Below are 92,473 nucleotides of genomic sequence, written 5' to 3'. Positions count from 1 at the left end.
AATATTTCACTTAAAGAAACTCTCTGTAAAATATCATCATACCTTTTAAATCGTAAAAAAGATTTTTCATCTTCATGAACAAATAAATTTTTCAATAAATACTTCTTAATATCTACATATAACGAATGTTTCTTTTCCATTAGGAATAATTTTTTATCCATTATTGATAAGAAATTCCCTATTTTCTTTTGTTCCTTAAGTGATGGTATTTTTAATTCTATTTTTTTTAATTCATTTGTACTTATGAAAGGTTGATCTGATCCTTTTGAATTTTTTAAAATGAATTTAAAAATTTTTTCTTGTAATAAATAATATATAAATAAATAATATAAATTATCATTTTTTAAAATTATTTTTCCAACTCTTTGATAAAGTATTGAAGGTACATCTTCATTTTTTAATAAAGCTATTTTAAGTTTATTATTAGTTATAGGCCTATTAAGAGCTAAAAGAATATCATTTTTATTTAAAACTAAATTAGGGTATTTTTCTAAATAATCTTCCGGTAAATAATCCATATCATCTATTAGTATATTTCCATAACCTATATTATTTATTTTAATTAAAGGAACTCCATTTGAAGAATATTCATTCATTTTAAATCCATATCCTGAGATTATATCTAAAATATCTTTAAAAATATATACATTCCAGTTATTTTCAAATTTATTAAACCTCAACTTTGGAATATTGTTTTTAGATATTGGATAAAATTGATTTTTATTGTTATAATTAGAAATACTTTGAATTTCCGGTGTTTTAAGTGCTTGTTTCTTTTTGGTTTTTTTAGAAGAGGTGGGGAGGGAGGTGGTTGTATTCTTCATCGTGTTTCTCCTCCCTTTTTTTTAGAATATTGGTGGTTGTATTCCTAGTTCTTCGCAGTATTTTTTGATTTCTTTATCTACTTCTTCTTCTTGTTGTTTTATTTTTTTGAGTTCTTCACATACTTCATCTAGGTCTATTGGTTCTTCTTCTTCGAATGTGTCTACGTATCTTGGTATGTTTAGGTTGTAGTCGTTTTCGCGTATTTCATCGAGTGTTGCTTTGTGTGAGTATTTTTCGATTTCTTCACGTTTTTGGTAGGTTGTGACTATTTTTTCTATGTCTTCTGGTCTTAGTTTGTTTTGTTTTTTGACTTTTTCATAGTCATTTGATGCGTCGATGAATAGTATGTCATCTGTTGTGTTTCTGCATTTTTTGATTACTATTATTATTGTTGGTATTCCTGTTCCATAGAAGATGTTTGATGGTAGGCCTATTATTGCATCTATGTAGTTTTTGTTTTCAATTAGGTGTTTTCGTATTGTTTGTTCTGCTGATCCACGGAATAGTACTCCGTGTGGTAGTACTATTGCCATTGTTCCATCGTCTTTTAGGTGGTAGATCATGTGTTGTAAGAATGCGTAGTCTGCTTTGCTTTTTGGTGCAAGTTTTCCGTATTCGCTGAATCTTGGGTCGTCCATGTATTTTTTATCTGATGACCATTTTGCACTAAATGGTGGATTTGCTACTATTGCATCAAATTGGTGTTCTATGAATTGTGGGTTTTCTAGTGAGTCTCCCCATCGGATGTCAAATTTGTCAAATGGTATGTCATGTAGCATCATGTTCATTCGTGCAAGGTTGTATGTGGTTTGGTTTAGTTCTTGTCCGTAGAATTCTGATACGTCTGCTTCTTTGCTTATTCTTAAAAGTAGTGATCCGCTTCCACAGGTTGGGTCGAATGCTGATCTGATTTTGGTTTTGTTTGTTGTTACAATTTTTGCGAGTATTGTGCTTACTTCTTGTGGTGTGTAGAATTCTCCTGCTTTTTTTCCTGCACTTGATGCGAATTGTCCAATTAGGTATTCGTATGCATCTCCTAGTATGTCTATTTGTGTATCTTCAAGGCAGAAGTCTATTTGTGATAGTTGAAGGAGTACTTGTGATATTTTCTTGTTTTTGTCTTCCACGGTTTTTCCTAGTTTTGATGATTGTAGGTCTACATCTTCAAAGAGATTTTCGAAGTCATCTTCACTTTCACTTCCCTGTGTTGATTCTACTATTTTATTTAGTGATTCTTTTAGATCTTCAAGTATAAAATCGTTGTTTTCTGCTTTTTGTATTATTGTGTTAAATAGGTATTGTGGTTCTAGGAAGTATCCTATGCTTGTTACGGCTTCTTCTACTATTGCTTCTTGTAGTTCTATTTCACCTGTTTGCCATGCTTCATGGAATGTTATGTTATCATTTTTTAGTGCTTGGTTTAGGTGTGTTTCAAGTTTTTCTGATAAGTATTTATAGAAGATGAATCCGAGGATGTAGTTTTTGTATTCATTAGCATCCATACTTCCACGTAGTATATCTGCTATGTTCCATAGATTTTGTTCGAGTTGTTGTTTTTTTTCCTGGTCTGTTTTTTCAGGTTGTGTTGTGAGTGTGGTTTGCATTTTAATCTTTTTTCCCCTTTTTTTTAGTTTTTTTTAGTAAAGTATTGTTGTTTATACTTTGTTTTTTTCTAATATTTAATGGCTACGGGTAATGATTATTTAAGGGTGTTTTTATAAACCTTTATTTAATAAAAATAGAAAAAAATAAATTTATTATAATTTATATAATAAAAAAAAAGTTTATGGGGATTTTGATTTAATATGGCACATCAGTCTGAGGCAGTTTTAGAAGAGGAATTAATGGATGAACTTGGATCTTTAGATTATGAACTTGTTGATATAAAAAGTATGGATGAATTATATGATAACATGCGTCTGCAACTTGAAGATCTTAATAATATGAAATTTTCTGATCATGAATTTACACAAGTACTTAACCACCTTGAAGGTGGTAGTATTTATAATAAAGCACAAAAACTCAGAGGTAGAATGGAGTTAACCCGAGATAATGGTGAAATGGAGTATGTTAAGTTTTTAGATTCCAGGTGGTGTAAAAATAGCTTTCAGGCTGCACATCAGATAAGTGTTGATGGTAAATTTAAAAGCCGGTATGATGTTACAATCCTAGTAAATGGACTACCTGTTGTACAAGTTGAACTTAAACGTCGTGGTAAATCATTAAAAGAAGCATTCAACCAGATTACACGTTATAAAAATACATCATACAGAGGTCTTTTCCAGTATATTCAAATTTTCATAATATCAAATGGTATTGATACAAAATATTTTGCAAATACACGTGATATGAATTATAAGTTCACATTTTTCTGGAAAGATAAGGATAATAACAAGATTACCAACCTTAAAGAATTTACAAATAGCTTCCTTGAAAAATATCACATGCACAAGATGATTAAAGAATACATAGTACTTGTTGATTCTGAAAAAGATGTTAAAATTCTAAGATCATACCAAGTTCACGCGGTTGAAGCAATACTAAATAATGCACTACACTCAAAACAAAATGGTTATGTATGGCATACAACAGGATCAGGTAAAACATTAACCTCATTTAAGGCAAGTCAGATTTTATCTCAAAAAGAAGAGATAGATAAAGTAATATTTGTAGTAGACAGACAAGATCTTGATAGTCAAACACTCGCAGAATTTAACAAATTTGGTGATGGAAGCATAACAGATGTTAAAGATACATCAACTCTTATAAAACAATTAAATTCAAAAGACAAATTAATTGTAACAACCATACAAAAACTTTCCATAGCAGCAAAAAAAAGACAACATCAACTAGAAGATGTTAAAGATAAAAAGATAATTCTAATGTTTGATGAATGTCATCGTAGTCAATTTGGACAAATGCATCGTGATATTGCTAATTTCTTCACAAATATCCAGACATTTGGTTTTACAGGAACACCAATATTTAAAGATAATGCAAATAAAAATCGTACAACATATGATATATTTGGTGAAGAACTACATCATTATCTTATTAAAGATGCAATTGCTGATAATAATGTACTAGGATTTTCTGTAGAATACATAGGAAAATACAAAAATCAGACAAAATATGACATAGAAGTTGAACAAATCGATGAAAAAGAAGTAATGGATTCTGAAAAAAGACTTACAAAAATAGTAGACTACATAATAGAACGTCATGATAGTAAAACATATAACCGAGAATTCACATCACTTTTCGCAGTAAGTAGTATAGAAGTACTAAATAAGTACTATAAGATATTCCAAGAAAAAAACAAGCAACTCCCTGATGATAAAAAACTTAAAATAGCAGCAATCTATTCACATAATGACAACATGCAACTTGATGATGAAAATAAAACATCACTTGAAAATATAGACCAACAAATGGCAGACTACAACCAGCTTTACGGAACAAACTTCACAACAGAGTCATTCCAAAACTACTACCAAGATGTATCTAAAAAATCAAAAGAAAACAAAATAGACATAATACTAGTTGTAAACATGTTCTTAACAGGATTTGACAATAAATACCTAAACACACTATATCTTGATAAAAACCTAGAATACCACAACCTAATACAAGCATTCTCAAGGACAAACAGAATATTTAATGAAAAAAAATCATATGGAAACATAGTATCATTTAGAAACATAAAAAAACAGACAGATGATGCAATAAAACTATTTTCAGATGAAAATGCAGAAAACACAATACTAATGAAACCATACAAAGAATACGTAGATGACTTTAACATACAAGTAGATAAATTTAAAAAAGTAATAACTAATATCTCAGATCTTGATAATCCAACATTAGATGAAACAATGTATTTTGTAGAAAACTTCCGAGAACTACTCAGAATACTAAATAAACTAAAAACATTCACAGACTTTACCTACTCTGATCTTAAAATGGAAGAACAAGAAATAGAAGACTACAAAAGCAAATACCTAGACATACACGAAGAAACAAAAGCAGCACCTGAAAAAGAAAGCATACTAGAAGATATAGACTTCGAACTAGGACTAATACAAAAAGATGACATAAACCTAGCATACATAATAAGTCTTCTAAATGATCTAGACCCAACATGTGAAGAAGAATTTGAAGAAAATAAGAATTTCATCATTAAAACCATGCAAGGAGACCCACAACTTAAAAGAAAAAGCCAACTAATAGACAAATTCATCGAAGAAAACCTACGAGGAACAAATGGAATAGATGATACAGAAGCAATGCTAGAAAACTACATGGATCGTGAAAAGAAAAAAGAAATAGATAATCTAATAACATCAGAAAACCTAGATGCAGATAAAGTAAATGAAATCATAATAGAATATGAATTTAGTGAAAGACTTAAAATATCAGATGACATCTTTAAAAACAAGATGGGAATAGTTGAAAGACTACAACAGAAAAAACAATTACAAATAACAATCGAGGAATTAGTATACAAATACTCCTAGAACTTTTGAGGGGGTGATTATTATTTCAAAAAACATAAAACCAGAAACACAAAAAATAAAATCCCGGTGGCATCCTAGCATACGTCAAGTACAAATTATTGAAAATAAGCCAAACTTCCCCATCAGCTGGCTTAACACACAAGGATACTGTGAATATTCATTATACCTAGAAAACTTCCAACACATCCAAGTAGAAGATACCCAACAAATGACAACAGGAACAGATGAACATCAAATACTAGAAGATGAATTTAAAAAAACAGCAACTGTTATGAGTTATGATGAGATGCAGGAGATTTCACAAAAACAGAAAGTAGTCTCACGAGAATTCTTCGTAATAAGTCCCTCTGATGGAATTCGTGGCTTTATCGATGAAATATGGATCATGCCAGATTCAGTTGTTATTATAGATGATAAACCAGGAGACAAAGCATATGATTCCATGAAAAACCAGGTATATGCATATGCACTAGCATACCAACAAATGAATCCGGATGATAAACGAGATATCTACGTAGCATTAAGAACTCGTTTAACTGATAATATATTCTGGCAAACAAAATTTACAAGTAATGAAAAATATCAGATAAAACGATTAATAAATCACATGCAACAACTAATCACAGGTAAAACATTCTTTAAACCAACCAGTAATTCAAATAAATGTAAAGCTTGTAGATTTAACCAAGTATGTGATAATTCAATTAGTATAAAATAATATTTAATAAAAAATTTAGTAAAAAAAAATTAGAATAAATTATAGATAATATGAAATATTAATTTCATAATTAGATTATAATAATAAATAATGTGGATGGAAGTTTCTAATAAATTAGTTTATTTTTATCATTCTTATAGATAGAGGGAATAAATGATAAAAAGCTAATAGTAAATACTAAAAGATTTTCATACCTATCACCTCCCTTTTTTTTTAAAATCATTTTTTTTTTAAAAATTTAATTTTCTTATAAAATATTCCAAAAAAAAATTTACTTTATTTTTTTGAGAAAACTATGAAAAATTATTCATAGCTTACTTAGTTTTTACTAAAATTAATTTTATTTTTTTTAGGGAAATACTATGATTTGATGTTTAATTGGAATATATGATTTATATTAATAAATAGAAAAAAATGGTTAAAAAGAGTTGGGTGGTGATAAAAGTAGTATTATAATGTGTTAGGTCCTCTTTTTATTGCTGTTACTCCTGTTTTTACTACTTCTTTTATTCCGTATGGTTGTAGTATGTCTGTTAGTGCTAGTATTTTGCTTGGATCTCCTATTATTTCTATTGTTAGTATTTCTGATGTTACATCTACAATATGAGCACGGAAAACGTTTGTGTATTGTATTATTTCTGATCTTATTTTTTCATTTGGAGCTGCTACTTTTATTAGTGCTAGTTCTCGTCTTATTGTTGTTTCAGGATTTAGTTCACGTACTTTTATTACTTCAATTAGCTTGTTTAGTTGTTTTGTTATTTGTTCAGCTATTTGTTCATCTCCCATTGTTGTGATTGTTATCCTGGATAGTTTAGGGTTGTCTGTTTTTCCTACTGTTATGTTGTCTATGTTGAAGTTTCGTCTGGTGAATAGTCCGCAGACTCGTTGTAGTACTCCTGGCTTATTTTCGACTAGTATGCTTATTGTGTGTTTTTGTGTTTTCATAGCTTATTCATCCTCGGTTTTGTATTCTCCAACGATTTTTGTTATTTTTTCACCTGGTGGTACCATTGGGAGTAGTTCATCTGAGTCTATTTTTACATCTATTACTGTTGCTTCTCGAGATTTTAGTGCGTTTTGTATGGTTTCTTGTAGTTCACCTGTTTTTTCAACATGTACTCCGTTTATTCCGTATGCATCTGCAAGTTTTGCAAAGTCTGGTTTTGGTGTCATTTTGGTTTGTGATATTTTGTTGTTGTAGTAGAGTACTTGCCATTGGTATACCATTCCTAGGTATCTGTTGTTAAGTATTACTGTTACTATTGGTAGGTCGTATTCTTCGATTGTTGCAAGTTCTTGTGATACCATTTGGAATCCTCCATCTCCAACAATTGCTAGTACGTTTTCATCAGGTTTTGCTACTTGTGCTCCTATTGCAGCAGGTAGTCCGAATCCCATGGTTCCAAGTCCTCCACTTGATATGAATGTTCGTGGATTTTGGGTTTTATAGTAGTGTGCCATCCACATCTGGTTTTGTCCTACATCTGTTGTAACTATTGTTTCTGGTGTTATTGCTTGCATTATTTCTTTTATGCATTCTTGTGGTTTTAGTATTGGTGTGTTGAATGTCATTTTTGGTTTGTAATTTTGGTTAGCCTCTACTACTTTTGTTGTCCATCCGTTTTGGTTTGGTATTTGTATTTCTTCATTTAGTTCACGAAGTATTGTTTTTGCATCTCCTACTATTGGTAGGTCGATTGGTACGTTTTTACCTATTTCTGCTGGGTCTATGTCTATGTGTATTTTAGTTGCATTTGGTGCGAATTCTGATACTTTTCCGGTTGTTCTATCAGAAAATCTGCATCCGATTGCAATGAGACAGTCTGAGTTTGTTACTGCTATGTTTGTTGATTCAAGTCCGTGCATTCCGAGTAGTCCGAGTGAGAGTGGGTCATGTTCGTTTATTGCTCCTTTTCCCATGAGTGTTGTTGCTACTGGTATGTTTGCATTTCTTGCAAATTCAATGAGTTCTCTTGATGCATCTGCGAGGATTACTCCTCCTCCTGCTAGTATTATTGGTTTTTTGCTTTCTTGTATTGTTTTGATTGCTCTTTTGATTTGTCTTTTGTTTCCTTTTGTGGTTGGATTGTATCCTGGTAGTTTGTATTTTCTTTTCATGTCTTTTGTTGTTACAGGGTTTTCTAGTACATCTTTTGGTATGTCTATTACTACTACTCCTTTTCGTCCTGTATGTGCTATGTGGTATGCTTCATCTATTGTTTCAGGTAGTTTGTCTGATGTTCTTGGTTGGAAGCTTGCTTTGGTTATTGGCATTGTTATTCCTATTGTGTCAACTTCCTGGAATGCATCGGTTCCAATGATTGGTGTTCCAACTTGTCCTGTTAGTGCTATTACGCTTGATGAGTCGATGTTTGCTGTTGCTATTCCTGTTACAAGGTTTGTAGCTCCAGGTCCTGATGTTGCTATACATACTCCTACTTTTCCTGATACTCTTGCATATGCATCTGCAGCGTGTGCTGCTGATTGTTCGTGTCGTACTAGGATGTGGTTTATGTCACAGTCATATATTGATTCATATAGTGGTAGTAGTACTCCTCCTGGATATCCGAATACTGTATCAGTTCCGTTTTCTTTTAGTTTTTTTAGTAGTGCGTCACTTCCGTTCATTATATTTATTCTCCCTTTTTTTTATCTCTCATTATTTTATTTTTTCTATTTATATTGTTTTTGCTCCGCGATTTATTGCAGCTATTCCTGTTTTTACTACTTCTTTTATTCCATAAGGTCTAATTAGATCTGTGAATGCATGTATTTTTTCACTATCTCCGGTTATTTGGATGGTTAGTGTTTTTGGATTTACATCTATTATGTGTCCTCGGAATATTTCAGCATATTGTATTACTTCAGATTTCACATCATCTGTTGGTGTGTGTACTTTTATTAGTGCTAGTTGTCTTTTTATTGTTTTTTCATCACATAACTCGCGTACTTTAATTACTTCAATTAGCTTGTTTAGTTGTTTTGTTATTTGTTCAAGTACAGCTTCATCTCCTGTGGTTCTGATTGTTATTCTTGAGAGTTTATGGTTGTCTGTTTTTCCTACTGTTATATTGTCTATGTTGAAGTTTCGTCTTGTAAATAATCCACTAACACGTTGTAGTACTCCTGGTTTGTTTTCTACCAGTATGCTTATTGTATGTTTTTCATCTTTTTTTGTCATATTTTTCTTCACTCTCCTTGTATTGTTTTATGTTGCATGTTATCAAGACGTGTTCCTGGTGGTACTATAGGTAAGAGTTCTTCATCATCTATTATAACATCTATTACTGTGTGTTCACGTTGTTTTTGTGCAATTGTTATTGCTTCTTTTAGTTCACCTGGCTTTTGGACACGTGTTCCTGTTATTCCATAAGCTTCAGCTAGTTTTACAAAGTCTGGTGTTTCATCAAGTTTTGTTGCATAAACATGATTGTTGAATTGTTTTTGTAGTTGTGCTACCATTCCTAGGTATCTGTTATTTAGTATTATTGAGATAATTGGTAGGTCATTTTCTTTAATTGTTGCAAGTTCTTGTGATACCATTTGGAATCCTCCATCTCCACATATGCTTATTACAGTATCATCAGGTTTTGCTACTTGTGCTCCTATTGCAGCTGGTAATCCAAATCCCATAGTTCCAAGTCCTCCACTTGATATGAATGTTCGAGAATTTCGGGTTTTATAGTAGTGTGCCATCCACATCTGGTTTTGTCCTACATCTGTTGTTATGATTGTATTTTTATCTACAGTGTCCATTAGTTCTTCTATTATTTTTTGAGGTTTTAGTGGTAGTGTTGTGTAGTTTGTTATATCCTCAGGGTATGTTAGATTTGTTATTTTTTGTGTCCAATTTATTTTTGTCTCTAGAGTTTGTTTTATTAGTTGTGTGAGTATTGTTTTTGCATCTCCTACTATTGGAATGGCTATTTCTATTGTTTTTCCAATTTCTGCTGGATCTATGTCTATTTGGATTCTTGTAGCATTTGGTGTGTACTCGGAAATAGAGCTTACACTTCTATCTGAGAATCTGCATCCAATAGCAATAAGACAGTCTGATTCAAGCAAGGCTTTATTTGCTTGTTGAAGTCCGTGCATTCCAATCATTCCCAGAGCATTTGGGTGTGTTTCATCTATTGCTCCTTTTCCCATGAGTGTTGTAACTACAGGTATGTTGGTTAATTCTACAAATTTTTCAAGTTCACATGTTGCATTAGATAAAATTACTCCTCCACCAGCGAGTATTACAGGTTTTTTTGATTGATTTATTGTGTTTATTGCTTTTTGTATTTGTTTTTTATGTCCGTGTGTATTTGGTTTATATCCTGGTGTAGTTGTGTCAGGATCAATATCTTCAGGATTTACTTCTTCTTTTAATACATTGTTTGGAAAATCTATTACAACAGGTCCTGGTCGTCCAGTTTGTGCAATATAGAATGCTTTATCTACTACTTCTAGTATTGTATCAGCTTTTCGTGGCTGGTAGTTATGTTTGCTTATAGGCATTGTTATTCCTAGTGTATCAACTTCTTGAAATACATCTTTTCCAATTAAGTCTATTGCTACTTGTCCTGTAAGTGCCACTATTGGTGATGAATCCATGTGTGCTGTTGCAATTCCTGTTGTTATGTTGGTTGCACCTGGTCCTGATGTTGCCAGACACACTCCGACTTTTCCTGATGCTCGTGCATATCCATCTGCAGCATGTACTGCAGCTTGTTCATGTCTTACTAGCATGTGTTGTATGTCTGATTCACATAGTGCATCATAAAATGGTAGTAGTACACCTCCAGGGTATCCGAAGATTGTTTTTACACCATTTTCTTTTAGTTTTTCTATTAATAGTTGGCTACCGTTCAATTTAATCTACACCTTTCAAAATTTAATTTCCCAATTATTATCTTTTTCATATTTTTTTTGGGAAGAAAGTGTTATTGTCATTTTTTTTATCATAAATAAATTATAGTGATTTATATTTATATTACTAATATGAATTATATTTTAAGGAATTTATAAGATAATGTAAGAAGATGTTTTCTTTAATTATTATAAAAAAGTTTTTATTAAAAAAAAAGATGGAGGTGAATATATATTTTTTTTATTCTTTAACTTGTTTCATATGTTCTATTTTTTCATTTAGAAGATCTTCTGTTGCAACATCGGATCTGTGATATACTTCTCCATCTATATATTCTATTGCTTTTTCACATTTTGCTTCAGCTTCAGCAATTGTATCACCTGTTGCTAGTACTCCAAGAGCTCTAGATGAGGTTAATCTGACATCATCATTTTCATCTGCATAAACTGCTGCATAAAATACTTTTGCATCTTCTATTTTTTCTGTGTCAATATTAACAATGGTATCTGCTGCTTTTGTATTTGGGTAGTTGTCTGGTACAACGTATTTACATACTGATGCTATTTTATTAAAGCCCACATCTTCTAGTGTTCCATCAACTATTTTTTGTGCTATGTCAGATAGGCTATCATCTAGTACTGTTAGTACGTTCATAGCTTCAGGATCTCCGAATCTTGCGTTGTATTCGATTACTTTTGGTCCTTGTTTTGTTAGCATGAATTGTCCGTATAATATTCCTTTGTATGGTTCAGCTTCTTTTGCGATTGCTTCGATTGTTTGTTGCATTATGTCTACTGATTGTTCATATTCTTTTTCATTTAAAAATGGTAATAGGAGGTCTGCATCTGAGTATGATCCCATTCCACCTGTGATAGGTCCTTTATTTCCTTCAAATGCGTGTGGGTGATCTTGTGCTGCTGGCATTGGTAGTAGGTGTTCACCGTCTACAAATGCTTGAATTGTGTATTCTTCACCGACGAGTAGTTCTTCAATTACAACTCCTGCATGTCCACCCATTTTTTGGTCAAATATTTCTTTCACATATTCTTTAGCTTCTTCATTATCAGCTAATTGATCTCCTACTATTTTTACCCCTTTTCCACCTGTTAATCCAATAGGTTTTATTACAACAGGTTCATCAAATTCATCAATAAACTCAAATGCTTCATCTATGTCATAGAATGTTCCATATTTTATTGAACCATCTATATTGTAGTCTTCAAATAGTTGTCTCATGAATGCCTTGTTAGTTTCAATCTGTGCAGCTTTTTGTGTAGGTCCTACTGACATAATACCTTCAGCTTTTAGTTGATCTACAATTCCTTTTTCTAGAGGTGCTTCAGGTCCTATAAATGCTATATCTACATCATTGTCTTTTGCAAATTGTATTATTGCATCAAAGTCTCCTTCATCATTTACCATGTATTTTGTTGATACATCACGTAGTCCTGGGTTTTTTCGTCCCATGTATGTGTATACTTCACTATCTTGGCTTAGTTTTTCTGCTATTATATGTTCTCGTGCACCGCTTCCTACAACTAGTATTTTCATGTTCTTATTCACTCTCCCAAAAAAATATAAAAAGATTATTATTTCTTTTTATTAATATATAATTGATTTTATGTTAATCATTTTATTTTTATTTTTCCTAAAAAAATTAGATAAATTCCATTTTTCAAAAAAAAATTTCTTATAATATAATTTTATTAAAATTAAAAAAAAAGTATAAAAAAAGGGGGATTATGGGTGTTTAATTATCTATTCTAATATGAGTGTACTTACATTTTTACATGTGTTGTATCTATTGTTTGCACCACATATAACTGTTAGTTCATATTCTTTGTTTTTGTATTGTGTTAAATCCAGGTTAATGTTCACAGTTCCATTGGTTGCTTTTGTATTTATTATGGTTTTTCCATTAAATTTTATACAAACTTTATTTTCACCAATGAGGTTATTGTTTTTATTATCTGTGAATTTAAGTGTGATTGTTGTGTTGTTTGTTCTTTTAACGTTTATTGGCACTTGTTGTGCTTTTGGTGTTGTTTTGTTAATTGTTAAAGTACTATTTGATTCTGTACGGTTGTATATACTACTTGAAGCTACAGCTGTAAGTGTGTAGTTTTTAGCTGAGTAACTTGATGGTATGAGATATTCAACTGTTGCAGTACCATTTATTACATTTGCAATTAATGTTTTACCATTTGCATCTTTTAGTGTACAACCATTAAGTTTGAATATTACACGACCAGAGTTAACTTTATTACCATTTATATCAGTTACATTTGCAGTAAGCAGTACTTTATTTCCACTAAGTGTTGTTATAGGATTAACAATAACGTTTACAGTATAAGGTACAACTGTAAGAGTTACACTGTTATTTGAGACTGCAGATATATCATTACCATTGAATGTTGCTGTAATGTTATATTCACCAAGTTTATAGTTGCTTGTATCAAAGGTTGCTTGTGCAATACCATTGTTAATCATAACAGTTTGTGTTTCATTTCCAAGTGTGAATGTTACATTTCCATCATATATGATATTACCAAGTTCATCAACTACAATAGTTGTAGCTGTTGTTTTAACACCATTATTTGTAGTATTAGCCATTAAAAGTTTGGAATCTAGTTTTTCAATTGCTACAGTAGTTTGTCTAGATGTTACTCTGTATACGAGTTCTGGATCTTCAAATATTGCATTTATGGTGAGTGATTCTCCATCTGATGGTTTAATAGTATAGTTTATCATAGCTGTTTTATTAACAACATCAACTACTCCTATTTCTTCATCATTAACTGTAAATACAATATGTCCTGCTTCTTTGTCTGTTTTTGCTGTTATTGTTATTGTATGATATGCTTTAACATCACCTGAAGTTGTAAATGAATTTATCCATGCATATGAACCAGATTTTGCAAAATTATATCTTACTTGATTATTTATTGTGTTATTTTCGTTTTCTTGTAATACTGCTAAATCTCCTTGTACTGATGCTGTTGTTATTGTATTGTATGTTATATTGTTTCCTATACTTTCTTTTATATTTATTGCATGACCAATATAGTCATTAAAGTTTAAAGTGTTTCCATATATCTTATTATAATGTGAATTTATTATTTGTATAGGTGTTGTATTTAAATTTGATCCACGATTATTCATATTTTCTATTTTGTTATAGTTTGAATTATTTTCAAGTTTTAATAATATACTTGCAGGATTATTTTTATTTGCTCTTATTGATCCAAGGATTTTATTATTTGATGAATTTGTAAGAATAATTCCTTGGAAATCTTCAGTTGAATATGCATCAAGTTGATTTAATCTTACTGTATTGTTATTTGAGTTATTAAGTATTACTCCTGTTGAATTTAATCCACTAAGCCATAATGCACTTGAATGATTTAATATTGTGTTATTTGTATTATCAAGTAAAAATCCTAGTACATAATTATAATTATAAGATCTGATAATACATTCCATTTGTATTTTGTTTTTGTTTCCTGTTATTTTCATTATTGTTAAATTTGATTTTTCATTTGTAGCTGTTGAAGTAATTTTATCTTTGATGTTTATTGTGTTGTTATTTCCATTTATTGTTATTATTGCATCAGAGTCATCTTTAGTAATGTCTATTTCATTAATTTCTAAATTACAATTATTTGCATTTATCATAATTTTTGTATAATCTTCAAATGTTATTCCTGTTACATTTGTATTATCTGCATTTATATTGAGTGTGGTGTTATGTAATATTGTTGCATATGATCTTAGGTTTATTGGCTTGTTAATGTTTAGTACTTTGTTATATAAGTTTCCTGTTATAAGTACTGTAATATTTTCTGGAACATCAGAAAGTAGATCACCATTTTTATCAAAATATTCATTGTATGTTGCTTCATTAAGATAGAAGTATGTTATAAGTTCTGGTTTATTATCTGCAATTTCATTATATTTTATGTTTAAATTTAATACACTATTATCTCCAAGATATTGGGAATATAAAGTATTATTTTTAACTCTTGTAATTTGTGATGTTTCATCTATAATTATAGAATATTTACTTGTTGTTGAAATATTACATCTTGTAATATTAGTTTGGCTACTGTTATTTACCATTATTGGTGCTATATTATTATTTTTTAGACTTGATTCTATGTTCATACCATTAAGGTTAGTATAATTTGAATTATTAACTATTACTGCTATACTATTATCATTATTAATTTTTATAGCTGAAGTTATAGTTGTATTTGTTACATTATTTATAATAATTCCAATTGAATTTTGGTTATTTACTTGGATATTGGTATTGGAAATAGTTGTCATTACATACTGAGTAATGAAATCATGAGTTTGTGTTGATGTTGTATTTGCAAATATTATTCCGATTGAATTTTCATCATTAATAATTATACTATTATCTTGAAGTAATCTACTACCACTACTATGAGTAGTTATGTTAGATAATTTAAGTCCTACTGAGTTTTTTCCTGTTACATTTAATATATTATACCTTATTATAGCTTTTTGATGTTCTATATTTATTGCTATTGTATTGTTTGAATTGGTTGATATTGTGTTCTCATCTATTATAATATTTGCTGTTTGGTTATTTGTTGCTTTAATTGTTACTGTTTGTGAGTTTTTATTTGTACTTTGTGTTGTAATATTATTATATGTTATTGTTGCTGTACCTTTTAATGATATTATGTTAATTGTTTTTATATCGTTTGATCCTATTGTTTTTATATTATTATAGTTTATTTCAACTGTATTTGCATCACGTACATCTACAAAGTTTGCATTTGTTGTAATGTTACAGTAGTTTATTTTATGATCTCCAACTCCAAGTTGTATAGCTGTTTTATCATTACTATTTTCAACAGTTATGAAGCTCATATTAAGTGTTGATCCATCTTCAGCTTTTATTGTAGTGTTAACTAATTTAGCATTACGGTAATTTGTTAGTGTTACATTTTTATTATTTGAAATTATAATATTTTTATTTTCTATTGTTCCATTTACTAGGAAGTGTATATCTTCAACGTCAAGTTTTATTGTTCCATCTGTGTTAAAGTATGAATTAAAATTATCAGCTGATAAGATGTAATTTTTATGTGTTGGTACATTTAATGTTATATTATTATTTGTTTTATCAGTTTTTACAGCTTCATTTCCAACTAAAAGATCATCAACAAGTGTATTATTTTCAATTGTATTATTTTCGCCATTTAACACAATTACATATTCATTATCTGTTACTAAATATGTATTTTTAACTTCTGCATTATTTTCTGCTGTTAGTATTGGTTCTTGGTTTGTGTTTGTAATATTAAATACTAATAATTCAATATCAGCTGTTGTTTTTATTGTTATGTTGTATGATGTGAATTTTCCTTTTTGAACAAGACTTATTGGTTTGTTAAAGTTCATATTTTTATTATTAAGTGATCCGATAACTTGTATTTGTTCAATTTCATTATATGAATCAAGTAAGTTTCCATCATCATCAAAGAATTTAAAGAATGTATCATCATTTATTTCTATTTCTTTAACTTCTGGTTTGTTATTTTCAACTTTGTTTGTTGGTGATGTGTAGTTTATAGCACTGTTTCCTTTTAGGATTTTAGATTCAAGATAGTTATCTGATATTGTGTTGTTTTTATAATCTTTTAATTCTATTGCAAAATCATCAATACTTGTTGTAATATTATTTCCTGAAATTATATTGTTATTTCCTGATATTGTAATTTCACGTGTAAATGTATTATTTGTTATTACAGAGTCATGTCCACTAAATTCCATAGCTCTTGATTTTGTTCCATTTACATTTAATACTCTGTTTGAATTTATATAGTATTTGTAATCACCTAATAATCTAAGTGTGATTAGATATGGATTTGTGTTTGTGAGACTAGAGTATATGTTTGATGGTACTGGTGAGTCTATTGTGTTATTTGTAATGTTAATTGTGAAACTTTGATTTCCATTTATTGTTATACCAGTTGATTTATTAAATACGTTATTTATGATGGTATTTTGACTTAAATCTGCATATATATCTATTTGATCATTGTTTGTGAAGTAACATCCATCAATTATAGTGTTAATACCACTAAGACTAAGGGATTCATAGAAGTTACTATTTTCTGTGTTTATTGCAATTGAACTTCCTGAGTCGTATGTACTTCCTCCATTGTATCCTATGTTATCGCGTATTGTTGAGTTTATTATTGTTAGGTTTTTATCGTTTGTTATTGTTCCCCAACGTGCATAGTTTTTCTGGAAGGTACTGTTTATTATTATTGCTGTTCCATTGTTATATATTCCTGCTCCATAGTTACCTGTACTACTACTTTTACGGTTTGCTTCAAAGAGACTATCTGTAACATTAAGGTTTGATCCATTATTATTACGTATACTTGCTCCTACTCCACCATGATTAAAGATGAATGATACGTTATTTACAGCAAGGTTTCCATAGTTATCAATTGTTGCTGTTTTATATGCAGCAATACTACTTCCACCTGCATTCCAACAGTTTTTAATTGTGAAGTTAGATATTGTTATAAGACCAGTTCCACGAGTTATACTCATAGCCCAGTTACCTCTACCATTTTCATATGGTCTCCATTCTACTGATGATCCCCAGTAGTATTCACCATCTGTAAGATTATATTTAAGTGTATAGTTTACTTCTCCATCTATACTTGAGTTTCCTATTCCTATAAAGTTAATGTGAAGATCTCCTGGTATGGTGAGGTTAGTATTTCCTACTCCTTTAAATTGTCCATCAAGGTATATGTTTGCATTTTGTTTGTTTGTATTTACTGTACTGATTGCTTTTTGTATTGTTTTAAATGGACTGGTTTGTGTTCCACTATTATTATCTGATCCTGTTAGATCTGATACATAGTAGTTGTTTATTGCTTCATCTTTTTTTGTTGTTTTTGTACTTGGTAGTATTAGTTTTGTTTTAATTTCAGTTCTGCTTTCTTTGTGATTGTTATTTTCTCCATATATTGCAAGAACTTTAATTTCACGATTATTCCAACTTTTTGGTATTGTGAAGTTAACAGTTGTTTTTCCGTTTATTTTTAGGTTTTGTAGTGTTTTTCCTTCAATTTTTACACATATTTTTCCATTTCTTACTGTGTTTTCATCTTCATCTCTTGGATCTACATTTATTTTTAGTGTATTTCCTTCAATACTGGTTGTTAGATTTGTTGTTGTTTTAATTTTAGTTAGGTGTAATGTTGCGTTAGTATGTGTTTCAATAAATTGGCTGCTTCCACCATATACTGTTGTTAGTATGTAATCTTTTGCTGAGTAATTTTCTGGTATTGTGTAATTTAGTTTTGCTGTTCCAAATCTTATATTACTATGTCCTATTGTTTTTCCATTTATTTTAAATGCTACTTTTCCATTTGGTATATATTTATTTTCTGATGTTTTAAATGTTGAACTTAGTGTTATTGTATCTCCTGGTTTTGCTGTGATATTTTTAAATTCTACATTTGTGTAGTCCCATACTATTTTTACAGCTTCTACGTTTTCAACATATAATGTTATGTTTTCATGGTTTGCTGGAAGTTTACTAATATCTACTGTAACTGTATATTCATTTTCAGGAGTAAATATTAAACCTGTTGTATTAATAAGGTTGCTTGATGATTTTAATTGTAATGATTGTCCTCGTCCCATGTTAGTAAGAGGTCCAAAGTAATCATTTGTATTACTTAAACAAAAGATTGTTAAATTTTTTGTTTTTTGATTAATTACTGGTAATTTTTTACCATTTACTAAAGTATCAATAATTGATGTGTCTGAATTGTCCATAAAAAGAACTGAACCAATATTAAGTTTTGTTGTAGAAGAAAAAGATTTCATGATATTAGGTTCTCTTGTAACTGCTGTATTATTTGCAAATACACAACCTATAAGATCAGGATTCTTTTTATTCCAACCTGCTGCATTATCAAAGTTTATTGCTCCTGCAAAATTTGCAGAATTATTAAAGAAATTACAATTATTAATATTTAAAGCACCATAAGCTGTGTCACTTATAGCTCCTCCAGCACCTTTACTAGATGATGGAAGAGTTGAATTTGCTTTATTATTTCTAAATTCACAAAATGTAATATTAAAGGTTGTTTTAGTTGAACTACCATATGAATATATTGCTCCTCCTTTTCCTGAGCTATAATAAGAAATTGGTTCTAAGTCCATTACGCTGTTATTTATGAAATCACAGTTATAAATTGTTGTATTTTGACCAGTATAAATAGCTCCACCACAAGCATATCCTGCTGTAGAAGTAGCAGTATTATTTATGAATTTTGAATTGTAAATTTGGGTATTATAATTTATTTTTATTGCTCCACCATTTGCACTAGCATTAGTGTTAAATACATTGTTGTTTATAAATTGTGTGTTGTTAAGTATGGTTGTTGAATTAGCTCTTATTGCTCCACCTTCAGTGCTGTGTCCGTTTTTAAATGTGATATTGTTAAATTTTATTACTTGTTTTGTGTTGTTTAGGTTAAAGAGTCTTGTAGTGTTTGATCCATCAAATATTGTTTGGCTTATGTTTTCACCATTTAATGTAATGTATCTTGTATCTGTTGTTGCTTCTGATTTTATTTCATCTTCAAATTTGTATTCTCCATTTTTGACGTTTATTGTGTATTGTGTTATGTTATCTCCACTTGTTTGAATGTAGTTCCATGCATCTTTTAGTTCGTTATAGTCTTTTACTGTTTGTATTAGTGTTTCTCCTTCTTTTTTGGTTTGTTTATCTGCTTGTTTTGTTTTTTTAGTTGGGTTTTTATTTGTAGTTTTAACATCTTGTGATGTTTTTACAATTTTACTACTTATCATATCTTGAGTATTATCAACTGTGTTATCTGATATACTTGTTGTTGTATCGTTTATATCAGTTGCTGAGATTGCTCCTATTGATATACAAAGAAGTAGTAGTGTTAGTCCTACGAATAAAAACTTACTATTCTTATTCATAAAAAATCATTTTCCTCCAAAAATAATTAAAAAATACATAATTAAGTTTTCTTTTTTCAATTTTATTATTTCTAAAAAAAACATGATAAAATTCAAGAAAATTTAATTAAAACTAAACATAGAATGAATAGTTACTCAAAATATTAATTAAAAAAGTTATATAAAGATATTTAACTTATAAATAATGTATCAAGTAATTGAAGTATATTAAAATAAAATTCCCCCCCCCCCTCCCGTTGGTGAGTTTAAATTAGATAATATTATGGGAAAATTATTAAAATTCTATTTTATGGTGTGTTAATTTTAATAAAAAAAGAATATAAAAATGGGTTGTTATGTTATGGATTATATCTTTTTTTTTATCATCTTAGAATTTTAAGATATGTATCTCCTTTTTTTGTATTAATATTGTATATTTTTTGTATTAATTTTTTTATTTAAATTGTAGATAGATTTTATAATTAAGTATGATAAATATATGTATTATCTATTTATTAAAAGAAAAAAGAATTATTTTTTTTGTAATTCATTTTTTTTCTATATAAAAGGAAAACAATTTTTTTTTATCTATAAAATAATTTAATAAAAAAAAAGGGGAAGTAATTTACAATGAAAGATTTATTATCAATGTCTGATGTAGAAGATCAAGTAGATACTATACTTAGTATTGCTGAAGATCTTAAATCAGGAAAAATAACAGGAAAACCATTAGAAGACAAATACCTTGGAATGATATTTGAAAAATCATCAACAAGAACACGTGTATCATTTGAAGTAGGAATGCATCAACTTGGTGGAACACCATTGTACCTTTCAAGTAAGGATTTACAATTAAATCGTGGAGAACCAATAGAAGATACAGCACGAGTACTTTCAAGATTTCTTGATTGTATCATGATACGTGCTAAAAATCATGATGATGTAGAAAAACTAGCAGAATATTCTACTATTCCTATTATTAGTGGTCTTACAGATCTTGAGCATCCATGCCAGGCATTTGCAGATCTTTTAACAATAAAAGAATATAAAGGAAAACTAAGTGGAATTAAACTTGTATTTGTTGGTGATGGAAATAATGTATGTAATTCACTTTTACTTGCATCAGCATATACTGGTATGAATATGACTGTTGCATGTCCTCCTGGATATGAGCCTGATAGTGCAATATATAAAATGGCACTAAAAGCAGCAAAGAAAAGTGGATCTAAAATTGAAATAGAACATGATGTATACAAAGCAGTAGAGAATGCTGATGTACTTTATACTGATGTATGGGTAAGTATGGGTGATGAAGAAGAACAAGCAGAACGTGAGTTAATATTTAAACCATACCAGATAAATGCAGAATTACTCTCACAAGCAAATGATGATGCAATAGTAATGCATTGTCTACCAGCAATACGAGGACAAGAAATAACAGAAGATGTAATGGTATCATCACAATCTGCAATATGGGATGAAGCAGAAAATAGACTACATGCACAAAAAGCAATATTATACTACCTGCTAAATGAAGACTAAATACATTATACCTAGAATGAACTCTTCCCTCAAGAATACATAATACACTTTTTATTAAATTCTTCACCCACTTTTTTTTTTAATATATTTAAAATAATATTTTTTTTTCATAGCTAAAATTAAAAAAGATATAAACAACATATTATAAGATAAAGAAAAGGATACTTTTTAAGTAAAAAATGAGGAACTATCCTATTTTTTTTCATTTTTTTTTACATAATAAAATAATAAATAATTTCATAAGGGAGCTAAAAATTTAAAATGTTATCAAAAAGAATAATACCATGTCTTGATTGTGATCTTCAAATACCAGAAGGACGAGTAGTAAAAGGTGTTGAATTTAAACAAATACGATATGCAGGAAATCCTGTTGAACTTGCAACTAAATACTATGAAGATGGTGCTGATGAAATAATACTTCTTGATATTACAGCCTCACATGAAAGACGATCAACAATGGCAGATGTAATAGAAAAAACAGTAGAAAATGTATTTGCACCAATATGTGTAGGTGGAGGAATACGAGAAGTAAAAGACTATGTAAACATGCTAAAAGCAGGAGCAGATAAATGCTCAACAAACACAGCAGCAATAAAAGATCCATCACTTATAAACAGAGCATCAAAACATGTTGGAAGTCAAGCATGTGTAATAGGAATTGATGCAAAAAGACGATATGTTGAAAATCCAAAAGAAAACGATGGACATTTTTATGTAGAAACTGATGATGGTTATTGCTGGTTTGACTGTAGTATCTATGGAGGACGTGAATTTACAGGAATAGATGCAGTAAACTGGGCAATAGAATGTGAAGAACGAGGAGCTGGTGAAATACTACTAACAAGTATGGATCGTGATGGAACAAAAGCAGGATATGATCTTGACTTAACACGCACAATAAGTGAAAATGTATCAATACCAGTAATAGTATCAGGTGGAGTAGGAAATCCAGAACACATCTATGAAGCATTTGCTAAAGGACAAGCAGATGCAGCACTAGCAGCTAGTATATTCCACTTTGATGAATACCCAGTACCAACAGTTAAAGAGTACCTAAAAGAAAAACAAATACCAGTACGAATATAACCCACACACTATACACCCCTTTTTTTTATCTAAAATTTTTTTTTAAATTTAAAATTATTTTTATTTTAAATAAATTAATATGGAAAAATACTTATTATGAAATATTAATACTATGATTACATAAAAACATGAAAAAAATCGCATTGGTGATGATATAAAAATGACACTTATCGTAAATATAGCAACCTATGAAGGAATAGTCATAGCATCAGATAGTAAACAAATACAAACCGAAAGAAACAATCTAGTACGAGCATCAGAAAATATAACAAAAATATTTCCAATAAATGATAAAGTAGTAGTATCTCTAGCAGGACTAGCATTTTTTAACAAACCTGATGGAAAACTTGAAAATGTAGCAGACTACATTACAGATTATGCAAAAACTGTTAAAGATAATACAAGTATTGAAACAATAGCAAATGAACTATACAACTACATCTTACAACGATATCCACTAGAATTACAACAAAATGCAACAGAAGAAAACATAAAAGCACAAGTTGCAATGATGGGAAATGAATTAATATCAATCCAACGACAAAATGATTTAATAAAGTTCAAAGCACGTGATCCACAGGGAAATATTAAAGAAGGAATATGTCAACTACAACCTGTAGATATACTAATAGCAGGATATAATGAGAATAATGAGACAGAAATCTTTGAACTTACAATACCAGGAACAATACAACAAAAAAGACAACCTAATGATTATGGAGGAACATGGGTAGGACAAGGAGATGTAGTAGCACGTCTAATACTTGGATATGATGGTCGAATATTTGTAAATCCATTCTTCCAACAAAAATTCCAAGGATCAACACAACAAGAAATACAACAACAACTAGGACTTCTTGAATATAAAATACCATGGAGTACACTACCACTACAAGATGCAATAGAACTAGCAGTATTTCTAATAAAAACAACAGCTACAATACAAAAATACACAGATAGCATAATAGGTGATGATCATCAAATAGCAGCAGTAGGTGGACCAATTGATGTGGTTGTAATAACACCAAATGATAAAGTAAAATGGATTAATAAAAAACAATTACATTACCCAGATAACCTATAAACACAACACACACCCCTTTTTTTCCTATTTTTTTTATTTATATAAGAAACTTTTAATTAGACTATAAAAAAAGGATAATACTATTTTTTCTTTTAATGGGAGGTAAACTTAAATGATAAATGGTGAAATAACTATAGAAAATGATGAATATGTTGGAGATTTTAATCTTGATTTAACAATAAATACAGGACAAACAAGTCAAATGCCATGGATAAATCATAATAAAACGTACTATGAAAATATCACAGTCGATGATGAACCTGTTGTTATAGCACTAAGACAAGATAAACTAAATGATCCATTGTATGTGAAATATTTTTCAAATAAGAGTATAAATGAAGATTTACTACATGATAAGTTGTTTTATATTTTTGATTTAAACTATCCGATGGATGAATTTAGAAAATTCCTAAAAGAAGATGACATGCTATCAGATACATTTAAATTCAACAGAGGACTTCGTTTATTTAAAGCACATAATGTTTTTGAATCAATAATTTCATCAATTTTATCAGCTAACAACTCAATTAAAAGATGGACAAAAACAATACATGAAATACGAAAAAATCATGGACCTACATACTTAGTTAATGATGTAAAATATCCTGCATTTCCAGATGAAAAAACATTTATCAAAATACCAGAAGAAAATCTTAAAACATATGGAAGTGGATATCGTAGTAGTCAAATGCTTGAAACTACCAGTATGATACTAAAAAAACCAGATTTTCATAATGAAATATTTAATATGAACTACACGGATGCATTTAATGAATTAAATAAATTATCAGGAGTAGGTCCTAAGGTTGCTGATTGTATACTTTTATATGGTTATGGTAAATATGAATCATTTCCGACAGATGTATGGATAAATCGTATAATGAGTTATTTGTATTTTAATTCACAGAAAATATCAAATAAGAAGATTACATCATATGCTCAGGATAAATATGGTATATATTCAGGGTATGTTCAATTATATCTTTTTAATTATGCTAGAAAATCAGGACTTTTAAGTCAACTTAAAAAATAGTGTATTGTTATTTAAAATGTATTTTTAGGGGAGGTTAAGTTAGAAAATAAAGAAATGAATATAATTATTTTTCTAAATTCTATTTTATTTTCTGTAATTTATAGTATATTAATTTTATTAATATAAAACTAATATTTTTGTAATACTTTTTTTTTATTTATTCATCTATTATGATTACTTCATTCATAACATCGCCTGGTCTGATTGCATTTACAACATCCATACCATCGATTACTTGTCCAAATACTGTGTGTACACCATCAAGGTGAGGTTGTGGTGAGTGTGTTATGAAGAATTGACTTCCACCTGTATCTTTTCCAGCATGAGCCATTGAAAGTGCTCCTGTACCATGTTTATGTGGATTTCCTTCTGTTTCACATTTAATTGTGTAACCTGGTCCTCCTGTTCCATTTCCATTTGGACATCCACCTTGGATAACAAAGTCTGGTATTACTCTGTGGAATGTAAGTCCATTATAAAATCCTTCATTTGCTAGTTTTTCAAAGTTTGCTACTGTTCCTGGTGCTTCATTAGGATATAATTCTAATGTAATATCACCTTTATCTGTTTTAATAACTGCTTTTTTCATTGATTTCACCTAAGTATTTAATATATTTTTTAATTTTTTTGCTTAGTTAATTGTATTATTTATTAAATCATATTTTTATAATTTATATACTTTTATTCAAATAAATAGTATTTTTTCAAAAAATGAGAAAATTAATAATAATCAGTAAAAAAAAGTGAGGGATGATAAATAAAGAAAATATATAAATACAATGAAATATTAGAATATTAACTATAAAATAACAGTAAAATTAAAAAGGTAGAGTGACTTAGGATTTCAAACTAGCTATTTAATCAATGCGATCCCTTTTATGATTAAAGCTAGTCCTATTAGTATATAATAGAATGCTTGTAGATTCATAAGGAATCACCTCCTTTTTTCTACTTAAAATCTTAAATTAACATCTCAATAGTTAGAGACTTTAAGATTTTAGAATAATTTAAAACTTCTTTTTTAATTTTTTTTTAACTTATTTAATTTCACAGTCCATTTTATTTCAAGTCACTCTACCATTTATAAAATAAAAATTTAATTAAGAATATGTTTTGAAAAAAATATTTTTTCTGTGAAATAGTAGAAAAAAGGAGTTTATTTTTTTTGACTAAAATAACTTCATTCCTAATTACTAAATAAGTTTATTTATATTTTTATTTATAATTAGCTATTTTTTTTGGATCTATCAAAAAATTATGTGAATTTTTAAAGAAATAAGATTGTAAAATTTAGTGCTGATGAATTATCATAAATTGAAAAATTATTTATAGATTTAGCCTTAGAAATTTGACATACTATTGAAAACGAAAAATAAGAAATCAGCAAATAAAATAGAAAATTTATTTGAAAAAAATAGTTCCAAAACATGTTAAAAAAAATAGAATAATGTCAGAAAAAAGAATTCTAGATAGAATAGATATAAGAAAATATAGGATAAAATAAATGAACTTTTGTTGAATAGAAACTACAAAGGTTTCTTTTAGAGTCATAAAATAAGGCTCTGTCAAAAACTTTGTGGTTTTAAAAATATATTTTTTGATATTTAAAAATAATTTTTTGTAAAAATAGCTTTAAATTAAAAAAATAAGATAGTAAAATTAATATAATTTGAGGAGATTAAATTTTAATATGAATAACGAAAATCCAAAACTCCTCAGTTATATATTAGATGTAATACCATATAAAATTTTTGATTTTATTCAAAATATTTCAAAAAATATCCAAATAAATTCTAAAGTTAAAAAAATAATTGTAATAATTCAAAAAATAAAGAAAATAATAATTCTAATTCAGAATATTTTTATTTAGAGAATATTAAACCAATTTGTCCACATTGTAAAAGTAAAAACATAACTAAACATGGATATACAACAAGATAATTATTTTTTTTAGATAAAGGTAATGTAAAAATTATAATTTTAAGATATAAATGTAAAACTGTAACAAGACATTTAATACAGATTTATCCGAAATTGTTTTACCAAATTGTAATATTAAAATTCCATTAATTGGTGAAATATTAATATTATACTCTATTTATGGATCTAGTGTTTATAAAATCCAAGATTATTTAAAAAAAAGCTTTAATGTAGAGATTTCACATCAAAGAATAGAAGACTTTATTTTAGCTTATGAATATGAAAATAAGGCTGAATCATGGACTTATTCAGGTTATTATTTATTTTATACTCTTTGGGTTAAAATTGATGGTAAATGACAGTATCTTTTTGCATTATACGACCAAAAAATGAATACAATTGTAGCTATTGACATATACCCTAACGAGTCAGAAAAGAACGTTAAAGAATTTTTATCAAAATCAACACAAAATCAGAAAAGAATATCAATAACAACAGATTTAAAAATTGAATATAGAATACCAATAAACCAATTACGCTTTAAACACCAATTTTGCAAATTTCACACAAAACAAAAACTAAATAAAGACATACACAATTATTTGACTCAAGAAAAAGTATCAAAAAAAGAAAAGAAAGAAATTATAAAAATAAAAGAAGATATTTTTAAAATATTAGATTGTAATAATAGTAATATAGCTAAACAAAAACTAGATAAGCTTTAAATTTATGTTAAAAGTGTTAAAAATAGTATTTCAAAGATTATATGGAAATTTATCTATCCTTATTTTAAAAACTTAACTTACGCTTTTGATGATAAAAATATAGAATCTACAAATAATAAAATAGAAAATACGTTCCAAAAAATCTTTCCAAAAGAAATTAAAAAAATAATGAAAACAATAAAAGGAGTTTTAACGAGATTTAGCCTAAAATTAGAATATTGGAACTCTCATAATAAAGTTTATTAAAACCCACAAAGTTTTTGACAAAGCCAGATAATTAAATAAAGAAATATATAAATACAATGAAATGTCACACATATTATTATAAATATATTAAATTTAAGAACATATTAGAAAAAAGGGTAGAACAACTGTGAATTCAAATTTAGGTTAGTTAATCAATATGAGTCCTTTTATGATTAAAGCTAAACCTATTAAAATATAATAGATTGCATTTAAATTCATCAGGAATCACCTCCCTTTTTTCTACTTTAAATTTTAATCATCACTTCAAATAGTTATGAAGCTTATAAAACTTAATAATAAATCAAAAAACTTTTTCTTAATTTTATAAAAAACTTTTTTTTAACTTTTATATAATTTTACAGTTCATTTTTTATTTCAAGTTGTTCTACCATATTAATCTTAATTAAGAATATTAATTTGAAAAATATTTTTTTTTCTGTAAAATAGTAGAAAAAAGAGAGTTATTATTTAATTAAATAACCAGATTCTTAATTATTTATAGGTTTATTTATATTTTTATTTATAATTAGCTATTTTTTGTATAATTAATTTTCTTTTAGAATAAAAAAACTAGTATCTGAACTTACTTTTTTTTATTAATAGAACATAAATTAAAATTAATAGTTTAAATTTTTATAAAAATAGGAAAGGATTTCTTTAAAGTCTAATTTTCTAATAAATTTTATAGGTAATTGAAGATATAACTTATAAGTATAAAGAATGAATTTAAATAAACATTTTTTTAATATAAATGAAAAAAAGAAATTATTTATTTTTATATATTTATAAATAATCTCAAAAACTAAAAGATGACAAATTAAAAAAAAATTATATTTAATAAAAAAAACGGAGGTATTTCTTTTGGATTCACAACAAATAGAAGACATGACAAATAAGTATGTGATGAATACATATGGACGTTATGATTTAGTAATAGATCATGCACATGGATGTATTGTGTATGATATGGATGGAAATGAATATATTGACTGTGTAGCAGGAATTGCTGTAAATAATATTGGACATACCAATGATAAAGTAGCAATTGTACTTGCTGAACAATCAAAAAAATTAATACATGTATCAAACTTATACTACACCCAAGAACAAGCAAGTTATGCTAAAAAACTTGTTGAAAGATCACCACATGATAGAGTATTTTTTGCAAATAGTGGGGCTGAAGCTAATGAAGCTGCAATAAAACTTGCACGAAAATACACAGGTAAAGGTGAAATTATATCAATGAATAATTCATTCCACGGAAGAACTCTTGTAACAATTACAGCAACAGGACAACCAAAATATCAGAAAGGATTTGAACCACTACCAGCAGGATTTAAACATGTGGATTATAATGATATAAAAGCAGTAGAAGATGCAATAACAGATGACACAGCAGCAGTACTAGTAGAACCAATTCAAGGTGAAAGTGGTGTACGTGTACCAGATGAAGACTACCTACCACAACTACGTAAATTATGTGATGAAAAAGGAATACTTCTCATATTTGATGAAGTACAAACAGGATTTGGACGTACTGGTAAATTCTTTGCATCAGAAATAACAAATGTAATACCTGATATAACAACCTGTGCAAAAGCAATAGCAGGTGGAATACCAATGGGAGCAATGCTAGCATCAGAAACTGTTGCAAGTGCATTTAAACCAGGAGATCATGCATCAACCTTTGGTGGAACAGCACTAGCATGTAGTGTAGCATCATGTGTACTTGACATATTTGATGATCTAGACCTTGTTGAAAAATCATATAACAATGGACAATACTTCCGTGACGCTTTAGAACTACTTAAAGATAAACATTCATGCATCAAAGATGTGCGAGGACATGGACTAATGATAGGAGTAGAACTAGACTATGCATGTGGAGATCTAGTTGCAAAAGCACAAGAAAAAGGAGTACTAATAAACGTTGCAAACGGAAATGTAATACGACTAGTACCACCACTTATAATAACAAAAGAAGAAATTGACCAAGTAGTAAAAGTAATCGATGAAATACTACCATAAATCCACACCTTACCCTCCCCTCCCCACTTTACCTTTTTTTTAAAGATGATTATATAAAAGAAAAATGATCTTATATTTTTTTTTTGGATTAATTTTATAATTACAATAATAAATCTAAAAAAAAGATTATCTGTTGGCTAATTTACAGTCTCTATTTTTTATTTTAAAGAAAATTATAACTTTTAAATAGTATCAGATAAATACATAATTATAACAAAGGGTTTGACTTAAACTCTCTTTTTAATCGGGAAAAATTTAATTTTTTTTTAAATCTTTATTCTGAAATATCATTCTAAATAAAGTATAGTCCTTTTGTTTAGACAATAAATAATGAGATATGGATGGAAGTTTCTAGAAAAAATAAATTTAATTTAAAAAAATGAATAAGCTATAAATAATTTTTATAGTTCCTAAAAAAAATTAACTTTAGGAGGTTTAAATAGAAAAATTAAATTTAAAAAAGATTATAGTATTTTTTTTTCATAGAAAAAATTATATTCTTTTAAAAATTAATTTAAAAGAAATAATATGAAAATTTACAAAAATACTGTAAAAAGGGAGGTGAAAGTATGGATTTTGAAAATCTTGTGGTTAGTGCCATAAGTATTTTATCATTCATACTCGCTATTTATAGAATGATAAAATAAACTAATTTATTAGAAACTTCCATCCACTTAATTATTTATTATATAATTAGGAATTGATAATTTATATTATTTATATTTTATTCTATTTTTTAAAGTGATTTGCAAATTATATTATTTTTCATTAATGTTTTTGTTATAAAAAATGCTATCAAATTAAAATATTAAATTTTATATTTTTTTTATAATTCATCAAGCCAGATTATTAGTTTTTTAAATTCTGGATATTTTTCTGTAAATTCTATTGTATAATCAAGTGGTAGTTTAAATTTATCTGAATTTCTGTATGCTTCATGAGTTTTCATGTGTGGTGCGGATGTGTTCATAAGTTTTTTCATTTGCTTGTTAAATGAATCATCACTATATGGTGAATGGAATCCCCAGAATGCATACGGTACCATTACATCAGGATGTTCTAGTTGAAATATGTATATTTTATCTTTAATTTCTTCGAAATATTTCCAGTTTATCATAAATCTTAGTGGATCTTTTCGTGCATTTTCTGAGTAAAGTTCTCTGTGTTTTCCCATAATTATCTATATCTCCCTTATTTTTGATCTATTATTACTTATTTTATATTTTAGATGTTGTTTTTTATTTTTCTATTTTATCTTTAATGAATTCTGGTATTAGTTGTATGTAGTTTTTATTATCTAGTATTGTTTTAATACCACTATCAAGTATGTATGTTGTTGTTATATCATCTGTGTTTTCATATGCTTTCATGTATATCTCGCATAGATTGTTTATTGCCTGGTATATGTACCATTCTTCTTCTTGATTTTTTCTTTGTTTGATTTGTTCATCTTTTAGTGGTGGATATGGTATTTTATATACTACCTGGAATGATACGTTATCATAGTTTATATCACTATAATTAAAGTCTGATGTTACAATTATGAGTGGATCTGATGATTCATTAAATGTTTTTATCATATTTTCATCATCTGTGTTAAATATTAATCGTGGATCCTGGATTTCATCTTGTATGTATTTTTGAAGTTCTATGTCTGATGTGTAAATTATTCCCTTATTTTCTGGGTATTGTCTGAGTATATCATGTATTACAGGTTTTGTTTTAGGCTTGGTTTTGTTTCGTTTTTTCTTAGACATTGCACCTATTAGGTTCATTATGATTGGTCGTGTGTGTTGTGTGTTTTTCTTATTTACTTTGATGAAGGCTACATCATTTTTATCTATATTTAGCCATTTTAATAGTAGTTCACGATTTTGAATGTTGTTTGATGTTAGTATTATCTTATCAGCATAATCTGTTAGGTATTTTTGGGTGTATTTTTGTATGTTTATTGGCTTAAATGTTAGATATTCATCATCTACTATGCAAACCCAGTTATCCTGATCTTTTTTTAGTGTTTTTGTTAGATTCATTAGTTTAAGTTTAATTTCATATTTACGATCTGCATGGTATGCTTTATTATAAAGAGTTAGTATTTCATCAACCTTATCTATTGCTTCAGGTATGCTTAGCTTGGTGTTATCCATATGATATGCTAGATCTTCTTTTAGGTCATTTTTTGATATTTTAAATACTATATGATTCATCAGATATTTTTCTGCCTTGTGAACATCATCAAGTATTATTAGTTTACGTTTAGGTAGAGTACTATTGTTTAATTCATTTAATGCATCAGTATAGTTTATGAGTGTAATGTTTGTATTTTGTATTTTTTGTTTATGGTTAATATATGGACAACATACAATGTCAGGATTTTCTTGTAGTTGTTTGTCTGTCACATCAAATTTACAGTGAAATTCCTCATCAGCTAGTAGATCTGGTTTTTCAAGACATCTACCTTCACTACATCGTTTTAATTGACCATTATTTTGAATATCAAGTATTCCTGCTTCCATACAATTGAAGTTTTCACGATTTTTATACTCAGTAAATCTTGCTATTTGTTTGTAGTTTTCATTTTTTTGTTTATCATGTGTTATGATGTATGTATCATTTATTAGCTCTGCTATGCTACTTGTTATTATCTGTGAGGCTAGTGTGTCTTCTGATTCTATTAGTATGTATTTTTTATCAGAATTTTTCAGATGATTATATGTTTTTTGTATGTCTTTTAGGTAGTTGTGTTGTGTTATGGTATATGGATAGTTTTCTATTATTTGCTCATCTATAAATGGGCAGTATTCATCTTTTAGTCTTTTAAGATTTGTTATATGAGTATTTAGGTATTCTTTATCTACTATTTTATATGGTGCATCAATATCTTTGTATGAAAGTATTTTTAGTGTTTTATTTAATTCTATGAAATCCTGTGATTCTAGTTGTTCTAGACATTCAAATACTTCATCATCTGTTAGTTTAAATGCATTAAGTATATGATCATAGTTGATGAATTTCTGATCATCTGATGCTTCACGTTTTATGTCTTCTAATACTTTTTTTCCATTTATTGTTACATATTTCATTATTATAAACTCATCCAAAATTTTTTTTTATAAAATAAAGTAAAAAAGGGAGTGGAAGGTAAACTTTAGTCTTTTTTTTTTATTCATTTATTATTGCTTCTTTAAAGAAGTCTGGTATAAGTCTTTTATACATACGATTATTAAGCAAGCTTTGTATGTTTTTATCTAAAATATATGTATCACAGTTATCATTTTCTGCACGCATTCCACGTCCATATGCTTGCATTAGTGTCATTATTGTCTTATAAGCATACCATTGTGGGTCTATTTTTCGTCTTTCATTTATCTGTTTATCACCAAGATATGGGTATGGTATTTTATAGATAATCTGAAATTGACATTTTTCATATGGTAAATCTACTCCTTCTGACATTGAAGGACTTACTAGTATATGTGGTTTTTCTGATTTTTCAAAGTCATTTAGTGTTTTATCACGATTTTTAGGAGTATGTGAAAGTATTCGTTCATCTAGAATGTGTTTTGTTATGTATTTTTGGCATTTATAACTGCTTGTATGTATTAATCCTTTATCATGCTCGTGTTTTTGCATTATTTCACGTAAGACTGGTATTGTTCTTGGTGCTGTATGCCATAATGCTCGTTTTGACATTGGTCCTACTAGTTTCATATGTATTGGTCTTTGTTCTTTTTTAAATGGACTTGGATAATTTATGTAGTATACATCATCACTATCAAGACCAAGCCATTTACAAAACAGGTCTTTATCTAGTATTGTTGCACTCATGAAAAGTACTTTATCAGCATATTGGAAGAGCATTTTCTCAGCATACTTATCAACCTTAAGTGGTTTAAATGAGACATGATCTTCATCTACTGATACTATCCAATCATCAGGACTATTTCGTATGTTTTCAATTATCTCAGCTAAACGTCTTTTGGTTGATTCAATACGATCTGCTTTTTGTTTTGTGTAAAGTACTGTTTTAAGCTGATTGTATGCATCTAGTATTGTTTCAAGGAATATTAACCATTCTGATGCTTCATTGAATTTCTTAAATGCATTTGGTATTGATTTTTTTATGTCCTTTTTTAGTTGTTGTTCATAGATGTTAAGTTCTAGTTTTTGCATGATCTTATTTTCTATATTATGTGCTTCATCTAGTATCATTACATTTCTTTTCTGGAAATGTTGTACATAGTTAAATTCAAGATAAGCATAATCATAATTTAGTAGTGTTATTGGATCTTCTATTGCTGCGGATTTCTGATTCCAGTATGGGCAGTGTTCTGATGATTTAAATGTGAAGGGAGTAGTGTAGTAGTCTTCATCATTTTTTGTCATATCTTTTTTATCAGCTTTTTCTATTGTTATTCCATGGGGACATGTAAAGTCATCTGTTTTTCGTATTGTTTGACATGTTCCTTGTTCACAACTATTAAGCATTCCACTATCAAGACAGTTGAAATTATTACGTCCTTTTACCTGTGCATATCCGAACTCATCAGCATATTGACGTTGTAATTGTTTGGTCATTGTTAGTATGTATGCTGGTTGTAGAATTTGTCCGATTGTTGCAGCAATTGCACTTTTACCTGTTCCTGTTCCAGCTTCTAGTATTATGTATTTTTTTCCTGAATCAAATGCATCAAGTATTTCCTGTATTAGTTCTAGTTGGTTTTCACGTGCTGTTTTAAATGGGAAGTTTTCTATTATTTCAGGGTCAATATCAGGATGTGCTTGTTGTAATTGTTTTTTTTCATCATCTGTTGGTCTTGTTATTTTAGAAAATTGTGTTTGTTGTTTATCTGAACATACACATTTATTTTTTAGCATTCCACAGTCTGGACAAAATATTGTATTCATGTATTATATATCTGTTTTTTATAGTATTTTTAATTTTTTTTTAAAGTTATGATTAATTAAATACTAGTTTTCTTTACTTTGTTGTGTTATTAATTAATATATTTTAAAGTATATATGTATAGAATAGATTTGAAAATACATAAGATGTTAATATTTACTTTAATTTATTTAAAAAATATTAACTTGAATACTTTTTTCACACTTATAAAAAAAAATAAGAACTAAAAATTTTTTTAATAAAAACACAAAAACTTTAAATGATTAGGAAAAAGATTACAATGCCAATAGGAAAATTATATGGGATCGGTGTAGGACCAGGAGATCCTGAACTTTTAACAGTAAAAGCAGCAAGACTAATTGATGAAACAGATATTATATTTGCACCACAATCAAAAAGTGGAAAGCCAAGTGTAGCACTAAATATAGTACAAGATTATGTTGATAAACGAGATATTCCATGTGAAATATATCAACCACTATTTCCAATGACAGAAGATAAAGAAGAACTTCAACGTTCATGGGATGAAGCAACAGATGTATTATATGAAAAATTAGAACAAGGAAAAAGTGCAGTATTTGTAACACTAGGTGATCCAACAGTATTTAGTACATTTTCATACATCTCATCACGATTACAAAATAAGGGAGTAGAAGTAGAACTTGTACCTGGAATTACATCATTTACTGCATGTGCAGCAAGAGCAGGAGTACAATTAACAGAACAAGATGATATTATGGTAGTTGTACCACAAGTATCTGAAAAATTAACAAAAATACTACCATATGTTGATACAGTAGTTGCAATGAAAACATCAAGACATTTAGATGTGCTTGAAGATTGTATAAATCAAGATCCACGTCAAAAAGATATTGTATCTGTACAAAACTGTACAATGGATGATGAAAATATTGTTCATGGATTTGTTGATAATAAAAAGTACTTCTCAACAAGTATTATTAAATTCAGAAAATAAAGGAAAATGGAAAATAAAAAATAGGAGAAAAACATAACTTCTCTTTTTTTCTTATTATTTTTTGATAAAAAGAAACATTAAACTATTTTTTTTTAATCCATTTTTTATAAAACTTCTTTTTTTTTACTTATACATTTTAAATTAATATAAAATCTGAAACTTTTTTTTTTATTTTAGTTTTTCTTCTAATTTTTTAGCTAAGTTTGGCCATCCGTAGTGTTTATAGATTGTGTTTGATATTTTTCGTGGATCTTGTTGTATATGATTCCAGTTTTTTATCACATGTTCTAGAGTGTTTTTTAGATTTTGTGTGTTGTGGTTGATTATCATTCCATACTTAGTTAGATGTATGATATCATAGGATGCTCCTACATCTGTTGATATAATATAGTTTCCATGATATGCAGCTTCTAGTAGTGCTATTCCAAAGCTTTCGATTTTTGAACAACAGCAGTATATCTTGGCTTTTGCATAGTATTGTGATAGTTCTTCTTTATCTGTTATGTATCCTTTTAGTATTACTTTATCTATCATGTTTGGATTTTCTTTGAAGTATTCTTTTATGAATATTTTCATGTCATCTTCTATTTCTCCTATTAGCATGATTTTCCAGTCTCGCATATCTGCATCTGAAGCTGCTTTTAGTAGCATGTCCACTGATTTGTTTTTACGTTCTATTTTACCTACATAAAGTATGATATTTTCACGGTTTTTAAAGTTGATATCTGTCTTTTTTATGCCATCTGGTAAATAGATTAGTTTTTCAGGATCAATAAGTCCACTACTTTCTAATACGTGATAGTTTCTTTTGGTTTCAATACTAATTAAATCTATTTCTTTAAACATTTTCTTTGTAAGATAACGTCTTAGTGCTGCTTTTATTCCACGTCTTTTAACAAGAAAATCAATTATATGATTATTAGCATCAAGTTTAAGATAAATCTTTCCATCTTTATTATATTTACGATAACATCGTATGTATGATGGAAGTAAATTATATCTTAGATGATAAAATTGTATAATATCAATATCTTTTGCATTACTTTTAATATAATCTAACACATCAGCTTGTTCATCTTCATTATTTTTTTTAAGAAAATTAAGTTTAACTTTTCCATCAAGTACACTTTTAAGATAAGTATATGAATCATTATCATAAGTTGTAATAGATGTATCATAAACATCTGATAGTGCATATGGTATCATTCCAACATCCTTTGCAAGAATATAATTATATAATCCTGGAAAAATACAGTTAAAAGTTTCCAATTTCAAAAGCTCCTAATAAATTTTTTTTTTATATTATCTAAATAAATTATTTCTAATTTAGTAATCTTAATAATTTACTATTTTCTAAATCTTTTTAACTAAAAAAAATATTCTTTTAAAATATCCAAATTATAACTAATTATATAAATGTTCTAAAAAATAATAATTATAAAAAAAACTTCTTATAGAAAAATAGAATATTATAAAAACTAAATCAAATAAGTACAAACTTAAAAAAAAGGGGTGAAATACAATGTTTAAACCTAAAAAAATACATGACACAATAAAAGCAGCAGAAATCTTCATAAGTGGAGTAACAGTAGGATATGCAATAAAAGAAATAGTAACATCAGAAACATTTCAAAATATAAAAACAGAAATTATAAACTCAATAAACTTCAATGAAGAAGATATGAAAACAGTAGATATAAACACAGATAATGATAATACCACAGATAATTCTACAAAAACTACTAAAACATCAATAAAAACACAATTAAAAGATGATAAACCACAAATATCAGATGAAAAATAAAACCACTTAATCTTTTTCTTATTTTTTTTTAATAAAATAAACTTTTTTTCAATCCATTAAATTAAACTTATAATTTAAACTAATCTCTTTTTATGTATTATTATAAAAAACTTCTAACAAATATTAAACCATATAATTTAATTAGAAAAATTTTTTTAACAAAAAAAATAAAGGGTATGAATTTAAAAATGCAACATGAAAAACAAATAGTTTCAATAATACTACTTAACTGGAATGGAGAGAAAGATACTGTTGAATGTCTTAAATCTCTTAGAAAACTAGACTATCAGGATTATGTTATTTATCTGGTTGATAATGATTCTAGAGAATCTTCACTTAAATATATTGAAAAATACTTAAATGAAAGTAGTTATAATTCTGATATTATAACATCTGATGATCTTAACATGTATCAAAAACCAGATGATGTAAATCTTATCTTCATATTAAATCATGAAAATGCTGGTTTTGCTGGTGGAAATAATGTTGCATTAAATTACCTGATAGATAATCCTGAAGTTACAGATTATGTACTTCTTTTAAATAATGATACAATCATAAAACCAAATCTCATAGATGCACTCTTAGATAAACTACATACAGATGAAAAAATAGGATTTATTGGAGTTCCACACTACTACTATGATAACCCAGATAAACTTCAAACTATTGGTGGAGGATTTATTGACATAAAACATGCAGAAGCAATAGCATGTATGGAAGATAAAGATGAATTTGATTTTATAACAGGATCATGTATATTTATGCCAATAGAAGTACTAAAACAAATAGGTAGTCTACCTGAGGATTACTTCATGTACTGGGAGGATGTAGATTGGTCTACAAATGCTAGAAATCATGGATATAAACTTGTTATAACAACAGATACAAGTATTTATCATAAAGAAGGTGCATCAATTAAATCATATAAACGAATATATTATCATACAAGAAATCGCATATGGTATATGAGAAAATATACAAATTCCATAAAATACTATAAATTCCTGGTATATATGATTCTTTTTGTACTTAAAACATCAACTACAGCAAAAAATGAAGATGATAAAGATTATGCAAAGACTTTAAAGTTAGGATTAAAAGATGCACTACTAAATAATAAAACCATAATATAAAAATGAAAAAATACTAAGAAAAACATAAAAATTATTATATTCAAGTAAAAAAAAAGAATTTTTTTAAAATTCAATAAAAACATCTACTATCTAATAAAAGGAGACAAAAAAGTTAAAAAATAAATAAAGGAGAGTGATTGGCTTTTGACTAAACAATTAAAAATAGCAGTTTTTCATAATCTTCCATCAGGAGGAGCTAAAAGATCATTATACACATATATTGATTATTTAACAAAAAAAGGACATATTGTTGATGTATTCATACCTTCAACAGCGAATGAAGATTATCTACCACTAAAAGATATTGCAACAAATATGATAGAATATGAGGTAAAACCAAGTTTTTTTCGTGAAAAAATATATTCAATATTTAGTTATGTACCAGCAATATTTAAGAAAGTATCAGTAAAAAATGTTTTTAAGGCAGAAAAAAAGATAGCAGAAGATATAAACCAGGGAGATTATGATATTGTATACTGTGAACAAGATCAATATACAATGACACCAATCATCTTAAAATATTTAACTAAACCAACTATTTACTACTGTCAGCAACCTGTAAGACGTGATGAAATACTAAACCGTGTAAATGATCAAAAACCTAAAACTGGAATATTTAACAATCCACTCATTAAGCCATTTGCTCAATATTATGTTGAATATGTTGAAACACATGCATATCAACAAGACTATGAGTTTGCACAATATGCAACAAACCTTCTTGCAAATTCATACTTTAGTCATGAAAATATACTAAGACAATATGCAAAAAATGCATATGTATCATACATTGGAGTAGATACAAATAAGTTTAAGCCAATGAATCTTAAACGTGAAAACTTTGTATTATCAGTTGGAACATGTATTCCACCAAAAGGATATGATTTTCTAATAAAATCAATAGCACACATACCAAAAGAAAAACGACCAGAACTTGTAATAGTTGGAAATAGTAGTGATGAAGGATGGGTATCATATCTTAAAAACTTAGCTGATAGAAAAGATGTAAAACTTGACATACTAACAATGGTATCAGATGAAGATTTAATCAGATTATATAATATGGCAAAAGTTGTAGTATATGCACCATATCTTGAACCATTTGGATATGTTCCACTTGAAGCTATGGCATGTGGAACACCAGTAGTAGGTGTAAAAGAAGGAGGAGTACGTGAAACCGTACGACATAATAAAACAGGTCTTTTAACTCAACGTGATGAGCAAAACTTTGCAGATGCAATAATAACACTTACAGAAGACACAGAATTATGGAATCGTTGTTCTGCTAATGGAATTGCATATATTAATTCTTTCTGGACACTTAATCAAGCAGGTGAAAGACTTGAAAATCACATTCAACGTATTTTAAAAAAACAAGAAGATAAAAATAAAAAAGAGGAAGTAAATGTCAAGTAAACCACTAGTATCAATAATACTACTTAACTGGAATGGATATGATGATACGCTTGAAGCTTTAGAATCATTATATCAGATAAACTATCCAAATTACAATGTAATAGTAGTAGATAATGCATCAGAAGATGAATCCATACAAAAAATAGAAGACTATGCTAATGGAAAAATTAAGGTAGAAACTAAGTATACTAAATATCATGCTGAAACTAAGCCTATGAAGCTTGAAAAACTTAAAGAGTCACAACTAGATCATCATGTTGAATATACAACCACAGGTGATAATAAATGTCTTCTTTTAATTGAAAATGATGAAAATTATGGTTTTGCACGTGGAAATAATATAGCAATTGATTATACGCTAAAGTATGATAATCCAGACTATGTGTTATTGTTAAATAATGATACAATTGTTGATCCTGATTTTCTTACTAATATGGTAGATGTAGCATTAGATGATGATAAAATAGCATTAGTAGGTCCAAAATTCTATTACTATGATTATGAAGATTCACATGATACAATATGGTGTATTGGAAGTGTTGTAGATCTTGATCATTATCCTGGACATCATAGTATAATGGATGAGCCACAATATGATATAAGTGGTAATATGGTAGAATGTGATTGGGTATCAGGAGCAGGAGTACTTATTAAGACAAGTGCAATACGAAAGGTAGGATTTCTTGATACAAACTTCTTTTTTGGATGTGAAGATGTTGATTTAGCTGTTAGACTAAAAAATAAGGGATATAAAATTGTAACTGTTATGAATTCTATAATATGGCATAAAGTTGGAATGTCACGTCATAAGCATACTACTTTTCATACTGAGATGAATCATATTAAGACAAATTTGGCTTTTATTAAAAAACATAAATCAAATTATTATATGAATTTTCCACGTTATGCATATCAGATACTAAAACAATATCTTAATGCTTTGAAAAATAAATTGTAAATATTTTATTTTTTTCTCTTTTTTTTTATTAGATTTTTTTTAATAATTATCTCTTTTTTATAATTATATCTTTTTAGTTTTAAGTTATAAGTTTTAACATTTAAGTTATAATTTAATAAGTTTTTATAATATAATATTTTATAAAATGGTTATTTCATGCTTTATTTACTGATTAGTGGTGTTTTTTATATTTATAAGTTAGTTTATTATAAGTTATAACTTTTAATTTATACTTTTTAAGTTATTAACTATAACAATTATTATTTATTTAATGATAAACTTATAAGTTAATAAGTTATTACATATTACTTACTTTTTTTTGGTATTATTTTAAAAAAAAGAAGTTTTTTCGTGTTTTTAACAACTTTTCCATTTTAAGTTGTGAATTTCCCCATATTTTCTTATTTTTTGGTGAATTTACCCATTAATTTAAATAAATTATAGTATCATATATATTACTATAAATAGAAAATTAATGGATGTAAATTGATATTATGGATGAAACAGATGAAAAAATACTCTCAGCTCTAGTTGAAAATTCGAGAATGCCCATATCTAAAATATCACAAAAAACAAACATTCCAGATTCAACTATATCAAATAGAATAAAAAAACTTGAAAAAAATGGTGTTATTGAAAAATACACAACAATTCTAGATCCTGAAAAGGTTGGAATTAATGTATCAGCAATTATCATTATTCAAACTGAAACAGAAAAACATGAAAATGTTGAAAAAGAACTACCAAAACTTAAGGAAGTTACAGATGTATACACCGTATCTGGAGAATATGATATTTTAATAAAACTATGGGCTCATACACTAGATGAGTTAAATGACATAATTAACTCAGAGATAAGAACAATAGATGGAATAGAAGAATTACGAGAATTAATAGTAATGGATGTTTTAAAAGAAGAACAACTCACAATATAAAAAAATAAATATGAAATGAATATTCTCTAAAAATTAAAACATAATAGGAATAAAATTATCTTTTTTTTATAAAATAAGACACCACCACTTTTTTTCCACAAAAAACTTATTATAGTGGATTAAAATTTTTTGGCTATTAATACTTTTTTTTATATAAAAATTAAGGGGTGATATCCCAATGTATCTTACAGAACTACTAAATAAAGCAGTTTATGATAAGCATAATGAGAATCTAGGAAAAGTAAAAGATGTACTAATATCATCAAGCGGAACTTATCCTAAAATTGAGGCAATAAAAATAAAATCAAATGGAGAATATTATTTCATACCCTCAAAATACATAGATCAGATAACAAGTGAAGAAATATTACTATCTGAAACGCTCGAAGACATAAGACAATACCCAAAACAAGATTCAATAATCAAACTTTCACGTGACATACTAGATCATCAAGTAGTTGACATGGAAGGAAGTAAAATAAGACGAGTAAATGATGTAGAAATCACATATAAAAACGGGAACTACTTCATAATAGGTGTAGATATAGGAATAAATGGACTATTTAGACGTATGGGACTTGAGAAAATATCAAAAAAACTACACCCAGAAAACAATATAATCTCATGGAAAGACATAGATTCACTTGACTTTGCAAATTTAAAACTAAGTGTACCAAAAGAAAAACTAACCAGATTACACCCAGCAGATATAGCAGAAATAGTAGATAACCTAGGATTATCAGATTCAATAAGTATACTTAATTCACTTGATGAAGAGGCTGCAGCAGATGCATTCGAAGAAATCTCACCTGAAAAACAAAGAACTATACTAACAGAAATGGAGAAAAAACAAGCAGCAGATCTTATTGATGAAATGTCACCTGATGATGCAGCAGACCTTCTTGCATTCTTGTCACCTGAGAAGAAAGAAGAAATACTTAAACTCATGGATCCTGAAGAATCATATGAACTAAGAGAACTACTCCAGTATCATGAAAACAGTGCTGGAGGAATAATGACAACAGAATATGCATCAATAACCAAGGATATGACAACAGCAGATGTAATAAAATATCTAAGAAAAGCAGCACATGACCTTGAAACCATATACTATATGTATGTAGTATCATCTGACTTAAAACTTGAAGGTGTTATAACAATACGAGAACTACTACTTGAAGATGATGATACTAAGGTTGAAGAATTCATGATAAAAGATATAATATCAGTAAATGTAGAAGATCAAGAAGATGATGTAGCACGACAAATTGCAAAATACAACCTTATTGCAATACCAGTAGTTGATGATAATAATGAAATGAAAGGAATTGTAACAGTAGATGATGCAATAGATATAATTCTACCAACAGCATGGAAAAAACGCATACCAAAAATGTTCAGGTAAATTAGTGGGGGGTTAGCATTACATTGACAATAAAAGATAGAATAAAAACAAGATTTGCAACTCATCCAAAAGTTGCATCAGTTCTAATGTTTCTAACAGTACTAGGACCTGGACTAATAACAGCACTAGTTGATAATGACTCAGCTGGAATATTTACATACAGCCTAGCAGGAGCTGAATATGGATATAATCTTATATGGACATTTATACCAATGATCTTTTCACTCATCATAGCTCAGGAGATGGGAGTACGAATGGGAATAATATCGGGAAAAGGACTAGCAAGCCTGATACGTGAAAAGGTTGGTGTAAAACTAACAATGTTCATCATGATATGTTTACTCATAGCAAACTTTGGAACTACTCTTGCTGAATTTTCAGGAATTGTAGTATCATCCCAGATATTTGGAATACCATCACTAATAACAGTACCACTAGTTGCAATAATCATATGGCTACTTGTAATAAAAGGAAACTATAAAAATGTAGAAAAAATATTCATAGTATTATCATTAATTTACATATCCTATATAATAGCAGGAATCATGGCAAATCCAGACTGGAGTCAAGTAGAAGCATCAATAATACCACACGTTGAATACAATACACCATACATTGTAATGGTAGTAGGACTTATTGGTACAACCATAGCACCATGGATGCAATTTTATCTCCAATCATCAGTAGTAGAAAAAGGAGTAAGTCGTGATGAACTTAAATACTCACAAGCTGAATCAATACTAGGACCTATTATAACAGGAATTGTAGCACTATTTATACTACTAGCATGTGCTGCAACAATATTTAACACTGGAGTACCAGTAACAAATGTACAAGACATAGCAAATGCACTAGTACCAGTAGCAGGAAAATATGCAGGAATACTATTTGCTATAGGATTTCTTAATGCATCACTTTTTAGTGCAATCATACTACCACTATCAACCGCATACTATGTATGTGAAAGTCTAGGATTTGAAACAGGAATATCAAAAAGTTTCAAAGAAGCACCAGTATTTCATGGACTATATGCAGGATTAATATTCATCTGTGCTATAGTAATACTAATACCAAACATACCACTATCAACAATATTACTATTTTCACAAGTAATAAATGGACTAATACTACCAATAATACTAGTATTAATGCTTATGATAATTAACGATAAAAGAATCATGGGAGATTATGTAAATAAAAAATGGTATAATGTTATAGCATGGACAATAACAATAGTAATTACAATACTCGTAATAATCCTAATTATAACATCAATATTCCCAAATCTATCAATATAGATAGGAAATTAAAAAAAAATAGAGTATTAGAAGTTTAACAATAAAAGGAAAATTAGAAAGTAATAATCTTCATCTTTCCTTTTTTTTATATACCTTTAATTATCCACCAAAAGAATAAAAAAAATAATCTAATTTTAAAAACATTTTTTTCTACTATTTTTTATAAGCATTTATTAATGTAATATCTTCAAAGAATTGATGTTCAATTGCACCTATTTCTGCTTCATATCCATTATTATTAAGATAATCTAATGTTTTTTCATTATTACTGAGTGATGATTGTACAAGTTGTATAACACCACCAACTTTAAGATATTCTCCTGCTTGTTTTAAGAATAGATCTATTGTCTTTCGTCCATCTATTCCTCCATCCCATGCTTTTGCATAATCATCATCAGGATCATGTTCATCTTCTTCAACAGGCAAATATGGTGTGTTAAATAGTATTACATCATATTTATCATCTATGTTTTCAAATAAGTTACTTTCAATTACTTTCATGTTTGTAATATTATTTAATTTCATATTTTCTTTTGCACATTCTATTGCATGTGAATTAATATCTACAGATACTACCTCTTTTGCCCCATTTTGTGCTGCTTTTATACTTACAATTCCAGTTCCTGTACCAATTTCAAGTACTTTATTATCAGGCTTTATTTTAAGATTATCAATTAGTAAGAATGTATCTTCAGCTGGTGGATATACCTCACTACATTCATTATATTCTATTGTGTCATATTTCATTGTATTATTTCTCCTATTAATTGTGTAATTTTAAGTATTTCCTCAGGTGTAAGTTTAAATACTTTCTCATCTAGTAGTGGATCATCTATCATATTTAGCTGTTTTTTTAGCTGTTTTTTATCTGTTTTTAGTTCATGTGCAGATTGTATTAGAGCTTTACGTGCTTTTTTGTTTCTATGTTGGAATAGTGCTCGTATTACATTATCAAATAATGGTGGTAGATCTATGTTTTCTTTTGGTGTTAGTTTAATTACTGCACTGTTAACTTTTGGTTGTGGTATGAATGATTGTGGTGGGAGTGTATCAATAATTTCTGCATTACATCTAAAGTATAATCCTACAGTTAACCTGGAATATTCATGTGTATCAGGTTTTGCTTGCATTCTTTTTGCAAATTCTAGTTGATACATAAGTACTGCTTTTTTAAATGGATATTCAAGTAATTTAAATGTGACTGGTGATGATATCTGGTATGGTAGATTTGATACTACTTTATCAAATGGTGGATAGTCTATTTTTAGTGCATCGCCTTTGATTAGTTCTACATTATCTATTTTTTCTCGTATCAGACGTTGTTTTAGTACATCTGCTATTAATGGATCTTTTTCTATTGCTATGACTTTTTTTGCTTTTTTTGCCATTGGTATTGTGAGTGTTCCAATTCCTGCTCCTATTTCAAGTATTGTTTCATCAGGTTGTATATCAGCATTTTTGAGAATATTTTCAAGTTTATTATTATCTACTAGGTAGTTTTGGCTTTTGTTTTTATCAAGGCGGATGTTATATTTTTCTAGTATTTCTTTTGTATTATTTGGCATAATATTATTCATTCTCTCTTTTTTAGTCTATAGTTTTTTTTATATTATAACGTTTTTTTTAAATATTTTAAATATAATTATATCATATTATTACAAGCTATGTGGATAAAAGTTTAAAAAAACTTCAAAGTTTCTAGTTAAAAAGAGAATTTTAATAGATATGATTTGTTAAATTATTAGTTAATTATGTTAATGTTATTTAAATTAAAAGTAATTGTATTTAAAATAAGTAAATAGTTAAAGTTAAATTGGTAAAAGTAGTTTTTTATAAAAAAAAAGAAGTAGTAAGAAAGATGTAAAAATTTTAATCTTATCTGTATTGATCTACAAGATCTAAGATTTTTTCTAGTACATCTGTTTCAATGTTTCCTCTTTCTTTTGTAAATATAAGTCTTAGATCATCAAGATCTTCAGGAAGTATATCTACAACTTTCACAGCTTGACGTGGAGTGATGAATTCTTCGAGTTTACCTCTTAGTTCTTTTGCATCTTCAGCATCTAGCAGTGCGAATTTATTGACGTAGTCAATTGTAAGATTTTGTTCATATGTAAATTGGTGGCCATCGATTTCGTTGTTTTCATCCACTTTTTCTTCTACTTTTTGCATTAGAATTTCACGTGCTTCAGATATTGTTATTGGTTCTGTATCAATGACTTTTTTTCCAATCATCATAATCACTCTTGTAATTTAAGATGTTCTGGTCTTATAATTAATTCTTTTGGTTTGTTTCCATCTTTGATACCTACAAGGTATGCTTTTCCTTTTTGTCCAACGATTTTTCCGGTTTTACCGTGGAATCTTGGGTGTGGTTGTCCTTTTTGGATACTTGAATCAATTATTATGTGTACTTTGTTTCCATCTTCAAATACTTGTATTTTTCTTGATATTGGATTTGCACGACTTGGTCTTATACTTTTTTTAAGTTTGTATCTTGATCGGCTTCTTAATCCTTTTGATTTTCTCATCTTATCATCTCAACTATAATGTTTTTTTTATTTTTAATTAGAAATTTTCTTAGCACTGTAAATTTTTAAAGATTAAATTTATCTTTTTCCCCATTTTGTAGGTTTTTATAGGTTTTTTCATGGGTTTTCATCTAAAATTATACTCTTATTTTTTTTTTACAGTTTCTTTTTTTCTGATTTTTTAGGTTTGTTTTTTAGGTTTTTTTTTAATTTTTATTTGCTAATTATTTTTTTTTATATTATAAAACAAAATTTTTTTATCAAATGTTCTATTTTTCTAAAATAGTTAAGAATACTAAATAATTCTAAAGTTTTATAGCTTAAAATAAAAAAAATTATCTCATATCTTCTCTATAATGGTATAAATTAAAGAGTTTATCTTTTTTTTTATGAGTAGTCTTTTTTTTATCAAATAAGAAAGAAATTTTGTATTATTTTTTGTAATTAAACATAGCTTTTAGTTAGTTTTCTATTAAGTTTTTCCTCATGTTTAATAGTCTTTTTATTGAATATAGCACGATTGCTGAAAAATTATTTCATAAAAAGAAACTTTGTAATTAACTAGAATAAATTTTTCTAATCAATTTACTAGTCTATGTTTTAATATTGTATAATATTTATTATCTTTATTGTTTATAAGTATAACGTTAATTTTTATTTTATGTTAAGATAAGAATTATTTTTTTCTACTATGGTGATAAAAAAAGTATGTGTATAAGAATATATGAAGATCAATAAAAAAATGAAGTGTGTAAAGAATAGTTATTCTAAAGATGAATATAACATTTCCTTATTCAACTTCTGGAATATGTACATCTATAACATCAAGTTGTGAGCATACTGCATTATTATCTGTTATACTACTTATGCTTGGCTCTGTTCGTCCATCATCACCTGATATTAACTCTTTAATGTAAAGTCCACCTTGACATTTAATTATAAGTTTAAGTTTACAACTACCCATACGTTCTACTTGTATATCATATATTTCACGTTCACGAATTAGATCTGCTCGTCTATGTTCTACACGTTGTGGAGTTCGTTGATGTATATGTTTTAGTTTTAGTATTTTCTGGATATCTTCACTTATAACTCCATTTTCAAATTCTGCTATTGCCTCATATACCTTATAGCTTTCAGTTGAACTGTTTTTTATTGTTCCTTTACGTTCTTTATCTGTAAAGTGTAAATTGTGTATTTGTATTTTTCCATCTGAATTTTCATTTACAAGATGTTCTAGTTCATCAAGATCAATTTGTCTGTTAAATGGTCTTTTTACTTCAATTACAAACGGTCGTCCTTTACCAAGCATTAATACATCAATATCTTCACGTCCTGAACCGTGAAATTTAGTTTCACTACCTTGTGTTAATGGTAATATTTGACGTGAAATTAGACCTTCAACTGTGTCTGGGTATTGTTGTCCTGTGAAGTTACATTCTTCACATCCTCGTCCTTTACAATTGCTACATGGCCATTTAGTTTGTGGTATTCCTCGTTTTAATTTATTGTAGCGTCCTTCAATGAAGAGTGGATTTACATCGATAAATATGTTAACTCCACTAACTTCTTTATGTGGTGCATTATCATAGGGTTTACTTCGTGCTTTTATCATGATGACAATTTCTGGATTTTTATGATCTATAGTTTTATGTAATTTTTTTTCTATCATTTCACACATTTCATATTTAAGTTGGTTTCGTAGATTGTTTTTTCCATAGTATGGTGCTAGTTTATGTATTTGATGTTCTGTTTTTAGCATTTGTTTATCTGCTATTACACTTGCAATTTGACATGTATCAAATGTAATATTTAGCATGTTAAGTTTTCGTTCTACTAAATCAAAAATAAGATCTTTATGAAGTAGTATATTATTACAAAGACTACATACCTCACCTTTATCTTCATCTATTAATGGTATTGTTGCATTTGCACGTCTTTGAGCATTTGGATATATTCTATGTAAGCATTCATCACATATTTTATATGTGTCATTATTATTTTCATCAGTTTGTGTCAACTAAAATATACTCCTATCAAAAATTTTTTTATTCAATTATGTTATTATGCTAATTATTTTTGTCATTTAAAATTATTATATATTTAATAATCAACAAATATAATTACTAATTAAAATTAAGGATTTTCAAAAACAATAGATTTACACAAATAAACAGCATTTCAGGGGTTTAATATTCATGGATCAATTACAACTGATTAGAAAACTAGATAAAAAGAAACTAAAAAAGGCAAAAAAGATAATAGTTGAAAATAAACTATTTGATGAAAACTACTACAAACAACACTATCAAGATAACTTAGATACGGATGAATTATTTGAACATTACTTAACATTAGGATATAAAAAGGGATATAATCCATCAGCCCAATTTGATAATGATAAATACATAAATGAGCATAAAGAACTTTCAGACTATCAGATAAACCCACTAATATATTATGCTTTATATGAATTTAAGGAAGAAAAATCTGAAAAACCACGTGATATTGAAGATCTTACAATAGATAAAAAAGAGATCATGAAATATGAAAAAGGTACGCTCATTGTATCAAAAAACAAAGATATAGCACAAAGAAGTATGGATATAAACAGTAAAATTAAATACCTTAATGAAAAAAGTCAACAAAATATGAAAAAGCTCATAAAAACTAATGAAAACATAAAGACACTATATAATGAAAACAAGACAACATCCATTAAAAAAACAAAAAATGAACTAACAGAAGAAGATATAAATAAGGCAAAACAAATAATTGAAGAAGATAATCTATTTGATGATGAATATTATAATCAAAATTATCCATATGCATTTGAAAAAAACAGCAACCTACTTGATCACTATATAGATGTAGGATATATGCATAATCTTAACCCATCAGAATACTTTAACACAGAATTTTACATGCAATATGATGATGTAGCAGAAAGTAAAATGAACCCCTTAATATTTCACGTACTATATGACCTAAATAAAGATCGTAAAACTACAAATCAAATAACACCAGATGATGTAAATGATGCAATTAAAATAATACGTGAAAATAATCTATTTGACTCTAATTTTTACTACAAACAAATACCACAACTTAAAAATACAATAATAGATCCACTAATGCACTACATATACATTGGATATAAACATGATCTAAACCCATCAAATGACTTTAACACACAATATTACAAACAAAAATACCTAAAAGAAGATACACAAGTAAATCCACTAATACACTATGTAATAAAACAAGATGATGCACAAACCAAATATGATATATCACCACAACAACTTAATGAAACAATAGAAACCATATATAACTCTAATACATTTGATGATGAATACTACATAAAACAAACAAAACAAGATCCAAACACTCCTACATATGAATTAATAAAACACTACATACTAACAGGAGCAAACCAGAAATACAATCCAAATAAGATATTTAACACACAATACTACCAACAAACAAACCCTGAAATAAGTACAACCACACCAAATCCATATTATCACTACCTAACATGTGGAAAACGTGAAAACAAACAACCAATACAAACAAGAAAACAACTTGATGAAATACAAAAAACAAAAGAAGAACTAGATCATCAAGCAGAAGTAATTGAAAAAAGTACACTATTTGATGAAGACTACTACCTTGAAAAATATGAAGATGTAAAACACTCCCTAAAAACACCAGCACAACACTATGTCTATCAAGGATATAAAGAACATAAAAATCCATCAAGATACTTTGATAACAACTACTACATGTATAAATACAAAGATGAAATAGGAGATATAAACCCACTATATCACTACATAACCAAAGGTAAAGATATGGGCTACATTTCCAAGTACTACTTTAGCCAAATGGATAAACATGAAGTTAAAATAGCAATAGCAACAGATATAATTGCACAAAATTATCCTAAATTTGATGAAAAAGCACCAAAAGTATCAATAATAATACTTAATCATAATGGGGAAAAATACATAGAAAACCAGCTAAACTCACTTTTTGAATCAACAGACTATCCAAACTATGATGTGACAATAATAGAAAATGATTCAAATGACAACTCACCTGAAATAATAGATAAACTAAGCACTAAATACAACTTTAAAGTAATAAAAAATAAAATCAATGAAACACTTGCAAAAGCATATAACAAAGCAGTAAAAGAAGTTGATGGTGAATATGTAGTATTTATGGATAATGACATAGAACTCCTAGATGGATGGCTAAATCACCTCATGCAAACACAACTAACAAATATTGATGTAGGAGTAGTTGGTGGAAAACTAATATATCCAGACTTAAGTCATATGCAATCACACAAAGAAAAATCCTACAAAATACAACATGCAGGAATAAAATTCAAACAAGAAAATGGATACATACTCCCATATTCATATAATGATGGAAAAGCCTATAAATTCAATCAACATGAAACATACCAAACACCAGCAATAACAGGCTCACTTATGATGATATCACGACAACTATTTTCAGATGTGGGAGGATTTGATGAAGACTTCAAATATGAATATGAAGCAGTAGACTTATCATTAAGATTACATACAATGGGATATAAAAACATCTACACATCAGATTCTGCAGCATACCATTATCGTCATGCAACAAAACAAAACATAATAGAAGGACTAATAAAAACACAACATGAAAACAATAAAAATATCTTTGCACGTAAATGGAACAAATGGCTAAAACAAAAAGTGCTAAATGATAAAATTAATAAAAACAACTTCTTTACAGAAAATCCTCTTAAAATAACATTTATCACAATGGAAAAAGGAGAAAATGCAGCAGTAGGGGATTATTTCATAGCACAAGGACTTGCAAATGAACTAAGAAAACAAGGCTACATTATAGATTTTAAATCTAAAAATGATACAGATGATCCATTTAAACTAGATGATGATGTAGATATTCTCATATCACTACTTAATAGTTATGATATTGATAAAATAAAAACAGAAAATGACATGATCATAAAAATAGCATGGATACTAAATTGGCCTGAATGGTGGTTAAATAAGCCATACTTTGAATCATTTGATATGATACTATGTTCAAATAGTCGAAGTATTCATCATATAATAGACAACTCAGGATATGAACCAATACTATTTCCAGAAGCTACAAATACAGACTTATTTAATATGAATGTGAAAGCTAAAGATGAATATATCTGTGATTATGCGTTTGCAGGAAATGATTGGCATGATGAACGAGAAATAACTAAAATACTACAACCTGATGAGTCTGAATATAGTTTTAATATTTATGGTAAAACATGGTCACGTTATGATAAGTTTAATGACTATAATAAAGGATATGTACCATACTCTCAGATGCCAGCAGTATATGCATCAACAAAAATAGTGCTTGATGATGCAACAGATTTAACTGATGCTCCATCATCTGTTAATAGTCGTGTATTTGATGCACTTGCAATGGGAAAACTTGTTATAACAAATGGAGAAATTGGAATTAAGGAATTATTTGGAAATAAAATACCAACATTTACAGATAAACAATCACTAGATGAACAACTAGATTTATACCTAAATAATCCAGACTTAGCACATGCAAAAGTTGAAGAACTACAATACATAGTACTTAAAAATCATACCTATAAAAATCGTGCAGAACAACTAATAAATCTACTTAAAGATTTAACAGATAAAACACGTGTAATTATCAAAATACCAACACCAAAAAGTGATAATAAACATCACTGGGGAGATTACCATTTTGGAGTAGAGCTTCAAAAAGAATTTAACAAACAAGGATATCCAGCCAAATTACAACTACATGATGACTGGCAAACAAATAAGGATGCATTATATGACATTGTATTAGTACTTCGTGGTGTAAGTTCATATACTCCAAAGCCATACCAGTATAACATTGAATGGAACATATCACATCCAAATCGTCTGAGTGTAGGAGAATATGATAGTTTTGATAAAGTATACATAGCATCAGAATACTGGTGTAATAAGATCAAACCTGTTATATCAACAGATGTAGAACCACTACTTCAATGTACAAATCCACAGAGATTCCACAGACTATATGATGAAGAATACAAATCACAATTACTTTTTGTTGGAAATTCACGTATGACCTACAGACGAATATTGCAAGATCTACTTCCAACAGATTATGATCTTAAAATATATGGAAATAACTGGGAAGGAATACTTGATGAGAGATATATTCAAGATAACTATATTCCAAATGAAGAATTATACAGAGCATACTCATCAACAGATGTTCTACTAAATGATCATTGGGATGATATGCGTAAGAAGGGATTTATATCAAATCGTATATTTGATGGGCTTGCATGTGGAGCAACAATCGTAACTGATCATGTAAAAGGAATTGAAAATCTATTTAAAGATGAAGTTTTAGTATATGAAGATAAGATGGATTTAAATGAGAAGATAAAAGAAGCAATTAAACGTGAGCCTGTAAATCCTGATGTTATAAATGAGCATACATATGCAAAACGAGTTGAAAAAATAATAAAAGATTATGAAAACATGCTTAAAAATAAAATTGAATATATGAAAAAGAGTAATTAGTTTAAAATTAAAGTTTTTTTTTATATGGAAAATAGGATTTCAAAATAGAGAAAAAAAGAGTAGTATTTTACTCTATAATATTATTTTCTCATCTTTTTTTTATTGTTTTGTCATACGTCTTAGGAGTTTTCCCATAGGTCCTGACATGTTTCTTTTACCCATTCCACCTTTTAGTGCTTTTTTAGTTAAATTGTAGTATTTAAGTAGATCTTTTACATCTTCATTTGTAAGACCTGCTCCACGACTTATACGATTTACTCGTGATTTTTTGATAACATCTGGATTTTCAAGTTCATAATTGGTCATGGATTTCATTAGTATTTTGTATTTATCTAGTTTTTCTTCAGTTTCTTTAGTTGCACTTTTTGGTAGTTGATTTCCTACACCAGGTATTAGTTTCATTACTTGTTGTAGTGGTCCCATTTTCTGCATCATGTTTAACTGGTTTTCCATGTCTTTTAGTGTGAATTTACCTGATACTATGGATTCTACCATTTCTTTATCTGTTTTATCTGCTGTTACTTCTGTTGCACGTTCAATAAGAGTTTCAATATCTCCCATTCCAAGTAGTCTTGATATGAATCGTTCAGGATCAAATGCTTCAAAGTCATCTACACGTTCACCTGTTCCAATAAATTTTATTGGTGCATTAATTTCAGCTACAGCTGAGAGTGCTCCTCCTCCTTTTGCTGATCCATCAAGTTTACTTACAATAATTGATCCAATTGTTGTAGTTTGTTTAAATGCTTTTGCCTGGTTTCGTGCTTGTTGTCCGATTGTTCCATCAATTACTAGTATTACTTCATCAGGGTTTACAACAGTACTTAGTTGTTTCATTTCATCAAGTAAGTCTGCTTCTTCTTTGTGTCGTCCTGCTGTATCTACTATTATTACATCATACTTAGATCCAAAATGTTCTAGTCCTTTTTGAGCTAAATCTACTGCATCAGAATTTTTAGGATCTCCATATACTGGTACATCTAGTGGTTCTGATAGTTGTTTTAGCTGTTCATATGCTGCTGGTCTCCATGTGTCTGTACATACTATTGCAGTTGTTAATCCTCGTTTTTTAAGGTTTTTTGCAAGTTTTGCTGTGGTGGTTGTTTTTCCACTTCCCTGAAGTCCTAGCATCATTATTTTGTATGGTTTTTTGTTGATGTCTAGTGGTTCTGGTTTTTCTCCAATTAAATATACGAGTTCTTCATATACTATACGCATTACATGTTCTTTTGGGCTTAATCCTTTAGGTAGTTCTTCATCTAATGCTCTTCTTTGTATTTCTTTTGTTAGATTTAATACAACTTTTACATTTACATCTGATTGTATGAGTGCTTTTTGTATTTCTTTGGTAATTTCTTTTAATGTTTTTTTGTCAATTATTGACATTCCTGATAGTTTTTTCATTGTATTTGTCAGGTTTTCACTTAGTCCTTCAAGCATCTTATATTCTACCTCCAAAAATTTTTTTTTTATTTTAATATTAATGTATTCTTATATTAGATTAATGTTTTTATGAAAAAAATTTATTTTTTATATAGGAATTTTTTTATATTTTTTTTAATCTAGTTTATATATTATAAGTTATGTATTTTATTTTTAATATAAACATTTTTCATAAAAATAGGTTAAATTTCAACTACATAAGTAATATATAAAAAAAATGGTAGTGTAATGTTTTTTTTTTCTTCTTATTAAATGTAAAGTTATAATTAAGAATAATTAATATAAATTAATAGTATTAAGAGAATGCTAAAAAATAAAAAAAATAAAAAAAGTAAAGTAAAAAAAAATACTTTAAAAACTAGAATTTACTAAAAATTAAGAAAAAAATATCACATGGAGAATTAGATTATGTTAGATGAACTTAAAAAATCATTAGTTGAATGTCCTGTTGTTAAAAAAGGAGAATACTTCTACTTTGTACATCCAATAAGTGATGGAGTACCACTTGTAGAACCAGAATTACTAGATGATGTAATGGATTATATTATCAATCATTATAACCTAAATATGGTAGATAAAATTGTAGGTGTTGAATCTATGGGAATACCACTTGCAACAGCACTATCAATGAAAACAGGAATACCATTTGTAATAGTACGAAAACGTGAATATGGTCTACCAGGAGAACATAAGGTACATCAGAAAACAGGTTATAGTGAAAATGAATTATACATAAATGGATTAAATAAAGATGATAATGTTCTTCTTATTGATGATGTAGTAAGTACTGGTGGTACAATTACAAGTGTTATAAAAGCATTAGATCAAATAGGAGTTAATCTTGTATATACAATTGTTCCTATTGAAAAAGATGATGGACGTATTAATGCAGAACATAACACAGGTCATAATATTGATACACTAGTTAAAATAAAAATGGTAGATGGAAAAGTAACAATAGTAGATGATTAAATAAAAGGGAGTTTTTAAGGTTTGCCAAGAATTGAATATGACTATAAAATAAGTGATATAATCACAAAAATAGATGAACTTGATGCTAAAAATATAATGCTCCAATTTCCAGAAGGACTAAAAATGGATGCAGTAGAAATAGCACAACAAATCGAAGAAAACACACCAGATGATGTTAATGTTCTAATTGATGCTGATGCATGTTTTGGTGCATGTGATTTAGCTGATCTTAAGGTTAATGGACATATTGATCTTGTAATTCATTTTGCACATACATCACTTGGTCTTAAAACAGAATGTCCCATAATGTTTATTGAAGCATCTTCAAATGCAGAAGTTAAACCACCAATTCTTGATGCACTAGAAAAAATTAATCCTGAAGATAATATAAAAACAATTGGTGTAATAACAACAACTCAGCATATACATAAACTTGATGAAATGATAAAACTCATAGAAGATGAAGGTTATACTGTTAAAACTACACCAGGAATAACCACAAAACCAGGTCAAGTACTAGGATGTAATTTCACATCTATAAAAAACTTAGATGTGGATATGATAATATATGTTGGTAGTGGAGATTTCCATGCACTAGGTGTAAAATTATTCACAAAAAAACCAGTACTACTAGCAGATCCATTTAAAGGAACAGCAAGAGATATTGAAGAATTCTATGATAAAATTCTAAGAATAAGATTTGCACGCATAATAAAAGCTGAAAATGCAAAAACATTTGGAATAATTATATCATCAAAAAAAGGACAACTAAGATATAATCTTGCATTAAATCTTAAAAAACTAATAGAAGAACATGGTTTTAAAGCTCAAATACTAAACATGGACTACATATCACCAGATCGATTATTACCATTTGATCTTGATGCATATGTAATGACAGCTTGTCCAAGAATAGCAATAGATGATAGTGCAATGTATAAAAAGCCAGTAATCACACCACAAGAACTTGAAATAGTACTTGGAATACGCAACTGGGATGATTATATGATGGATGAAATTATCATACATGATGGACAATAGATAATTTAGGGGAAAATTTTTAAGGATAAAAAATATATAATAAGAGAAATAAAAACTAATAAATAGTATAAATTTTTCTAATGAAAATTTATTATAAAAGACAAGATTTTATTTTAATAAATTAATATTATCCAAAAAAAATTTCTTTTTCTACAAAAATAAAATAAAATAGAAAATTATTTCATTTTAATAATCTAAAATAAAATAAAATGATAGAAAATATATTAGCAAAGTCTAAAAATCTATAAAATTAGGGGGATGTTATATTTATGGTAACTCATAAACATGCTGACATTGTATTACCTGGTGAAATACTATGTACCTATGAAGAATACATCCCATCAGACTGGACATATGTAGAAGATGGATATATTAAATCAAGTATCTTTGGATATCTTAAAATTGATGATATTAACATGGAAATATCAGTAATTGCAGAAAATGCACCAGAACATATTAAAGTAGATGATCATATAATAGGATACATTACAGATGTAAAACAGTATAAAGCACTTGTTACTGTAAAGAAAATTACTGGTAGTGATCGTGAGATTGTTGCAGGATATAAAGGATATATTCATATTTCAAATGCAACAAATGACTATGTTACATCAATGCATGAACTTTTTAAGATTGGAGATATAATAGAAGCTAAAGTAATAAATAAGCTAGGCTCAGAATATGTTGAGCTATCAACTGCTGATTTTGATTTGGGAATAATAAAGGCGATGTGTACTCGTTGTCGTAAATTTATGAAAAAAGCAGCTGATGATAAACTAATATGTGAATGTAATAAGGTTGATTCACGTAAAATATCAAGTAAATATGGGGAGAAAATTTAGAATGAAAATTATTGAAGAACAACCAGATAGTTTAGTACTTGAAATTACAGGCGAAAGTCATACAATATGTAATATATTAAGAAAAAGAATAATGAGCAAAGATGAACTCATAGCAGCAGCATATGATATTACACACCCTCTTATTGGAGAACCAGAATTTGAAGTTCACTGTGAAAATCCAAAAGAAGTATTAGTTGAAGCTGCAGAAGAAGTAAAACAAGAAGCAAATGACTTTAAAGATGCATTAATAAAAGCATTTGATGAATAGATACACTTTTTTTTAGGTTTAATAAAACACATACCTAAAACTCTTTTTTTTTATTTTAACCTTTTTTTTTATTTTAAGATAATTATCATATAAAATAAACAATTTACATTCCTTTTTTTGTATTAAAAAATAAAAAATTTTATAATTTTTATTGATTCATATATTATTATTATGTCAAAGTATAGAAATCCTGCATTAACTGTTGATATTATAATAGAAAAAGATTCAGAAATTGTACTTATAAAACGTAAAAATGATCCATTTAAAGGATCATGGGCAATACCTGGTGGATTTGTAGATTATGGTGAAACAGTTGAACATGCAGCAGTTCGTGAAGCATTTGAGGAAACATCTCTACATGTTAAACTTGAAAACTTAGTTGGTGTATATTCAGATCCAAATCGTGATCCAAGAGGACATACTGTAACAATAGCATATACAGCTTCTATTAAAGAAGGTTTTCTAAAGGCAGATGATGATGCATGTGATGCTGAATTTATTAGTATTGATAAACTTAGTAGTATTTCTTTAGCATTTGATCATAACTTAATACTATCTGATGCTATGAAGTATTTATAAGAGTGATATTTATTACTTATCATATGCTCCCACCCCTTTTTTTTATATAAATTTTAAAATAAAATAATAATATAATAATAAATTTTAATATGCTCTTGAAAATATAGCAAGATTTATTTTATATAAAAAAGAAAGATAATAACGTATTTAATATAAAATAAATTTGAAAAATTATATTAAAATAAATAATTTAACTACTATAAAGGGAGGTTTCGATACAATGGAATTTTGTCCAGGATGTGGAAAAGTTCTTTTTCCTGTAAATGGTAAATTTATATGTGAAGATTGTAACTATGAAAAAGGTGTAACAGAAGAATCAAAAAAACAATATGAAGTTTCAGAAAAAGTTGATAAAGAAGATACAGTAATTGTAACAGACAGTAATGTTAAAACCTTACCTACAATCAAAGTAATATGTCCAAAATGTGGAAATAAAGTTGCATTTTGGTGGTTACAACAAACAAGAAGTGCAGATGAATCAGAAACAAGATTTTTCAGATGTACAGATTGTGACTACACATGGAGAGAATACGATTAAAATCGTATAAAAAAAAAGACAAAAGTGAATATAATTAAAATGTATTCTCTTTTATTATTAATCTTTTATAAAAAAAGGATAGAAGATTTAACTTTTAAGTAATTCATTTTACATGCTTTTTTAATTTTTTATTATTTTAGTTCTTATTTTTTTTATGATAAAAATTGTGAAAATGAATTATATTTAAAAGAACCTTTTATACTTTAAAAAAAATATGCTAAGTAAAAAAAGACAATTTTAAAAATATAATATTTAGGAAAGAAATAATTTTTTTACAATAATAGATTAAAGAATAAATTTTTTTCAAAAAGACTTTCTAAATTATACAAAATAAATAAAATATCTTAAGTTTTTGTGATGATAATGACAGAAAAAAATAAAGCAACTAATAGAAGAAAAAGAGATCCATTAAGACAATTAGAAGTCATAGAAGATAATGTTCCTCTTATAGAGACTGAAAAAGATCCTCTTGAAATAATGGAACAAAATAATTCTGAAAATATTCCAGAATATGATAGTGAATCTGGATCTATTATTAAAACTGAAGCTAAAGATTATGATGAAAGTGAAGATCTAATTGAAGAAGTTATAGAACCTAAAGAAGAAGATGTTGAGGATAGTCCACTATTTAAAGCAATTAATGAAGTAGTTATAAATCAGGAAGAAATTAACGACGATGAAATAGTAAAAAATCAGGCAGAAATAAAAGAAGAAGCTGAAGAAATAATCAAAGAACTAGAATCAAAACCAAAAACAGCTGATAAAACTCCTGTTGATGACATGACATCAGATTCAACAGATGAAACATTAAATGAAACTCCTGTTGATGACATAACATCAGATTCAATAGATGAAACATTAAATGAAACTTCTATTGATGATATAACATCAGATTCAATAGATGAAATATTAGATGAAACACCACTTGTAGAATCTACTGAAAATATAAAACCTCAAGAATCTAAGATAACTACTAGTAAATTAAAAGATAGTAGCGATAATAAGAAATCTAAAACTCATATGATTGATGAGGTTAAAGTTGATGAAAATGGTGTGCCACTGCTTAATCAGTTTGATTCTGAGAAAATTAATAAGCTACGTGGAGTATTTAAAAGTTCAAAACATAATATTTCTAAGATTACATCAATTGTAATAGGATTAGTTCTCATGGTTTATGGTACATATCAAGCATTTAATGATAGTGTTAAAATATCAGATAGTGTAATGTATGGTGAACATGAAACAATGGCAATAGCATTTATTGCAATGGGTATTCTTATAATATTATTATCATTTTACACAGAAATAATGCGTTATTTAGGACTTAACCAATCTGAGGAGATTCATGAATCTAGTATTGATGAGGATGAATAAATAATTTAAGATAAAATTAATGGATTTTTTTAGATATAGAATACTTAAACACCTTTTTTTTAGCATAAAAATTATAATGCTAATTGTATGAAATAAACGGTATAAAAAAAACTCTTTTTAAACTTTTTTTTATTTTAAAACATGAAATTTGATTATTTTCTTAGTTTTTATATAAAATTTTTTTATATATAGCAAATATATATATTATTTAGATATAAAATAAACACGAAAAAAAGGATCTTCAAACTACAACTTATTATATAAAATTGAAGAATTTTTTAAGAATTTAAAACGGAAAAATTACTTTTTTTTATAAATAACAACTAATAGGAGGTTAAATAAATTGCGTAAAGAAATGAAAATTATCATAGTTATTGTTATTATTGCAATTATTGGAGTTTCAGCTGCAGGATATATGTATTATCATGAGATGCAAAAGAAAAATGAAGAATTAAACAAAAGTCTTAATGAAATGAAAGATCAACTTGAAGAAGTAAAACTTGAAAATAACACAACAGATGATACACAATAAACACAGTCAACTTCAAAGTCATCATCAAAATCTTCTAACAAGGTTTCATCCAGTTCTGGTAAAGTAACTTATGAAGAAGCTGGTGTTGATAAAAACGTTGGATACATGAAAACATGTAAATATCCAGGGTGTGGAGCTGTATATAATTCCAGACTAAGTCATTGTCCAAGATGTGGTCAGAGAAATATTTATGTATAGAAATAATTTAATTATTCTATCATAATTTTCTTGCTTATTTTTTTTTTTTACTTATTTATTAAGGGTTAATTTTATAACAATTTATAAACATAAATACATACTATAATTATATAATTTTAAGGAGAGTTTATAATAGTGTTTAAACTTATATTAAGTGACCCAAGTATTTTTAAAACAAGTTTTGAAGCAATTTCCTCAATTGTAGATGAGGTACAAATAGAAGTAGATTCAGATGGTCTACGATTAAATGCAATAGATAGAAGTCATATTACATATGTTCACCTTGAACTTAAAGAAAGACTATTTGATGTATTCCAATGTGATGAACCAATAAAACTAAATGTAGATACTGAAGAATTAATGAAAGTTCTAAAAAGATCAAAATCAGATGATGTAATGGAACTAACAGTAGATGGTGGAAGTCTAATTGTAACATTTGAAGGAGCAATTAAGAAAACATTTAAAGTAAAACTTATCGACCTTGAATATGAAACACCAGAATCACCATCAATTGAATATCCTGTAAAAATAACAATACCAATAAAAACACTTAAAGAATCAATCCAGGATATTGAAATTGTAGCAGATCGTGTAGAATTTAACATAGATCAAGACTTCTTAAAACTTAAAGCAGTAGGAGAATTCTCAGATGCTGAAGTTGAATATTTACATGGTGAAAAAGTTACAGAAGATGCAAGAGCAATATTTGCAATAGAAAACATAAAAGAAATGCTTAAAGCAGAGAAATTTGCAGATACAACATACATTTCACTTGGAGATGACATGCCACTAACATTAACCTTAGAATTATTAAATGAGGAAGGAGAACTATCATTCTTATTAGCTCCTAGAATAGAAGAAGAATAATACTAAAAAAAGTATAAATCTTCTCATCTTAATTTATTTTTTTTTCAAAAAAAAAGGGGAACTTTTTTAACAAAATAGTAAAACCTTTAATTTAATAATCAAAAAAAAACTTTTTTTTAGCCAAATATAAATAAAAATCTTATCCTACGCATTTATTAAGATTGCATTGGATTATGAAAGAAAATTATTATAGTTAGTCGAATAGAAAAAAATATTAAAATAAAAAATATAATTTAAAAGGAGATAGTGTTAGCCTTGGATACATTTTTTCAAAAACTACGAGATATTCAGAAAAAAGAAAGAATAGATGGACCATTATCAGAAATAGATGATACATTCTATGATGATGCTTCAAACTATCTTCAACAATTACTAAAAATAGTAGATAAAAATCCACTCTCACTTGAAGCATATCAACTACGTGATGCAAGACGAATCATAATAGAAATATGTGAAAGACGAGAAGTAAAAATACTAACAACAGCACTAGCAAACCTACAAAAATCACATGACCTCTTCAAAGGACATAAAGATGATTCTACTTTATTTGATGAACTTCCATACAATATGACCTATGATGAAGAACAACTCTACATTGATATTGTAAACACATTATTAAAACACAGAGAAAATATAATACAAAACAAACAAAACAATAAAAGAATGCAACAAAAGCAAGTACAAACACAACCTGAAGTAGTACAAGCAACACCAGAAGTTGAAGTCACACAACAAGAACAAAAAGTAGTAGAAGAAAACACAGAAGATGAATGGGTAGATATAAAACCACAAAATCCAGTTAAAACACAAAAACCATCAAAAGATGTAAAACCTCAACAAAATAGAATTGATGATATTGACATACCTGATGATGTATTTTCATCCCCTGCTCTTGATGAAAGTCAAGTTGCAATGATGTTTGGAGAAATGCCAGATAGTATGCCACGTGATGAAAATAACAATCCTGTACGAATAAAAAAAGAACCTAAAACTGATATAACAACACCATTTACACCACCTGAAATACCAGAGGATGATACAGTATCACTACAGGTAAGTGAAGATGAAAAAAAGCCTAAAACACTAACTTCACAAAATAGTATACAAAAACATGAAAATATAGAATCTGATGTAAAAGTAGATGAACCAACAACAACCACTACATCTGATATTATTGATAAGCCAATACCAACACCAGATGAAACATCAAATATAAAAATAGAAGATGATACAAAACTTGATGAAGAATTATTTAATGATGAAAAGCTTGTATCATTTAATTGTGAGGTTAATAGTGATATATTAGATGTGGATGATCGTACATATGGTCCATTTAATGTGGATGATGTAGCATTACTTCCTGGTAATATTGTGCAAATTCTACTTTCACATGATATAATACGAGTATTATAAAAATACTTTAATATGATTCACCACCATTTTAACATTACCTTACTTTTTTTAATATTTTAGTTTGTATAAACATAAAATATAAATATAGTTCATAATATAATAATATATAGATAAATTATTGATTGTTCTTTTTATATATGAGAACAGTTAGGATTTAAATAAAAAACATTTATACATAAGAAATAATCTTACTTACGACACTATATTTTAACAAAAATAAGAATTCTATGTATAAAAAAAGTAAATAATTTTTTTATTAATAAAAAAATGGAAAAAGTTTTTTTTAGAAATATTTTTTTTTAATTCAAAAAACCATAAAAAATTAGAGATTTTATATTTGTGATAAAATCTAAAAAAAAATATAAAAAAAATAACACATAAGAATATATTTCAAAAATATAAAAAAAGAAAAACTCAATTTAAACTGTAAAATCGAGATTTAATGAAATATATTTTATCTTTAGGGAAAGTATTAACTTAATACTTTTATTATCTAACAAAATAAAACAATAATGAATTAAAATTTTAATTTCCTATTATACTATAAAATATGAGGTGAATTTAGGATGAGAATACCACGAGAAAGAAGGACTTACTGTCCAAAATGTAAAAAACACACAGTACACGAAGTACACACATCAAAGAAAAGAAAAGCAAGCGAACTTAAATGGGGACAACGTCAATTCAGACGTGTAACCGCAGGGTACAGAGGTTATCCAAGACCTTTACCATCAGGAAGTAAACCTATTAAAAAATTAGATTTAAGATACAAATGTAAAGAATGTGGAAAAGCTCACATTAAAAGAGATACCAACATTCGTGCAGGAAAAGTAGAATTTGTATCACAATAGGGATACTTAAATTAAAAGAATATATAATTTACTTTAAGATGAAATACTCTTTTTGAAATATTCTTTTTTTTAACTACTATTTTTTTTAAAACATTAATATATAAAATCAGATTGAATTTAAATAAGGGAGGAATCTTTAGAATGGCTAAACAAGAAAGTAATTTTTTAAAAGTTAAATGCGGTGATTGTGAAAATACACAAATAATTTTTGATCACGCAGCATCAACAGTAAAATGTGTTGTATGTGGTAAAACATTAGTTGAACCAAAAGGCGGACGTTCAAAAATCTGTGCACAAATCTTAGAAGTACTAGAACACTAAATACAAATAATTAAACTATAGATTACTACTTACAGGTGATTAATAATGGTACGTATGAATAAAGAATGGCCTGAAGAAGGTGATCTAATTGTTGGAACCGTACATAAAGTATTAGGTTATGGAGCATTTGCAAAGCTTGAAGAATATGAAGGTAAAGAAGCATTTATTCATATTTCAGAAGTTTCATCAGGATGGGTTAAAAACATAAGAGATTATGTAAGAGAAAACCAGAAAATTGTTGCACGTGTACTACGTGTAAATCCTAAAAAAGGACATGTTGATGCTTCATTAAAACGTATACGTGAAGATCAAAGAACACGTAGAATGCAACAATGGAAAATTGAACAAAAAGCTGAAAAACTTCTTGAAATTTCTGCAAAATCAATTAATAAAACTCTTGATGAAGCATATGATGAGGTAGGTTATCTTATCATGGATGAATTTGGAGATCTTTATGAAGGATTTGAATTAGCATCAGATGAAGGAGAAGATGTACTTCTTGCTTTAGATATTGATCCTGAATGGGCTGAAATTATTACTAGTGTTGCTAAGAAGAATATTTCAACTCCTGAAGTTCAAATTACAGGATATGTTGATCTTACATCATATAAGCCAAATGGTGTTGAAATTATTCGTGAAGCTCTTTGTTCTATTGAATCTGATGATGTTGAAGTTCAATGTGTTGGAGCACCTAAATACAGAATAATGGTAACAGCTGAGGATTATCCAACGGCTGAGAAAATATTAAGTGATTCATCTGAAAAATGTATTTCAATTATTGAAGATAATGATGGTTATGGACATTTCCATCGTGAATTAGATGAATAAGAAAGATATTTAATATTTTTCTCACACACTTTTTTTTTAAATTTTTATAAAAATTAAACTCTTTTTTTAAATAGATAAATTTTCTAATAAAATAGCATACTACTTTTTTTTTAATAGAATAATTTCAAGATAGAAGTATTTTAATATTTAATTAGGTAATATAATATGTATTGATTTAAAAAAAATATTTTTTATAAAAGAAAATTAGATAAGTGGAGGTAGTATGAGTTATGGATTTAAAAGATTTGGAAGCTCAATATTATACATTAGATGAATTTAAATTTGAAAATGGTCGTATACTTAAAGATCAGGTGGTGGAGTATACTACATTTGGTAAGCCACAATATGATGATGAAGGACATATTATAAATGCTATTTTATATTTTCATGGTACAACAGGTGATTATGGCTCTATAAAACGTATAAGTAAAGCTGTGGGAAGTAATTTACCTTTTGATCCTGAGTTATTTTTCTTTATATCTCTTTCAACATTAGGAAGTCCTGGTAGTTGTTCTCCAAGTACATCAAATTTAGAAGCTGACTTTCCTAGTTATACAATACTTGATATGGTGAATTTTAATAAGGTATTTATTGAAGAGAAATTTAATATTAAACATCTTAAAGGAGTAATTGGAAATTCTATGGGTGGTTTTGAAGCTATTAGTTGGGCTTGTAATTATCCTGATTCAATTGATTTTCTAATTTCACTTGTAAGTAGTTATAAAGTAGGTGGTCAGAATTATGTTTTATCACAACTTTTATATGATATTATAGAATCTGATCCTAACTTCCATGATAATCCAACTGATGCATCACTCATAAGATCTCTTGAAATTGCAAGTAAGGCTACGTATTCTTTTGGTTTATCTAGACAATTTTATATGGATCAATCTAACTGTGAAATAAAAGAAGCAATGGATGAATTTGCACATGAAGATTCAAAAGAAGATGTATATGATGCATACTACAGGTGTGTTGCAAGTATGAATCATGATTTAACTGATATTATAGATAATATAACAGCAAAAACCATGATTATAGCAATATATGAAGATCAATACTTCCCACCAGAACTTGATGCAATTCCAATGCATACATTAATTCCAGGTTCAAAACTCACATGTTTTAACTCATACTTAGGACATGTAGGATCATCAGAACTTGATAAAATACAAGAAGAACTTGAAGATTTCATGAAACAATTTAAATAATAATCATAACTTGCAAGTGTATTATAAGATAAACATACAAAAATATAAACCTCATACAAAGAATAATTATATACATATGAAATTTCAAATGAGACGTTGTAATGAGTGTGGAGAATATACACTAGATGACATATGTCCAAATTGTAATGTTAAAACAGGCGTAATATATCCAGCCCGTTATTCACCACAAGATAAATATGGAAAATATAGACGTATACTAAAAAAACAACAAGAACAACAACAAAAAGAAGGATAAAATAAGATTTTAAATTAAATTAAAAAATATTAAATTAGGTAGGGATGAGCAAACAATGGATGATAAAACAACAATAAATCAAATAGAAGAAGTAGAATTTGAAAATCCAATAGTTCTTGAAGGACTTCCAGGAATAGGATTTGTAGGAAAAATAGTGGTAGATCAATTAATAAAACAACTTGATGCAACCAAATTTGCAGAACTAGAATCAGACTACTTCCCACCACAAGTAACAGTAACAAAAGAAGGACTAATAGACTACATGAAAAATGAGTTCTACTACCTAAAAGATTTCGGAGAAAACAACTTAGATGTAATAATACTAACAGGAAACTCCCAGGCAACAGAATTTGAAGGACAAATAGCACTCTCAAGAACATTAATGGAATACTTCGAACAACTTGGAGCTACTAAAATATACACACTCGGTGGACTAGGAACAGGTGAAATGATAGAAAAAAATCGAGTATTCGTAGCATCAAACCAAAAAGAAGTACTTGATGAAATACTAGAACTTGAAAATACACTCATACGAAAAGATGAAGGTGGATCAATCGTTGGAGCATCAGGACTACTGCTTCATTTTGCAGATCAAAAAAATATACCAGCAGCATGTCTAATGGGTGAAACACCAGGATTCTACATTGACCCATCAGCAGCAATAGAAGTACTAAAAGTACTCTTTGAAATACTAAAATTCGATATGGACTTAGAAGAACTTAATGAAAAAGTAGAAGATACACTTAAAAGACTATCATTAAACCCACAATTAAACCAAATGGTAGAACAACAAGTATCAAAACCAAATGATGATTTAAGATACATAGGATAAAATTACTATTATTTTTTTCTAAAAAAATAGATTCACCACCCTTACAAACTTTTTTTTTAAAACAATTTTTTTTCATTTTTTTAAATAAAAACTCACATTCCAGCACCTGATAAAAAAAAGAAGATAAAAAAAAGAGGAGAATAATTTTATATGCAGATAAATTCAGATTTACATGTTCATAGTAAATACTCAATGGCAACATCAAAAAGTATGCAATCTGACATTATGGCAAAAGAATCCGAAAAAAAGGGATTAGATTTAATAGCAACAGGAGATGCACTACACTCAAAATGGCTAGGAGAACTTGAAGATAATCTAACACAAATAGATGATACAGGAATATATCAACTAAAAGATGAAACGTCAAACACAAAATTTATCACAACAACAGAAGTAGAAGATAATCAAAGAATACACCATCTAATACTAATACCATCTATTGAAACAGCATGGCAGATGCGTGATGAATTCATAGTAAAAAACATGGATGCAGATGGAAGACCAAAAATACGAATGAGAGGAACAGAAATAATGGACATAGCACGTGATTATAACTGTATCATAGGACCTGCTCATATATTTACACCATGGACAGGAATATACAAATCATATGATAGAATCTCTGATTGTTATGATAATCGAATGGCTGACTTTGTAGAACTAGGACTTTCAAGTGACACATATCTTGCTGATAGAATTGATGAACTAAAAAATTATACATTTCTAACTAATTCTGATTCACACTCACCATGGCCACATAGAATGGGACGAGAATTTAACACAATGGAGATAAAAAATCTATCATTTGAAGATGTACGTACATCAATAAAAGATAATGATATTATAAAAAATTATGGATTTGACCCAAGAATGGGAAAATACCATGAAACAGGTTGTATTGACTGTTATAAAATATTTAACATACATGATGCACAAAAACTCAACATGAAATGTGATGTATGTGGGGGAGTAATTAAAAAGGGAGTAAAAGGAAGAATTGAAGAACTTGCAACAAGTGATGTTCCAATACATCCTGAAGATCGTCCTGAATATCGATACATATTACCATTAGCTGAACTTTTAAGTTCAATACATAATAAAGGTGTTATGACAAAATATGTACAATCCAGATATGAACGTCTAATTGAACTATTTAAAACAGAAATAGACATACTACTTAATGTTGAGTTAGATAAGATAGAACATGTTGATATGCTACTTGCAAATGCATTAAAATCATATCGTAATAATACACTAAATGTAACACCTGGACGTGGAGGATTATATGGTAAAGTAGTGTATGATTAAAAAAGATTAAATAGTATATAAAAAATATATATAAAGTAATAATCAATGAATTTCTTAAAGTAGAAAATTCAAAAAATTTATTTTTTTATTATTTACAAAAAAGATAAATGTCAAAAAAATGATTAATAAGAGGTAATATTATGGACTTTTTAACAATTGGTGCTGTTATCTTTGCTGGAGTTGTAATTGTAACATTAATCGGACAAATAATGGGCAGTGCACTTAAATACTAGAATAATAAAGAAAGGGAATACAACTCTTCCTTTTTTTATAAACCTTAAAAAAAATAAAAACAAATTCTCTTTTTTTTTCTTAAGAAATACTTATTTTATGAATCAATTTTTTCAAATTTAAACTATTTATAATAATAACTTATTAACTTATAACTTATAATAATATAAATTATTAAAAAAAATAGAAAAAGAAGTAGTAATAAAAATTAACGGATTTGGAGGGATTTGAACCCTCGATCTCCAGATTAGGAGTCTGGTGCCCTATCCAGACTGGGCTACAAACCCATAAAATTAAATTCTAAGATTCAACTAAATAAATAGGTTAATTTCATATAAAAATAGTTAAATTATATAATAAATTATTAAAAAAAAGTAGTTTCATTCTAGTAGTTAATAGATAGCGGACCTGGGGGGATTTGAACCCCCGGCCTTTGGATTAGAAGTCCAACGCCCTATCCAGTCTAGGCTACAGGCCCATATATTACATTCTACTATTATTATTGTTTATATATTATTATATATATACTTTACTATAAAATATAAAGTAATATTTAATAAATCAAAAAAAGTAGACTATTATAAAAGTTTATTTAAAAAAATTTAAAAAAAAAGTTTTTTTTTTGAGAAAATAAAAAAAATTCTCAAAAAATTTTTGTCATTATAAATTATCTCATGTTATAAAAACTATTAGACTCTTTAGTTTCATGTTTTTATAAGAATAATTTACACTACATTCAAAAAAATTATGATTGTATAAAATATAATGTAGGTAAATGAAAAAACTTTAGAAATTAATTCATTCTAATTATATTTTATTTTTCTTCCTTAATTTGTGTTATTTGTGTTATTTGTATTATCTTGTGTATTGTTTCCTTCATTTACTGGATCTACATCTTTAGGTCCTGTACCATCTTCATAGATAAACCATGAAAATCCACTGTTTTTATCTTGTGGAATCCATACGTGGAATACTTCATTTGGATTTGGACCTTTTGGGTTGTGTGCAAGGAATACTATGTATTTTTCATTATTTGCTCCAGTATCTATATATCCAGAACCTTGTTGTATTTGAAGATCTCCAATGTCTTGTTTTATTATGTATGCGTATGCTTGTGCTTTTGTTAAGATGTTATTGTCTGAATCTGTATCTGGTGTTGGTTGTGGATTTGGATTTGGTGATGGATTATCTCCTCGATCTGTTGGGTTACCTCCATGATTGCTATCTGGACTTGTTGGGTTACCTCCAGAATTACTATCTGAGCTTGTTGGGTTACCTCCAGAATTACTATCTGAGCTTGTTGGGTTACCTCCAGAATTACTATCTGAGCTTGTTGGGTTACCTCCAGAATTACTATCTGAGCTTGTTGGGTTACCATTAGGATTGTTATTTTGTTGTGATGTTTTTCCATCTCCAGATTGTTGTCCTTCATTTACTGTTACTGGATTTTCTGATGTGATTAGTGCTGAACCTTGCTGTTGTTGATTTTGTGAGTTGTCTTGACCTTGAGTTGGTTGTGCTTGGCCTTGAGCAGCTTGTGCTTGGTCTTTTGCTTGTTGTGCTTGTGCTTGTTTTTGTGCGTCTGATATTTGGTTATTTGCTCCTTGTGATGCTGCTTGTGCTGGTGTTGCTAGTGTGTCTGTTATTGGTGAGTCTTCTGTATCAACGCTTGAAAATGGGTTGAGTATGTCATCGTCGTTTATGTTTATTTGATATGTAGCTGCTACTATTCCTATAAGGGCTACTATAACAAGGGATAAGATTATCTTTTTATCCATAATTTTTTTCACCGTTTATATTTTTTTATTAGCAGTAATAATATACTAAGTTTTATTATCTGAGTATATATCTTATAATATATTTGTTTTGTTTTTAGTATATAAATTTTTTAATGTTTTTGGTCTTTGATTTTGTATTCAGGTATTGCTTTTGTAATATCGGTAATTATGGTTTTTTTCTCATTTTTTTGTTGATGTGGGAATTCTACTTGTTTTAGTAGTTCTTCTGCGTATTTTAGTGCGTTTTTATATTTTTTAATTAGTGTTTTTAGGTCTGCTATTGCTTCTATGTCTCCATTGTAGAGTCTTTCTTCTATGTGATATAGTTCTGTGAATTCTTCACCTAGCATGTGCATGTTTATTTTGTCTGGTTTTATGAATATTTTTATTTCTACTCCTTGTGTTATTTCGTAGTATTTTCTTGGTCTTCCTCGTTCTATTTTTTTGTATGTTGGATTTATTAATCCTAGTTCTTCCATTGCTTTTAGATGTCCAATTATTGCTTTTTGTCCAATATCTAGTTGTTGTGATATTTCACTTACGAATTTTGGTTCTTCAGTTAGTAGTGCTAGTATGTCTCGTCTTGTTTTGCATCCTATTACATCAAGTACTGCTTCTAAATTCATTTTTTCCCTCCTTTTTGTGTTTTTATGCTTTTGATTTTTTCCTTTTTTTTGCTTGTTTTTATTATTTATTTATATCATTATATAAATATTACCTTAGGTTACTAAAAGACCAAAAGGTTTATATAGTTTAATATTTATTATATATTACTAGAATAATATTTTTATAACCTTTGGTTACTAAAACCCATAAACTATATATAATAAGAAAATTTTAAAATAATAAATAAGAATAAAAATTAATATAACTTAGGGTTACTATAATAAATAAAACTTCATAACCCTAAACCATATCTATACCAAAAAACACAAAAAGGGTGTATACATGAGTAAAGATGAAATAAACGATGAAACAATCGAAGAAATCAAAGAAGAACTCGATGAAGTAGAAGCAGAACAACAACCAGAAACAGATAATGAACCACAACAACCAGACTCTGAAGAACTTCTAAAACAAAAAGACGAAACAATACAACAATACAAAGACAAACTACAAAGAATACATGCAGACTTCGAAAACTTCAAAAAACGATCAGAAAAAGAAAAACAAGAATTCGTAAAATACGCAAATGAAGGCGTAATACTAAACATGCTAGAAATCTACGAAGACCTACAACGAGCACTACAAGTAGAAAATGACAAAGACCTAAAAGAAGGCGTAGAACTAATATACAAAAAATTCACAAAAACACTAAAAGATGAAGGAGTAGAAGAAATACCAGCAGAACATGAAAAATTCGATCCATACAAACATGAAGCAATGCTAACTGAAAACAACCCAGATTATGAAAACAACGAAATTATCCAAGATCTACAAAAAGGTTACACTCTAAATGACAAAGTCATACGATACTCAAAAGTAAAAGTATGCAAAAAATAACCACCCCTCAAAATATAACACATGAAAAATAACAATATAACGATAATCAAATAAAAAAAAATTTTTAAGGTGAATACATATGGCAGAAGAAAAAGTAATTGGAATAGACTTAGGAACAAGTAACTCAGCAGCAGCAGCACTAATTGGAGGAAAACCAACAATTATTCCAAGTGCAGAAGGAGCAACACAATACGGAAAATCATTCCCAAGTTACGTAGCATTTACAGATGATGGAGAAATACTAGTAGGAGAACCAGCAAGAAGACAAGCAGTAACAAACCCAGAAAGTACAATCAGTGCAATAAAAAGACACATGGGATCAGACTACAAAGTAAATATCAAAGGAAAAGATTACACACCACAAGAAATATCAGCATACATCCTACAAAAAATTAAAAAAGATGCAGAATCATTCCTAGGAGAACCAGTTAAAAAAGCTGTAATTACAGTACCAGCATACTTTGATGACAACCAAAGAACAGCAACTAAAGATGCAGGAAAAATCGCTGGACTAGAAGTATTAAGACTTGTAAACGAACCAACAGCAGCAAGTCTTGCATATGGACTAGATAAAACAGATGAAGAGGATGTAAACATACTAGTATTCGACCTCGGAGGAGGAACACTTGATGTAACAATCATGGAATTCGGAGAAGGAATATTTGAAGTACAATCCACAAGCGGAGACACACAACTTGGTGGAACCGACATGGACACAGCACTCATGAAATATTTAGCTGAAGAATTCGAAAAAGAAAATGGAGTAAACCTCCTAAATGATGATCAATCAGCACAAAGACTAAGAGAAGCAGCAGAAAAAGCAAAAATAGAACTTTCAACAACACTCACAACAGACATCAACCTACCATTCATCACAGCAACAGCATCAGGACCACTCCATCTAAACACAACACTAACACGTGCAAAACTCGAAGAAATTGTAGATCCAATCATCCAAAGATGTGGAGCACCAATCAAACAAGCAATAGATGATGCAAAACTACAAAGTGGAGACATAGATAAAATCATCCTCGTAGGAGGACCAACAAGAATGCCAGCAATCCAAAGCTACGTTGAAAGATTTGTAGGACAAAAAGTAGAACGTGGAATAGATCCAATGGAATGTGTAGCATCAGGAGCAGCAATCCAAGGAGGAGTACTTGCAGGAGAAATTGATGATCTAGTACTACTTGATGTAACACCACTATCACTTGGTATTGAAACCATGGGAGGAGTAGCAACAAAACTCATAGAACGTAACACCACAATACCAACTAAGAAAAGTCAAATCTTCACAACAGCAGCAGATGGACAAACAAGTGTAGATATCCACGTTGTACAAGGAGAAAGACCAATGGCAAACGACAACACAACACTTGGACGTTTCCAACTTGTAGGAATACCATCAGCACCAAGAGGAACACCACAAATTGAAGTAACATTCGATATTGATGCAAACGGAATCATCAACGTATCAGCAAAAGATAAAGGAACAGGAAAAGAACAACAAATCACAATCACATCATCTAACAAACTTTCAGATGAAGAAATCGAACAAAAAGTAAAAGAAGCAGAAGCACACGCAGAAGAAGACAAAAAACGACAAGAAGAAATCGAAGTAAGAAACACAGCAGACTCACTCATATACACAGTAGATAAAACACTCGATGAACTTAAAGATCAACTAGCAGATGATAAAAAATCACTACTTAAAGATCAACAACAAGACTTAAAAGATGCAATAGAAAAAGATGACATCGCATTAATTAAAGAAAAATCCGATATACTCGATAAAACAGTACAAGAAATAGGAGCAGAAATCTACCAACAAGCAGCACAAGCACAACAAGCACAAGAACAAGCACAACAACAGCAACAACCAAACGGATCAAACCCAAATGATGATGACACAATAGATGCAGATTTCCAAAAATAGATAAATAAGTAAATAACTAAGATGAAGGACTTAAAATAGTACATAACCATAACTGTTTTATCTCCTTCATTTTTTTTTATTTTTTTCTACAAACATTTAGAAATACTAAAAAATGAACTTTTTTCATTTCCCATTAAGATATTTTTAGAGGAGATTTTACTTTTTCATCTATTATTAAAATTAGTAAAATTACAAAAATTAATTAAAATAAAAATATACAATAACAAAATAATTTGGAATGAAAAAGTAAACAACATAAAATATTTTTTATTTACCACAAACACATAAAAGAAAGATAGAAATTTTTTGGGAGTTATAAAATAATGGCAGAAAAAAGAGATTATTATGAAGTACTAGGTGTAGATCGTGATGCAGATCAAAAGACAATAAAAAAAGCATACAGAAAACTTGCAATGAAATACCATCCTGATGTAAACAAAGAAGATCCAGATGCTGAAGAAAAATTCAAAGAAATAAGTGAAGCATATGGAGTATTATCAGATGAATCTAAAAAACAACAATATGACCAATTTGGACATGCAGGAATGGGAGGATTCTCACAAGAAGACATATTTAGCAACATAAACTTTGAAGACATATTCGGTGGATTTGGAGGATCAGGTGGATTTGGAAGTATCTTTGATCTATTCGGATTTGGAGGTGGACATAACTCACCAAGAAATGGACCTATGCCTGGAAATGATATAGGACAAAAACTAAATCTAACACTTGAAGAAGTATCAACCGGAGTATCAAAAGAAATCAGTGTAACACACAGAAAAGTATGTCCAACATGTAATGGAACACGTGCAGCACCAGGATCAAAAGTAAATACATGTGGTAATTGTAATGGATCAGGACAAGTAAGACAAGTACAAAACACACCTCTTGGACAATTTGCAACAGTATCAGAATGTCCAGTATGTCATGGAGAAGGTGAAGTAATAGAAGAAAAATGTTATACATGTCATGGAACAGGACTAACAAAAGTAACAGAAAAACTCACAATCGATGTACCAGCAGGAGTAGAAACAGGAACAAGACTACGTGTTGGTGGAGAAGGTGATGATTCACCAAATGGAGGACCAAGTGGAAATCTATATGTAACAATCAATGTTCTTAAAAATGATCTATTCACACGTGAAGGACAAGACTTATACTATGAACTTCCAATAAGCTATGTACAAGCATGTCTTGGTGATGAAGTAGAAGTACCAACAATAGATGGTCAAAAAGAAAAACTTACAATACCACCAGGAACACAAACTGAAACAGTCTTTAAAATAAGAAATAAAGGATTAAAACATGTAAAATGGTCAGGTGTAGGAAATATGTATGTAAAAGTACACATGGTAACACCTAAAACATTATCAAGTAAACAAACAGAAATTCTTAAAGAATTTGCAAAAGAAAGTGGAGAAGAGATTGTTGAAGTAAAACAAGGATTCTTCGATAAAGTTAAAGAAACACTAAACAAATAAAAAAAAGTATAGTTACATAATCAAATTATATCCAAATTGATAAATTAAACTCGAATTATAAAATTAAATAAATTTTTTCTATAAAAACATTAAAAGGGAAAAAAAGATAAAAAAAATAAGATAAATACTCCAATTTCAAAAAAAAAATAAAAAAATAGATTACATTTTATTTTTTCTCCGATAAACTTAAATTGGATGTAGATTCTTAATTAAAATAAACTTTTTATCTTTTTTTAATAATTTTTCTTTTTTTCAATAAAATATTTTAAATTAGAAACTCATGTAGATATACATATAACTTTTTTTATCTAATATAACATTACACTATTTTTATTAAAATAATCTTATATTAAAATACTACTTTTACACATAACTTCTAATTTAGTTATAGTAATTTTTAATTAAATTATAGGTAAACTTTAAGTTAGAAAAAGAATAATCTGAAAAAATAATAGTTTAAATAAAAATTCTAAAAAAAAGATTAGTCAATAAAAATTTCTATAAAAATAAGCACTAAAAAAAGAGAATAATTAAATTTGATTTTATATTAAAATCTTTTGGCATGCTGGGAGTAACCCATCTCCTGTTTTAAATCGTAGCATTAATCTTAGCAAGATACCTTTTAAACAGAACTAAGTTCTGAAAAAACTTGTTTTCTTTTGCACTCCATGGAATTATTTCGTTTCATCGATTATTCTAACGTTATGACATCATCAACGCAATTGTATCATCTTTCATAGCCATAAAATATAATATAAATATTATATCTAGATCTATCGTATCGTTTCTAAAACAGAGTCATACTTCTCAGTATATGTCAATTAAGAACATCATGGTAACTATTTTAGTGGATGGAGTTTCCCCAGTAAATTAATTCTTTACATTCAAAATACTATAAGAAATAGTTTAGTTTATGAATATAATTAAATCACCGTTAGCTACGCTCCAGCTTACCAAAAAAAATAGATTGTTAATATAAAGTAAATTAGTAGCGGGGCCTAGATTTGAACTAGGGCTCTCGGGGTTATGAGCCCCGCGGGATCACCAGACTACCCCACCCCGCTAACTTATAAAAATTTAGCGTTCTTTAAATAAGAACTATATAAAACTTTGTCATACGTTATATATAAAGCTTGCTATATAATTTCTAAATATTCTACTTAAAAGAAATAAATAAAATAAGTGTATTTATTAAACAATTTATACTAAATACATATAATATATTTAATTATTATAAAAATATTAAATTTTTTAGATAATTATCAATTTTACTAATATTATATCTTTAATTTTTTTTGTAAAATAAATATCTTCTAAAAAATATAAAAAAAGATAAAAGTGTTAAATAAAAGTTTTTATTCACACTTATATTTCTACTTGTTCATATACCATATCAATTGCTTTAGGCATAGCTTTTTTAACAGATTCAGATAAGCCATATACAACGTATGGTGATGATACATCTTCAGGTTGACATGCAATAATTACAATCTCAGCTTCAGTTAAATCAAGTGGATCTGCAACAGATAATGAATGAGGATCTTGATATTTTCCTTGTGGTACATCATCACGTGAAAGAATACGTACTTCTCCAGGTTCTCCTCCAAAATCTGCAATATCTAGTATGATTAATTTCTTCCACATGGGGTTTGGTAGTGAGAACAGATAGTGTGGTGCACTTGTTCCGGCGTCTATTGTCATTACATTATCTGGTAGTGGTCTTTCATCAAGGTGTTCTTCTATTTCTTTTATTGTTGTAGGTCCAAATCCATCATCTTTAAATAATACATTTCCACAGCCTATAACAAGTACTTCTGCATCGTATGTCAAGTTTATTTACACTCCTCTAAAAGTTTTTATATAATATTGTTAAATTTTTTTCAATGTTTTTTATTTTTATTATTAATAGTTATACATGTTAAATTTTTAATTTTATTTTCTTATTAATTTTTTTATTATTTTTTTTTATAAAATATTAGATAATAAAAAAATGAGTAAATATAAAAAAAAGAGTCTTTTTTTTGTGATTAAAAAAAAGTGGAGTTTAGAAAAAGAAAATTTAATCTTTTTTATAATGTTGTTATTTGACATCCATCTTTTTCTACAATTATTGTATGTTCTGTTTGTGCTACCATTCCATTTTCTTTTTCTTTAAGTGCACTGTATGGATAAATTGCACGTGATGTAATAAGTGGTCTCATTGCACGGTTAAGTTTTTTAGGATCGAATTTTTCAACTAATGCATTTTTTGAAAATGGGAAATGAGCATTGTTTTGACTTATATATTTTAGTAATTGTTTTGCATCAGGTTGTCTTAGTGGTCTGTTACGTAGGTATGAGTAAATATATGCATTTGGAAGATCTGTTACTAGTCCAACTCCATTTGTTGCAAATGGTTCAACTGCTATATGATCTCCTTCTTGTAGTTTATGATCACTTCCATCAGGGAAGTTTGGTATTGTAAGACCAGCATGTAAATTATTTTGTTCAAGACTATGTCCTGATAGATTAACAATTGGTGTAAATCCCATATCTTGTATTGTTTTTTGAACAATTGCACCTATATCATTAAGTGTGGTTCCTTCACGTATTATACTTATAGCATTTTCAAGTGCCATACGTGATGCTTCTTCAATTTTATAGCGTTCTTCAAGTTCATCTTCAGTTATTGTTGGATTTCCATCATCAAGACGTCCTGGCATTTTTATTAGTTTTCCATCATCAGTAGTATTTGGTGCATTATCACCTTCTACAATTACTGTTACTGCAGTATCTGATATGTATCCATCAACTTCTGCTCCCATATCTAGTTTTACAATATCTCCACTACAAAATAGTGTTTCATCACCAGGATCTGATGTATAGTGTGCTGCTATCTGGTTTATTGATACATTACATGGAAATGATAGTCCTGCTCCTGTGCTTTTTATTGATGATTCAACAAAATCTACCATGTCAGCTACTTTCATTCCTGCAGTAATTTTTTTTGCTGCCTCTTTACGTACTTTAGATGCGATTTTTCCTGCTTTTTCATATTTTTCTAACATTGTATATCACGCTTTTAATTGTATTTTTTAAGTATTAATCTTTTTAAAATTATAAAAAAAAATAAATAAAGATTATTTTTTTTGACTAAAATATTCTATTATTAAGTTATAAAGTTTAATGTTTTAATAAATTTAGGATAATAAAAAATTATACATAAAAATATTTTTTATAAAAAGTTTTATTAACAAAAGTATGAAGAATTAATAGATTATAAGTAGAAAATAAGGCTTTATAGGAATATTTTTTTAAAATTTCTATACATTTATAACATAGCTTTAAATACTATATTCATACTTATATTAATAATAATTATAGATCAAATAAGTGAGGTTATCAAAAATGATGATGTTAAGTCAAGATAACTTAGTTCTAATAATTCTTGCAATAATTATACTAATTGCAATCATTGTTGTATCAGTACAATGGCGTAAAAGCTCAGTTACAAAAAACAATATATTACTACTTGAAAAACAAACTGAACTTAAAAAAATAGAACTAGTTGAAAAAGACCTGGAAAACAAGCAAAGAAAAGAAGAAATGTCAGAACTTTCAGAAAAAGATCAACAAAAACTTAGAGATATAAGAGCAAATACATCACAAATACTTGGAAAAGTAAATCTACTAAGTAGTGAAGTTAATGAAAAAGCAGACCAACTAGAAGCACAAAGTGAATTGTTAAAACTTCAAAAACTTGCAGCACAACTAGATAAAAAACAAGCAGAAATTGAAAAGTCTCTTAAAAAATAGGGTAGGTGAATAAAAAAATGGATTCTGCAACAACACTTGCAATAATAATATTAATCATAGCATTAATAATACTCATCTACTATTACTTACAAAGCATAAATCATCCAGTATATCAAAACATTAACAAACAAGCATCAGATCTATCATCACGTATAGCAAAAGAAGAATATGTAGCAAACTTCTCAAATCGTGTAAATGATCTAACACATAAAGATAAAGATCAAGAAGATGATAAAGATCATGTGTCAAAAACAGATATAATATCAAAAAAAATAGATCAATTCATAAATGAACAAAGTGAACAAGTAATAAATGACTGGAATCTTGTAACACATAAAGATCTTGATGATGTAATTGACAAATTTAATCTCTTAGAAGATGATTTAGATGATTACAAAAAAAGTAATGATTCACGTGTAAAAACACTTGAAGAAAAAGTTGAAACAATAAATCAAAATCTTAAAGATGTTAAAATAGAAGAATTACTAGATGATTATAAAGTAGATGAAGAAATTAAAACTATAAAAAATGAATCTAGTAAAAATAGTATAAATAAAACTGATGATGAAACTACTACATCAGAATAAAAAAAAATAAGAAAGGGAAACTAAAATATAATTACTTCTTTTTTATTTTTTTCTTTTTTTTAAATTTAATATAATATTCTTATTTTATTATTATAAAATCTAATTTTTATTATTTATTTTCCATGCTCCAACAGCACACTCACCAACAGATACACTTCCATCTCCTGAGCATGTGGTATTATTTTGAACAAATTTAAATCCAGCATCTTTTATTGTTTTTTTTGCAACTTGTGATATGTGCTCATTATAGAATACTCCGCCTGTTACTCCTATTGTATCAATATTATGTATTTTAGCATTTTCAATTGCAATACTACACATTGCTTTTATTATATCACGTTGGGCTGCATATGCAATTTCAGATGAATCTTCACCATTTCTTATAAGTTCTACAATATCATAAAGTACTTGACTTGTATCTATAATCATACGTTCATCAACTGTATTAATAGGTACATCAAGTTTAATATGACCTTTAGCTTTAAGTGCACTTGATTCTAGTTTCATTGAACATTCTCCTTCATATCCACGTGATTTACTAATTTTAAGAAGTACACTTATACTATCAAGTATTCGTCCCATACTACTAGTTTTTGCTGTGTTAAAGTTATTTTCAAGTTGTTTTAGTGTCATATCTACTTCTTTTTCATTATATTTGAAGTAGTCACTATAATTTTCTTTCATAAATGTGCGAAGTTCTTCATGATCCATGATTGTTGAAAGAATTCCCATTGCCATTCGTATTGGATACTTGGTACTTAGATCTCCTCCTGGCATTGGTTGTAGTTTAAGACCACCAAGATTATTGTATTTACCAGTATTATCAAGATATAGTACTTCTCCTCCCCATGTATTTGTATCTTCACCATAACCTACTCCATCTGCTGTTATAACAATTGCCTTATCCAAGTTATGTTCTACCATAAGACTTGCTGCATGTGCATGATGATGTTGTATGAAGATAAGTGGAATATCATATTTTAGACTTATTTGTTTTGCAAGTTTTGTTGTGTTAAATTCAGGGTGCATATCACATACAATGTAATCTAGATGTTCTGTTTTTGTAAGATGAAGCATGTGTTTTATAGCATCTTTCATAAAGTCTATTGTTTTAATCTTTGATGTGTTTCCTATATGTTGTGATGGATAACATTTACCATTTTTTAGTACTGCAAATGTTACATCAAGTTCAGGTCCCATTGCAAGAATATTATGTGTTGTATCAATATTTGTAAAATCATATGGTTTTGGTGTAAATCCACGTGAACGTCTGATAAATCCTGGCATCTGATTTCTAAATCTTATTACACTATCATCACACCTATTAAGAATTTCTCTATCATGAAGTAGGTAGTAATCAGCAATACCATCAAGATTTTCTATAATCTCATTATTTTCAATTAGCATAGGATTACCAGGAAGATTTGCTGATGTCATAATAAATGCAGGTTCATCTGAGTATTTAAATAACAGGTAGTGAAGTCCTGTATATGGTAGCATTACACCTTGATTATGAAGATTTGGTGAGATACTATCAGATAGTATGTAGTCATCTGTTTTATCAAGTACTACTATTGGCTTTGCTGTTGATGTAAGCATTTCTTCCTCATCACTACTTATTTTTACAAATTTGCGTGCTGTTTTAATATCAGGTGTCATACATGCAAAAGGTTGAGTGTAACGACCAAGTCTTTTACGTAGTGTATTAACAGCATCATCTGTTGTTGTTTTACATACAAGATGTGTTCCTCCTATTCCTTTAATTGCAAGAATTTTTCCAGAATCAATTAACTGGGATGTTTTTTCTATTGGATTATCACACTTGATTATTCCATTATTATCAGCTAGAAATACTTGTGGTCCACATTCAGGACAGCATGTTGCCTCAGCATGATATCGTCTATTTTCAGGATTATAATATTCTTTAAGACAATCTTCACATAGTGGAAATTCATCCATTGTTGTATTTTTACGATCATATGGTACATCACGTATTAATGTAAATCTTGGTCCACAGTTGGTACATGCTGTAAATGGGTATTGGTAGTGTCGATCTGTGTTATTGTATATTTCATCTAGACATTCATCACATATACTCATATCAGGTGGTATTACTGATGTTCCTGATATTGCATCACTACTTTCTTTTATTGAAAAATCATCATATATCTTGGTGTTTTCATCTACTGGTTGTATGTCTGCTTCTATGTTGTTTATTGTTGAACGTATTGGCTTTTTGGTTTGTAGATCTTGTATGAATTGATCTATAGTTTCTTGTTTTCCTTGGATTATTATTTCAACAATATTTCCCATATTTCGTACATATCCATTTAGGTTTAATGCTTTTGCTATTCTATATACTGTTGGTCTAAATCCTACTCCTTGTACTATTCCTTCAACTAGTAGTGATGCTGTGTATTTCATAAGACTATACTCCTTGCTTTTATTCTCTTTTTTTCATGCTCTTATTTTTTTTATAGTATATGATATTTATTCAATTTTCATATTATATTATGATATTTATTTTAATCAATGTTTATATGTGATTGTTTTTATAATATGTAGTATTATGAAGGAAATTCTTGAAAAACTTGTAAATGGTTCAATATCAATTACTGATGCTGAAGATAAGCTTAAAATTATGCAAATGCAAGAAATAGGTGAACATGTTAAATTTGATGATAGAAGATCAGAACGTACTGGAGTTCCTGAGGCTATTTATGCACAAGGAAAAACAGATGATGATCTCATTAATCTAATTAATAATATTAAAATACCTCACAATCTAATGATAACAAGATTACCACAAGATAGATATAAAAAGATACAACCACAATTAAATGATAGCATTATTGAAAATGCAACATATTATAAGGATGCATCTATATTAACCATTAATAAATTCCCAATAGAACAACATAAAGGTCGTGTAGGAATCATAACAGCAGGAACAGCAGACATACCAATAGCTCAGGAAGCCAACATAACAATAAAACAAGAAGGAATTGAAACAATCACAACATATGATGTGGGAGTAGCAGGAATACACCGCTTAGTTGATAAACTAGCATACCTACTAGATCAACAAATAGACATAATCATAGTAGTAGCAGGAATGGAAGGAGCACTACCATCAGTCATTGGAGGACTTGTAGATGTACCAATAGTAGCAGTACCAACATCAACTGGATATGGAGTGGGTGAAAAAGGATTCACAGCACTATTTTCAATGCTACAATCATGTGCACCAGGAATATCAACAATGAACATAGATAATGGATATGGAGCAGGAGTATATGCAATAAAAATGATAAAACACCTAGAAAAACGCATAAAACAAGAACTTGAAAAACAAAAGTAAACTAAAAAAAATATACTCTATAACTTCTTTTTTTTAACTCTTTTTATAAAAAAAATATATTATTAATACTTTTTAATGTATTTTAAAATTAGAAAAAATATTATCACTAAAAAAAAAGTTCAGTTCTATTAAAAATTAGCTTTTATATAAAAAGAATGTTGAATTTAAATTAAAAGTTTATTTATAAAAAAATTAGTAATGTATAAAAAGTTTTTAAAAGTGGGGTCACTGGGATTTGAACCCAGATCCTAGGATTTCTCTTGTCTCAGCACTCCAATTGATCATCATCATTAATATAATTCAGCTTGCGCACTATCTTCAAAGACAACTGGAGTCCCAGATGATGCCTGGTTACACTATAACCCCATTAACTAGTGCTAAGACAGATTTCCGAAAATTATAAATTTTTCTTTGAAATCTAAGGTTATTCATATATTTATAAAAACTTCTATTTATACTTTTATAAGATTCAAACTTTAAAAAATATTTTTTTAATCTTAAGTAAAATCGTTTAAATTCTAAAAAGAAATGTTTATATTTTTATTTTTAAAAAAAAGTAAAAAAATGATGGATGGTTAAAATAAATAACTATTGTATTTATTTACTTATTTTTCGGTTTAATAATTATTTCATCTGCTGTTATTTGTGGTGGTATTGTATTTGAATATTCACCTATTGTATATACATCTACCCTTGATCCTGTTGTTAAATCTTTCATATAGGCTTTGCTTCGCTGGTTGTCCTTATTTTCCTTGTATAATTTTGTCTTTTTTGTAATTATAACCGAAATATTTGATGTTTCATTTTTATGATCATCAAGATATATTGTTCCTATTGTTTGATTTGTAACATTTGCAATAGATGTTGTATTTCCTACAATATCACCAGATAGATCTGGTAATTGTTGCATTGTTGCTGTGTAGGTTCCATATACAACTCCTGCTAGTACAATTAGTATTATAATTGCTTTTAAAGGACTTACTTTCATATAATTTATTACCTTAATATTTTTTTTAGTATAATTATATTTTTGTTTTTTAGTATTAATATTTCTTTATATAATTTTTATTCTAGGTCTTCTACATAAGTTGCATAGAATCCATCTGTATCTGCATATATTGGTTTAAAACCATATTCTTCAGATTTTGCCATTGCATCTTGAATGTATTCTCGTCCCCATGCTGTTATTGCTGCTGCACATTCTTTTTTATACCAACGGAAACGTGTATATCCATAAGCTCCAAACATTGAGTTGGCAAGTCTTTTAAGTCCTTGTTGTTCATAGTCATAGGCTTTTTTATCTTCTGGTATTGTTGTTATTTTCATTTTTTGTTTTATTTTTTGTCTTTCATCAAGTATATTTCCCATAATTGATGGTATGAATCCAAATGGTTGTTTTAAGAATTTATACCCATTTTCAGGACATGTATAATAGTCATTCTCATCATATTTTGATGTATCATCTACTATTGTATCTGGTGATATATTTTTAGATATTATAATTGATGGATACAAACTTTTAAAATCTAGATATGCAATATGTTCAAATAATCCTTTTTCTGGTTCTTTTACATATCCTCCAGTTATACTTTTATCTGCTCGTCTTTCTGTATATTCTGTGGAAGTTGGCTTATTTGGTATTATATTATTTTGTTCATATGCACAGTCTATCAAATACCATTCAACCATTTGTCCTGTTGTCATACGTGATATATCAAAAAGTGGTTGTCCTACAAGACGTGTTTGTGCTACAGGTAGTGGTGTAATTTTATCTGCTATCATTACAGTTGTGTGAGCATCATCTTTTGAATATTCAAATAATTCTACTAGTCGTTCATCATCAGAATCCCAGTATTCAAATATTTTCTCACCTTCAACATCAACTTTTTCTTCACCAAATAATTCCTCATATACTCGTTCAAGTGTATAATGATCAAGATTCATAGTTTGACGTACTAGTGGATATAAATCAACATGTGTATATCCTTTTATTTGTGCTGCTGTATTTATTCCACGATTTATGAATTTAATAGAACTATTATCCATTCCAAGTTCTAGTTTTATTTTAAGTTTATCACAACGTTTTTTAATGTATGGTAAATCAAAGTTATCTGAATTATACCCAACTAGTATGTCAGGATTTTCTTTGTGTATAATTTCAGCAAAACGATAAAGCATATCTTCTTCTGTTTTACATGTTTCTACATAACTAAGTTCTGATTTTTTAGTTGATAATACAATGTCACGTCCTTCATTTGATGTCATACTCATCATAATTATTGGATCATGTTCTGGTGTTGGCATACCTTCTTTGTTATATACTTCAATATCAAAACTTAGTATTTTCATACTTTTTGGAGCTTTATGTGTATCTATTGGATCTTGTGTCATCTGAAATAGTGTGATATTAGAATTTACATCTTCATTTTCATCTACATCTATAATTTCACCTGTTATTTCTATGATATTTGTAGGTTTAATTTGTTTATCAATCAGATATCTACGATAAAATGGAATGTCATATTCACGAATTTGTTTTACTGATGGTAGATTTTTAATTGTATCACGTATCTTTGGTACATCTTGCGGATGTTTTAGTATTATTTTTATAAATTCACGTTTTATTCCAATATCTATTTTTTCTTCAAGTTCAATATTTTCTATTCCCATTTCTTTTAGACTAATAATACATGCTTCATAATCATATGGTAGTATGTACATGTATGGCTTAAATGTTTTATCTATTGCAATAATAGGTGTGTGAGTTTCTGCATCTTGTCCAAATAGTCTTATTACGGGTTTTTCATTTTCTGTAATATAATCAATGTCATTAACAACAATACTCTTTTTTTGCATAATAGGTCTATATTTATCAAGATTAAATATTAAAAGTTTATATTAAAATACTATTATAAATATATGAATAATAACTAAAAGAAAAAAAAATTCAATTTATATTAAAATAATAAAAAAAATATTTATTAGAGAATCTGATGAAAATGTTACACTTTAGAAAATTAAATGAAAATGATGATATTGATATGGTAGCATCATGGATATATAGTACTGATCATTTCTTATTTGACTTATTGTTTGATAATGATAGAATCAGAGCAACAACAGGAATTACACGTTTAATTAACAGTAGTTATATTAATCCATATCATAGAAAGTTTATAACAGTGATTTATGATGAAGATTCTCCTATAAAAGGTGTATGTGTAGGATTTAAAGGATCTGAAATATCATTACGTGAAACATTTAAGGCAATGCGAGATACAACATGTACAAATCTACCACGAATAGTTCAAAATGCTGTGCTAAGTGAAATATTTGCATCTAAGATAAGATCTAAAGATTATTATATTGGTAATTTATATGTTGATCCAATGTATCGTGGAGAAAGTCTTGGAACAAAACTTGTTGAGAAGTCAAAACAAATTGCAAGTCAATCAAATTGTAATGCTGTTTTACTTGATGTTGAATATGATAAACCATATCTTCTTGACTTTTATAAAAAACTAGGATTTAAACGTGATAGTAAAAATTATCACCGCTTACTTGGTAAAACATATGGATGTTATGGTCTTAAATTTGATCTACAAAATCTTAAAGATGGACAAATAAACTAAAAAAAACTTAATATGAGGTTATTTAAATGGATAGTGTAGGAAATATAAAAATTATACCAGGAAAAAATCGTGATTCAAATGTATATATAATAGATGATATACTAATTGACCCTGGAAGTGGAGAAACACTAGAATATGTAATAGATGAAATACAAAAAAGTGGTATGTCAATGGATGATATAAATAAAATTGTAAATACACATAACCACTTTGATCATATGGGAGCAGATAAATACTTACAAGATACCTATGGCTATGAAATATATATGCATCCTCTAGATATAAAAACAGTAGAAGATAAAGATGATGATGCACTTGTTGCTTCTTCATTTGGAATGCAAGTACCTGATCTTGACATTAAACCATTAAATGAAGGTGATAAAATAGGTGATTTTGAAGTAATTCATACACCTGGTCATACTCGTGGTGGAATATGTCTTTTTGATGGTGAAAATCTTATAAGTGGAGATACAATCTTTTCAGGTGGAAACTTTGGACGTACTGATCTTCCAACTGGAAATCTTGAAGATATGAAAGATTCAATAGAAAAACTATCAAAACTTGATGTATCAAATCTATTTCCTGGTCATGGACCTTATGCAATAACTGCAGTTTCAGATCAGCTTAAGCTTGCATTAATGTTAGCATCAAGTCTATAAAAAAAAATTAGTATTTAATAAAAAAATCGAAGGAATGATGATAAGAAAAAAAAGAAGTTATTAAATTCTTCTTTTTATATAAATTATTCTTTTTTTTTACATAATTGAATCAATGAATCTACGTGTTTTACAAAATATTTTTTTAATCTTTTTAAAGTAGCTTTTTTTAACAAGTAATGTTATTACATCACCTTCTTCTAGAATAATATCATTTTGAGCTATTAATTCTTGATCAGTACTTTTTTTGAAACATTGCATTATTATAAAGTTTTTATCAGGACTTATATCACCAATTTTTTTTCCAATAATTTTCTTAGATGATACTGGTATTTCTACAATTTCATATGATTCTTTTCCTGTTGATGGAAGTTCTACAATGTTATTTGTACTTGTTATAAGTTTTAATATACTTATACATGTTGTAAGTTCTGGACTTACTACTTCACTTAGTCCAAGTCTTTTAAACATTTTAATGTGTGATGGATTTTCTGTTCTTGATATTACTTTTGTTACTCCATATTCTTGAGCAATAATTCCTATTAGTAGATTTATTTCATCTGTACTTGTTGCAACTACTATTATATCTGCTGTTTGTATTCCTGCTTTTTCAAGTATTTTACGGTTAGTTGCATTTCCTTTTACAATTCGTACATCTTTAAAGACATCTTTTATTTTCTCAAGTCTTTTTTCATTATCATCTACTATTGTAATATTATAATTGCTTCGTTTACGTAGTCTGATGATAAGTCCATTTCCTACATGTCCTCCTCCGACAATTATTATATTTTTTGGTTCATCATCAAAGATTCTTTCATTTTGTGTATGTAGTCTTTCATGTTTTAAATCAAATGAATTTTTATTATTTGCTGGAGTAAATACCTTGTTTTCTTCTTCATTGAAGTTTTGATATTTATCTAGAAGATCCTCATCTTCATGATCCATGTATGTTTCTTTCATTATTCCCAGGTTTCCTTTAAGTTTTTTCTTATTAATTTGTAATCAATTATGTAAATTCTTTCTACATTTTATATTGTTTATTTTTTTATCATATATAATATTATTATGAATATTAACTTTTAATATAGAAATTATATATAATATATAGTATTAAATAATAATCCTCTTATTTAATAGTATGTGGGGAATATTATTATTTATATAGAATAATAGAAAGTAATCTCAATTTTTAGATTTTTTCAATAAAATAAGAAAGAATTATGGGGATTATTTTTTTTATTATAAAAAGGAAATAAAATTTATGAATTATAAACGAGTATTTGCTTTATTATCACTAGGAATTGTAATTCTTGCTATAATGATATACTTTGTAGGACCTGGTGAAATACTTAAAGCATTAGAAACAGCAGATCCTTTCTATGTTCTAGTTGCAATAATAATTCAGATTGTTGTATTAATTTTACTTACAGCATGTTGGGGAGTTGTTGCATCAAGTCTTGATATAAAGTATAAGAAAATACCTTTATTTGCAATGGAATTACTAGGACTTGCAATTAATAACTTAACACCTAGTGGTCGTGCAGGTGGTGAACCAGTACGTGCATATCTTCTAAGTAAATATTCAGGTACACCATTTAAAAAAACATTTGCAACAGTAATGGGAGATAAATTATTTGACACATTCCCATTTGCAGCACTAGCAATTATTGCAATGATATACTTGATATTTACAATAAGACTAAGCTTTACAGTTACAGCTACACTTATTGGTGTTTTAATTCTATTTGTTCTACTGCTTGGTTTCATTATTTATATTTGTATAAATGAAAGCTTTGCTGTAAGATCAATTAAGTGGGTATTTAGACAGGTACGTAAAATAACAAAACGTGACTTGGATAATTATGAAAAAACAACACTTGAACAAGTATCAGGATTTCAAGATAGTTTAAGATATTTAATGGCAAATAAAAGAGTATTTTTCCTTGCTGTTTTAATATCATGTGGAGCATGGCTTCTTGAAGTTGTACGTGTATATGTAGTATTTCTAGCTTTTGGAACAGATGTATCTTTAGGATTAATTGCATCAGTATTTTTAATATCAACACTAGTTGGAATGATACCAACTCTTCCAGGAGGAGTAGGTGCAATTGATGGTATAATGATTCTTGTTTATTCTATAGCTGGAATTCCATCATTTATAAGTACAGCAGCAACACTTATTGAACGTCTTATATCATACTGGCTTGTATCTTTCATGGGACTTGCAACATTACCATACTTTGGTACAGGAGTACTTGATGAAGTATCAATATCTGAATCTGAACAAACAGAAGAAGAACTCTATGAAGAACAACTAGATGATGAAGAAACAAAGAAACTAGAAGATAACAAATCAAACTAATAAAAGAAAATATTTATACAATAATATCACCTCCTTTTTTTAATAATTATTTTTAAAAAAAAATAACAAATCATCACCTTACTTTTTAATTTGTAAATTTATAATTAATTAGAACTTTCAGATAATAAATTTAATTTTTTTTATAAAAAAAACTTGAATATGAGGTAATACAATGGAAAATAAAGAAATAATAATAGATGACACATATGCTGAAGCATTTAAAACAAAAGCAGCTCATCTTCTTATAACAGCAACAACAAAACAACTAGCACACATAGCAGCTACAGAAGCAACAGGATTTGCAACATCATTCATAGGTTGTGGAGCAGAAGCTGGAATTGATCAATACATACCACCAGAAAAAACACCAGATAATAGACCAGGTTATTCAATAATAATCTGTCAAAACAAAACAGAAGATCTAGAAGAACAACTCCTTGAACGTATAGGACAATGTGTTCTAACAGCACCAACAACAGCAGTATACAACTTAATTGAAGAATCTGATAAACAAACAAATCTAGGATTTAAATTATCATTCTTTGCAGATGGATATCAAACATCATATGATGAAAATGATAAAACCTACTATAAAATACCTGTAATGTCAGGAGACTTCATAATTGAAGAAAACTTTGGAATAACAAATGCTGTTGCTGGAGGAAATCTATTTATCATGGCAAAAACACAACAAACAGCACTACTTGCAGCACAAGCAGCAGTTGAAGCAATAGCAAATATATCCGGAGTAATAACACCTTTCCCTGGAGGAATAGTAGCATCAGGATCAAAAGTAGGATCAAAAAAATATAAATTCATGAATGCAACAACAAATGAACAATTCTGTCCAACACTAAAAGATGAAATAGATGATTCACAACTTCCAGAAGATGTAAATGGAGTATATGAAATAGTATTTGATGCACTAAATGAAGATATTATAAATGAAGCAACACAAAAAGCGATAGATGCAATAAAAACAGTGCCTGATGTTGTTAAAATATCAGCAGGAAACTATGGTGGAAACCTAGGTAAATATAAAATAAACCTAATAAAACAATAAAAAAAATCATAATACTATTTTTTTTTAATCTAAAATTCATCACCTCCCCTTCCTTTTTTTTTAATTTTTAATTTAAAAAAATAATAGAAAAAACTTATTATATACACATTTTATATCTTATAAATATCATATTAAAAAAAAACTAAAAATATAGTGGGGATAATAAATGAAAAATGTATTAACACCAATACAAATGAGTGTGGTAGATAAAAACACAGCATACAATGGTATACCAACACTAGTTTTAATGGAAAATGCAGGATCACAAATTGCAAACTACATAAAAGAAAACTATCCTAATCATAAAAAAATATCAATATATGTAGGATCAGGAGGAAATGGTGGAGATGGACTTGTAGTAGCACGTCATCTTTTAAATTATGGATATAAAATACGATTGTTTATTCTATTTGATCCAAGAAATATCAAACATCCAGATACACAACTAAATTATGCTGCAATAGAAAAAATAGCACAAGCAGATGGAAACCTTAAATTATATAAAATACGTGATTCAACACAACTAAAACCAGATAATAGTGATATAATAATTGATGCAATACTTGGAACAGGTGTACGATCAAAACTAAGAGAACCAATATCAAAAGCAGTAGATACAATAAACTACTCACCTGCAATAGTAATATCAGTAGATATACCAACAGGATTAAATCCAACAGATGGAAGTACACCAGATAAACAGGTAATACCACAAACTACACTAACACTTCATAAAAAGAAAACAGGACTAATAAAAGCACAAAAAACATACACAGGAGATGTAGTAGTACTTGATATTGGAATACCAAAAATATCAGAACTCTACACAGGA

Annotated in this window: 73 protein-coding genes, 4 tRNA genes and 1 other RNA gene (1 of these 78 only partly in view); 46 read left to right on the top strand and 32 right to left on the bottom strand. The window is 28.1% G+C overall.

Features of this window, described 5'->3' with window-relative positions; all coding sequences use genetic code 11:
* A partial coding sequence (locus tag MSCUN_RS04310; protein ID WP_211305549.1) for a restriction endonuclease subunit S occupies nt 1-824 on the bottom strand: 824 nt, incomplete at its 3' end.
* Nucleotides 825-845: 21 nt separating this feature from the next.
* Nucleotides 846-2,429 carry a type I restriction-modification system subunit M gene (locus MSCUN_RS04305; RefSeq protein WP_095608187.1) on the bottom strand — a complete coding sequence of 528 codons (1,584 nt, stop codon included), beginning with the start codon at nt 2,427-2,429 and terminating at the stop codon, nt 846-848.
* A gap of 201 nt (nt 2,430-2,630) precedes the next feature.
* Here MSCUN_RS04305 and MSCUN_RS04300 point away from each other — a divergent pair, with 201 nt between their 5' ends.
* Together MSCUN_RS04300 and MSCUN_RS04295 are read left to right on the top strand one after the other, a co-directional pair.
* Nucleotides 2,631-5,342, top strand: coding sequence for a type I restriction endonuclease subunit R (locus MSCUN_RS04300; RefSeq protein WP_095608188.1), 2,712 nt, complete (start codon nt 2,631-2,633; stop codon nt 5,340-5,342).
* A 19-nt stretch (nt 5,343-5,361) separates the two neighbouring features.
* Nucleotides 5,362-6,060, top strand: a complete 699-nt coding sequence (locus MSCUN_RS04295; protein WP_095608197.1) for a CRISPR-associated protein Cas4 — start codon at nt 5,362-5,364, stop codon at nt 6,058-6,060.
* A gap of 450 nt (nt 6,061-6,510) precedes the next feature.
* Here the strand turns inward: MSCUN_RS04295 and ilvN (MSCUN_RS04290) are convergent, their stop codons facing one another.
* From ilvN (MSCUN_RS04290) to MSCUN_RS04265, 6 genes are all read right to left on the bottom strand, one after another.
* Nucleotides 6,511-7,008: an acetolactate synthase small subunit gene (ilvN, locus tag MSCUN_RS04290; RefSeq protein WP_095608189.1), complete on the bottom strand. Its 498-nt coding sequence runs from the start codon at nt 7,006-7,008 to the stop codon at nt 6,511-6,513.
* A gap of 3 nt (nt 7,009-7,011) precedes the next feature.
* Nucleotides 7,012-8,691, bottom strand: coding sequence for an acetolactate synthase large subunit (locus tag MSCUN_RS04285; RefSeq protein WP_095608190.1), 1,680 nt, complete (start codon nt 8,689-8,691; stop codon nt 7,012-7,014).
* Nucleotides 8,692-8,740: 49 nt separating this feature from the next.
* A complete protein-coding gene (gene ilvN / locus MSCUN_RS04280; protein ID WP_095608191.1) occupies nt 8,741-9,244 on the bottom strand; it encodes an acetolactate synthase small subunit in 504 nt (167 codons plus the stop codon).
* Between the two features lie 8 nt (nt 9,245-9,252).
* A complete protein-coding gene (gene ilvB / locus MSCUN_RS04275) occupies nt 9,253-10,920 on the bottom strand; it encodes a biosynthetic-type acetolactate synthase large subunit (protein ID WP_095608192.1) in 1,668 nt (555 codons plus the stop codon).
* 238 nt (nt 10,921-11,158) lie between these two features.
* Nucleotides 11,159-12,469, bottom strand: coding sequence for a phosphoribosylamine--glycine ligase (gene purD / locus MSCUN_RS04270; protein WP_095608193.1), 1,311 nt, complete (start codon nt 12,467-12,469; stop codon nt 11,159-11,161).
* A 207-nt stretch (nt 12,470-12,676) separates the two neighbouring features.
* Complete coding sequence (locus MSCUN_RS04265; protein ID WP_095608194.1) at nt 12,677-19,939, bottom strand: beta strand repeat-containing protein; 7,263 nt, start codon at nt 19,937-19,939, stop codon at nt 12,677-12,679.
* Nucleotides 19,940-20,548: 609 nt separating this feature from the next.
* On the opposite strand from MSCUN_RS04265, the gene argF reads away from it, so the two are divergent.
* The 4 genes from argF (at nt 20,549) to MSCUN_RS04245 (ending at nt 24,663) form a co-directional block, all read left to right on the top strand.
* Complete coding sequence (gene argF, locus MSCUN_RS04260) at nt 20,549-21,460, top strand: ornithine carbamoyltransferase (protein ID WP_095607970.1); 912 nt, start codon at nt 20,549-20,551, stop codon at nt 21,458-21,460.
* A 261-nt stretch (nt 21,461-21,721) separates the two neighbouring features.
* Nucleotides 21,722-22,546, top strand: a complete 825-nt coding sequence (hisF, locus tag MSCUN_RS04255; protein WP_095607969.1) for an imidazole glycerol phosphate synthase subunit HisF — start codon at nt 21,722-21,724, stop codon at nt 22,544-22,546.
* 160 nt (nt 22,547-22,706) lie between these two features.
* Complete coding sequence (locus MSCUN_RS04250) at nt 22,707-23,630, top strand: hypothetical protein (RefSeq protein WP_095607968.1); 924 nt, start codon at nt 22,707-22,709, stop codon at nt 23,628-23,630.
* A 112-nt stretch (nt 23,631-23,742) separates the two neighbouring features.
* A complete protein-coding gene (locus MSCUN_RS04245; RefSeq protein WP_095607967.1) occupies nt 23,743-24,663 on the top strand; it encodes a DNA glycosylase in 921 nt (306 codons plus the stop codon).
* A 157-nt stretch (nt 24,664-24,820) separates the two neighbouring features.
* Here the strand turns inward: MSCUN_RS04245 and MSCUN_RS04240 are convergent, their stop codons facing one another.
* Entirely contained in the window at nt 24,821-25,252 is a 432-nt protein-coding gene (locus MSCUN_RS04240; RefSeq protein WP_095607966.1) for a peptidylprolyl isomerase, read from the bottom strand.
* Between the two features lie 1,101 nt (nt 25,253-26,353).
* Between MSCUN_RS04240 and MSCUN_RS04235 the strand changes: the two genes are divergently transcribed.
* The 3 genes from MSCUN_RS04235 (at nt 26,354) to MSCUN_RS04225 (ending at nt 29,582) form a co-directional block, all read left to right on the top strand.
* Entirely contained in the window at nt 26,354-26,533 is a 180-nt protein-coding gene (locus MSCUN_RS04235; RefSeq protein ID WP_095607965.1) for a hypothetical protein, read from the top strand.
* Between the two features lie 439 nt (nt 26,534-26,972).
* On the top strand, nt 26,973-27,308 hold the full coding sequence (locus MSCUN_RS04230; RefSeq protein WP_095607964.1) for a hypothetical protein: 336 nt from the start codon (nt 26,973-26,975) through the stop codon (nt 27,306-27,308).
* Between the two features lie 1,107 nt (nt 27,309-28,415).
* Nucleotides 28,416-29,582 (top strand): aspartate aminotransferase family protein, encoded by a 1,167-nt coding sequence (locus MSCUN_RS04225; RefSeq protein ID WP_095607963.1) that lies wholly within the window; start codon nt 28,416-28,418, stop codon nt 29,580-29,582.
* A gap of 826 nt (nt 29,583-30,408) precedes the next feature.
* Here the strand turns inward: MSCUN_RS04225 and MSCUN_RS04220 are convergent.
* The 3 genes from MSCUN_RS04220 to MSCUN_RS04210 form a co-directional block, all read right to left on the bottom strand.
* Nucleotides 30,409-30,756 (bottom strand): hypothetical protein, encoded by a 348-nt coding sequence (locus MSCUN_RS04220; protein ID WP_095607962.1) that lies wholly within the window; start codon nt 30,754-30,756, stop codon nt 30,409-30,411.
* A gap of 64 nt (nt 30,757-30,820) precedes the next feature.
* Entirely contained in the window at nt 30,821-32,665 is a 1,845-nt protein-coding gene (locus MSCUN_RS04215; protein ID WP_095607961.1) for an ATP-dependent DNA helicase, read from the bottom strand.
* 79 nt (nt 32,666-32,744) lie between these two features.
* Complete coding sequence (locus MSCUN_RS04210; protein WP_095607960.1) at nt 32,745-34,490, bottom strand: helicase C-terminal domain-containing protein; 1,746 nt, start codon at nt 34,488-34,490, stop codon at nt 32,745-32,747.
* Nucleotides 34,491-34,768: 278 nt separating this feature from the next.
* On the opposite strand from MSCUN_RS04210, the gene cobI reads away from it, so the two are divergent.
* Nucleotides 34,769-35,464, top strand: a complete 696-nt coding sequence (cobI, locus tag MSCUN_RS04205; RefSeq protein ID WP_095607959.1) for a precorrin-2 C(20)-methyltransferase — start codon at nt 34,769-34,771, stop codon at nt 35,462-35,464.
* Nucleotides 35,465-35,632: 168 nt separating this feature from the next.
* Here the strand turns inward: cobI and MSCUN_RS04200 are convergent, their stop codons facing one another.
* Nucleotides 35,633-36,733, bottom strand: coding sequence for a glycosyltransferase family 4 protein (locus tag MSCUN_RS04200; protein WP_095607958.1), 1,101 nt, complete (start codon nt 36,731-36,733; stop codon nt 35,633-35,635).
* 253 nt (nt 36,734-36,986) lie between these two features.
* On the opposite strand from MSCUN_RS04200, the gene MSCUN_RS04195 reads away from it, so the two are divergent.
* From MSCUN_RS04195 to MSCUN_RS04165, 7 genes are all read left to right on the top strand, one after another.
* Complete coding sequence (locus MSCUN_RS04195; protein ID WP_095607957.1) at nt 36,987-37,268, top strand: hypothetical protein; 282 nt, start codon at nt 36,987-36,989, stop codon at nt 37,266-37,268.
* A gap of 176 nt (nt 37,269-37,444) precedes the next feature.
* Nucleotides 37,445-38,404 (top strand): glycosyltransferase family 2 protein, encoded by a 960-nt coding sequence (locus MSCUN_RS04190; RefSeq protein WP_170104041.1) that lies wholly within the window; start codon nt 37,445-37,447, stop codon nt 38,402-38,404.
* Between the two features lie 144 nt (nt 38,405-38,548).
* Nucleotides 38,549-39,820, top strand: a complete 1,272-nt coding sequence (locus MSCUN_RS04185; protein WP_095607955.1) for a glycosyltransferase family 4 protein — start codon at nt 38,549-38,551, stop codon at nt 39,818-39,820.
* Nucleotides 39,810-40,778 carry a glycosyltransferase family 2 protein gene (locus MSCUN_RS04180; protein WP_095607954.1) on the top strand — a complete coding sequence of 323 codons (969 nt, stop codon included), beginning with the start codon at nt 39,810-39,812 and terminating at the stop codon, nt 40,776-40,778. The genes MSCUN_RS04185 and MSCUN_RS04180 overlap by 11 nt, the downstream gene beginning before the upstream one ends.
* A 494-nt stretch (nt 40,779-41,272) precedes the next feature.
* Entirely contained in the window at nt 41,273-41,713 is a 441-nt protein-coding gene (locus MSCUN_RS04175) for an Lrp/AsnC family transcriptional regulator (RefSeq protein ID WP_095607953.1), read from the top strand.
* A 178-nt stretch (nt 41,714-41,891) separates the two neighbouring features.
* Complete coding sequence (locus tag MSCUN_RS04170; protein WP_095607952.1) at nt 41,892-43,118, top strand: magnesium transporter MgtE N-terminal domain-containing protein; 1,227 nt, start codon at nt 41,892-41,894, stop codon at nt 43,116-43,118.
* A 23-nt stretch (nt 43,119-43,141) separates the two neighbouring features.
* The gene (locus tag MSCUN_RS04165; protein WP_245837615.1) at nt 43,142-44,416 is read left to right on the top strand and encodes an Nramp family divalent metal transporter; all 1,275 of its coding nucleotides are present in this window, start codon (nt 43,142-43,144) and stop codon (nt 44,414-44,416) included.
* Nucleotides 44,417-44,569: 153 nt separating this feature from the next.
* Here MSCUN_RS04165 and MSCUN_RS04160 read toward each other — a convergent pair whose 3' ends face one another.
* From MSCUN_RS04160 to MSCUN_RS04140, 5 genes are all read right to left on the bottom strand, one after another.
* On the bottom strand, nt 44,570-45,163 hold the full coding sequence (locus MSCUN_RS04160; protein ID WP_095607951.1) for a HemK2/MTQ2 family protein methyltransferase: 594 nt from the start codon (nt 45,161-45,163) through the stop codon (nt 44,570-44,572).
* Nucleotides 45,160-45,981: a 16S rRNA (adenine(1518)-N(6)/adenine(1519)-N(6))-dimethyltransferase RsmA gene (rsmA, locus tag MSCUN_RS04155; protein WP_095607950.1), complete on the bottom strand. Its 822-nt coding sequence runs from the start codon at nt 45,979-45,981 to the stop codon at nt 45,160-45,162. Before rsmA ends, MSCUN_RS04160 begins: the two co-directional genes overlap by 4 nt.
* 310 nt (nt 45,982-46,291) lie before the next feature.
* Nucleotides 46,292-46,654 (bottom strand): RNA polymerase Rpb4 family protein, encoded by a 363-nt coding sequence (locus MSCUN_RS04150; RefSeq protein ID WP_245837614.1) that lies wholly within the window; start codon nt 46,652-46,654, stop codon nt 46,292-46,294.
* A gap of 2 nt (nt 46,655-46,656) precedes the next feature.
* The gene (locus tag MSCUN_RS04145; RefSeq protein WP_095607949.1) at nt 46,657-46,947 is read right to left on the bottom strand and encodes a 50S ribosomal protein L21e; all 291 of its coding nucleotides are present in this window, start codon (nt 46,945-46,947) and stop codon (nt 46,657-46,659) included.
* A gap of 790 nt (nt 46,948-47,737) precedes the next feature.
* A complete protein-coding gene (locus MSCUN_RS04140) occupies nt 47,738-48,967 on the bottom strand; it encodes a tRNA pseudouridine(54/55) synthase Pus10 (RefSeq protein WP_095607948.1) in 1,230 nt (409 codons plus the stop codon).
* 178 nt (nt 48,968-49,145) lie between these two features.
* Between MSCUN_RS04140 and MSCUN_RS04135 the strand changes: the two genes are divergently transcribed.
* On the top strand, nt 49,146-53,582 hold the full coding sequence (locus MSCUN_RS04135) for a glycosyltransferase family protein (protein WP_109582988.1): 4,437 nt from the start codon (nt 49,146-49,148) through the stop codon (nt 53,580-53,582).
* Between the two features lie 99 nt (nt 53,583-53,681).
* Here MSCUN_RS04135 and MSCUN_RS04130 read toward each other — a convergent pair whose 3' ends face one another.
* Nucleotides 53,682-55,022: a signal recognition particle protein Srp54 gene (locus tag MSCUN_RS04130; RefSeq protein WP_095607946.1), complete on the bottom strand. Its 1,341-nt coding sequence runs from the start codon at nt 55,020-55,022 to the stop codon at nt 53,682-53,684.
* A gap of 411 nt (nt 55,023-55,433) precedes the next feature.
* On the opposite strand from MSCUN_RS04130, the gene hpt reads away from it, so the two are divergent.
* The 17 genes from hpt to MSCUN_RS04045 all read left to right on the top strand — a co-directional run bounded on the left by hpt (nt 55,434) and on the right by MSCUN_RS04045 (nt 69,256).
* Nucleotides 55,434-55,997 carry a hypoxanthine/guanine phosphoribosyltransferase gene (gene hpt / locus MSCUN_RS04125; RefSeq protein ID WP_095607945.1) on the top strand — a complete coding sequence of 188 codons (564 nt, stop codon included), beginning with the start codon at nt 55,434-55,436 and terminating at the stop codon, nt 55,995-55,997.
* A gap of 21 nt (nt 55,998-56,018) precedes the next feature.
* Nucleotides 56,019-57,038 (top strand): diphthamide biosynthesis enzyme Dph2, encoded by a 1,020-nt coding sequence (dph2, locus tag MSCUN_RS04120; RefSeq protein WP_095607944.1) that lies wholly within the window; start codon nt 56,019-56,021, stop codon nt 57,036-57,038.
* Nucleotides 57,039-57,307: 269 nt separating this feature from the next.
* On the top strand, nt 57,308-57,880 hold the full coding sequence (locus MSCUN_RS04115) for an exosome complex RNA-binding protein Csl4 (protein WP_095607943.1): 573 nt from the start codon (nt 57,308-57,310) through the stop codon (nt 57,878-57,880).
* 1 nt (nt 57,881) lies between these two features.
* A complete protein-coding gene (locus MSCUN_RS04110) occupies nt 57,882-58,148 on the top strand; it encodes a DNA-directed RNA polymerase subunit L (protein WP_095607942.1) in 267 nt (88 codons plus the stop codon).
* Between the two features lie 171 nt (nt 58,149-58,319).
* A complete protein-coding gene (locus MSCUN_RS04105; protein ID WP_095607941.1) occupies nt 58,320-58,727 on the top strand; it encodes an NUDIX domain-containing protein in 408 nt (135 codons plus the stop codon).
* A gap of 220 nt (nt 58,728-58,947) precedes the next feature.
* Entirely contained in the window at nt 58,948-59,265 is a 318-nt protein-coding gene (locus MSCUN_RS04100; protein WP_095607940.1) for a transcription factor S, read from the top strand.
* Nucleotides 59,266-59,628: 363 nt separating this feature from the next.
* Nucleotides 59,629-60,639, top strand: coding sequence for a hypothetical protein (locus MSCUN_RS04095; protein ID WP_095607939.1), 1,011 nt, complete (start codon nt 59,629-59,631; stop codon nt 60,637-60,639).
* Nucleotides 60,640-60,982: 343 nt separating this feature from the next.
* Complete coding sequence (locus MSCUN_RS04090) at nt 60,983-61,171, top strand: hypothetical protein (protein ID WP_095607938.1); 189 nt, start codon at nt 60,983-60,985, stop codon at nt 61,169-61,171.
* A gap of 333 nt (nt 61,172-61,504) precedes the next feature.
* A complete protein-coding gene (pcn, locus tag MSCUN_RS04085) occupies nt 61,505-62,236 on the top strand; it encodes a proliferating cell nuclear antigen (pcna) (RefSeq protein ID WP_095607937.1) in 732 nt (243 codons plus the stop codon).
* Between the two features lie 255 nt (nt 62,237-62,491).
* Nucleotides 62,492-63,649 (top strand): DNA replication complex GINS family protein, encoded by a 1,158-nt coding sequence (locus MSCUN_RS04080; protein WP_095607936.1) that lies wholly within the window; start codon nt 62,492-62,494, stop codon nt 63,647-63,649.
* A 566-nt stretch (nt 63,650-64,215) separates the two neighbouring features.
* Nucleotides 64,216-64,500 carry a 50S ribosomal protein L44e gene (locus MSCUN_RS04075; RefSeq protein ID WP_095607935.1) on the top strand — a complete coding sequence of 95 codons (285 nt, stop codon included), beginning with the start codon at nt 64,216-64,218 and terminating at the stop codon, nt 64,498-64,500.
* 141 nt (nt 64,501-64,641) lie between these two features.
* Nucleotides 64,642-64,821: a 30S ribosomal protein S27e gene (locus MSCUN_RS04070; RefSeq protein ID WP_095607934.1), complete on the top strand. Its 180-nt coding sequence runs from the start codon at nt 64,642-64,644 to the stop codon at nt 64,819-64,821.
* 45 nt (nt 64,822-64,866) lie between these two features.
* Complete coding sequence (locus MSCUN_RS04065) at nt 64,867-65,649, top strand: translation initiation factor IF-2 subunit alpha (protein ID WP_095607933.1); 783 nt, start codon at nt 64,867-64,869, stop codon at nt 65,647-65,649.
* A 230-nt stretch (nt 65,650-65,879) separates the two neighbouring features.
* Nucleotides 65,880-66,860, top strand: a complete 981-nt coding sequence (locus MSCUN_RS04060; RefSeq protein ID WP_095607932.1) for an alpha/beta fold hydrolase — start codon at nt 65,880-65,882, stop codon at nt 66,858-66,860.
* A 76-nt stretch (nt 66,861-66,936) separates the two neighbouring features.
* Complete coding sequence (locus MSCUN_RS04055; protein ID WP_095607931.1) at nt 66,937-67,116, top strand: RNA-protein complex protein Nop10; 180 nt, start codon at nt 66,937-66,939, stop codon at nt 67,114-67,116.
* 55 nt (nt 67,117-67,171) lie between these two features.
* Nucleotides 67,172-67,948, top strand: coding sequence for a proteasome assembly chaperone family protein (locus tag MSCUN_RS04050; protein ID WP_095607930.1), 777 nt, complete (start codon nt 67,172-67,174; stop codon nt 67,946-67,948).
* Nucleotides 67,949-68,098: 150 nt separating this feature from the next.
* Nucleotides 68,099-69,256, top strand: coding sequence for a TIGR00375 family protein (locus MSCUN_RS04045; RefSeq protein WP_095607929.1), 1,158 nt, complete (start codon nt 68,099-68,101; stop codon nt 69,254-69,256).
* A gap of 443 nt (nt 69,257-69,699) precedes the next feature.
* Here MSCUN_RS04045 and MSCUN_RS04040 read toward each other — a convergent pair.
* The 4 genes from MSCUN_RS04040 to MSCUN_RS04025 form a co-directional block, all read right to left on the bottom strand.
* Nucleotides 69,700-69,774, bottom strand: a tRNA-Arg gene (locus MSCUN_RS04040).
* Nucleotides 69,775-69,890: 116 nt separating this feature from the next.
* Nucleotides 69,891-69,965, bottom strand: a tRNA-Arg gene (locus tag MSCUN_RS04035).
* A gap of 349 nt (nt 69,966-70,314) precedes the next feature.
* On the bottom strand, nt 70,315-71,265 hold the full coding sequence (locus MSCUN_RS04030; protein WP_109582985.1) for a hypothetical protein: 951 nt from the start codon (nt 71,263-71,265) through the stop codon (nt 70,315-70,317).
* Nucleotides 71,266-71,375: 110 nt separating this feature from the next.
* On the bottom strand, nt 71,376-71,891 hold the full coding sequence (locus tag MSCUN_RS04025; RefSeq protein WP_095607927.1) for an ArsR/SmtB family transcription factor: 516 nt from the start codon (nt 71,889-71,891) through the stop codon (nt 71,376-71,378).
* A 322-nt stretch (nt 71,892-72,213) separates the two neighbouring features.
* Here MSCUN_RS04025 and grpE point away from each other — a divergent pair, with 322 nt between their 5' ends.
* The 3 genes from grpE to dnaJ all read left to right on the top strand — a co-directional run bounded on the left by grpE (nt 72,214) and on the right by dnaJ (nt 76,185).
* Nucleotides 72,214-72,768: a nucleotide exchange factor GrpE gene (gene grpE, locus MSCUN_RS04020; RefSeq protein ID WP_095607926.1), complete on the top strand. Its 555-nt coding sequence runs from the start codon at nt 72,214-72,216 to the stop codon at nt 72,766-72,768.
* A gap of 79 nt (nt 72,769-72,847) precedes the next feature.
* Nucleotides 72,848-74,704, top strand: a complete 1,857-nt coding sequence (gene dnaK / locus MSCUN_RS04015) for a molecular chaperone DnaK (RefSeq protein ID WP_095607925.1) — start codon at nt 72,848-72,850, stop codon at nt 74,702-74,704.
* A gap of 323 nt (nt 74,705-75,027) precedes the next feature.
* A complete protein-coding gene (gene dnaJ / locus MSCUN_RS04010; RefSeq protein ID WP_095607924.1) occupies nt 75,028-76,185 on the top strand; it encodes a molecular chaperone DnaJ in 1,158 nt (385 codons plus the stop codon).
* A 560-nt stretch (nt 76,186-76,745) separates the two neighbouring features.
* On the opposite strand, the gene rnpB is transcribed toward dnaJ, so the two are convergent.
* The 4 genes from rnpB to MSCUN_RS03990 all read right to left on the bottom strand — a co-directional run bounded on the left by rnpB (nt 76,746) and on the right by MSCUN_RS03990 (nt 79,232).
* Nucleotides 76,746-77,139: RNase P RNA component (rnpB, locus tag MSCUN_RS04005), an RNA gene on the bottom strand.
* 35 nt (nt 77,140-77,174) lie between these two features.
* Nucleotides 77,175-77,249, bottom strand: a tRNA-Met gene (locus tag MSCUN_RS04000).
* 301 nt (nt 77,250-77,550) lie between these two features.
* Entirely contained in the window at nt 77,551-78,015 is a 465-nt protein-coding gene (gene frhD / locus MSCUN_RS03995) for a coenzyme F420-reducing hydrogenase, FrhD protein (RefSeq protein WP_095607923.1), read from the bottom strand.
* A 239-nt stretch (nt 78,016-78,254) separates the two neighbouring features.
* Complete coding sequence (locus tag MSCUN_RS03990; protein ID WP_095607922.1) at nt 78,255-79,232, bottom strand: M24 family metallopeptidase; 978 nt, start codon at nt 79,230-79,232, stop codon at nt 78,255-78,257.
* Nucleotides 79,233-79,572: 340 nt separating this feature from the next.
* On the opposite strand from MSCUN_RS03990, the gene MSCUN_RS03985 reads away from it, so the two are divergent.
* Nucleotides 79,573-79,980 (top strand): hypothetical protein, encoded by a 408-nt coding sequence (locus MSCUN_RS03985; RefSeq protein ID WP_095607921.1) that lies wholly within the window; start codon nt 79,573-79,575, stop codon nt 79,978-79,980.
* A gap of 17 nt (nt 79,981-79,997) precedes the next feature.
* The gene (locus MSCUN_RS03980; protein WP_095607920.1) at nt 79,998-80,567 is read left to right on the top strand and encodes a hypothetical protein; all 570 of its coding nucleotides are present in this window, start codon (nt 79,998-80,000) and stop codon (nt 80,565-80,567) included.
* Between the two features lie 99 nt (nt 80,568-80,666).
* Here MSCUN_RS03980 and hypF read toward each other — a convergent pair whose 3' ends face one another.
* Nucleotides 80,667-82,991, bottom strand: a complete 2,325-nt coding sequence (hypF, locus tag MSCUN_RS03975) for a carbamoyltransferase HypF (protein ID WP_095607919.1) — start codon at nt 82,989-82,991, stop codon at nt 80,667-80,669.
* 145 nt (nt 82,992-83,136) lie between these two features.
* On the opposite strand from hypF, the gene larB reads away from it, so the two are divergent.
* Nucleotides 83,137-83,928 carry a nickel pincer cofactor biosynthesis protein LarB gene (gene larB / locus MSCUN_RS03970; RefSeq protein WP_095607918.1) on the top strand — a complete coding sequence of 264 codons (792 nt, stop codon included), beginning with the start codon at nt 83,137-83,139 and terminating at the stop codon, nt 83,926-83,928.
* A 220-nt stretch (nt 83,929-84,148) separates the two neighbouring features.
* On the opposite strand, the gene MSCUN_RS03965 is transcribed toward larB, so the two are convergent.
* The 3 genes from MSCUN_RS03965 to MSCUN_RS03955 all read right to left on the bottom strand — a co-directional run bounded on the left by MSCUN_RS03965 (nt 84,149) and on the right by MSCUN_RS03955 (nt 86,784).
* A tRNA-Trp gene (locus MSCUN_RS03965) sits at nt 84,149-84,294 on the bottom strand.
* A 235-nt stretch (nt 84,295-84,529) separates the two neighbouring features.
* Complete coding sequence (locus tag MSCUN_RS03960) at nt 84,530-84,916, bottom strand: hypothetical protein (RefSeq protein ID WP_095607917.1); 387 nt, start codon at nt 84,914-84,916, stop codon at nt 84,530-84,532.
* 77 nt (nt 84,917-84,993) lie between these two features.
* Nucleotides 84,994-86,784: a DNA-directed DNA polymerase gene (locus MSCUN_RS03955; RefSeq protein WP_095607916.1), complete on the bottom strand. Its 1,791-nt coding sequence runs from the start codon at nt 86,782-86,784 to the stop codon at nt 84,994-84,996.
* A gap of 143 nt (nt 86,785-86,927) precedes the next feature.
* Here MSCUN_RS03955 and MSCUN_RS03950 point away from each other — a divergent pair, with 143 nt between their 5' ends.
* Both MSCUN_RS03950 and MSCUN_RS03945 read left to right on the top strand, forming a co-directional pair.
* Nucleotides 86,928-87,560: a GNAT family N-acetyltransferase gene (locus MSCUN_RS03950; protein ID WP_170104039.1), complete on the top strand. Its 633-nt coding sequence runs from the start codon at nt 86,928-86,930 to the stop codon at nt 87,558-87,560.
* 26 nt (nt 87,561-87,586) lie between these two features.
* The gene (locus MSCUN_RS03945; RefSeq protein ID WP_095607914.1) at nt 87,587-88,219 is read left to right on the top strand and encodes an MBL fold metallo-hydrolase; all 633 of its coding nucleotides are present in this window, start codon (nt 87,587-87,589) and stop codon (nt 88,217-88,219) included.
* Between the two features lie 96 nt (nt 88,220-88,315).
* Here the strand turns inward: MSCUN_RS03945 and MSCUN_RS03940 are convergent, their stop codons facing one another.
* The gene (locus MSCUN_RS03940) at nt 88,316-89,176 is read right to left on the bottom strand and encodes a potassium channel family protein (protein ID WP_095607913.1); all 861 of its coding nucleotides are present in this window, start codon (nt 89,174-89,176) and stop codon (nt 88,316-88,318) included.
* A gap of 301 nt (nt 89,177-89,477) precedes the next feature.
* Between MSCUN_RS03940 and MSCUN_RS03935 the strand changes: the two genes are divergently transcribed.
* The 3 genes from MSCUN_RS03935 to MSCUN_RS03925 form a co-directional block, all read left to right on the top strand.
* Complete coding sequence (locus MSCUN_RS03935) at nt 89,478-90,578, top strand: UPF0104 family protein (RefSeq protein ID WP_095607912.1); 1,101 nt, start codon at nt 89,478-89,480, stop codon at nt 90,576-90,578.
* Between the two features lie 172 nt (nt 90,579-90,750).
* Nucleotides 90,751-91,641, top strand: coding sequence for a formylmethanofuran--tetrahydromethanopterin N-formyltransferase (gene fhcD / locus MSCUN_RS03930; protein WP_095607911.1), 891 nt, complete (start codon nt 90,751-90,753; stop codon nt 91,639-91,641).
* Nucleotides 91,642-91,807: 166 nt separating this feature from the next.
* On the top strand, nt 91,808-92,473 hold the 5' portion of the coding sequence (locus MSCUN_RS03925) for an NAD(P)H-hydrate dehydratase (RefSeq protein ID WP_095607910.1). The gene runs 819 nt beyond the window's last position; 666 of the gene's 1,485 nt are visible here — the first part of the coding sequence; its start codon is at nt 91,808-91,810; the stop codon falls past the right edge of the window.

The sequence above is a fragment of the Methanosphaera cuniculi genome (genome assembly GCF_003149675.1).
Classification (GTDB): Archaea; Methanobacteriota; Methanobacteria; order Methanobacteriales; family Methanobacteriaceae; genus Methanosphaera; species Methanosphaera cuniculi.
Note: the sequence above shows the minus strand (reverse complement) of the source record. Positions and strands in the feature narration are given on the sequence as shown.

Excerpts from the sequence above, each read along its gene's own strand:
- MSCUN_RS03985 (WP_095607921.1), top strand. The coding sequence starts at position 79,573 with ATGATGATGTTAAGTCAAGATAACTTAGTTCTAATAATTCTTGCAATA.
- MSCUN_RS04245 (WP_095607967.1), top strand. The coding sequence starts at position 23,743 with ATGATAAATGGTGAAATAACTATAGAAAATGATGAATATGTTGGAGAT.
- MSCUN_RS04115 (WP_095607943.1), top strand. The coding sequence starts at position 57,308 with ATGGTAACTCATAAACATGCTGACATTGTATTACCTGGTGAAATACTA.
- purD (WP_095608193.1), bottom strand. The coding sequence starts at position 12,469 with ATGAAAATACTAGTTGTAGGAAGCGGTGCACGAGAACATATAATAGCA.
- MSCUN_RS04250 (WP_095607968.1), top strand. The coding sequence starts at position 22,707 with ATGACACTTATCGTAAATATAGCAACCTATGAAGGAATAGTCATAGCA.
- dnaJ (WP_095607924.1), top strand. The coding sequence starts at position 75,028 with ATGGCAGAAAAAAGAGATTATTATGAAGTACTAGGTGTAGATCGTGAT.
- MSCUN_RS03980 (WP_095607920.1), top strand. The coding sequence starts at position 79,998 with ATGGATTCTGCAACAACACTTGCAATAATAATATTAATCATAGCATTA.
- MSCUN_RS04190 (WP_170104041.1), top strand. The coding sequence starts at position 37,445 with ATGAATTTAAAAATGCAACATGAAAAACAAATAGTTTCAATAATACTA.
- MSCUN_RS04095 (WP_095607939.1), top strand. The coding sequence starts at position 59,629 with ATGACAGAAAAAAATAAAGCAACTAATAGAAGAAAAAGAGATCCATTA.
- MSCUN_RS04220 (WP_095607962.1), bottom strand. The coding sequence starts at position 30,756 with ATGGGAAAACACAGAGAACTTTACTCAGAAAATGCACGAAAAGATCCA.
- MSCUN_RS04265 (WP_095608194.1), bottom strand. The coding sequence starts at position 19,939 with ATGAATAAGAATAGTAAGTTTTTATTCGTAGGACTAACACTACTACTT.
- MSCUN_RS04175 (WP_095607953.1), top strand. The coding sequence starts at position 41,273 with ATGGATGAAACAGATGAAAAAATACTCTCAGCTCTAGTTGAAAATTCG.
- MSCUN_RS04100 (WP_095607940.1), top strand. The coding sequence starts at position 58,948 with ATGGAATTTTGTCCAGGATGTGGAAAAGTTCTTTTTCCTGTAAATGGT.
- MSCUN_RS04045 (WP_095607929.1), top strand. The coding sequence starts at position 68,099 with ATGCAGATAAATTCAGATTTACATGTTCATAGTAAATACTCAATGGCA.
- MSCUN_RS03990 (WP_095607922.1), bottom strand. The coding sequence starts at position 79,232 with ATGTTAGAAAAATATGAAAAAGCAGGAAAAATCGCATCTAAAGTACGT.
- MSCUN_RS04195 (WP_095607957.1), top strand. The coding sequence starts at position 36,987 with ATGTTTAAACCTAAAAAAATACATGACACAATAAAAGCAGCAGAAATC.
- MSCUN_RS04135 (WP_109582988.1), top strand. The coding sequence starts at position 49,146 with ATGGATCAATTACAACTGATTAGAAAACTAGATAAAAAGAAACTAAAA.
- fhcD (WP_095607911.1), top strand. The coding sequence starts at position 90,751 with ATGGAAAATAAAGAAATAATAATAGATGACACATATGCTGAAGCATTT.
- MSCUN_RS04170 (WP_095607952.1), top strand. The coding sequence starts at position 41,892 with ATGTATCTTACAGAACTACTAAATAAAGCAGTTTATGATAAGCATAAT.
- MSCUN_RS04235 (WP_095607965.1), top strand. The coding sequence starts at position 26,354 with ATGAATAACGAAAATCCAAAACTCCTCAGTTATATATTAGATGTAATA.
- MSCUN_RS04050 (WP_095607930.1), top strand. The coding sequence starts at position 67,172 with ATGGATGATAAAACAACAATAAATCAAATAGAAGAAGTAGAATTTGAA.
- MSCUN_RS04300 (WP_095608188.1), top strand. The coding sequence starts at position 2,631 with ATGGCACATCAGTCTGAGGCAGTTTTAGAAGAGGAATTAATGGATGAA.
- MSCUN_RS04305 (WP_095608187.1), bottom strand. The coding sequence starts at position 2,429 with ATGCAAACCACACTCACAACACAACCTGAAAAAACAGACCAGGAAAAA.
- larB (WP_095607918.1), top strand. The coding sequence starts at position 83,137 with ATGAAGGAAATTCTTGAAAAACTTGTAAATGGTTCAATATCAATTACT.
- MSCUN_RS04060 (WP_095607932.1), top strand. The coding sequence starts at position 65,880 with ATGGATTTAAAAGATTTGGAAGCTCAATATTATACATTAGATGAATTT.
- MSCUN_RS04105 (WP_095607941.1), top strand. The coding sequence starts at position 58,320 with ATGTCAAAGTATAGAAATCCTGCATTAACTGTTGATATTATAATAGAA.
- MSCUN_RS04110 (WP_095607942.1), top strand. The coding sequence starts at position 57,882 with ATGAAAATTATTGAAGAACAACCAGATAGTTTAGTACTTGAAATTACA.
- MSCUN_RS03945 (WP_095607914.1), top strand. The coding sequence starts at position 87,587 with ATGGATAGTGTAGGAAATATAAAAATTATACCAGGAAAAAATCGTGAT.
- MSCUN_RS04070 (WP_095607934.1), top strand. The coding sequence starts at position 64,642 with ATGGCTAAACAAGAAAGTAATTTTTTAAAAGTTAAATGCGGTGATTGT.
- MSCUN_RS04285 (WP_095608190.1), bottom strand. The coding sequence starts at position 8,691 with ATGAACGGAAGTGACGCACTACTAAAAAAACTAAAAGAAAACGGAACT.
- rsmA (WP_095607950.1), bottom strand. The coding sequence starts at position 45,981 with ATGCCAAATAATACAAAAGAAATACTAGAAAAATATAACATCCGCCTT.
- MSCUN_RS04055 (WP_095607931.1), top strand. The coding sequence starts at position 66,937 with ATGAAATTTCAAATGAGACGTTGTAATGAGTGTGGAGAATATACACTA.
- MSCUN_RS03940 (WP_095607913.1), bottom strand. The coding sequence starts at position 89,176 with ATGAAAGAAACATACATGGATCATGAAGATGAGGATCTTCTAGATAAA.
- ilvN (WP_095608191.1), bottom strand. The coding sequence starts at position 9,244 with ATGACAAAAAAAGATGAAAAACATACAATAAGCATACTGGTAGAAAAC.
- MSCUN_RS04075 (WP_095607935.1), top strand. The coding sequence starts at position 64,216 with ATGAGAATACCACGAGAAAGAAGGACTTACTGTCCAAAATGTAAAAAA.
- MSCUN_RS04230 (WP_095607964.1), top strand. The coding sequence starts at position 26,973 with ATGAATACAATTGTAGCTATTGACATATACCCTAACGAGTCAGAAAAG.
- grpE (WP_095607926.1), top strand. The coding sequence starts at position 72,214 with ATGAGTAAAGATGAAATAAACGATGAAACAATCGAAGAAATCAAAGAA.
- MSCUN_RS03955 (WP_095607916.1), bottom strand. The coding sequence starts at position 86,784 with ATGCAAAAAAAGAGTATTGTTGTTAATGACATTGATTATATTACAGAA.
- hpt (WP_095607945.1), top strand. The coding sequence starts at position 55,434 with ATGTTAGATGAACTTAAAAAATCATTAGTTGAATGTCCTGTTGTTAAA.
- MSCUN_RS04150 (WP_245837614.1), bottom strand. The coding sequence starts at position 46,654 with ATGATGATTGGAAAAAAAGTCATTGATACAGAACCAATAACAATATCT.
- hisF (WP_095607969.1), top strand. The coding sequence starts at position 21,722 with ATGTTATCAAAAAGAATAATACCATGTCTTGATTGTGATCTTCAAATA.
- MSCUN_RS03935 (WP_095607912.1), top strand. The coding sequence starts at position 89,478 with ATGAATTATAAACGAGTATTTGCTTTATTATCACTAGGAATTGTAATT.
- cobI (WP_095607959.1), top strand. The coding sequence starts at position 34,769 with ATGCCAATAGGAAAATTATATGGGATCGGTGTAGGACCAGGAGATCCT.
- hypF (WP_095607919.1), bottom strand. The coding sequence starts at position 82,991 with ATGAAATACACAGCATCACTACTAGTTGAAGGAATAGTACAAGGAGTA.
- dnaK (WP_095607925.1), top strand. The coding sequence starts at position 72,848 with ATGGCAGAAGAAAAAGTAATTGGAATAGACTTAGGAACAAGTAACTCA.
- MSCUN_RS03960 (WP_095607917.1), bottom strand. The coding sequence starts at position 84,916 with ATGAAAGTAAGTCCTTTAAAAGCAATTATAATACTAATTGTACTAGCA.
- MSCUN_RS04160 (WP_095607951.1), bottom strand. The coding sequence starts at position 45,163 with ATGAAATATGACACAATAGAATATAATGAATGTAGTGAGGTATATCCA.
- MSCUN_RS03950 (WP_170104039.1), top strand. The coding sequence starts at position 86,928 with ATGTTACACTTTAGAAAATTAAATGAAAATGATGATATTGATATGGTA.
- ilvN (WP_095608189.1), bottom strand. The coding sequence starts at position 7,008 with ATGAAAACACAAAAACACACAATAAGCATACTAGTCGAAAATAAGCCA.
- MSCUN_RS04215 (WP_095607961.1), bottom strand. The coding sequence starts at position 32,665 with ATGAAATATGTAACAATAAATGGAAAAAAAGTATTAGAAGACATAAAA.
- MSCUN_RS04025 (WP_095607927.1), bottom strand. The coding sequence starts at position 71,891 with ATGAATTTAGAAGCAGTACTTGATGTAATAGGATGCAAAACAAGACGA.
- MSCUN_RS04065 (WP_095607933.1), top strand. The coding sequence starts at position 64,867 with ATGGTACGTATGAATAAAGAATGGCCTGAAGAAGGTGATCTAATTGTT.
- argF (WP_095607970.1), top strand. The coding sequence starts at position 20,549 with ATGAAAGATTTATTATCAATGTCTGATGTAGAAGATCAAGTAGATACT.
- MSCUN_RS04210 (WP_095607960.1), bottom strand. The coding sequence starts at position 34,490 with ATGAATACAATATTTTGTCCAGACTGTGGAATGCTAAAAAATAAATGT.
- MSCUN_RS04130 (WP_095607946.1), bottom strand. The coding sequence starts at position 55,022 with ATGCTTGAAGGACTAAGTGAAAACCTGACAAATACAATGAAAAAACTA.
- MSCUN_RS04145 (WP_095607949.1), bottom strand. The coding sequence starts at position 46,947 with ATGAGAAAATCAAAAGGATTAAGAAGCCGATCAAGATACAAACTTAAA.
- MSCUN_RS04180 (WP_095607954.1), top strand. The coding sequence starts at position 39,810 with ATGTCAAGTAAACCACTAGTATCAATAATACTACTTAACTGGAATGGA.
- MSCUN_RS04030 (WP_109582985.1), bottom strand. The coding sequence starts at position 71,265 with ATGGATAAAAAGATAATCTTATCCCTTGTTATAGTAGCCCTTATAGGA.
- MSCUN_RS04240 (WP_095607966.1), bottom strand. The coding sequence starts at position 25,252 with ATGAAAAAAGCAGTTATTAAAACAGATAAAGGTGATATTACATTAGAA.